Source organism: Microcoleus sp. MOSTC5 (assembly GCF_036701825.1).
GTDB lineage: Bacteria > Cyanobacteriota > Cyanobacteriia > Cyanobacteriales > Microcoleaceae > Microcoleus > Microcoleus asticus.
Genome location: NZ_JAUBRK010000019.1, coordinates 1 through 91,905, shown reverse-complemented (window position 1 = coordinate 91,905; position 91,905 = coordinate 1). Strand labels below are relative to the sequence as shown.

The window sequence follows — 91,905 nt, the reverse complement described above, 5'->3', positions numbered from 1 at the left end:
CCCCCCCCCCCCCCCCCCCCCCCCCCCCCCCCCACTACAAACCTAAAAAAGAACTTTGGTATTAACCAAAACGGCCTTGAATATAATCTCTCGTACTCGAATTGCCCGCAGAAGTAAAAATCTTACTTGTTGGGCCAAATTCAACCAGGCGACCGATGCGACTTTCATCAGTATTAAAAAATGCCGTGTAATCAGAAACGCGAGCAGCCTGCTGCATATTGTGCGTCACAATCACAACAGTTAACTGCTGGCGCAGAGTCTGAAATAACTCCTCAATCTTCATCGTTGAAATCGGATCTAGAGCAGAACAAGGTTCATCCATCAGCAAAATTTTTGGCTGCACAGCCAAAGCGCGAGCAATACAAAGTCGCTGCTGCTGTCCCCCCGAAATCCCCTGAGCCGATTTCTTCAAATCGTCTTTGACTTCATTCCAAAGCGCCGCACTTTTAAGTGCAGATTCCACAATTTCATCTAATTCTGCTTTGCTTTTGCGACCAAAAATCCTCACGCCGTAAGCAATATTATCGTAGATGCTCAGCGGAAAAGGATTCGGTCTTTGAAACACCATCCCAATTTGGCGACGCAAACTATTAATGTTTACTTTCGGGCTGTAAATATCCTGTCCAAAAAACTCTACTCTTCCTTTAATTTTAACTTTTCCCTCCAATTCACCAATCCGGTTGAGAGCTTTGAGAAAGGTAGATTTGCCGCAACCTGAAGGGCCAATAATCGCCGTAATTTGCGGGTGAGGGATATTCATCGATAAATTTTCTAAGACTTTGTGAGTTCCGTAATAAAAACTCAAGTCCTGAACCCGCAGTGCCGGCATTGCATTGGGGTCAATTTCCGGGGTGGCATTTTCTAGGATTTTCTCTGTAGAGTTTTCGGATTTAAAGTTTGCTTTAGGTTTCATTATTCGCCTGGTTATATTGTTAATATTTGACTGAGAGATGGACTTGATTTATTGATTTATCGGTTTTGCAAGCGTTTCCGAGTTACTGTACGGGATGCGACGCTAGCAATCAAAACCATGCCCAAAAGCACAGAGGCAGCAGTCCACGCCAATTCGTTCTGCTCTTTGTAGGGAGAGCTGGCGTAGCTATATATTAATACTGACATAGAAGGAGTCGGAGTCAGCAGTGTCTCGGGAATTTCTTTGAGTTTTGAGATAGTTTCTGCACCTATGGGGGACTGCATTATCTCGCCCAATTTATCAACTAAAGGAGGCCAAAATTGACTCGACAACGCCGTTACAATCAGCGGTGCTGTTTCGCCGGCGGCCCGGGAAGCAGCGAGTAAAATACCTGTGGTAATAGTTGGAAGTGCTGAGGGTACGATGGTGCGAAACATCGTTTGAAAGCGTCCGCCTCCCAAAGCAGCAGAAGCGAGGCGGTAAGAAGTAGGCACTAATTTTAATGCTTGTTCTGTTGTCAGAGCAACAACTGGAAGCATGATGATGCCGAGGGCAAAACCGCCTGCTAATGCTGAAAATGCTTTGGTGGTAACGACAATTAGGGCGTAGGAAAAGACGCCAACTACGATCGAGGGAACGCTGCTGAGAATGACGGTGATAAAGCGGATGCTATTGGCCAGCGCTTTGTTGTCTCTACCAAACTCAGACAGAAATATTCCCGTCATTACGCCGATAGGAACACTAAATAACGTAGCAATTCCTACCATTAAAGCTGTCCCAATAATCGCATTTGCAAAGCCGTTGGGCTGGTCTTCAACTCCAACGGGTGCTGGTAGAGACACTACCACTTCCCAGCTCAAATGTGTGAGTCCTTCTCCCAGGATTTTGTATAAGATAGCAAACAAAGGGAGCAGGGCCAGAGCTGTCAGAGCGAAAGCGATAACTGTCATCCCCCGGCTGAAAAATTTTCGGCTTAACGACAGGGGATTGTTGATTTCTGCATCCAGAATACTGTTTGATTTTTTTACTTGAGTCATGGGATTTTAGATTTTAGATTAATCCAGCGGATAAATCCGGGGGCTTGTAACCAAAATGCTTTCGATCGTGTTAATTTTTAGCTTTCTTGACGCCGATTAGCTGAACTAACAATACTGCGATCGCATTTACCAACAAAGTGATCGCAAATAAAATTAGGGCTAAATACATCAAAGCGCCGATGTGCAGCGGTTCGAGAGCTTCCCGAAATTGACTCGCCAAAACAGCAGGAATTGAGTAGCTGGGAGCGAGCAGGGATTTGTTAATTTGAATCGAGTTTCCAATCACCATTGTGACGGCCATTGTTTCGCCTAAAGCGCGTCCCAAGGCCAAGATTGTAGCGCCAATAATCCCCGAACTAGCTGCTGGCAATAACAGCTTGAATATCGTTTCCCAGCGGGTGGCGCCGAGGGACATCGAAGCACTTCGCAAATCTACTGGAACTGACATCAATACATCGCGGCTGATGGCGGCTACTGTTGGCAAAATCATAATTGATAACAGTATTCCAGCGGGCAGCATTCCGGGGCCTAAAGGTTCGCTGCTGAACAGGGGAAACCAACTGAAATTATCAAACAATGACTGCTGCAATGGCAACAAGAAGGGAATCAAAACAAAGATTCCCCACAGGCCAACTATCACGCTGGGAATAGCCGAGATTAATTCAACCATGAATCCCAAGGGCGATCGCACCCAAACGGGTAAGAAGTTCTCGCTAGTAACTATAGCTACTGACAGCCCTAAAGGAAGTGCGATGATTATGCCGATCGCAGAACTAATTACAGTACCGTAAATAAACGGCAAAGCCCCAAACTGCAACTCGCCGATATCCCACTTGGGATTCCACAAGAATGAGAGTCCAAAATTGCTAATAGCTGGCCAAGCATCTTTAAAAATTACCGCACTCATCCAAAACAGCGTACCCGCTGTCGCTAAGGCAAAACCCCATACAAATAGTGTAAATCCTGACTCCATCCATAAACCTTCACCAGTAGTATCTGTCAAATCTACTTCTGTGTTTATTTCTGCCGGTTGCCGAGTCTGTTTTTTCGTTTTTTTTGAAAGATTGGTCATACCGGAATTATTGCGTAAAAAGTGAAATATTTGCTTGCAAGACGAGTAATTTCATGGGCTGGGTGCGCGCTGCGCACCTGGTTTGTAGGGTGCGCACAGCGCACCTTACACAGTAAATTTAGCGCACATTAACCCGATCATTTATGAGTTTTGAGTCCTACATTTAACTCGTCAACTCATAACCCTGTGCGATCGCCCAAATTAACCTCTGGCAACCACAGTCTGATTAACTGTTTGAACCACCTTTTGAGCTGTAGCTGAAGGAATTTGAGTATACTCTAGCTGTTTGTTGATACCTTGACCTGTAGTCATCACCCAATTAACCATCTTTTTAATAGCCTCTGCTTTCGCAGCAGGATACTGTTTGTAGATTAACAGCCAAGTCAAACCAACAATCGGATAACCGTCGTTAGGATTGCCTTCTACTAAGCGGAAATCTGCCGGGAATGTTTCCCCTGCTAAAGCTTTCTCTGCTTCAGCCAAGCTAGGATCTACAAACCGGCCAGCTTTATTTTGAATAAATGCTGTTTGGAGATTGTTTTGCCGAGCATAAGTATCTTGAACGTAGCCGATCGCACCCGCTGTATTCTTCACCAAAGCAGCTACGCCGGGGTTTCCTTGACCGCTGACAGGGCTTCCTGGCCAACTCGGCTGAGCGGCAGCTTTGATGCTGCTACCAGTTGCCTGCAAGTGGTTAGCAAAAATAAAGGTTGTACCGCTGCTGTCTGCGCGTACAGCTACTCGAATCGCAGTATTTGGCAAGTTTTTAGCTTGTCCAGAAATTCCCGCTATTTTAGCATCGTTCCAGCGAGTAATCTTCCCTTCAAAGATGCCTTTCATCGCATCGTTATTTAGCCTCAGATTGTTCACTCCGGGCAAGTTATAAACAACTGCAACAGCACCGCCAGCAGTCGGAATCGCCATGACGCCGCGCTTTACTTCGGCTATTTGCGCCGCCGTCATCAGCGCGTCGCTGCCTGCGAAATCAACAGTGCCTGAAATTAATGCTTTGATGCCAGCACCGCTGCCGGTTCCTTCGTAGTTTACAGTAATTTGATTTGCACTTCTCATCTGAGAGAAATAGCGATCGTAAAGGGGTTTAGGGAAAGTTGCTCCCGAACCGTTTAGTGTGACAGCAGCTACAGCGGAAGTAATCAACGAGAGCGAAAATGCTGCTACCGCTAGCGTAACTATAAAGGCACGTCGCCAGCCTTTAGTGAAGAAAACCATAACTCCTTGTCCTCAATATTAATAGCAGGCTTTGCAAATCTCCTCCATAGGATAGACTGAAACCCGCCAAGAAAGGGATAGCTTAGAATAAGCTTGTTTTAAATTTTGGTTAATAGTAGATTAAATAATAATAGAATAAGGTTTGTTTAAATTATGGTTAAGAGTCTTGCTAATAAAAATTAGCTAAATTCAATTTTTTATGAATCAAAAAAATACCAAGTCATAGAGTAACGATAACAATAGAAATTTATTTAGCGATCGCCCGATCGCCCCCACCCCGCACTCCATCCCCCGATCGCCGCATAATAGTAGGGACACTTAACATTTCTTTAACAACAATGGCAAGAGACTTGCGGGGATTCCTAAAACTGCTCGAAGAACGGGGACAACTGCGCCGGATTAGCGCCTTAGTCGATTCCGACCTCGAAATTGCCGAAATTTCCAACCAAATGCTGCAAAAAGGCGGCCCTGGATTGCTGTTTGAAAACGTCAAAGGGGCAGATTTCCCCGTAGCGATTAACCTCTTGGGCACGGAACAGCGCGTTTGCTGGGCGATGAACATGGAAAAGCCGATCGAACTAGAAGAGCTCGGCAAAAAACTGGGAATGCTGCAACAGCCAAAACCGCCGAAAAAGATTTCCCAAGCAATAGAATTTGGCAAAGTGCTGTTCGACGTAGTGAAAGCCAAACCCGGCCGCGACTTTTTCCCAGCTTGCCAGCAAGTGGTAATTGAGGGAGAAGGGCTGGATTTGAACAAAATTCCGATGATTCGCCCTTATTCGGGAGATGCGGGCAAAATTATCACCCTGGGTTTGGTAATTACCAAAGATTGCGAAACGGGTACGCCGAATGTGGGGGTTTATCGGTTGCAGTTGCAGTCAAAAAACACGATGACTGTACACTGGTTATCGGTGCGGGGGGGGGCGCGGCACTTGCGGAAAGCGGCGCAGGCTGGTAAAAAGTTGGAAATTGCGATCGCCCTTGGAGTCGATCCCCTGATTATTCTCGCCGCAGCAACCCCAATTCCTGTAGATTTATCGGAATGGTTATTTGCCGGACTTTACGGCGGTTCCGGCGTGCAATTGGCCAAGTGCAAAACCGTAGATTTGGAAGTACCGGCCGACTCGGAAATTGTGTTAGAAGGAACAATTACGCCGGGGGAAGTTCTGCCCGACGGGCCCTTCGGGGATCACATGGGTTATTACGGCGGCGTGGAAGATTCGCCGTTGGTGCGGTTCCACTGCATGACGCACCGGAAAGACCCGATTTATCTGACGACATTTAGCGGGCGGCCGCCGAAAGAAGAAGCAATGATGGCGATCGCGCTTAACCGTATTTATACCCCTATTTTGCGGCAGCAAGTATCGGAAATTGTCGATTTCTTCTTACCGATGGAAGCGCTGAGTTATAAAGCGGCAATTATCTCGATTGATAAAGCATATCCCGGTCAAGCGCGCCGGGCTGCTTTAGCATTTTGGAGTGCTTTACCGCAGTTTACTTACACTAAGTTTGTGATTGTTGTCGATAAAAGTATCAACATTCGCGACCCGCGTCAAGTAGTGTGGGCAATTAGTTCTAAAGTCGATCCGGTTCGGGATGTATTTATTCTGCCGAATACGCCTTTTGATACGTTGGATTTTGCCAGTGAAAAGATTGGTTTGGGAGGCAGAATGGGGATTGATGCTACTACGAAGATGCCGCCGGAAACCGATCACGAATGGGGGGAAGTTTTGGAGTCCGATCCGGATGTGGCGGCGATGGTAGAAAGGCGTTGGGCTGAGTATGGTTTGGCCGATTTGAATTTGGGAGAAGTCGATCCGAATTTGTTTGGATATGAGATGAAGTAGGGGAATCAACCGTAAAATCTGAAATCTCGCACATCCTCGATCGACCTCTAGCGGCGGGTTTTTCCAACCATTTATGACACAGATAGACAATCTCAAAAACCCGCCCCCACCAAACGACAAATCGCAAGTTACCTCTTTTTAATGCGAGTGCAACTCATGCACTGCGGCAGAGAAACCGGGTTTTTTTCTGAGGCTTTGCGCTGCGACGAATCTGCTCGAAAAAACCCGGTTTCTGAACCTCCGACGTTATTGGGATTGCATCTTAACCCGCGAAGGCGGGTTTTGTTTGTGTAGACGCGGTTTCAACCGCCGTGTTTTCAAAGATAATATTACCTCCCATTTCCCCAAAAAAATTTAAGTACGCTGACGCGCGCAAAAGGGTAAAGAGGAAAGAGGGAAAAGGGCAAAAGAGCAAAAGAGTAGAGAAAAGTCCTCGCGGGAGACTACAGCAGAGAACGAAAAACCGGAGACTACGCGGAAACCAGAGCTACGCGAAAACCGATGTCTCCGGCGCGATAGCCCGCCGAATTCCTGTAACGAAGGGCACTACGGCAATCGACCGCATGGTTGACCCAGGAAAGGCCACGCAGCACCCGGTTATTATCCGTTCCAGTTTCCCAGGAACTTCCGTCAGTCGGTGCGCCACTATAATTGTCATGCCACTTATCACTACACCATTCCCAAACATTCCCGTGCATATCATATAAACCAAACGGATTTGGTGGAAAACTCCCCACATCCGTTGTTTGTTCGCGATAAAGTCCCTTGAGCGCAGCACCGTAGGGATTATTGCCGTCATAATTAACTAAATCCGGCGTAATCGTGTCACCAAAATAGAAAGGTGTTGTAGTTCCCGCGCGACAAGCATATTCCCATTCAGCTTCCGAAGGTAAGTGATAAGTCTTGCCTGTTTTTTGAGAAAGTTTCCGGCAAAATTCCACAGCCTCATTCCAGCTAACGTTCTCTACAGGACGTTTCGCACCTTTGAAATAAGAAGGATTATTCCCCATCACCGCTTGGTATTGTTCTTGAGTAACTTCATATTTACCCATAAAAAAAGGAGCAATCTTCACAGTTCGCTGCGGCCCTTCACGGTCATATCGTCCTGCTTCAGTATTGGGAGAACCCATCAGGAAACTGCCTCCAGGAATTGCAACCATATCTAAATTAATACCATTACCAATATTTTCTATGAAAACCCGTGCTTGTCCTTTACGGCGGTTGGCAATTTGCCCAGTTGAGTTGACTGTTACTGTTTCAAAATTAAAAGTTTTTAAAGCATTTGCCGATGGTTGTGGCGATGGACGTGAAGATGAAGAAGATTTGTTGCTCAACAAATTTTTACCCACCAAGGCTAATGCAAACCCTCCCCCAGCCAAACCCACTAATTGTAAAAAACCTCGCCTTGTCGTATTAGTTGAAATGATTGGTGGGGGTGGCGGTGGCGGCGGTGGTGGCGGTGGGGAAGGCGGCGACAAAGATAAAAGTGCTTGCAAAGCTTCCCCAGCATTCTGATAGCGCTGACTGAAATGGTCGCGCACCATTTTTTCTAAAAGATTAGCAAATTTCGGATTTATTCTTGGCACAAAATGCCGCCAAATTACTTCCCCGGTACTCGGATCTTCCTGCAATTGATGCGGCGGAATTCCTGTTAAAGCTTGAATTCCCAGCATCCCCAGAGCATAGACATCGCTGCACAATTTTGGTTTACCTTTAGCTTGTTCGCTGGGCGCATAGCCGGGAGTGCCTATAGCAATTGTTGTAGTGATATCTCCATTAACATTTACAATTAATTGATTGATTTCCCTGACTGCCCCAAAGTCAATCAACATTATTTTACCATCTTGGCGGCGGCGCATTAAGTTAGCTGGTTTAATATCTCGGTGAATCACAGCATTTGGCTGGTGTTCGTGGGCGATTGCTAAAACTTCTAAGATATTTTTTAATAAGGTAACAACGGAGGATTCGCTTAACTTTTTGCCAGCAACAATCTCCGTATTTAAATCGTGTCCGTCTATGAATTCCTGAACCAGATAAAATTCGCCATTTTCTTCAAAGTGAGCAAACAGACTCGGAATTTGCGGAGATTGATTGCCTAATTTGTACAAAACTTGTGCTTCGGTATCGAACAAACGTCGGGCTAACTTCAAAGCAGCGGGACGATTGTCTTTCGGTTTCAGGTGTTTGACGACACAGTGGGGTTTTCCGGGTAAGTCTAAATCCTTAGCTAGGTAGGTGTCGCCAAAGCCGCCGCCTCCCAAGTCTTTGATTATTTGATATCGGTTGCGGAGGATTTTACCAGGGGGAATCATAGCTTGTCAGTAGGGGGGTGCACATTAAGATTATTTTGACACAATCTCTATTGGGGTTTGCACTTTCGCTGAGCGCCCACGCTTTTCATCGAACTTGCGTAACAATAACAAGGTTTTTGGCTGTTGGGTTTCCTTCCTCAACCCAACCTACGGCTACAGCTAGATCGATCGAAGCGAGATTGTTACTTTTATTTCTAGATTCTAGACGGCGATGCACCTTACTAATCGGGTTTGTTGTTGCGATAAAGCGCTGAGGGCTTTATTTTTTTTTGTTTATATGGACGCACAGATTCCCATAATTTAATAATATGTCAAGTTCGCACAAAAGTCAAGTAAAATTTGCGTTCGATCGCACCTAATTTTGCGTCAATTTTCTGTCGATCGAGAGCGACAAATCATATAATTCCAGAGTGCTCAATACAAACATTCTCTATCGCGGTAATTGACCGGACATGATATTAGTCAGTCCTAGACGCACTCCGACAAAGAAACCGGGTTTTTACCGAATTTGCGGACTGTAACGAAGTTTTATCGTAAAAATCCGGTTTCTGACCACCCGTTTGGAGTTTGATAAACTTAAAGTAGTGAATCAAGATACACCATGACATCCCAACTTCAACAAGCCATCAATCTGGCTCAGTCACTTTCATTCGCAGAGCAGCTTGAACTCCTAAAAACACTATCCACGATCGTTCAACAAACCCATTCTCTAGAAAACCAAGTCATGCCGGAAGCAGATACAGACTTTTCAGGAGAAAGCTTTCGCACATCCTGGCGCCAAGCTGTAACCGGACAAACTCTACCCCTTTCTGAACTTTGGGAGGGCATCGACGTTGACTGATATCTTGCATTTGTTGCCAGATTCCGGCAGGGATTTAAATCCCTGCCTCAAAGCGAAAGTCCACTGAAGTGGACTGAAGAAATGATTGATTAAAACAATAAAAAAGCTTCAAGAAAGAATTGATTAAAAATTTAAAAAAAAGGATTGAAGCGGAGATTGATCGCCTTTTCAGTCGTCTTTAGACGACTTTAGCTTTGAGGCGGGGGTTTAAACCCCCGACGGACTGTTGCAACAAGCGCAAAAAGCCCGCGCGATCGACAGATCAGTTTACTGTTCCAAAATCTCAACTAAATCTTCGATCGCAATATCGAACGCACGGGCCATCTTGTCCAAAGCTGTGTAGTCAACAGTTGCCATGCCTGGAGAATTGGCATAGGTAATGATCGTGGTATAGGGAATACCTGTTCTTTTGGATACTTCTGTCAGATTCCAACCCTTCTCTTGAGCAAATTCCCGAACTCGCAGCCTAATTCGTCCCATATTCCCAACGATAAATCAGCCTACTCTTCCAAAATCTCAACTAAATCTTCGATCGCAATATCAAACACGCGAGCTATTTTGTTTAAAGCTGTGTAATCTACCGTTGCCAGCTTGGGAGAATGGGCATAGCTTCTAACCGTACTGTAAGGAATGCCCGATCGCTCAGAAACTTCTTTCAACGTCCAACCCTTCTCTTCCGCTAGTTCTCGAACTCGCAACCGAATTAACCCCATTTTCCCGCTGAAAAATCAGTTTACCGTTCCAAAACCTCAACCAAATCTTCCACCATCACATCGAAGACTTCAGCAAGTTTCTGCAAAGCCGTGTAGTCCACCGTTGCCAGCTTAGGAGCTTGCGCGTAATTTTTGACCGTGCTGTACGGAATACCCGTTCTCTCCGAAACTTCTTTCAGCGTCCAACTCTTCTCCTCAGCCAGTTCTCGAACTCGCAACCGTATTAACCCCATTTATGCTTGACAGAAGCTACGTCTTTAGCTTTTAATAAAAGTGTTAGATATAGCGATCGCCCTCGGACCTGAGAAATCTAGAGCGATCGCCTTTCATTTACCACCCACAAAAGTGGGAAGGATTTTCCTATGATACCAAAACAACCGACATATCGCGATCGACTTCAACCTTGGCATCTAATTCGCCACCTCCCCAACTGTCAGCGGTTAACAGTCGCCCGTTTCGCCCGCCGCCCCGATGCCGAATCTTACCTAAATGCACTGCGCCGCTTAATGCCGGCAGTCCCGCATACAATTGTGTTCGTAAATGCGCTGTCTGTCTTAGAGGAAAACAGCGTTCCAATTCCGATGCAATTGTCGATCGAAAGTTAATGCGATCGAACTGATATCTTGCATTTGTTGTCATATTCTGGCAGGGGTTTAAACGCCCGACGGAATATGGCAATAAGTGCAAGATGTGCGATCGAACCTATTATTGCAAAAGGTCGATCGACCCTTCAGGCCTCATCAGTCACAAACGAAGCTATGCCCTAAAAGCTATTCCCAAGCCATTCGGGTCATAAAAGTATTGCTAAACTATAAATAGACTTGAGTCAAGGAGTCAAATCAATGCCATCTCCCTTTCCCGGTATGGACCCGTATTTAGAGCATCCCGAACTCTGGCCTGGGATGCATAACTTGCTAATTAGTGAAATTTTCAGGTTTTTATCTCCCCAACTGCGTCCTAAGTATTTAGTGTCGCTGGAAGTGAGAATCTACGAAACTGCTGACGATGATTTATCAGTCATTGGCATTCCCGACGTAACTGTAATGCAACCACAAACTGCAACAGAAACTACAGCATCAAACGTAGCAGTTGCAGCACCGCCTACACAACCATTAACAGTAATTATTCCCATGCCCTACACGGTTCGGGAAAGCTATTTAGAAATTAGAGAAAGAGAAACCAAAGAATTGATAACAGTTATTGAAATTCTCTCGCCTACGAATAAGCGAACTGGCAAAGGGCGACAAATGTACGAAGAAAAGCGAGAAGAAATTTTAGGTAGTCGCACTCATTTAATTGAAGTAGATTTATTGCGGCGCGGTCGAAAAATGCCAGTTATCGGCAATGATGTTGAAAGCCACTATCGCGTTTTGGTATGTCGGGGAAATCGCCGTCCCAGAGCTGATTTGTATGCTTTTAACCTGCAAAACCCGATGCCTGCCTTTCCTTTGCCGCTGCGATCGGGCGATACTGAACCTGTCATAAACTTGCAGGAATTATTCACTCAATTTTACGACATAGCAAGTTACGACCTCAAGATAAATTATCGCAACTGGGAAGTCATACCAGCGCTGTCAGAGGCCGATAGAATTTGGACAGATGCTTGGTTGCGCGATCGAGGATTGCGAGATTAAATTGCCGTGCCGCCAAAATCTGGTTAAATACCCTATTTATTTCTTAGTCTGCGGAGGCAGACTTCGCTTCACTCTATGCAGCGATTTCAATCGCCGAGTGACTTAATTCTTAAATTGCTTCAGGGCTAAACATCTTGACTTTGCATCAACCGCTGCTTCAAACGCGCCGGATCTCCCCGATCGACCACTTGGCCCTTTTCCAACAAAAAAGCCCCATCACAATAATTCAACTCATCCAAACGGTGAGTCACCCACAAAGCCGTAATCCCGCGATTTTTCACCAACCGCTGCACCGCCGCCACTAAATCCAACTGAGAATCAGGATCTAACAAAGCTGTCGGTTCGTCCAACAGGAGAATTTCGCAGTGACGGGCGATCGCCCCAGCAAGAGCAATTCGCTGCTTCTGGCCCCCACTCAAAGCATAAATCGGCCGCCGCTGCAAATCCAGCAAATTCACAGCCTCCAAAGCCTCCGCCACCCTCTCCCGCACCTGAACGTTAGAAAGCTTTTCCTCCACCAAACCAAAAGCCACATCCGCACCTACAGTCGGCATCACCAGTTGGTGATCCGGGTTTTGGAACACAAAACCCACTCGCCCACCCAAGTCAATTTCCCCCGACTGGGGGTGCAGCAGCCCAGCCATCAGCCTCAACAGCGTAGACTTGCCGCTGCCGTTAGTTCCCAAAAGCATCCAAAACTCGCCCTTGGGTACATCCAGAGAGCAACCTTGCAACACTCGATCGCCCGACGGCCAGCAAAAACCCAAATCCCGCACAGCAACGGCTGACTGGCTCATCTCGGCACCAACACCCCCAGCCCTCATTCTGCAGCCGACATCGAGACAAAACCCGGAGATCTGCCTGTAGATGACGCCCCCGATTTCTGAGAAACCACCACCCCAGAAATCTCGCTGCTGACGACAGCCACCTTTTTCTCAGGATTTTTCTCGCAAGTTAGTTCCAAAACTTGCGGTTGGGAGTTGCGAATCGCCGCCAGTACCTGCTGGTAAACAGTCTCAGCGTCCTCCTCCAACTTCCGCTGCACCGACAGCGAGACGGGCGTATTTTTCACAATGATGTCAATGCTGAACATATAGTCTTAAAAACCTAAGTTTGGAGCTCTATCCTCAGTATATATATAGGACTTACCCACGGAAACCCAGTTTCTTAGAAAAATCAGAGGTTGAGGGCGATACATCTACCAAGCCACGGGGCTTCTGACGCAAAGCGCAGAGACTCCTATATAGTAGAAGTTCCCAAATGCAGGGCAAGGACTTCGGGGACTTCGGGGACTTCGAGGGCTTCGGGGACTTCGCACAAGTCAAAAGTCAAGAGCCGAAAGTTTTTTAAGAAAAACTTGCTCTTGTAAAGAATTACCTCTATAATCGTCAATACGGTAAAGAAAAGTAAACTCTGTTCATAATCCAACTTGTTTTCTGCTAAGCAGAGGCAACGGTTGGAGACTAATGACTAGAGAAAGATCCGCTGTAATTATATCCATTTGGAGATTTGCGTAATGACAATCGCAGTCGGACGCGCCCAGACCGAAAGAGGCATCTTTGATGTACTCGACGACTGGCTCAAACGCGATCGCTTCGTCTTCGTAGGCTGGTCTGGCATCCTGCTATTCCCCTGCGCCTACCTAGCCATCGGTGGCTGGTTAACAGGCACCACCTTCGTCACATCCTGGTACACCCACGGTTTGGCAAGCTCCTACCTCGAAGGAGCCAACTTCCTCACCGTAGCAGTTTCCACCCCAGCCAACAGCCTCGGACACTCGCTGCTGTTCCTGTGGGGCCCCGAAGCACAGTGGGACTTCACCCGCTGGTTCCAACTCGGCGGGCTGTGGACCTTCATTGCCCTCCACGGCGCTTTCGCACTGATCGGCTTTTGCCTGCGTCAGATCGAAATCTCCCGTTTGGTAGGCATCCGTCCCTACAACGCCCTAGCATTCACCGGCCCGATCGCCGTGTTTGTTTCGGTGTTCCTGCTTTACCCCTTGGGTCAATCAGGCTGGTTCTTCGCCCCCAGTTTCGGCGTCGCAGCAATTTTCCGCTTCCTACTATTCCTGCAAGGCTTCCACAACTGGACGCTCAACCCCTTCCACATGATGGGCGTTGCAGGCATCTTGGGCGGCGCGCTGCTGTGCGCCATCCACGGTGCCACCGTAGAAAACACCTTGTTTGAAGACGGCGAAGGCTCAAACACCTTCCGCGCCTTCAACCCAACTCAGTCAGAAGAAACCTACTCAATGGTTACAGCTAACCGCTTTTGGTCGCAAATCTTCGGAATTGCCTTCTCCAACAAGCGCTGGTTGCACTTCTTCATGCTGTTCGTACCTGTCACAGGCTTGTGGATGAGCTCCATTGGCATCGTCGGTTTAGCATTAAACCTGCGCGCTTATGACTTCGTATCCCAAGAATTGCGCGCTGCTGAAGATCCTGAGTTTGAAACGTTCTACACTAAGAACATTCTGCTTAACGAAGGCATTCGTGCTTGGATGGCTCCTACGGACCAACCCCACGAAAACTTCATCTTCCCTGAAGAAGTTCTGCCTCGCGGTAACGCTCTGTAATTAGTGCGAAATATCAAAAATTCCAACATTTTGAAAGGGTAAGATAAAGCCTTTTAGGCTTTACCCTTAATGTTTAAAAAGCTCCTACCGATTGGCAGGAGCTTTTTATTTTATGAAAAGTCTTGTTACGCCATTCTATAAAAAATAAAAGCGAGATAGAGATAAAAACAATTGGTACACCAAGAACAGCAGCAGCATTAAAAATTGCGCTCGAATTGCAGAAAAGCGTGAAGCTGCTAAAAGGGATCAAAAACTCGCGACTCCCTCAAAACCTTATACGCCAAAAGAATCATCGGCTGAAGTGTTAGTTCCGAAGATTGGCAACGATGTTAAAACTTATTTTAAATTCCCCATCCGAAACAGTGTTTACACTCGTATTACTGCATCAATTGACGCATTAGACATTAAAGGGAGAAATGCTAAGACTGGTACAGGAACTTCAATTGTAGATTTTCAAGGCAACCACAAGAAGGTTTGGCGAGTCTGTGTATACGAAGGTCTAGCGGCTCCTATAGCAAAGCTCACCCCTTGGGGAACTAGAACCATGAAAATGATTGACAAAAGCTTTCAATTTCCAATCGGTGGAAAAACTAGGGACGCAGCTATAACCGCATTTAAGACCCTGTTCGGCGATGGTGGTGCGCTCCGGCCAATGATGGGTACGACAAACGGTCGCGATCAATTACTGCTAGGTAAGCAAGTTATTACTAGCATCCAAAACTAAAAGTGATAACGCTTAACGCTGCTAACACTAACAACTGGGTGCAGCTATGGAAGCTTAGTAAACCTGCCTAACTAACCACTCTTAACAGACAAATCTGTCGAATCCTATAACATTGCCTTAATTACCCTAACCGTTGACGTTCTCTGTGGCATTCGGATTGTGCCGGCTTGCTAACTTAACAACAGTCAAATTCTGTTTTTCATAATTTTGGCGGACTTTCGCTGCACCCGACGGCATCGCCAAATTTGGCAAACTCCTATCTGGCAAGAAATTAAGCAGCAGCCGATCGCGCATTTAAACCGATTTTACACCCGATCGCCCCACAGCGACATCTAAATCAAATATTTGCAGTTAACGCTCAAAATCTCGCTCGTCCAATTGCTGTATGGATCGAAGACCTTGCAGCAGCAGTAATTTCCCCCGATATTGCAAAATTGTCAATTTGCCTCCCCCACTTCTAATTCCTTGTGTTATTCTAATAATTGTGACTACTGGAATGATACTCAGAACGCAAGTTCTTTCGGTAACGCTGGCAATGGCTAGCGCACAAATCATCACCTTAAATCTTGTATTTAGGTGATGTGCGTTCAAATATAAAGCCATTTAGCTAAACCTGGAGGTGATGCCCATGATAGAAAGTAGTAAACGCATGGGTCATCAGATTGGAAACTACCGGCTGTGCGCCGGGGCCGCTCACTAGCAGTCAGCCGTCGTCTCCAACTGGAAACGACTTCCACGGGGAACCAGGCTGAGCTAGGGATTCTCCCGGCAGTCAGGTTCTAATCTGAAGACCCGCTAGACCGCTCTCACCTCAAATAGTGTTAAATCTTGAGTTATTAAAACTTGAGCTTCCACACTATTGGTGAGAGCGGATAGTTTTTGGTCAGGTTTTCTACAGGTAGGCAGTTAATATACCATTGCTAATCCCAAAGAAAAAAAATTATGGCTGACCTACTTAACAATACTGAAATTCAAGAGCGCGCCAGTCAATTGTCAGGCTGGACGGTTGAAGGCAAGCAACTGCGCTGTACTCGTTTATTTAAAGATTTTATCGAAGCGATCGCCTTTGTGAATAAGTTGGTCGCCCCGTCAGAAGCCGCAGGACATCACCCCGACATAGAAATCTCCTATAACAAAGTTACAGTTAACTTGACAACCCACGATGCCGGAGGCTTAACTGAGAAAGACTTTGCGCTAGCCCAAGAGATTTCTACGCTAGATTAAAAGAGTTCCCGTTTGCCCAACCAGAGCTCTACATCTAGCCACAGTCCCCGATCGCGGAAAGCTCGCAAATAAAAAATCGACTTGGGGTTAAAATCGGGTGTGAAAAAGTCGAGAGCCCAAACGTTCAATGTATAAAAGGCTATTCCCCATCATCCGACCATGATCGTATTTGAAAAGCCAGAGTTCAAGAACGAGTCTGCTGCAGAAAAAACCGATCTGATAGAAAAGCTTTTAGATATTGGCGCCGCTCTGTCGAGCGCCCAAGATTTGGGCGACTTGTTATACTTAATTTTATCCAAAAGTAGGGAAATTACCTGCAGCGATGCTGGCAGCGTTTACTTAGTAGATCACAGCGACGAAACATCTAAGCTGCTGTTCAAGGTAGCCCAAAACGCTTCTCAACCCAGACTGTCGTTTAAGGAGTTTGCCCTACCGCTGACAGACAAAAGCTTGGCGGGATACGTGGCAATTACAGGTCAAAGTTTGAACCTGTCTGATGCCTACGACTTACCCCTCGGCGTACCCTACCAGCTAGATACCAGTTTTGACAGAGATATTAATTACCGCACTTGCTCGGTAATGGTACTGCCAATGCAAAACCGACAGGGCGAGACAATAGGCGTACTGCAACTGATCAACCGCAAAACAAACGCAGATACGGTACTGACAGCAGACAATGCCTGGGCATCGACGCAGCAGTATTCGGAGTGGGAAGAAAGGATAGTTCGATCGCTCGCTTCTCAAGCCGCAATCTCGATCGAGCGCAACCAACTCCAAGACAGCATAGAAAATTTGTTCGAGGGCTTCGTCAAAGCCTCGGTGCAAGTCATAGAAGCCAGAGACCCCTGTACCTACGGCCATTCAGAACGAGTAGCAGCCCTCACAGTACGCCTTTCAGAAGAAGTAAACACCGTCAGCAGCGGAGCACTGCGTTCTATTTACTTTAACAACCGCCAAATTCAAGAACTTCGCTACGCCGCCCTGCTGCACGATTTTGGCAAAATTGGAGTGCCCGAAGCAGTTTTGACCAAGCAGAAAAAGCTCTACCCCGCACAGCTAGAAATAATTCGCCACCGCTTTGGCTTAGCTCAGCGGACTATGGAAATGGAATGCGTCCAGTCTAAATATAAATACTTGCTGGAGCATTCAGCCTACCGAAAACACCCGAGCCAGGAGTCAGAGTGCGCTCAATGCCAGGAAATCGAACAGCTAGACACTAAGCTAGCAGAGGCGAAAACCAGATTAGCAGAATACTGGGAAGTGCTGCTAGAGGCAAACGAGCCTCACATTTTGGCAGCAGAACCCCTAGATCGACTGCGAGAGATTTCTCTACAAACTTACAGAGATATAGATGGCGCAAGGAAACCCCTGCTGAGCCCAGACGAGATTCTGCAATTGATGGTGTCGAGAGGCAACCTGACGCCGGCAGAACGATCGGACATAGAATCTCATGTAACTCACACTTACGAGTTTCTCAAGCAAATTCCTTGGACAAAGGATTTAAAAAATGTTCCCGACATTGCCTACGGACATCACGAAAAACTCGACGGCACAGGCTATCCGCGAGGTTTAAACAAGTCAGAAATTCCAATTCAAGCGCAATTGATGACGATCGCCGATATTTACGATGCCCTGACAGCAGGCGATCGACCCTACAAGCGAGCTCTGCGCACAGATGCAGCGATGAAAATTTTGCGCCAAGAAGCTGCTCACAACAAAATCAACGCTGATTTGTTAGAATTGTTCGATCATCGCCAAGTCTTTAGCGTCCTCGGACACAACTTGGATGTTAAAGTCGAATCAGCCTAGACGAGTCGGTCGTGCTGTGCTAAAAAGTAAATAAGGCGATCGGGCGCTATTAAGAGTCAGCAGTCAAATCAATCGACAGCCCAAGTCTGGTCTGGTTTTGACGCGGTTGAGTACAGGTTAAAAAACAGGCTCTCCGCAGCCCTCAGTCACATCTATAAACTCGGTCAACCCGAAAGAATCAAAAGAAAAAGTGAAATTTTGGTCTTTTTTTAGAGTATGCTAGTTGAGCAACAACTGACCACATAGAAGACTAGAAAAGTTTCTCTGTAATCGGTGTGAGGATGAGAGTGAATATGTCGAAATTTTTGTGGAGTTACCTATTAATCAGCCCAGCAGTCTTAGGAGCTACCCTAGTAGTTTCTTCGAGCGCGATGGCAGCAGACGCTCAGCAGGCTGCTGATGCGCTCAACCCCGCTGCAGCAAAAGCTGAAACCGCTGAAACCTCCGAAGCGAAACTCAATGCTTTAGCTGCTGTTTCCGAAACAACCGCAGCCTCCGAGCCAGTCGAAGAAATTTCCGAAGCCGCCGCGGGCAGCGAAACCCAGGCAGCTATTGCAGATTCGGGTACGGCTGCAACTGAAAGTGCGATCGCCGGAGCCAACACAGCCCCTGCAGTGGCAAATCCCCAAGCAGCGGCATCACAAGCTACAAGTGAATCTTTAGCCGCAGTTGAGCCAAAAGTCGCTCAACCAGTAGAAAATTCTGCCCCGGCAGTCCAACTAGAAACCCCAGCCCCGGCAGCTACCGCTCTCCCAGAGCAAATCGGTGCAGCTCAATTAGAAACCCCAGCCCCGGCAGCTACCGCTCTCCCAGAGCAAATCGGTGCAGCTCAATTAGAAACTCCAGCCCCGGCAGTGGCAGAGTCGGCAGAACAAAATTTGCCCAAACCGGCTGAATCTGTAGCCCAAACTTCCGCACCACAAGATCAAAACCCAGCCGCCACATTAGAACAGCTCAACCAGTACAGCAGCGAAGGTGCTGCCGGCGGCGAAACTCAAGGTCAAGTTACCTCAGTATCCCAACTTTCCGACGTGCGGCCCACAGACTGGGCTTTCCAAGCACTGCAATCTCTAGTCGAGCGCTACGGCTGTATTGCCGGGTATCCCGACGGCACCTTCCGTGGCAACCGGGCGATGACCCGCTACGAATTTGCAGCCGGTTTAAATGCTTGCTTAGACAAGGTTAGCGAGTTAATTCAAGCAGGCAGTGGCAACTTTGCTACGAGAGATGACTTGGCAGCCCTTCAACGGCTCCAAGAAGAATTTGCAGCGGAACTGGCAACCCTGCGCGGTCGCGTCGATGCTCTGGAATCTCGGACAGCCGAACTCGAAGCCAACCAATTCTCCACCACTACCAAGCTGACTGGGGAAGCAATTTTCGCCCTCAGCGACGACTTTGGTGGCGACATTAGCGTTTTTGGCAGAGACAACAGAAACCTCGGTAGCGACAACAACGAAGCTGTCTTCCAACAACGGGTTCGTCTGAATTTAAATACGAGCTTCACCGGCAGAGACTTGCTCCTGACCAGGCTTCAAGTCGGTAACGGTCGCAACTTCAACCTTGGGGCTACCAGCGAAGGCACTCAAACTTGGAATGTTGTCGGCAGAACCGACAACGTTGTTGCCCTCGACACCTTGCTGTACAAGTTCCCCGTCGGTCCGCGACTGAACGTTACCCTTGCAGCCAACGCTGTCGTCTGGGACGACATTATGCCGACTGTCAACCCTTACTTTGAAGACTTTGACGGCGGCAACGGGGCATTGAGCACCTTTGGACAGCGGAACCCGATTTATCGCTTAGGTGGCGGTGCAGGTATCGGCTTTGACTACGCCTTCGGTGGCAGGGGCCTGTTGGGTGGCGTGTTTGGCCCGACTTCTCTGTCCTTCGGTTACTTGGCATCAAATGCAGCCAATCCTAGCCAGGGCGCGGGCTTGTTTAACGGCGACTACACAGCGATGGGGCAGTTGACTTTTACCCCCGGACGCAACTTGCAAGTTGCTTTCAACTATAACCACGGTTACTTTAGCAGAGGTAACTTTGGGTTTGACAATGGTTTAGGGAATGGGCCAGACAGTCTAGGCGGTTTCACTGGTACCGGCGTGGCTAATTCTCTCAACGGTTTGAGCGAAGGCTTTGAGGGCTTCCGCGCTCGCAAAGTGGTCAGCAACTCCTACGGTGCTCAGGCTTCGTTGCGGTTGAGCCCGAGGTTTATCCTTGGCGGCTGGGCTGGTTTAACCAATGCCCGCATTCTCGGCATCGGCGATGCGAAAATCTGGAACTACGCTGTCACCTTGGCTTTGCCGGATTTAGGGAAAGAAGGCAACTTGCTAGGGTTCGTGGTAGGTCGTGAGCCTTACTTGGATAAACTTGAAGCTGCGAGCGATTTGCGGAGATTCCGCAACGATGATTCGTATCACGTTGAAGGGTTCTACAAGTTTCAGCTCTCGGACAACATTTCTGTTACTCCGGGCGTGATTTGGGTGACAAATCCTAATCAAGATGACCGTAATGATGACATCATCATTGGTACTCTGAGAACTACTTTCACGTTCTAATAGCCGGTTAGAGGAGGCAGGGCGGGTCATACCCTCTCTGCTGGCAACTCTAGATGCTAAGTTTAGCCCTGCCTGCTGCAGGGCTTTTTTGTCGATAGGCCGAATTGGACGCCGAGAATCTATTAAAAATTAAACAAGATTGCGGTCATAGACGCAGAAACCTGGTTTCTTGATTGAGGTAATACAGTCGTGGAAGCAGAGGAAGTCTAAACGAGCCACTGGGTTTCACAGAAGCGAGAGTGCGGAGCGTCCCAACGATCGAGACATGAAAGTCGATTAAGTTCAGTGGAAAACCGGGGTATAATAAAAGGTAAAGTTAGGAGTTAGAATTGGGAACTCAACATTGAGGAGACTTTTAACATCTGACTTCAAAGTTGATAATTCTGATATTTAAAGCAATTATGGTAGAACTCTCCTGTAAAAGCGAATACGCAATCTTAGCTTTGCTGGAGCTTGCCGATTGCTACGATGAAGGCGAGCCTCTGCAAATTCGCCAGATAGCGGCTCAGCAAAATATTCCCGATCGATATCTAGAGCAGTTGCTGGCTACCATGAGACGCTGCGGGCTGATTCGCAGCCAGCGAGGAGCTAAGGGAGGTTATATTTTGGCTAGGGAACCCTGGAAAATTACACTCCTAGAAATTATCAACTGTCTCGAAGGCTCAGATTTCGATCGAGCTGAAAAAGACTCGCCTGCTCAAACTGTAGAAAGTGCTGTGATTTGGGAAGTTTGGCAAGAAGCCCGATCGATTGCCAACTCAGTTTTGCAAAAATATACGCTACAGGATCTTTGCGAAAAGCGCAATGGCAGACGGCAGCTCGATATCATGTATTACATCTAGTTAATATTGCCAACTAGGAATTAACATTTACTTTCAACCACAAACTGACAAAGATTATGCGTATTGCTGGCGACATTACAGAATTGGTAGGGCGGACGCCCTTGGTGCAACTCAACCGCATTCCCCAAGCTGAAGGCTGCTTGGCTCGGATTGTCGTAAAACTCGAAGGCATGAATCCGGCATCATCGGTGAAAGACCGCATCGGTGTCAGTATGGTCAATCAAGCCGAGGCCGAAGGGCTGATTACTCCAGGCAAAACGGTTTTAGTGGAACCGACTTCTGGCAATACCGGAATTGCTCTGGCAATGGTGGCGGCGGCTAAGGGCTACCAGTTGATTTTGACCATGCCGGATACGATGAGCACGGAACGCCGATCGATGCTGCGAGCTTACGGGGCCCAACTAGAACTGACTCCGGGAATTGAGGGCATGAGCGGCTGCATCCGCCGCGCTCAAGAGATTGTGGACAAAACTCCCAATGCGTATATGTTGCAGCAGTTTCGGAATCCAGCGAACCCGCAGGTTCACCGTTCGACAACGGCTGAGGAAATTTGGGAAGATACAGACGGCGAGGTGGATTTCCTGATTTCGGGAGTCGGTACCGGCGGTACGATTACGGGTGTTGCAGAGGTGATTAAGTCACGGAAACCCGAGTTTAAGGCGATCGCCGTTGAGCCGGCCAACAGTCAGATACTGTCGGGCGGAAAGCCAGGGCCTCACAAAATTCAAGGTATCGGTGCTGGTTTTGTGCCGCCGGTGCTGAATGTGGATTCGATCGACGAAATTATAGTTGTTACGGATGACGAGGCGATCGCTTACGGCCGCCGCTTGGCCAGAGAAGAAGGACTTTTGTCAGGTATTTCCAGCGGTGCGGCACTGTGTGCGGCGGTGAAAGTCGGCAAGCGTCCCGAAAATGCAGGGAAATTGATTGTGATGATTCAGCCTAGCTTCGGTGAACGCTATCTCAGCACTCCCTTGTTCCAAGATCCAGAACTCAATCTGGCGATGGCCCTCAACTAGCTCAGCCTCCGACCCAAGTGGCAGAAACACAGAGCAGGGCGTACACTGTACGCCCTGCTTGGCTTTGGTTTTTACCTTGAAAAATTGCGATAGATTGTAGCTGCCTCGATCGCGAATGATGCCGAATTTCTGAAGGCGCTTTTTTTGAACTGCTTTCGGCGCGTTAGCGAAGCGGGCGCTGAGCGCTCTTGTGGCGAAGGAAGAGAAAAGAAAAGAAGGAGCTAACTGTTGGCGGGAGCACCGCTATATGAGTCCCCAATGTCGATCGGCTTGCCACTTCAAAAGCATCAATGTTTTTCTAAAATAGATTTATGATAATTTGAAAACAGACGTTTTTTACTTACACTTTTTGACATTTATATCATATAAATACCTAATAAATTAGCAAATAATGATATTTTTGTCAAGCACTTTTTCGCAGATTATCCAGATTTCAAGGAAATAACAGCGTGTCTTCCGTTACCAATCACTACAAAACCCTAAAAATTAGCCCAACCGCAACACAAGCCGAGATTAAACAAGCATACCGCCGTTTAGTCAAAATATTTCATCCAGACAGCCACAGCTCCAAAGCCGATCACGAAGAGATTGTCCGCCTCAATGCAGCCTATGAAATATTAGGAGATGCCCAACACAGACAATCTTACGATCGCCAAATTTCCGACCCCAGCGAACAGCAATCACCAACCGCACCAAACGTCAGCCGCCAGCAAAAACAAACAGCACGGGACGCCGACGAACAAATGCAACAGTGGCTGATTAAAGTATACAAACCAGTCAATAGAATGCTCAACAGCATCTTGAAGCCACTTAAAAAAGAAATAGACGAATTGTCCGCAGATCCGTTTGATGACGAACTGATAGAAAAGTTTCAACTTTATATCGAAACCAGCCGCGAGTTTCTCAAAAAAGCTCATAACTTTCTTACATCCATGCCCAATCCCTCTAATGTAGCCGGAGTTGCGGCCCATCTCTACTACTGTATTAATCAAGTCGGAGACGGCATAGAAGAATTGCATTTATTTACCCTCAATTATGACGATCGCCACTTGCACACCGGCCAAGAACTGTTTAGAATTGCCGCTAGACTGCGGCGGGAAGCACAGGATGAATTAAAAATTAAAAGTTAAAAAAGCAGATTGTTCCCTCTTCCCTCTTCTTTCTTCCCTCTACCCTCTTCCCTCTACCCTCTACCCTCTTCCTTCTTCCTTCTTCCTTCTTCCCTCTTCCTTCTTTCAAATTCCAAAAAGAACTTGAATTCGCTTGCGAATTTTAAGAAAAGGAGTTTGTCCCAGAGAGTCGCCATCTAACAATCCCAAATCTCTCAAAGCTTGCTGGCGTTCGGACAATTTTTGAGCAATTTGATCTGCTAAATTCGGTTGTTCTCTTAAAAGTTTTTGCAAGTCGTGGCGTTCCACCACAAACAAAATTGCATCTTCGCTAGTTTTAACAGTCGCCGTTCTCGGAGTTCCCAACAGCAAAGATATTTCCCCAAAAAACTCGCCCTCGTGAAGCGTAGCAATATACTGACCGGCTTTTTGAGAAAGAACTTCTACAGTACCCGAAAGAATAATATAAAAAGAATCGCCAGGGTCAGTTTCTTTACATACAACCTGTCCCGCTGGAAATAGTTGTCGGTAGCCGTATTCAATTAACTGTCGCAATTCTAAATCCGTACACTGTTCAAAATAAGTTACTCGCCGCAACAAATCTCGCAGCGTCCAATTATTAGGGGATTTAGGCCCTGGATTTTTATGTTCAGGAACGGGGGGATTAGATTTTATCTCGGCTGAATGTTTGGCATTATGCGGAAAAACTTTGCCATTGGAATTATCATCTTTGTTATTGTAAAAAAGTTTAGTTAACTCTTGGGGGTTTCGCAGCCACAAATCCCGCTGCGGAAAAGGAATTTCGATATTTCGGTGGCGCAATTCGTAATCTATTAAAAAATTAACTGCACTTTTAATGGCATCGCTTTCTTGTGGCTGGTCAATCCAAACTAAAAGTTCAAAATTTAAAGCGTTATCTCCAAAACCGTGAAACCATACTTTAGGAGAAGGATGGGACAAAACATTCGATTCCATCCGCGCTGCAATTAACAGCGCTTCCGTAACTATTACTGGGTCAGATCCGTAAGCAACGCCGACGGGGATGTGGAGGCGGCATCTGGGGTCTCTGTAACTCCAGTTAATAATGTTAGTTTCGACAAACTTAATATTTGGTATGATCACAAACAGTCCATCAATTGTTTTAATAATTGTGGAGCGGATGGAAATAGTTTCTACTGTTCCTAATAAATGGTCAATCTCAATAAAGTCTCCGACTCTAATTTGGTGTTCAAATAGCAGGGTGAGACCGCTGATAAAGTTGCTGGCGAGATTTTGCAAGCCGAAGCCGAAACCAATGCCGACAACCCCAGCCAAGACGGTGAGAGAAGTGAGGTTTATGCCGGCGCTTTGCAGGACGAATATACAGCCAAGAGTTGCTAAAATATAACTAATGATGGTGGAAATTGCTTCTCGACTGCCGCGATCCAATCCCATCCGAACTAGCACGCTGCGCTTGATTCCTTCGCTGATAATCTTAGCTACAATCAAGGCAAATATAGCTAAAACTATCAGTTTGACGATCGCACTGATGGACAGATGAGTGTTCCCGATATAGAATAGCGGGGTTGTCATCGCACCCGAGAAATGTTCAAAAAAGCGATCGGCTCGTGCAGTAATCCAATTCATTAATATTTGGTAATAGGTAATTGGTGATCGATCGTGGGTAATTAGTTTTGAGCGCAACTGAACCGCCAACTGCTAACTATTGCAGAGCTTAGGCGAAAAACTCGAACGGTGGAGTGCCCTGTGTTGCAAAAAAGGTGGATTCCCTACCCTTCGGGAACGCTTCGCGAACGGAATAGATCCGCTTCAGGCACTTTCTCAAAGGCTGGTAACTGATGGGTTAGTAACTGATGGCGAAAAACTATTTTGTAGCGGTATTTTCTGCCGGATATCTGTATTGTGCCGTAAACCCGGCCCTGCGGCTCGATCGAGCAACGACGTGTTGCCAATATCTGGAAAATTGGTAGAAATTCATTTACAGCACCCTCAAATTATTGAAAAATTCCAGCAAAAATTAGTTTATCCTTAAGAAGTAAGTCCTTTACAGAACTTAACAAGCTTACCCTACTTGACTTTTATGCAGTGCATCATCAATCGTCGGGCACAGTTTTCGGCGAGTCACCGGTACTGGCTACCGGAGTTGAGCGAAGCCGAGAACTTTGAGCGGTTTGGCCCAACTGCCCGCGCACCGGGACACGGACACAATTACGTCCTTTACGTTTCCATGATAGGCGAACTCGACGAGTACGGCATGGTGCTCAACCTGTCTGATGTCAAGCACGTCATCAAGCAGGAAGTTACCAAAGATCTCGATTTTTCCTACCTTAACGAAGCGTGGCCGGAATTTGAGCAGACTCTGCCAACTACCGAAAACATAGCACGGCAAATTTGGCTGCGGCTAGCCCCTCATTTACATTTGAGCAAAATTCAATTGTTTGAACATCCCGAACTTTGGGCTGAATATTTAGGAAACGGAATGGAAGCTTATTTAACTCTGTCCACTCATTTTAGTGCGGCCCATCGGTTGGCTCGTCCCGATTTGAGTTTTGAAGAAAACTCGGAAATTTACGGCAAATGTGCTCGTCCCAACGGTCACGGTCACAACTATCATTTAGAGGTGACGGTTAAAGGAGAAATTGATGCGCGGACTGGCATGATTGCTGATTTGGGAGCTTTGCAAAAAGCAGTTGACAATTATGTTGTTGAACCTTTCGATCACACTTTTTTAAATAAGGATATTGCTTATTTTGAGAACGTTGTGCCGACTGCGGAGAATATTGCTGTTCGGATCGGGCAATTGTTGCGATCGCCCGTTCGGGAATTGGGCGCAGAGTTGCACAAGATTAAACTGATTGAAAGTCCGAATAATAGCTGTGAAATTTACGGCGCTGATTTAGAGGAAGTGGCGGCGGAACGTCAGCAGCCGTCAGCGATTTTAGCTAAGGTTTAGAGTTAAAAATCGGTTCAGTTGGGGCGGGTTCAGCCGGATCTTTGGCTAATTGTGCAGATTGCTGAACCCCGCCCTACCAGCCTAATAATGATTCCGAGAGTTATTCAACCGGATTAGGCGCGAGAATATATTTTTTCAAAAAAGTTCCACACTCAGAATTATTGGCACTTTTCCTGACAAGTCAGGCTGCGCGCGTATTTTGGAGATAGTAAGTCAGCATTCCTCATGTCAGCTATTCTAACTGCTGAGAGCATGAGGTCGATCGCCCGATCGCTGACAACCAAGCACTAATTTCTCCTAAATGAGTTGACGTTTATGCGCGTCTCTAATCTAGCTCTCTTAAGTCTGGCTGCCCTCGCATCCCACAATTTAACTGCTAATACTAGCGCCAATCCTGCTGCACCTCCTATTTCTCCTCAGACACCGCAAGCTAGCAACTTTGTTGATGCCGTAAATAATACTGAATCGCGTCCGGCTGAGTCAATTAGCGAGCCTGAGACGATCGCCCACGAACAATTTTCCCCAAATACTACCGCATCCCGTCGGGCTGAGTCAATCAGCGCGCCTGAGACGATCGCCCACGAACAATTTTCCCCGCGAATTGCTGTAAAATCCCAGACTGGTTTGCTGGTAGCCTCGGCTCAACCCGATTTATCTGCTGCTGCAAAAACCAAGGCGAATACTCCTGCTGCATCCGGCGATGAACTAACAAAATCTTTACAAGAAACTTGGCTGGCTAAATTAATCGAAATCGGTGTTGAAAGCAATCCTCAAGTTCGCGAGGTTTTCGCTTTTATCTCCCCGTCTACTGGCAGTGCTGAATCTGGATACGGTTTTAATAATACTATAACTCTGCTCAATATTTTATTAATTCTCGGTACTGTCTTTCCACCAATGACAATGGCCTTTTTTTGGCTGATGCGACGGCTGATAATCAAACAGTTAGTTGCTGATGCCAATAAACGATTGCAGGGCATTGGTGTATTGGAATCAGAACTCATAAATTCTAGCCAACTAACTCAAAAATTGAAAAATGAATTAGAAGCGCAAATGAGTGCTGCTAAACAATCAATTGATTTTTTAACTAGAGAAACTGAACTTTCTAAATCTTCCGTCGAGCAAATTGAGACTCTCAAATCTCAATTTATCATGCACTTGCAAGTTTTGTTGACAGAAGTTGACGAGAAAAAATCTCAAATTGTTCAAGAAATTTCCCAAGTTCCCGCAGTTGTTGCCAAAGAAGCTCTCAAACTCGCACCTCAACCGCCCTTAAACAATTCCCAAAATTCGCAAACTGCACCTGCTAGCGACGAAAATTTGATTGCTGACGATTATATCAAGCAAGCCGAAGGGCTTTATTTTCAAGGCAATTATGATGAGGCATTAGTCTGCTTGGAAAAAGCTGTTTTAGCGAATAAATTTTTGAATGAGGCTTGGTATTGGCGCGGAAATGTGTTAATAAAATTGCAGCGCCAGGAAGAAGCTCTCGCCTGTTACGACCAAGCAATATTAATTAAAGCCGATCACTACGAAGCATGGTATAATAAAGCGACTTTGCTGGCAAAATTGCAGAAGTACGAAGAGGCGATCGTCTGTTACGAGCGAGCAAGTTCGAGCGAATCCCGAAAATACGCTTGTTGGCACAGTATAGCGGCTTTGTTGGCTAAATTGCAGCATTACGAAGAAGCGATCGCCAGTTACGATCGCGCCCTCGCTATCAAAGCAACCGACAGCGAAATTTGGCACAACCGAGGCGCGATGCTGGGCAAAATAGAGCAGCACGCAGCAGCAGTTGATTCTTACGATCGCGCTCTTGAACTCAATCCGAAGAGATACGAAACTTGGTACAATCGAGGCAATATGCTGTGGAGACTGCTCCGCTACAGCGATGCTATTGATTCTTACGATCGAGCTCTGGGAATCCGGCCAGACAAATACGAAGTTTGGTACAATAGAGCCGCTGTGCTCGGAAAAATGCAGCGATATCAAGAATCGATCGAATGCTACGACAAAGCAATAGCAATTAAAGCGCAGGATTTTGAAGTGTGGCACAACCGAGGCGCAGCTTTCGACAAACTGTCGCAGCACGAAGCAGCAATTGCCTCTTACGAATCAGCAATTACTCTTAATTCGGAGTGTTACGAAGCTTGGTTTTGTAAAGGCGAATCTTTGGCAAAATTGCAGCGCAATGAAGAAGCGATCGCAGCTTATGAGAAAGCGATTGCTATTAAGCCAGACTCCTACGATGCTTGGCACCACTTCGGCACAGCTTTGTCAGCATTAAAGCGCTATAAGGCAGCAATGGCAGCTTACGATCGGGCTATTGCCATCAAGCCTGAGAATGCCGAAGCTTGGCGCGATCGAGGCGCAATTGTATCAGAATTAAAGCAGGATACACACGGAAATGAATCCGGGGAAAAAGAGACTGAAGTTAAGCCGAATTCCGTTGTTCAAAATTCATAGGTGTCAGGTAATCGGCAAGCGCACCTTACTTTTAAGTTAGTAAGGGATGAGAATATGTGGGCTGTATAATATCGAGAGGAACTTTTGCAATAACAATCAAATTTAACTGTATTAATAGTTGCGATGAACCACCCCTACAGTTATTGACGAGTCTTTTAACCGACTTGATAGCGGGCATTGAAATGCTTTTTGTCTAAAGTTTGTCATTGAAAATGCTCCTCTTTTTGCCGCGCCGTTTGGGGCGGTTTTTTTTATGGTAAATTTAGGGAAGCTGCAAACAAGGAGAATAGTTATATGTCTGTTCAGCTTCAAAAACGGTTATTTACAGTAAAAGAATATCATTTGATGACTGAGGCGGGTATTCTCTCGGAGGGCGATCGGGTAGAACTCATAGAAGGAGAGATTGTTAAAATGGCTGCAATTGGTACTCGTCACGCAAGTTCTGTTAAGCGTCTGATCGCTGTGTTCTCGGATTTGGAGAGAAGACGTGCGATTATAGGTGCTCAAGACCCTATCCAGTTGACGGAGCGCACTGAACCTCAACCGGATGTTGTATTGCTGGAACCTCGTGCTGATTACTACGCTACAGCCCATCCAGTACCATCTGAAGTTTTGCTGCTAGTTGAAGTTTCAGATAGTACGGTTGATTATGACAGAGATGTGAAAGTATCCATTTACGCTCGATCGCTCATTCAAGAAGTTTGGCTAGTAGATTTAGTTGAAAATTGTTTGGAAGTCTACCGTCAGCCATGCCCGAACGGTTATAGTTTAATGCTCAAGTTTTGGCGCGGTCAACAAGTTGCGCCGCTGGCTTTTCCCGAGTTTGTAGTGAGTGTTGATTTTATATTGGGTTAAGCTGATTTTTGTAGATTATTAAACTTTATCGGGTGACGAGAAGTGGCGATATCTCATAGAAAGATACAATTTATCTAGTGCAGTTTCTCTTGTTTCACAGTTAATTATAAGCATAGTATTTATCAACATTCAAATACAAATGCTGTATCTTGGCTGATTTTCCTGATCGGGAAGCCAGTGTGAGATTCCACCATGAACCTCTCAACTCCAAAATTTGGTCTAACTCATAAAGCTGCAATCTGCTGTAAGTGCGATCTACCAGCATAATATTAAGTATGTATTTTAGCGAGCCAAACTTGATGATGTGGACGAGCTTTATTCAAGCGCCTTAAACCGTTTAAGAAGGATAATCGTCTATGCCCCTCTAGTAAATGATAAGGTTGCTTTAATTGCACTTGCGTCGATAGGTTATATCGATCCTGATTCTCAAGTAACACAATGGGAGTATTCCATGTACCCTCTTTTAGCATATAGCGAGCAAGCCAGTCGTTATTATCTTCCGCCCGTTCCTCAATATTCTCGAAGTTGTCGCAAAAACTCTCATCCTTAAAGGCTTCTGACCCCGGAACCCGCTCAAGAGGCCAAGTCTCTAAAGTAAATTTTAGTCTTTCTAGATTAAGAAAAGCATAGTCTTCCATGCAGTCAGGATGACGATATAGCCACTCCTTTAATAGATTTTCAGGCCAATTTGAGAGAACTCCATCCAGCATTCGATGAACATAGTGTGACTCCTCTTCCACTACTCGCCAATCCTGGTCACGAAAAGGCTGATACTTCAAAGTTATTGGATAAATTTCTTCGAGATTCATAAGTTATGATGGGAGATGTTTTAAAAAGCCTGCATACAACCAAGTTAACAGATAAGTTATGACTATTGCCAAATCATTTGAATTGGAAGTCACCCATCTCCCAGACCACACTGAACTGCCAGAGTCCGATGGTACTTTTGTGAAAAACTTTCAAGAACTTCCTCAAAGCATTATTCTCACTGATTCACTCCGACCAATATTGCAACGACTTCATCCAGACGGACGCTATCGCATCGGTCAAGATTGCGGGATTTATTGGCGTTTAACTGACCCACTCGAACGCGGTGCCGAAGCGCCCGATTGGTTTTATGTGCCGAATGTTCCCCCACTCTTAAATGGTGAGGTGCGACGTTCTTATGTATTGTGGAAAGAATACGTTGCACCGCTCATTGTTTTGGAATTTGTGTCGGGGAACGGTGCAGAAGAGCGAGACAGAACGCCGCCGCCCGAACCCGGTCAAGCCGAAGAACAAAAGGTGGGCAAATTTTGGGTTTACGAACAGGCGATTCGCGTGCCTTACTACGGCATTTATGAAGTGAAAAAAGCCGCTGTAGAAATGTATCATTTAGAAGACAATCGCTATCAGCGCATGAGTGTAAATGAGCGCGGTCGCTATCCGATTCCTCAGCTTGGAGTTGAGTTGGGCATTTGGCAAGGTGAATATGATGAGATGAATTTACCTTGGTTGCGTTGGTGGGATAGTGAAGGGAATTTGCTGTTAATTGGAGAGGAACGTGCCCGAGAAGAACGCCAGCGGGCGGAACGAGAACACCTTCGCGCTGACGAAGAACACCTTCGCGCGGAGGAAGAAAAACAACGCGCCGATCGCCTAGCAGCAAAATTGCGCGAAAGGGGGATTAATCCTGATGAGCTGTGAGTGTTTTTAGGTTGTTAAATGGGGTACCATCACACTTTTTTCACAGCATAAATATCAGAAGTCGGGAAAGACAGATCGCACTTTCGATCTCTTCACCCCATTGTTTATATTAAGATTTCCTTAATTGCTTTCATCTGGTACAGACATCAGTGCTACTATTAACAGCTTAGCTAGGGGTGCCCGAATATCCGGGCTGAGAAAACACCCTTAGAACCTGAGTCTGGGTAATACCAGCGGAGGGAAGCTGTTTATCAAGGAAATTAAATATGCGTACCGAATGGATCGCTAAGCGTAGCGGGCAGAGCAATGTATCTCAAATGCACTACGCCCGCCAAGGTGTAATTACTGAGGAAATGCACTTTGTTGCTAAGCGAGAGAATCTCCCGCCAGAACTGATCCGCGCCGAAGTAGCGCGGGGACGGATGATTATTCCCGCTAACATCAATCACCCGAATTTGGAACCGATGGCGATCGGCATTGCGTCTAAATGCAAAGTCAATGCTAATATCGGTGCATCTCCCAACTCTTCCAATATGGAAGAAGAAGTTGACAAGCTTAAACTAGCAGTGAAATACGGCGCTGATACCGTGATGGACTTGTCCACCGGCGGCGGGAATTTGGATGAAATTCGCACTACAATTATCAAAGCTTCACCGGTGCCGATCGGTACTGTACCAATTTACCAAGCTTTAGAAAGCGTTCACGGTAATATGGAAAGTCTGACCCCCAATGACTTTCTTCACATCATTGACAAACACGCTCAACAAGGTGTTGATTACCAAACTATTCACGCCGGAATTTTGATCGAGCATTTGCCTTTGGTGAAAAATCGGCTGACTGGGATTGTCTCTCGCGGCGGTGGCATTTTGGCGCGCTGGATGCTCCATCACCACAAACAAAATCCCCTCTACACTCACTTTAACGACATCATTGAAATCTTCAAAAAATACGATGTTTCGTTTAGTTTGGGAGATTCTTTGCGCCCCGGTTGCACTCACGATGCGTCGGATGATGCTCAATTAGCTGAACTCAAAACTTTGGGACAATTAACTCGCAAAGCTTGGGAACACGACGTGCAGGTAATGGTGGAAGGGCCCGGTCACGTTCCGATGGATCAAATTGAGTTTAATGTCAAGAAACAAATGGAGGAATGTTCCGAAGCACCTTTCTATGTTTTGGGGCCGTTGGTGACAGATATTGCGCCTGGATACGACCACATTACCTCAGCAATTGGGGCGGCGATGGCTGGTTGGTACGGTACTGCAATGCTGTGTTACGTGACGCCGAAGGAACACTTAGGATTGCCGAATGCTGAGGATGTCCGAAACGGGCTGATTGCTTACAAAATCGCGGCTCACGCTGCAGATATTGCACGGGGCCGTCCGGGTGCGCGCGATCGCGATGATGAACTCTCGAAAGCGCGTTACAATTTCGATTGGAACCGTCAATTTGAGCTGTCATTAGATCCAGAACGGGCAAAGGAATATCACGACGAAACTTTGCCGGCGGATATCTACAAAACTGCTGAATTCTGTTCGATGTGCGGCCCTAAATTCTGTCCGATGCAGACTAAGGTTGATGCCGATGCTTTGACGGAATTAGAGAAGTTTTTGGCTAAGGAACCTGTAGCCCAAAGCTAATTGGATTAATTCGTAGGGTGGGCATTGCCCACCTTACTTAATCGTAAAGCTGTTTCGTTTCTTGTGGGGCGGGCATCCTGCCCGCTCAAAAGTAGGGTGCTGATGGCGCACATTACTTAAGGTTATATTAAAAGGAGTTTCCCAAAAGGAGAATTGCGATGTTCCCTTGCAGGTACTTTTTTGTTACCAAGGAATCCAGAATTTTATCCAGATTGGGATGAGCAAAAAAAGTAGCTATTTGCTCTTTAGTTAATAGCTTGCCATCGGAGTCATGCCCAAATTCTTTATTTCGCCTTTTCCATATAAAACTCTTCATCAACTCAATTCTGTCTAAACTGCACTCGCCTCGCAAACCCAGTTCCCAAGAATGAATCGAATTGCCACCGCAATAGTCAATTAGTCGCCTACCCTGTACTGGTAAACTAACTGAGCGTCGGGATTGATTTCGCTGCTTAAGAGACATTCTGTTTCCAGATTCAAGGAACAGCGGCGGATTCAAACGCTAATCTCATGCCGCCTATTCCTGAGAATAAGTCAATAAAACGGATTTTTTTCAGGGCCATTAAGCCGGCGGTCAAAACTCATCTTTTGTACTATTTTTTAATCGAGGCATAGCCTCTAGATATTTACAGCATATTCCACATTTATGAAGGACATCCTAGATCGATCTATCCCCACCGTAGGGAGACGGCATTGCCGTGTCCCTATTTCATAAACCTGGAATACGCTGTATTACCAGGCAGATCCTGGTAACTAGAAATTTTCAATTCGTAGGGTGCGTTAACGCAGTGTAACGCACCGCCCGCCTCATGCAGCATTTGAGCTAAGTAAAAGATTTACCTGGATATGTTAGCTTGCGCTGTTTCTTGGCACGTTGAAAGAATGCGCCGATCGTTTGAGCTAATTGTGCGAATAGAATGCAGATTGGTTAGCTGAGTATTGATTTCAACTGTTTGAATCTTTCCGGCTGAGATTGCCTTCCCGTACAGTGTATTTCCCTGGATTTTACCAGTGAAGCACGCAAAGTCCGATCGCGGCGCGTAGATTGCACCGACGACCCGATCGTTCTGGCGTTGAAACACAATATAGTTTTGAAGAACTTGGTTGGGCTGTGGCGAATCTCCGTACAGGTAAATACCATCTGGCAATGCAGCAACATTACTCTTAGATGGATTTTGTTGTGCTTGAAGCGGTTGTTGCTGAATGCCAACACCAATTAGTGTCAGAGGAAAAATCAAGGCTGTTGCCAGTAGTTTCCATTTCCCTTGAATAGATGCAGGTAAAATCATTACTGCTTCTCCTTGCGTCGGGTCATGTAACATATTAAAACAGTCTTCTCTAGTTAATATCTCACTCAGGTTATAATTTCGCTCTGCTAAAATCTGCCGATTGGTAGAGACTCTGACCTGAAAGCTTGCGCTTGTTTAGCACCGAAAACTTTATTTTCCATTGCGATCCAAGTACCTGAGCTGATTTTGATAAAATTAGAGCTGCCATAGTTTCTAATCCCACCCAATCAAACACCGATTTCCTCTAGCAATACCAAGCTTTATGGCTCTGTATTATTCACTTTTTCCCAGTATTCTATTCTTAATTTTTGTACCCGCACGGCGTCGCAGCTTGACGGCCCAGGAGCGTATTTTTTTTGTTATTCCCTGCCTTTTTAACTCTCGACACATGGCACTAGGACTTACCCATTGCCCGTAAATATTCCCCCAGCTCTTGGTAGCAGGGACTTTAATCACTACTATTTAGCAGTAGCGACTAAAGTTGCGCTTTTGTTATATTTTTGGAGGCAGAAGCTAGGGCTATTCTTCTGATTCAGCGATGCGCGATCGCCATTCCTTAAGATCCTTAATCGTAAAAACTGCCTCAAAGTCCAATCCAACAGAGCGATAAAACTCAGCACCACCTTGCTCTCTGTCAATCAGCGACAACACGCGATCGACTTTATAACCAGCCGCCCGCAACCGTTCCACCGCCTGCATCGCCGACTTACCCGTCGTCACCACATCCTCCAAAACCGCCACATTCGTGCCCTCTGGCAACAGTGGGCCCTCAATATACGCCATTGTCCCGTGTCCCTTCGTCTCCTTTCTGACAATTAAAGCTGGTATAGGTCGATCGCCCAAAGCCGAAACCACGCTCACCGCAGTTACAATCGGGTCAGCACCCAAAGTCAAACCGCCCACAGCTTGCACATCCGACGACAGCATCGACAACAGCAAACGTCCAGTTGCCAAAGCACCTTCAGCGTGCAGCGTCACCGGTTTGCAGTTAATGTAATAAGAACTTTTCTGCCCTGAAGACAGCACAAAATCGCCTTCACGATAAGCAAACTCGCACAGCAAATCTAGAAGTCGATCGCGCAACACCTTTAAATCCGCAGCATCCATAACTCACACCGTGTAAAAAACACAAATAATCCGCCGATAATCAGTTTATAGTGGAATCGGAATTAATTAAGGAGGCTGAAATATTATGAGTCAAAAGTTAAAAAGCCTGAGCGGCGCGTTGATTCTCGCTGTCGCCTCTGCCGCACTGGCATCCGTCAAACCAGCTCAAGCACAAACAGCTCGATTTCACCCGATTGCCGACGACTTCAACCGACAATTCTTTGAAGCTTCAGGAGACTTTTACCACAACGTCAGCTTGCAAGGTTACTTGGGCGACTATTTAGGCATCGGTTCTCCCAGCGGCGTCGTTGCCTTTCCCGAAAAAGAAATCGAGAGGGATGCCAGTCGCGTCAACGGCTTCTACCGACGAGTAATGCAGCGCCAAGTTTCCAGCGATCCGATTCTCCGCGTCCCAGATGCCGTAAATCCCTTCGATGCCTCAGTCATGGCACTGCCTGCAGCTTGCCAGCTAGCACCTCAACCGAGCGGCTGTTTCCCCACTCCCGCCGGGCTCCAAGATCAGTTTACACTTCCAACGCAGCAGCAGGATTCACAGACCGATCCAGGCCCCGTCAGAGGACTTTATCAAGTATCGCCGGCCGGCAAAAATTAGTCGATCGACAGTTGCGAGTTTTGAGCCGAGGCGGGTTTACTAAATCTCGGATTTCTATGAGAGAGAAAGTCTGAACCCGCCCCAAAATTTCATGTTTTGGCGATGCTGTCGGTAAACGCGCAACTGGCTTTTTTTTAACTATCGCGGTTATTTTACAAAACTAAATATTATCCAATATTTATGAAATAATGCTGCCGTCAGGCATGATTGTTCCTTTCAAAATAGCTTCGCCCAGATTAGCTCCCGCCAAGTTCGCTCCTCTGAGATTTGCCCGGGTCAAATTCGCCCCTCTCAAATCAGCTTTGCCGAGGTTTGCCCACCGGAAATCGGCAGCGCTCAACTCCGCAAAACAGAGATTTGCCTTGAAAAGATAGGCGGCAGTGAAGTGAGCTTCCCCGAGGTTAGCCTTAGAGAAATTGGCTGCATAGCAATGTGTTTCAATGAATTCGGCTTGAGTGAGATTGGCTTGACTGAGATTAGCAAAGTTGAGGTTCGCGCCCATCGCATTTACTCGAAACATCACCGCACCGATTAAATTCGCATCCGCGAAATCGGTTTGTTGGAGATTGGCCGCCGTGATGTCAGACCCAATTAAATTAGCACCGCTCAAATCAGCTCGCCTCATGTCGGCCGATCGCAGGTTGGTTCCAGTTAAATTAGCTTTAATTAAATTAGTTTCGAGCAGTTGCGCTCCGGCAAGATTTGCTAAACTAAGATTAGATTCGGCGAGGTTAGCCGCAATTAATTTAGCCTTAAACAAGTCTGTTTTAAAAAGATTCGAGCGCCAAAGATGCGCGCCTCTTAGATTTGCTTCAGCGAGGTTAGCTTCGCTGAGATCCGGTTCTATATTTGGGTTGAGACTTCTCCATTCAATCCAAGTAACAGCACCTTTTTTTAACAGCGCTAAATGCTGTGTGTTTGCCATAATTGCATCTCCTTTAACGGCTATTCCTTGCGACCAAAAATTGCTTGATTTTCTCGACCCGTTACGTTTTCCACCGCCGCAATTGCTGCCTGGGAACCTGCTATAATATCTCGTTCTGCGCCGCCGAGGTAAAGTCGTCCGAAACTGCCTACAGCCTGAACCTCTAAGATGTTAATAGATGCGCCTTTTTCTGCTTCATTGGCCGCCAGCGCTGCATAAGCAGCCGGTTCTACTTCTAAGACGTAAAGCGTTTGCCCCGCCAGCAGCAACTGTCCGCGGCGGGTGCGGTTGATTAATTGTGTTTGGTGGGGGTCAATGTTGCGAATAATTTGACTGGAAATCACTCGCGGTTTGATACCTTCTTCTCTGCGGACTCCCATGAATTCTAGAATTGCTTTGCCTGCAGCCCGCGTTTCCCCCTGCTGACTTGAGTGTACTTCCAGAAGGCCGTACAAGCGTTCGACTATCTGCACTCCGGGGCGCACGGAGGCTGATTTTAAGGCGACATCGGTAATTCGGTTAATTTCGATACCGGGCGAGATTTCTATCCACAGCGACGCATCCCCCGGCAGCGGCAAGAATCCGGCGGCGACTGTACCGATGTATGCTGCGTGCTGCGGCTGCAAATTGTCTAGAAATACGTAGCTGCGTAGCTCTATTCCCAAAAGTTTTTATCTCCGTCGATCGAGTTCCAACATTTGTCTGTGCAATATCTGAGTTTACCTTTTTTTGTCAACAACACCTTGTCTGTTGTCGGGAGTGCGGGAGTGCCTCATAACCGAGTCTGGTTCCAGACCCGCGATTTCTAGTGCCGGAGTGCCTCCGCGAGCAATCTTTAATTTCGTGCGCCTGCTAAAAATTTGATATCAATCTGTAGTTATACGTGGAACATAACAATGTTTACTGCTAGAGGTGGATTTAACTTTAATAGCCGATCGATATAGTGATGATAGTTAAAGATTTTTGCCAACAGAGAGCATTTGAATTATGAAACGTTCTGATTTATCCAAAGCAATCGGTGCAGGCATTCTAGCTGCTGGTTTAGCCATGGTACCAGGTAATCTGCCAGCTTCGGCTCAGACAGATACAACTGGCGGTACAACTGGCGGTACTAACAGCACCACCACCACCACAACTCCTCGCTCCGATGTCTACAATGCTGAGACAGATCGCGATTTTGACTGGGGATGGTTGGGATTGCTTGGCTTGTCCGGTTTGTTAGGTTTGATTCCCCGCAAACGCGAAGAAAATGTCCGCTATACCACTACAACGGGCGATCGCGATCCAGCCGTGCGCACTGACTACCGCTAATAATCGAGTATTAGGGCTGTGGGCATCATGCAGGGACAGGATGTTTTAACCTGTCCGACGATCGCCAATAATCATCAAAAAACCTCCATCTGTGAGGTTTTTTTGTTTGAGATGAGGCGCGATCGAACGACTGTAAAATTGGTTGCATCTGAGATATTGCACCATTGTCAAGGACAGGCTTTCCGGCTTGTTTCACAATAGATGGATTTTCTTATGTGCCGTTGCTCCGACGCTGCCTATAAAAGCTTTATTGAGAATGGTGCAACATCTCAAATGTAACCGGATTTGATATTATTTATTTCTTCCTTTCTTCTTCCTTTCTTCTTCGCGTTATTTGCGTCTTGGCGGTTCGTTAAATAAAGACTTTTCAGACCTAAAAATACCTTAAATAATGTTGTTTCCGCCCGATCGACCGAGTACCTCCCAAATCGCCTGCACCAACTTGTCCACGTCAAAAGGCTTAGAAAGATGCCGCTGGAAGCCGGCAGCCTGGGCCTGCTGATAGTTAATTTCTCCAGCATAAGCGGTGAGGGCGATCGCCGGAACCAGTCCCCCTTGCTCTGGCGCCAGAGCCCGAACCTGCCGCAGCAACAGATAACCGTTCGTGTCAGGCATTCCAATATCGCTCAACAGCACATCCGGCACAGACTGACCTAAAACCGCCAAGGCATCGTCGGCGTTAGAAACTGCTGTAACGCTTGCCCCACAATTTTCAAGCACAAAAACCACCAAATCTCGCGCATCGGCATTATCATCCACCGCTAACACGTTGATACCGCTCAAATTGAAGAATTGCTCCGGCGCAGCCGCAGCAGGACTTGTCTGAGGTTGCGCGGGCATCAGGGGTATCGTGACGGTAAATGTGGCGCCTTGTGCTTCGCCTGCACTTTCCGATTTCACCGTGCCGCCGTGGAGTTCGAGGAGATGGCGGACGATCGCCAATCCTAAACCCAATCCGCCAAACTTGCGCGTCATCGTGCTGTCAGCTTGCCGGAAGTAGTCGAATACATAGGGCAGAAAATCAGCTTCGATACCTTTTCCAGTATCAGTTACAGTAATTTGGGCGTCGGTGTCAACCCGATCGAGAACGACTTCAATTTTGCCTCTCGGCGGGGTGAACTTGACGGCATTGGACAGCAAATTCCAGAGTACCTGCTGAAGTCTCCCCGCATCGCCCAACACCGGGCCGAGATTCGGTGCAAATTGAGTGCTGATTTGAATCGACTTGACTTCCGCCGCCAGACGCACCGTTTCAATAGCAGCGCCGATGACCCCGGCTAAATCCACAGGTGCAATATTCAAGCTGACCTTGCCTTGCAGAATCCCCGACACGTCGAGCAAATCTTCGATAAGCTGGGTTTGCAGTTTGGCGTTGCGCTCGATCGTCTCTAAGGCGTAACGCTGCTTTTCCGGTGTCAGAGAGTTCGATCGCAGCAGCTTCGTCCACCCCACAATCGGGTTTAAGGGAGTCCGCAATTCGTGGGACAAAACAGCCAAAAATTCGTCTTTGACGCGGTTAGCCTGTTCTGCTTCTTCCCGCGCTGCCTTTTCCCGCGCTAGAAGGCGTTCCCGTTCCGCTTCTGCAACTTTGCGATGCGTAATGTCGGTGTTGGTGCCGCACCAGCGCAGCACCTTGCCCCGATCGTCGCGAATCGGCACGGCGCGGGAGAGAAACCAGCCGTAAGATCCGTCTTTGCCGCGCAAGGGGAAAGTATCTTCCCAGAGTTCGCCTGTTTCAATGCAGCGCCTAAATTTTGCGACAACCCGATCGACGTGTTCCGGGTGCTGCACCTGCTGCCAGCCCCAGCCTTGCATTTCCTCTAGGGTGGTGCCCGTGTAGTCAAACCAGCGCTGGTTGTACCAGAAAATCCAGCCTGTGGCATCTGTCATCCAGGCCAACTGAGCGATGTTGTCAGCTAGAGCGCGGAACCGAGCCTCGCTTTCGTGCAAGTCTTGGACGGCTCGCGCGTGGAGGATCGCAGGCCAGAGGCGAGCCACCACTTCTTGCATCAGCGAAACTTCATCCGGCCGCCAGTGCCGAACCACCTTTGAGGTCACCACCAAAAGACCCACCCAGCGCCCTTCCTGAAGGCAGGGAACATCGACCAAAGCGCCCATGCCAAGGGCATCGTAGTTATCGACCGAATGCGCTGTATGCGGGTCATTAGCGATATCTGAGATGACAAGTGTTTGACCTGCCATAGAGAGAACTTTCAGTTCTGCCGTCTTAAAGTCTGAGATTTGATAGGTGCCGGTGATGCTGGCAAGGTCGGACTGGTGCCAGTCTTGCTGGGCAATTGCCAGGCCGGCTTCTACATCAATTTCGTTCCATATGCAGCGATCGACCTTTAAATATTCTCCCAGACTGTTCATCGCTTCCCACAACATTTCTGTCGGGTTAGAGCGCTGCCGCAAGCGGACTTCGATCTCGGAGAGAAACTGCTCGTTCAGTTGGGCTTGTTTGCGATCGTGAATATCGGTATACGTGCCGATCCACTCGACAATTTCGCCCCCCGCGCCGCGAAATGGCACGGCGCGGGACAAATGCCAGCGTTCCATTTGGTCTGCTGCCCGCCGCAGGCGCAGCTCAACTTGATAAACTTCTCCGGTGATTTGACATTCTTGCCAGCGGGCAAAAGCTTCTGCCGCATCGGACGGCGGCACCAGGGACTCCCAATTGTTGTGAACGGCTTCCTCGTAAGACATTCCCAGATATTCCAACCATTTTTGTTGATTCGTAAAACGAATTTCCCCGCCGGAGTCTACGTTCCAAATCAGGTGGGGCAGCGACTCAGCCAGAAAGCGGAAGCGGCGGTCGCTTTCTGCTAAGCTTTCTTCGGCTCGTTTGCGATCGTCAATATCAATGCCGAGCCCGGCCCATTGCACCACCTGCCCCTTCGCGTCTTTGAGGGGTACAAGTCGCGCTAAATGCCAGCGGTAGGTGCTGTCAAACCTGCGCACCCGACACTCAAATTCGTAGGATTCTCCTGCTTCAATCGCTTTGGTGCGCGTGGCGACAACTGTTGGCAGATCCTCAGGATGAAATAAGTGCAGCACCGGCGCAGCCAGCGGCAATTCTGGCCTTATGCCCGTGTAGATTTTCCAGTGTTGGTTGCAAAACTCTAACCTGCCGTCGGCGGTGTTGATCCACATTAATTGCGGGACGCCATCGGCGATGGTGCGGTAGCGATTTTCGCTTTGGCGCAGTGCTTCTTCTATTTGCCGGCGCTCGGTTTTGTCCTGCATGATTTTCAGGAAACCTTGCACCTCGCCGGCTGCGTCGTGCAGGGGCATCACCAGCCCGCTGCCCCAAAAGGGGCTGCCGTCTTTGCGGACGTGCCAGCGCTCGTTTATTGCCTTTCCCTGAGTCAGGGCGAGGTGCATTTCTAGTTCCGGCTTTCCGGCTGCTGAGTCTTCTGGGGTGAAGATGATTCGTCCGTGGTGTCCGACGATTTCAGCTTCGGCATAGCCCAGCAATCGCTCGGCGCCTGCGTTCCAACTGGTAAGGTGTCCGCTGGTGTCGAGGGTGAAGATGGCGTAGTCTTTGGCGCTGTCGAGAATTAACTGGAGGTGGGTTTCGCGATCGCGCAGTGCTGCTTCTGTTTGTTTGCGCTTGGTAATGTCGCTGGTGAAGCCGACTATTTTGGTCAGTTCACCTTGCTGGTTGCGCATCGAACAGCCGCGCTCCCAAACATCGATCCAGCGCCCGTCTTGGTGCCGGACTCGGTACTCGATTTCATAGCGCTCGGCACTGAAGATTGAGTCCGCTCCGGCTTGGATGCGCGGCAAATCGAGGGGATGAATGCGTTCTCTCCACCACTCTGGTGTTGCGGGTGCGTCCTCTGGGCGGACACCGACGAGGGAGTACAGTCCCTCGGAACGGTAAACTGAGTTCCTTGCCAAATCCCACTCAAACACGATGCCGTCGATCGCCCTTGTAGCTAACTCAAAGCGGTTGTTGCTTTCTTGCAAGGCGAGTTCGGCGATTTTGCGATCGGTAATTTCCTGTACCGCGACATTCATCCCGACAATCTCCCCGCCCGTGTCTTTGAGCACCCACCAATTCACGAGCCAAGTGCGTACAACACCGGGTTGAGCTTTGGTTTCACCGCTGATTTCACAATTTTGCATCGGTTCTCCGGTTTCGACAAGGCTGCGGAACACAGCTTCGGCTGTGTCTGCCAAGCCGGGGAATATTTCGCGCACCGTCCGGCCGATGTGCGTTTCCACGGGCAAGCCGTTGATTTGGGCTAACCGCTGGTTGAGCCGCACGTACCGCAAATCTGTGTCTAAAACGGCCAAACCCACGGGAGTTGTTTGGTAGAGCGACTCTATCTCTAGAAGTTGACGGCGCACGGTTTGCTCGCTCTGGTGCAGGGCGAGTTCGGCCATTTTGCGATCGGTAGCATCAAATAATACTCCGATAAACCGCACTGCTTCGCCTGCGGCGTCGTAGAGATAGCGCCCGAACGAGCTCAACCAGCGGATTTCTCCGCTGTCGGCCCGGATGATGCGGTATTCGGGGGAGTAGAGCGATCGGGTTTGCCGAGCTGTTTCTATTGCCTCCAGGACTTGCTTTAAGTCGTCTGGATGCACGCAGTTTTGCCACGCAGCGAAGGTTGTTTCGCTGCCCGGTGTCTGTTGGCAGCCCAAAATGCTGAAATGGGTCGCCGACCAAATTACTCGATTTGTTCGCACGTCTAAATCCCAGGTTGCCATGCCTGAGCCTTCGATGGCGATGCTCAAACGTTCTTCGCTTTGTTTTAAGGCAATTTCAGTTTGTTTGCGATCGCTGATATCTGTGAGGGAGCCCACGGCCCGCAAGGGATTGCCTGACTCGTCCCAAATTGCTCGCCCTCTGGCTAAAATCCATTTGTAGCGCCCGTCGGGACAGCAAATGCGGTACTCGCAGCAGTAATGTGAGGTTTCTCGATGCAAGTGCTGCTGCCAATTGCTTTGCACGATCTCCAAATCATCGGGATGAATGTAGCTTAAAAATTGGCTGAAGTGCTTGACTTCTTCGGGCCGACGTTCCAAAATCTCTAAACCGCGATCGCTCAGGATATGGCAATTGGTTTGCAGGTTCTGATCCCAAATGCCGTCGTTGTTTCCCTGCAAGGCTAGCTGCCAGCGTTCTTCGCTTTCTCGCAAAGCTTCTTTGGTTCGATTGGCGCGATCGATTTGTACGGCGGCAACGGCAAAGTCTGCTAGGGCGATCGCGATCTGCAAGTCTTCGGCATCGAACTGGCGATCGGAATCGTGAGATACAATCCATATCGCCCCCAGCGGTTGATTTTCTGCTTGCAGCGGCACGACTAACGCTTCGGCGATCGGCAATTTTAGCTGCTGCAAGTCGGTGAAGTATTGTTCTGGAGCGAAGTAAAGCTGGGGATTTTGGCGATCGAAACCAGCTCCCGACAAACGCAATTTGCGGGGTGTGTTTGTGTGTTCTGCGGCTTCCCACGCGCCCGCCAAGGCTTCCCAGCCAAATATTTGTTCGGAATTGGCATTTTCTTCTAGCAAGCAGACTCCCACGCTTCCTGCGCCGCACAAATCTTGAGCGATCGCAACCAGTGTTTTGAGCAGCGTGTGGGGTGAGCTTGCCAGTTGTCGAGCCAGCATTTGTAGCGCTCGGTTTTCTGCTTTTCGATCGTGCGATCGAGGGGTGCGGCGCGACAGTTCCTCGGCGATCGGAATGTCGGTTAAATTAGTTTGTGGGGTTTGCCAAGCTTCCATCAATTAGTCGTCTCTACGTCTTTCGGTATGAGCTGGCGAGCGTATATCAGCGCCCTGTTAAAGCATTTGCTACAAATTATAGCATCTACCGAGAGACAGCATTAGTTATCTACTAGCTATCTGGGGAATTTGTTTTTAGTTTTCAGGCTAGTTGATTGCCTTGCTTACGTTTACTATTGTCGCCACCTCAGGCACAATTTTATTCCAGAATCACGCTTTTTTCCATATCTGACTTGGACAGAAATTCTGTCTGTGCCGGATTAGGAAAATACAGTTATAATTCAGCCGCTGGGTGCGCTCGAACAGCACGGCGTCCATTTGCATTTAATTGTAGGTGTGGCAATTAGCGCGGCGGTTACTGGCAAAGCGCTGGCTTCGTTAGATGCAAATATTCCCGCTTATGCTTTGCCAACTCTTTTCTATGGCAATTCGACTGAACACTGGCATTTTTCCGGTACAATTATGCTCAGTGCTTCCAAACTTTTAGCAGTAATTGTCGAAATTGCTGACACTATTTACCGAGGATTATTTCGGAAATTAGTATTAATGAACGCTCGCGGCGGACAGACGCAAGTGATGGAAATTGCGGCGTGGGGCATTCATCAAAATATTAAGTTTTTTCGGTTTTTCCACTGTTTGTTTGGCGCGTTCCGAATGTTGCTGCTGAATTATTGACGGCGAAGGAGTTGGAGTTTGGGATTCACACGGGTGATGCAGAAACGAGTTTGATGTTGTGAATTTTGCCGTCGCAGGTGAAAATGGAACTGGCTGTTACAGAATATCCGAAAAATTTGCCGATCGACAGTTTGCTGAGTATGGAAGGGAATTTGCCTTTTGCTTGGCTGACGCGAGAGTTGACTGAAAGTGGTGTGTTGGGCGATGTGACGGCAGCGGCGAAAGAAAAGGGATCTCGTATTCTCGAATCTCTCTCTGACGGCTGGGCACAAGTTATCAAAGATGTGCACAAATTTCGACAGCGGGGAAGTAATTAAAAATTAAGAATTAAAAATCAGAAATTGTTCTAATCCGTGTCAAAATAAGTCTAAGAAATTTTTTGAGTTGGAAAACTAACGATGAGTGTAAATTCTAATTTGCAGCGCGCATTTGAGCAAGGCCGCGCCCTGAAAATTATCAGCGGTTTAAATAATTTTGATGCCGCGAACGTTGCGGGTGTCGTCAAAGCAGCGGATCTCGGCGGTGCTTCCTTTGTCGATATTGCTGCCGATCGAGATTTGGTATTGATGGCAAAACAATTGACAAATTTGCCGATTTGTGTATCGGCTGTGGAACCGGAAAAGTTTGTGCCTGCGGTAGAAGCTGGCGCTGATTTGATTGAAATTGGCAACTTTGATGCTTTCTACGCAGTAGGCCGCCGCTTTGAAGCTGAGGAAGTTTTGCAGTTGACTCGCGAAACTCGATCGCTATTTCCGAACATCACTCTTTCTGTGACAGTTCCCCACATTTTGGCACTCGACAAACAAGTGCAATTAGCAACAGAATTAGTCAAAGCTGGAGCTAACATCATCCAAACTGAAGGCGGCACCAGCGCCCAGCCAATTCACGCCGGCACTTTGGGATTAATTGAAAAAGCAGCGCCTACTTTAGCCGCAGCCTTTGAAATTTCCCGCGCCGTATCCGTCCCCGTACTCTGCGCTTCCGGCATCTCCAGCGTCACCGCACCCCTCGCTATTGGAGCCGGTGCTGCGGGTATTGGTGTCGGTTCTGCTGTCAGCCAACTTAATAGCGAAGTGGCGATGATTGCGGCTGTTCGCAGTTTGGTTGAAGCTTTGGCTTTGGTTTCGCGATCGCACTTTGCCGCTTCAATTTAATTAAGAAGTTCGGCAACGAATTTAACGGATAGATGTTGAGGGAATAAGTCAAGCGTGAAGATTTTTTTCCCTCTCCTCTTCTCCCTCTCTCTCCCTCTTCCAAGACTTCCTTAATAATTGGCAACCCACACGGCATAATCATCTAATAACTGATTGTTCGGGGAAATCATATCAACTGATTCTAACTCGGATAAAGGCAACATAAACTTTTGGCACTCGCCGACGCGCTGCACTTCCACAAATATGCCTTCTTCCTCAACCCTAAAATCCTCAAACCGATTAATTTTGAATCTATCAGTAGAAGAAGGTTGAGTTTTTTTGAGCCTTGCATATTCTTTTTTACTGCCAGAACCTATCGTATATTCTTCTTCCCATTCAAACTCTTCTATACCGGTAACGTGGCACGGGAGTTGAATATTTTGCTTGATGTATTCTAGATATTTGGCGGAATTTTCAAGGCTGACATCAATATTTTTCGATCCTAAAATTTTCCTAATTTTACTTTCAAATTGCTTGAGACTAAAGGGGATACTTTCATGGAGATGGGCGAACATTTCTGGATCGAACCCCGAGCTAAATTCTGGTACTTCCGCCAGCAGGCGCTGGAAGTCGTTTAGCGGTTTCGGTCTTCTGCCTGCTACAATGGTTTCATCAAGCTGAACTACAGGAAGTTCGGATTGTGAAGGAAGGGATTTGCTTGGATCTGGGCGATCGTCCAATTTAGATTTGTTAACTTTAGACTGGTTAAGTTTAGGCTGGTTAAGTTTAGGCTTGTTAAATTTAGGCATCGCTCGGTCTCGCTATATCGGTTTATCAATAAAGTATATCTTGGCAGAAGTACATTCGTGTCTAATAGGAGGAAGCTGTAATGCAACTACTGAAATCGCCTGATGAATCGGAAGTCTATCAAGGACAATTCGGCGAGTTTACGATTACTCAAAGCGATCGCGCGGGAGTGTTGATTTACCGCGCTGGATTGGGGGTGGCGGCGCTGTGTTTTGCGATCGGCGCTACTCTGGTGCTACAACAGGGCGACAACCCGATTGCAATCCAAGCTGTAACGCCTGTTTTTGCTTGTTTCTGGATAGCTTTAGGCGTCAGCTTGGCAACTATTCACATTTACATGATTGCGCTGCACCGAGCACTACAGGCGTTTTGGGCGATCGGTGGCGCGGCAGCATTGTTTGTGGCGTTACAAAGCAGCCAACCTCTAGCTTTAGCAGTGTACGAACATCCAGCGACGTTGTGGGGAATTGGCTTTACTTTTGCTGCCTTAAATGGCGTTTATTTTAAGGAAGCATTCTGCTTTAACCGCCTAGAAACTAAGTTTTTGACTCCGGGAGTTCCTCTCTTAATTTTAGGACATATTTTTGGCTTTTTGTCAGCCGAAAATGAACAGTTTTTGCTAGCAGTTTGGGCGGCTTTGTTTATCATCTTTGCTGTGCGCAAGTTTTTTCAACCGATGCCACAGGATATCGGGGATAAAAGCGTTTTTGAGTATCTGAAACACCAATAGTATAGAAGAAGGAAGAAGAGCTGACTTCCTTCTTCCTTCAACATCTGTTATATGAATTTTGCAATCCTGCGAAAACTCAAAATCAAAATGAGTCTAATCCGCCGAGAAATGTGGGCAATTACCAGGAAACTTTGGGTAGTTGCTCTGATGGTATTAATAATTGCAATGCTCTTAATTCTCACAAATATCCATCCGTTTTTGGCGGTAAATGCGCCGATTAAAGCAGATATATTGGTTGTCGAAGGCTGGTTGCCCGATTATGCGATCGAAAGTGCGATCGCCGAATTCAAAAAAGGCAAATACCGCCAATTAATTACCACAGGAGTTCCTTTAAGTAAAGGCTACTATCTGGCTGAATATAAAAATTATGCGGAACTGACTGCCGCGACTTGTATTGCGCTAGGATTTGATAAAAACAAAGTAGTAGCTGTACCAGCAGCGAGTGTTGTGAAACACCGCACTGCTGCTTCTGCGATCGCACTTCGCGATTGGCTGGCTGCTTCTACCATAAAAGTTGACTCAATTAATCTTTATTCTTTTGGCCCTCACGCCCGCCGAAGTTGGATTGTTTTCAAAGAAGTGCTGAATCCTGCCATTAAAGTCGGGATTATAGCGGCTGAACCGCAAGATTACAATTCTCAAGAATGGTGGAAATCGAGCGAAGGTTTTCGGACTGTGATCGGAGAAATTATTGCTTATATTTACGCCCGTTTCGTAGATTGGAAAACCTAGCCAGTAATTGTAAACCTCCCTCTTAATTCCCTTCGCGTTCTTAGCGCCTTCGCGGTTCGTAAAAAAATATTTATATAACAGTTTTAAATCTGTGGAAATACAGGACACGGCAGTGCCGTTTTCCTACCCGGGCATCTGTGAAAATACAGGATACGGCAGTGCCATTTCCCTACCCAAGGGATACAGGACACGGCAGTGCCGTTTCCCTACTATATTCAACCGAAGATGATAAAATTATTATCAGATAAGTTGAGGGCAACTCGTTGCTAGAAGAACGCGCTTACTGGTTAGCATGGTCGCAAATTAACGGTATCGGACCGATTTTGTTGCAAAGATTGCATCAAAATTTTAATAGTTTGGCAGAAGCTTGGACGGCAAAACCAGTAGATTTAATGCGAGTCGAAGGGTTTGGCAAGCAGATAATTGAAACAATTTTGCAAGAACGAGCTAAGCTCAATCCAGAAGAATTTATCGAAAAACATATTATAAAAAATCCCTGTTTTTGGACGCCCGCCGATCCAGATTACCCCCGCTTATTATTGGAAATTCCTAATCCGCCGCCGGTGCTGTACTATCGCGGTTTAGTCGATGTAAAAGAGAATCAAGGAATTACGCCGACGGTGGCAATTGTTGGCACTCGCAGCCCTTCGGAATACGGCAGAAGGTGGGCTCGCAAAATTAGTACGGCTTTGGCTAAAAGCGGTTTTACTGTTGTTTCGGGATTGGCGGCTGGCATTGATACAGAGGCTCATACAAGCTGTTTGGAGGCGGGAGGCAGGACTTTGGCTATATTTGGAACTGGGGTCGATATCGTTTATCCTAAGCCAAATGAGAGGTTGTGCGATCGCGTTTTGCAGCAGGGATTGGCAATTAGCGAATATCCAGCGGGTACTCAACCGAATAGAACTAATTTTCCGCGCCGAAATCGCATAATTGCTGGGTTAAGCCGCGCTACAATCGTGATAGAAGCTCCGCACAAATCGGGCGCGTTAATTACTGCTTATCAAGCCAATGATTTTTGCCGGGATGTGTATGTTTTGACGGCAAGATTGGATGACGAGCGTTCTTTTGGGTGTTTGGAATTGCTGAGTAAAGGTGCTCATCCGATTCTGCCAAGTAGCGATCGAATGTTAAGCGAAGACAGGTTATTGGAAATGCTCGGAGCTATGCCAAAATTGGATACAGCCGAGCAGTTGTCGCTCTTTCCTCCAAATCCGACGGTTGAGAAGCAAGGGCCGCCGTTGAAGCCGGAATTGGCTAAGGTGTTAAGTGCGATCGAATCAGGGCCGATTTCTTTTGATACAATTGTGCAAGCAGCGGGATTAGAAGCGGGAACAGTTTCTAGTATACTTTTGCAGTTGGAATTGTTGGGATTAGTTTCGCAGTTACCGGGAATGCGATATCAGCGGTGCTGATGTGAAAGGTAGGATATAACCATCAATAACACGGCAAATCTTGAAACGGCAATGCCATTTCCTTGCCCCCAAATAATTATGATCCCTCCTCGGATGTAAGCATCACCCGATTAATTGTAGGGAAACGGCACTGCCGTGTCCTAATTTCGGGTAACGGGTAAAATAAACCGAATTGGATGATGAAATTGCCCGATTCACCCCCCTCGGATATAACCATAGACAACACGGCCACGAAGGACACGTCAATGCAGTTTCCCTACCCCAAAACGTCCTAGCAAGGGCGAGGGTTCAACGCCCTCGCCCAATCGAATATAACTATCGACAACACTGCCATTTAGGACACGGCTATTCAACAATTGAGGACACGGCATTGCCGTGTCCCTACTCAAATCAATCCGAAATTAACGGCACTGATACTGCTAGCAGAAACTCCGGTCAGAGAAGCTAAAATCTCCCCTGTTTGTGCCAACCGGATTAATGTTGCATCGCTATCTTGGACAATTGCCAATTGCGAGAAACTCAAGCCGTTACCCAATACTAACAAATCTTTACCGACTTCAAAGTCAGTAATCGTATCAGTACCGGAATTGGTAGAGAGTAGGAACTTATCTACTCCCATTCCTCCTATCAAAGTATCAATTCCCAAACCGCCATTGAGTAAATCATCTCCCTTACCTCCGTAAAGAATATCATTACCATCATCGCCATTCAAAATGTCAGCACCGCGACCGGCAAGCAAGGCATCATCACCGCTACTTCCCAGGATTGTATCGCTACCTTTGCCGCCGAAAATAGTGTCATTTCCCAGAACTCCATCGAGGGAATCATTGCCCCTCATCCCCATCAACACATTATTCCCGCTGTCGCCACTCAGGATATCGTCGCCATTTGTACCGAGAATTGCATCCGGGGAATTGCTGCCCAAATCAGCATCGCCGCTGACAACAGGAGTTGCAATCCCAACAGGCAATACTACAGCTTCAATTCTGCTATCCAAAGCAGTACCAGTGTTGTCAGCAACTAGCTGGGAAATAGGTTTATTTCCCGTACCAACTTCTTTGAAGTCTTGAGTTGTTGGGCCCAAGGCTACTTGTTGGAGGCGGGCAAGTGATTCAGGAATTGATGTTCCTGTTGGGTTGGAGACAGCCGCATCAATGCGTTGATTGGCTGTTGCCATTACTGTCGCTGCTTGCGATGTAATTTGGGCGACCTGTTGAGAGTTGAAACTGGGGTCTATTTGCTGGATTTTAGCGGCAGCTTGCTGAATGATTGGTTCTAAGGCTGCGGCATTGCTGAGGTTTAAGACTGTACCGGATTGAATTTGAGCCGTAATTGAACTGACAACAGCTTTGACAATATCGGTATTGACTGCACTGGAAGCACCGTCCATCAAAGCGCTGGTTTGGGTGATGAAGTTTTGGACTTTCACCATTGCGGATAAGACTTGAACTCCGCCCGGTTGATTGTTGTTGGTAGCTAAGATAGGGTCTAAGCTAGTTAGGTCAACTTCAGCGGGGAGAGAAAGGGCGGCTTTGACTAAAGATTGGGCTTCTTCTGGTTCAATTCCTTTGTCGATTAAGTCGGTGACTAAGCTGGTTAGGAGGGTGACTACACTCGCATCAGGTGGTGCGGTGACTGGTGTTTCTAGGGGTAAGCCGGTGGCGGTGTCAATTCCTCCTATGGCTACTAGATTGCCTTCTTCTGGGTCAATTTCTCCGTTTTTGTTGGTGTCGAAAATCTGGAAGGGGATGTTGAGATTGAATTTACCGCCTGTGTCGGTTGTGGTGGATGGTTCGTTGGTATCGAGGACGCCGTTTTTGTTGGCGTCTAGGAAGACAGTTGCACCGGAGATATAACCATCAATCACCCAGGTATCTCCGTTGTTGTTCACTACGTGGATTCTCTGGCTGGCACTTGCACCATAAGGGTCTGTTGCTGTTAACTTGGCGTAGAAGCCGTCCCAGTTGCTTGGGGGAGTTCCGGTGAACTTGATGGTGTTTGTGGCAGAGTTAAACGACAATCCCAGCCAACGGCTGTTCGGATTGCTCTCTAATGAGCTGCCGTCTTTATCATCCAGGATTAGTGTGTAGGTGAGTAGGTCGCCATCCGGGTCTGTGTAGACGTTACGAACGTCTACATTGAGAGCCGTGTACTGACCGCCTAGGTTAATCTGCATTTCTGGAGGACGATTCCCTGGCGGGTAGTTGGGCTCGTTGTCCGCGATCGTCACAGTAGCACTAGAGGACTCGCCTATCTTGCTGTTGTAGTTGCTGATAGGATCTAAGCTGATAAACACGTTTTCGTCGCCTTCTACTAGGCTGTCGTTGTAGACATCCACATCTATGTTGACGCTGCGCTTACCTGCTGGAATGGTGATCATGTTGCTGCCGTACACGTTGAAAGGCAACGCCTGACGGGGTTGGGATGGCTGACGGGACTCGGAGTCGGAAAACAATTCGTAATCTCCATACATACCGATACCGGGTATGGCAGTACCGGGTATAGCAGTGTTGCTTGGAATATCTAATAGATTATCGAACTTGTAGTAGACATTCAGATCATTAGCTAGGTTGCCACCAGTACGGGTAATGGTGAATTTTCCGGGATTCGCGGTCGCGGGTTCATCCCAACGTGTTTCGGCCGCATTGGGATCTGTAGCAGTGATAGTGAGGGTTGGTTTGATATCGGGGGCAACAAAACTTTTTACTTCGGAAAAAGGTGAACCCGCCCAAGCACTGTCGATCGCCTGTACACTCCAGTAATAAGTTTGTCCAGGGATTAAGTTATCTGGTTTTAACAGCCAACCAGGCGAGTAGTAATTGCTGCTGCTGTTGGGGTTGGCTTGATGGACATTTCCCAACTGCACGACTTGCCGAGTCCCATTATCCAGGGACATCGGGCCAACAATGTACTCTTTAATAGGGTCGCCACCGGGAGTGGGATTGGGACGAGTAGTCCAAACTCGCAGATTGTAGCTTAAACCCTGATTTGGAGTTTGAGCGTCGATCCGATTTCCCGATCCTCCGGGCAAACTTAAGATAACTCCTTCCTGAGTAATCTGAGGGGAATTTAAACCTTGAGGTGCAGAGGGTGACGTGTTCGCATTAGGGGTCTGGTTGCGATAGAGTTTGACAACGTTGCGATAGTAGGGGTAATTAGGTGAATCCTCTCTTGTCGTGAGTGCAATATCTAGTCTTCCATCCTTGTCTTCATCTCCCCAAGAAGTTGGGCTGGCAACATTATTAGGTAGCGTTGGATCGTCGATGGGTGTAAAATAGCCAGACTCATCTTGTCGGTAAACTTTGGCGAGACTCTTACCCGAATAATCCCGTTCTGTCAGCAGAATATCCAGCTTGCCATCATTGTCTTCATCTCCCCAAGTACCAAGACCACCATTAGACCCCCATATAGTCTGACGTTCCTGAAAGCTAGTAGTATCCCCATAGCTGTTGTTCTGGAGCACCCTGGTAGGGGCGTACGGCCCACCATTATCATTTAAACGCTGATTTCGGCCTGTAAGCAAGATATCTAGTTTGCCATCGTTGTTTGAGTCTCCCCATGCACCGTAATTAATAGGTTCGTTGGGGTTTTGATATTGCAGCAGTGGATTGCTCTCTTCGGTAAAGCCATTGCCAGTGTTGCGATACAATTTTGCGACGTATGCTGAACCGGTATCGCCTGTCAGCAAGATATCTTGTTGGGCATCATTGTTGTAATCTCCCCAAGCGGCATTGCCAATAACACCGGGCAAGCTAGCCCCAGTCTCCTCCTCAAAGGTAAGGGCGTAGTTAAAGGTACTGCCGTTGTTAAAGCCAGTAAGCTCGTTGCGGAACACTTTGGCGATGTAGCCTGAACTCGTGTCACCTGTGAGTACGAGATCCTTTCTGCCATCGTTGTTGTAGTCTCCCCAAGCTGCGGAACCGTTGAAAATACCAGGCAGCTTTACCCTCGTGTCTAGAGCAAATTTAGTGGGGTCGATCGAGTTTGGGTAATAGGGAAGAGTGCTATCAACCCTTTGGTTCCGGTACAGTCTGGTGATGGGGGTGTAGGGCGAACCGGGGGTGGAGTTGTCTTGTGGAGGAGTATCAACTACCCCTGTGAGCAAGATATCGAGATCACCATCATTGTCGCTGTCTCCCCAGGTAGCAGAAGGTTTGGCATCATGATTCTTCCCATTTTCCTGAATCTCACCTTCGTAAACGGTAGGCAGCCCTATATCAATTGGTTTAAAGCCTTGCTCACGTTCGTTGCTGTACACTTTCGGGGTGTATTGCGATCGGGGAAAAGATTGATAATAGTTGTTTTGTAAACTACCTCCTTCCATCACCAAAAGATCCAAATCGCCGTCATTGTCGTAGTCTCCCCACGCATTAGGGCCGACAAAACCAGGTATCGTCAGAGCGTCGCCCCCATACCGAGCATTTGATCTCGGTATTACGAAGGGAATTTCCTGATATCTCGGTATTGCGCTCGGGAATGGGTTTGTGCCACCTGTTCCTGTAGTGACTGGTGTCGGTGCAACTGGTGTCGGCGGTATTGGATCGACTGCGACTGGTGTCGGTGCAACTGGTGTCGGCGGTACTGGATCGACTGCGACTGGTGTCGGCGGTACTGGTGTCGGCGGTACTGGATCGACTGCGACTGGTGTCGGCGGTACTGGATCGACTGCGACTGGTGTCGGCGGTACTGGTGTCGGCGGTACTGGTGTCGGTGCAACTGGTGTCGGCGGTATTGGATCGACTGCGACTGGTGTCGGCGGTACTGGTGTCGGCGGTACTGGTGTCGGTGCAACTGGTGTCGGCGTCGGCGCTACATCGTTATCCGCGATCGCCACTGTCACGCCCGGAATCGAGATCGCACTATACTTACTATCAGCACTCGCAGCCGTATGAGAAATACTGCCTGTATGATTTCCTTCAACAACCGCATCGTCTGTAGCCGTTACAGTCACTGGTTTCGCGACATTCCAGTTAGTAGAGTCGAAGGTAACATCAGCGATCGCATTAATTTGACTGCCATTGGCGAAACTAACCGTCACAGGTGCCGTGGGCACAGAAGTTAGTTGAACGCTGTAAATGCCTGTTGCACCGCCTTCGGTAGCAGTTGTACTCGTTGTTGAAATACTCACCCCTGCGGTATCGTTGTCAGCAATCGTGGCAGTCACAGGAGAAATTGTCAGCGCATTATACTTGGTATCGGTGCTGGCAGAAGTGTGAGCGATCGTGCCGCCGTGGGTTCCTTGGGCTATGCTGTCATCGATCGCACTAACAGTGACAGTCTGATCCACATTCCAGTTAGTGCTGTCAAAAGTAATTGGGGCGATCGCATTTATTTGATCCCCTGTAGCGAAACTAACCGTCACAGGCGCGATCGGCTGGGATTTTAACTTAACCCTGTACGTGCCATTCGCCAATAATCCTTCGGTAGCAGTTGTACTCGTAGGTGAAATACTCACGCCTGCGGTATCGTTGTCAGCAATTGTGGCAGTCACAGGAGAAATCGTCAGCCCATTATACAAATTATCGGTACTGACAGAAGTGTGACTAATTGTGCCGCTGTGGGTTCCTTGGGCTATGCTGTCCTCGATCGCACTAACAGTCACATTTTGAGCAACATTCCAATTATTTGGGGTGAAAGTCAGAGGTGCGATCGCACTAATTTGACTGCCCGCGTCAAAATTAATCGTAACGTTGGCAGCAGGTGCGGTAGTCAAAACCACGCCGTAGGTAGCCGTTGCACCGCCTTCAGCAATATTTGTACTGCCTGCCGATTGCACGATGGAAACACCGGGACTATCGTTATCAGTAATCGATGCCGTCACATCGGGCATCGCTTTGGCGTTATAACTGGCATCGGTACTGGTAACTGTGTGAGCGATCGTGCCGCTGTGGGTTCCTTGTGCTACATTGTCGTCGATCGCACTAACAGTGACAGTTTGATCGACATTCCAGTTTGTGCTGTCAAAAGTAATCGGTGTGGCGATCGGGCTAATTGCATTGCCAGTATTAAAGCTAATATTAACCGGTGCCGTCGGTTCCGAAGTTAGCTTGACTTTGTAACTGCCAGTTGCGCCGCCTTCTGTAGCAGTGATGTTCGTAGGTGCAATGCTGAAACCGGCAGAGTCATCATTTGTGATGGTAGTTGTAGCAGTTGCAGCAGTAAAGGTAGGTGTCGGCCCCGGTGCAACAGGATTCGACAGCGTAATTTCAACTGTTTCGTCGGGTTCTACTAATCCGTCGCCTACCACATTTAATGTAATAGTTTTAGATGTTTCCGCTACCGCAAAATTTATTGTGCCACTAATACCCGTTGCCCCAGAAGTGCCGCCGATACTGTTGTAATCGCTGACGTTTGTAGCAGTTCCTCCAATTGTATAATTTACGCTACTTGCTACACCAGTGCCGCCGCTGCGAGTCACGGTAAAAGTCAGAGGAGTTGTGCCGTTATTACCTTCGGGAATGCTTGCAATATCGGCTGCGACAGCGTAAGAAACACTACCGTTAGCTGCAATAGTTAGTGTTGTTTGTTTGGTTGTACCTGCAACGCCACCAGTGATTGTGCCAAAGTTGAGGATTGCGGTTTCGGCGTTTTCAGGGAGATTGTCAGGCTTGATAGTAACTGCAACAGTTTTGGTGAGTGCGGTACCTGTTGCACCTGCGGGGAATGTAATCGAGGTAGGCGAAAAGGCGTAGTCGGAATTTTCGGTGGCACTGCTGCTGGGGTCGATGACAATTGGTACAATTACATCGGTGAAGGGAGTGCCACTGATAGTAACGGGAATATTGACTACCGTATCCGCAGTTCCTTCAGTGCCGCTGTAAGTGGCCACACCGAAATTTACCGCCGGCGTTGTATTCAGCAGAATCGAAACGTCGTTAGTCCAATAGTTCGACGTGGCTAGGTCAGGCTTCCCATCCCCATTCAAGTCGGCGGCAGTGACAGTCCAGGGATTTGACCCCAAGCTATAGTTGGCGGCAGGGCTAAAAGTACCCGTGCCTGTCCCCAAAAGAACCGAGAGGTTATTAGCAATAGGGGTCGAGTTGCCAACACCGTTCGCCGTAGCTAAGTCAATTTTGCCGTCTGCGTTAAAGTCACCTACAGTAACGGAACGAGGCCCTGTCCCCACAGCAAAGTTAGTGGTAGCCCCAAAGCCACCTGTGCCATTTCCTAAGAGTACCGATACATTATTAGAGCCTTCGTTGGCTGTGGCTATGTCAGGGTTGGCATCCCCATTAAAATCTTGCACAGCAACAGAATAGGGGTTTGTTCCCACACTAAAACCAGTGGCAGTGCCAAAGCTGCCCGTGCCTGTCCCCAATAGAATCGAGACATTGTTTGAGTTAAAGTTCGCCGTAGCTAGGTCAAGTTTGCCGTCTTTGTTAAAGTCGCCTACAGATACAGACTGGGGTGTTGTCCCGACGATAAAGTTCGTGGCAGGGCCAAAGCTCCCTGTACCTGTCCCTAATAGAATAGAGACATTGTTTGAGTCAATGTTGGCTGTGGCTAGGTCAATCTTGCCATCTCCATTGAAGTCGCCGGACGTAACTGACCAAGGACTCGACCCGACGTTAAAGTTGGTAGCAGTACCAAAACTGCCTGTCCCTGTTCCTAACAAAATTGAGACGTTACTACTCCCCCAGTTGGCAACGGCTAGGTCAAGCTTGGTGTCTCCATTAAAGTCTGCCACCGTGACAGCAAAGCCATATAGTCCCACAGGAAAATTAGTGGGAGCACTAAAGCTGCCTGTACCTGTCCCTAGTAGGATAGAAACGTTGTTATTGCCACGATTCGGCACGGCTAAGTCAGGCTTGGTGTCGCCGTTGAAGTCTCCTACGCCGACGAATTGCGGTAGATTCCCCGCGCCAAAATTAGTTGCCGCACCAAAAGTATTCAAAACATACTCGTAACCCGCTAATACTTCGGGTTCAAATACCAGCGGTGTTTCTATTTTCCCGGTTCTCACTTCCAGTTCCCAGTCGCCGCCCTTTGCTACACTTCCCGTGAGGTTTTGGGAAGCCGCAACACTAGCCCCGGTTAACTCACTCAACCGTTTGACAAATGCTTTTCCTGTCTCGCCTGCTGCTACACAGCACCCGTACAGCAGGATATTAGGTCGATTTTTGCCCCGTGAGTCGGTTTGTGGCGAAAACCACTGCTGTAGAGAATCCCGATCGCACTCTATATCATCTAAACTCAAGCTACCGTCGCCCAATTGCAAGCTACCCGGAGTACCGTGAGAAACAATGTGAATGCTGTCAATATTGCTGCGATCGCCTAAAATATCAGTAATTTGGTCGATCGCATCCCGGTTCCCATCCAAAACCACTACTTCCGTACCCGGTTTTACCCCGGCAATCAAACTTTGATAATTTTCAACTTGAGGATCGATAAAGGCGATCGCACTTCCTGAAACTTGATAGTTTAAATTTGGCATAATACACCTATTGATAGCTAAAAAAAGACAATAATTTCCCTGTTTCGCGACTTGCGTCCGAAACATTCCTGAAGGTTGTAGTAACCATAACTGTTTTTTATGAAAATCTATATAAACTTTTCTTTATAAACACTTTTTTAATTAAAGTTTTGATAAAGATGGGGAATTTTATTAAGTAATATTACGGATGAGCCAGCGCGAGGTGGATGACATAACACAAAAACACTTCAATAGCAAGTGTGATGATACTGAAATATTAAGAGCGGGATTTTTGATAGATATCTGCGATCGGGTTCCGCCGGGGTTGAAACCCCTGGGGGACTTTCGGGCAAGGGTGGGGGCGGGTTTACGAGATAATTGGTATTAGGCAATTATTTAGGGTAAAACCCGCCCCTAAAACTTATTCGTTACAATCTTTAGGGGCGATTCCCTACGGGATAGCTTCGCTTCACGCACTTACTTCAAACTCGCATCTATCCCTGCTAAAATCTCCTCAGCTTCCCTGCAAATAGCAGCGTGACAGCAACCGTTACTCGCCAACAATCCCCCCCATTGACTGACATCTCCGCGGTTATATTGCAAAGCAGAACCGTCAAAACGAGTAAATCGGCCGCCCGCTTCAGTCAAAATTAATTCCGGTGCCGCTAAATCCCAATCTTTGGGCGCAGACTTTCCCGAAAGCGCAATATAAACATCAGCCTTTTGTTCAACAATTGTCGCAATTTTACAGCCGATACTACCGACAGCTATTTGATTTTGACAAGGCAGTTTTTGCAATAATTGATTAAAGCGATCGCCCCGGTGACTGCGGCTGGTTACTATAGATAAATCTGCCACTATATTTCGCGCCGAAACCTGCAATTTGACCGCAGAACCGTCCCGATTTTCCATAAAAGCACCCGCATCGCGGATTGCGTAATAAATCTTTTGCTGTTGGGGCCAAGCCACAACTGCTAATACCGGTCTTCCCTCAAACGCTAAAGCAATGTGAACGGCAAATTCCCCTGTCCTGTCAATAAAATCTCGCGTTCCATCCAAAGGGTCAATAATCCAAACCCAACTTTGAGGTAAGGGAATTTGACCGTTTTTTTCTAAATAAGATTTGTAAGTTTCTTCGCTGAGATAGCCAAATTCTGCATTCCCTAAAGCCGATTGCAATTCGTCGAGAATGTAAGAGTTGACAGCGACATCGGCGGCGGTGACGGGGCCATCTTTTTTCTCTTGGATGTCGAGGTTAGGAGTGTTGCAATCCTGCCGATAATAGGATTGTAGGATATCTGATGCACTCCAGGCGATCGATCGGGCAATTTCGCTGATTTCTTCGAGAGTTTTCATGAATTTCTTTTTTTTGAACCGCAGATAAACGCCGATTAACGCAGATTTCTGTAGGGGCGGTGCCCCCGTGCCCGCCCCTGGGAACCATACATTAGCAATTACCAATTAATATGAGGATATTTCCATTCATAATAATTGGGAAACACAAAATTAGTAAACGAAACCGAAATACTAACTTCCAAGGATTTTACATGGTGCCACCAACCGACAGGAATAAAGATAGCCTCTCCCGGTTCCAAAATCACTTCAATAATTTTTGCATCTCTGTAAAGCGGGTATTTGTCATAATCGGGATTTTCGCCGTCAACTTTGCTGAAAACGCCGACGTGATTGTAAAGCAGAGGTGTTTGCTGCGGAGAAATCAATTTAATTAGTTTGCGACCCGACACTTGCGCTAAAATTAAATTAACTGGGTCGTGGTGGAGTGGCGTAATCGTACCTTTCGGCCCGAACCAAAAGAAAACTCTGCCTTTTGTATCCGTTGGATTTAGGTATTCTGGGAAAATTTCAATGTCGTTGAATAGCGGTTTAAATTCCTCTCTTTCCAGAGTTTGGTTGTTAGCAACCATGTAGTAGTCGTTGCTAGGCCCGCCCTTGACCACCATCTCTACATATTTGCGGAACAAAACAATTTTTTTGTGATTTTCTATCTTTATTTCGTAATTAGGGTCGGAGTTGCGGTTGGCTTGAATTTGGACCTCTGCATCGCCGTATTTTTGCTGTAAATACTCCGGCGTCCACAACTGCAACGCTTTCCAGTTGTGCATGATATTGGTAATAATTACTGGAGTATTTTTGGCGTAGTAATTTTCGAGAAAATACTCTCTCGAAAGGCTGCTTTTGCGTTCGATTGTGCCAAACTTGGAAGACAATGCAGCTAATTGATTGTTAATCCTGAGATGCGATTCTAATTTCTGCAATAACTGCACGTAATGGCTGCCTGCTTGGAAGTAGGGATGAGATGATATTTCCCTAACTTCTGCGGTGGCTGTTTCCGCATCTATGCCGGTATTTATTAGCGCTTGAATGATTTCTGCGTCGGGTTGATTTAATAATTTGTTCGCCGCCACCCACTGTTTCATATTGTCGGGGACTTCTTGTTTGCTTGGCGTGAGTAGATTGGGCAAGTTTTGTGTCAGCCATTCTAGGTTAACTTGCTGTTGTTCTGTTAGGGTAATCCGCAAAGGGGGAAGGGTAATACTTAGAGGTTGAGTGTCAGACATGATTCGGGTATGTTGTTTTGGGAGTGTTTTGTGTGACTTTAACTTGTCTTACTAATATAGCAATTTTGTTAACGAACCGCGACGGCGCTAAGGGCGCGAAGGAAGAGAAGAGAGAAGTTCACAAATTTTGTCGAGGTTGCTGTCAGAATTTTAACTCAACAAGTGTTGCCAGTTCAAGTTTTCTAGCTTTGAGCGGTTTTAACCGGATAGTTTGGTTAATTTTAATTTAAAATTAACCCTTATTCATCCAGGCGCGGGTTCCGAAGTTTTTGCAGGAATCGGAAGCGATTTTAGCTGCGGCGTTGAGAGTATCTGTAAAGTTATTTTGCAGAATGTAGTGACAGAAAGCCCCGTGAAAAATATCGCCAGCGCCTAAAGTGTCTGTGGCTTGAATTTGAGGTGTTTCTATATGACCGTAAGTCCCATTGCTGAGGTATAAAATTGATTTTTCGCCGCGAGTGATGGCAATATGGGAAATTCCGGCTGCTGATAGGTAAGCAAAAACTTGTTCTGAATTTTCGCACTCTGGTGGATGAAAGTTATCCGAACATACCGCCCATTCTATAAAAGGCAATATTTCCTCTAATCCGGGTTTCCAACTGCCGCCGTCGAGGACAATGGGAATGTTTTTTGACTTGGCAAGTTGAGCAATTTCTTGGCAGGCTGCGATTTGATGTCCGTCGAGCAGTACAATACTAACTGATGTTAAAATATCCTGGTTAATTGTTTGACTGTCAACTTGCGATTTCGTAGCATTGATGGAAATTACCGATCGATCGCCCGTTGCTTCAGTTACAATAATCGAGGAAACTGGCGGCGAGTGCGATCGCCCTGGCTCCAAATCAATTATCCTGACATTATACTCCGCTAAGTCTGCACGAATTAATTGGGCGATCGCGTGAGTGCCCAAAACCCCAGCCCATACCGCCGCATTCCCCAAATAGCTAAAAGTCACCGCAGCATTCGCCGCCGGCCCGCCCGCAGCAATGGTACAATCAGAAGCAACAACTTTCTGATTTTCACCCGGAGGCTTCTGGGCCAAATAAACTAAATCTAAAGTCGCCAATCCCAAAAACAATCCCGTTTTCATATCTTCTTAAATATGTGGCATGGGCGGGACGCCCGTGCTTTATCTGCGGTTAAAAAATCCAAATCTTAAAATGCAAGCAAATCCCAATACAGGAACACTTTACATCGTAGGAACCCCGATCGGCAACCTCGAAGACATGACATTTCGCGCCATCCGAATTTTGCAAACAGTAGACTTCATCGCGGCCGAGGATACCCGCCATACAGGCAAACTTTTGCACCATTTTCAAATCAAAACTCCCCAAATCAGCTATCACGAACACAACCAACACCAGCGACTCCCCGAACTCCTCGACAAACTGCATTTAGGCAAAGATATCGCCCTCGTCACAGATGCCGGAATGCCCGGGATTTCTGACCCCGGTTCCGAGTTGGTCAAAGCTTGCGCCGATGCTAATATTAACATTATTCCGATTCCCGGCCCGACCGCCTGCATTGTTGGGATAACTGCATCAGGATTACCCACAGAGAAATTTGTATTTGAAGGTTTCTTACCCGTGAAAGGTCAAGAACGCCAACAGAGTTTAGAAGCTTTGCAAATAGAATCCCGCACTATAATATTATACGAATCTCCCCACCGATTGCGACAAACTTTACAAGATTTAGTAAATAGTTTGGGAAGCGACAGACAGATTGTGCTGGCGAGAGAGTTAACTAAAATGCACGAAGAGTTTTGGCGTGGTAGTATGGAAAGTGCGATCGAACTTTACACCAATCGCGAACCCCAGGGAGAATTTACCCTCGTAATTGCCGGTATCCAAACAGCCGCACCAATATTTTCTGAAGACGCCATTAAAGCAGAATTGCAAACATTAATTGCAGAAGGCATAACTCGTTCCCAAGCCAGCCGCCAACTCGCACAACAAACATCCCTCCCCCGCCGCCAAATATACCAACTAGCCCTCACAATTGGCGACAATGAATCGCTAGAAGAACCCGTGGATGAGTTGTGAATATCTCTCTTCTCCTCTGCGGCCTCTGCGGTTCATTCAAAAAAATCTAGTTCACACAATAAATAACATTGCTATACAATAATACCAAAAAACTTCTATGGTACGCGGAAACTACGATCGACAAAAGCCATATTTGCGCAACCCCCACATCAACAAACCTATCGCCGAAATCTATGCAGACTTAGACGCCTTTAGCTGGGAGATATTTGAAGACCAACCCCACCGCTTCGATACCGTCAGTTTCTACGTCTTGCTTCCTCCACTGTTTTACGAAGGGCGTTTCATTAAAGGAATTTATTTCAGCGAAGCAGTCGAACTCATCAACAAACTATTTCCCCAACTTTCCTCAGTATTTTTATCCTTCACCTATTCCCCCGGCACATCCTATTCCTGGGCACCGGTAGCCGACGCTTACTCCAGTTTATACAAAAACCCGCAGCGAGATAAGTGGTTTCGCGAAACTTATCCCGATCGCGCCCACAAACCAATCATACCCCTACAAGACACCGACTTCATCAACGAATACTTAATTTCCCCCCGAAACGTCCCCGCAAAAGACATCGACCTCCTCGCCGTCGCCCGAATTTCCGAAGAAAAAAATTTGCCAATTATTGCCAAAGCCTTAAAAGTTTACCGCCAAAAATATCCGCAAAAACCCATAAAATTAACAGTAGTCAGCGGCCACGAATTTGATGCTAGCAACCTGAATACTCTCGACGAGTACGCATTAAAAGAATGGCGACAAGTGGAGGCAATTTTAGGCAATCCCTCCGACTACATTAACTTAGTGCCGAGAGTTGATTACTACAGCGAAATCCCCACATATTATTCGCGAGCACAAGCATTCGTCCTCGGTTCCCTCCTCGAAGGAAAAAACCGGGGAATTACCGAAGCCATGAGTTGCAACGTACCAGTAATTTGTTTTGAAGAATTCAACCAATACGCCAGAGGAAACTCGCCTGTTTTCCCCGAAGGTGCCGGTCTTTACGCCAAATTTGACCCGGAATCTCTCGCAGATACTATATATACAGTATTGGAACATCAAACAGAATTCAAACCGCGATATCAGTATTTAAAGCATTGCGGGCGGAAAAACTTTTTCAATACTTGTATAGACAGTTTTCCTTACTATCAGCACAACATTCCCGACTACAAGCCCGGAGATGCGATTAACAATTTGTGGCTAGATTTAGCAGTTCAACAAAATTATCAAGTTAGTTTGAACAGCTTTTTGTACGGAGGTTCTCCCTTGTCTCATATTCGCGGAACAAATGCGATTCAGCACAATCTCGGCGAGTTAACAAAATTTATAGCTGAGTAAGATACCCACAGTAGGGACACGGCATTGCCGTGTCCCTACGGGGATATGCCGCACCAAAGCCGATCGCAATTGTCTAAAACCGCATAAATTAGTAATTTACGATACAGTAAAAACCGCAATTTTGGTATTATAAAAGATAGTGAGTTTCACAACTAGGGCAGACCGGAAACAATAGTTATTTAACTGTTATCAATTCTGGAAATAAGATGTCATTCAGCAGGAGAAACACATAATGCACGACTTGAAAGTTGTCATCATCGGTGCGGGAATTGGCGGCTTAACTGCGGGCATAGCCCTCGAACAAGCGGGCTATCAAGTTGAAATTTACGATCGCGTTAAAGAACTGCGCCCCGCAGGAGCCGGAATATCTTTGTGGTCGAACGGGGTCAAAGTTCTCAACCGACTCGGTTTAGGCGAAAAGATGGCAAAAATTGGCGGGCAAATGGAGCGCATGGAATACCGCACCAAAACCGGCGAACTCCTGAATGACATCGATTTAATGCCGCTAATTCAACAAGTCGGTCAGCGCCCCTATCCCGTTGCCCGCCGAGATTTGCAAAATATGTTGCTAGCAGGATTTAAGGGAGAAGTCAAGCTCGATCGCCAGTGTATTTCTGTAGAAGAAGACGAAAGCGGAGTAACAGCAATCTTTGAAAATGGAGACAAAGCGCGGGGCGATTTGTTAGTGGCGGCTGACGGCGTGCGATCGATTTTGCGTACATATATATTGGGCCGCGAAGTAGAGCCGAAATACGGCGGCTATATCAACTGGAACGGGTTAGTTCCGGCAGATGAAGAACTCGCGCCGAAAAACACTTGGGCGATATATGTCGGCGATCACAAACGGGCGTCAATGATGCCGGTAGCGGGCGATCGATTGTACTTTTTCTTAGATGTTCCCTTGCCCAAAGGCACTCCCGCCAATCCCGACAATTACAAAGCGGAACTTAAAGAACACTTTCAAGGCTGGGCCGAACCCGTGCAATTGCTGATAGACAGGTTCGATCCCGCAGCAGTGGCGCGGCCGGAAATTCACGACGTAGGGCCGATCGACCGCTTCGTTCGCGGTAAAGTTGCTTTGCTGGGAGATTCCGCCCACGCCACCTGCCCGGATCTCGGACAAGGCGGCTGTCAGGCGATGGAAGATGCGCTGGTACTTAGCAACTACCTTTTGAGTACGAATTTGGGCGTAGAATACGCGCTAAAACGTTACGAAACCGAGCGCAAACAGCGGGCCAATGCAGTTGTAGAAAAAGCCCGACAGCGCGCAGAACAAATACACGGCAAAGATCCGCAGGTAACAAAACAGTGGTACGAACAATTGGCTGATGAACGGCCAACTGATGTCACCGATGCGATCGCCAAAGTCATCGCGGCCGGCCCGTTACACTAATAGAAACAGATAATTGCCAGGACACAGCAGCGCTGTGTCCCTACGGATACCGGGTTCATTTAAATGCAGCGCGCAAAATAGATCGAACACTAACATTTAACCTTGCAAAAATGTCAGGCAAACTTACTACTCACGTTCTCGATACAGCCCGCGGCTGTGCGGCAGCAAATATGTCGATCGCCCTGCAATCTATTGACCCAAACTCCGGCGAAAAAACCCTGCTGAAAACAGTAACAACTAATGCTGACGGTCGCACCGCAGTTCCGTTACTATCAGAAAGCGAACTCAAACCGGGAGTTTACGAATTAGTCTTTTCCGTTGGCGAATACTTCGCACAGTGCGCCGAAACTTTGCCAGAACCGCCGTTTTTAAACAGCGTTCCGATTCAGTTCGGCATCGCCGATTCCACCGCACACTATCACGTACCTTTGCTAGTTTCCCCTTGGTCCTACAGCACTTATAGAGGTAGCTGAATAAAATTTAGTTGTCAGTTGCGGTGCCTGATCGCGCAGTCGAAGGGTGATTCGATTTTAGATTTTAGATTTTGGATTTTGGATTGACCCCACGGATAAATTGGGGGGCTTGAGGATTTTAGATTTGAGATTTTGGATTGATTCCACGGATAAATCACGTGGCGGGTACCATCAAGAAATTCTTGATCAGTTTATAGTCAATACGATGACTCCGATTAACGATTCGACTTCTCAAATGGTGCAATTTTGCCTCCGCAACGATACGGAAGCCGATGCCAAAACGATCGATATTATTGCCTTAGATCGCGCCGTTACATTAGTAGAAGATTATTTACTTATTCCCCCTTCTTCCTCTTCCTTCGTACCCTTTGCGTCTTCGCGGTTCAATAAAAATAATTCCTCCGATACCAAAAGAATAAAACAAACCTAATTAAAATTAATCAACCCAATTCAAAATGCCATACTCTTTAGTTCAACTCAACCAAATCAGCCAGGAAGAATTTACACAAGCCCTGGGCGAGATTTTTGAACACACACCCGCCATCGCCCGCCGCACTTGGGACGATCGCCCTTTTGCCTCCACAGCCGATTTGCACGCCAAAATGGTAACAGTTGTCAGCGCCATGACTGATGCCGAAAAATTAGCTTTGATTCAAGCGCATCCCGACTTAGGAAGCAAAGCAAAAATGGCGGAAGCATCAGTTAGCGAACAGACAGGTGTAGGTTTAGATCGGCTATCTGTTGAGGAGTTCGATCGCTTTCAATTCCTGAATCGATCGTACCGCGAAAAGTTTGATTTCCCATTCATTGTGGCGGTGAAAAAACACACTAAAACCAGCATTATCGAAGCATTTAAACAGCGCCTCGATAATTCCTTTGAAACTGAAATGCAGCAGGCTTTAGCTGAAATTTGCGAGATTGCCCGCTTTCGGATCGAGTCGGCAATCCGAAATTAATCGGGCGGGCAGGATGCCCACCCCACAAGAAAATTCAATTTTTGTGGAACAAGCATCTTGCCTGTTGCGGGCGGGCAGGATGCCCACCCCACAAGAAAATTCAATTTTTGTGGAACAAGCATCTTGCCTGTTGCGGGCGGGCAGGATGCCCACCCCACAAGAAAATTCAATTTTTGCCCCCATGCCTAAGTCAATATCACCCGATCGGGTGATACTTCCCGCCCAAAAAGTTCTATAATAGTATCATAAGGCACAGAAAAAGATTCGGACATACCAAATCAAGCTGGTATGGTGACAGGTTTCCATGTGTCTCCCAGAAACCACTCTCTTGGAGGCAAATATATGACATTCTTCAATCGCCAACTCACAAAAAAATCCCCCGCGCCAGTACCTGTAGAAGAAATTAAACAGGCTCAGCACGAAGAACCTGTAGGCCACCTGCACGGCATTTTCCGGCACTGGATGTGGCTTAGCCCATCCAATCACCGCGCCCAGTAAATCAGGTATTTCTCCGCCGCAAACAAGCCGTAAAGTACGGTTCCCATCACAGCCAAAACCATCAATCCTGCAAAACCTAAAGGCACGTCAAAGTTAGAACTCGCGGTGACAATTAAGTAACCGAGGCCTTTGTTGGATGCTACTGTTTCCGAAATTACAGCGCCGACAAAGGCGAGGGAAATTGCTACTTTTAGGGATGCAAAAACGTAGGGTAAGGTGTGGGGGAACCCGACTTTTTGGAAAATTTCGATTTGGGATGCACCAAGCGATCGCATCACATCTTTCATCTCGGGTTCAACTGTATCTAATCCTAAAGCTACGTTAACGGCGATCGGGAAAAATGCCAGCAAAAAAGCAGTCAGAATTGCCGGCACCGTACCGATGCCAAACCACAGCGCAAACAGCGGTACTAACGCTACCTTCGGTACAGTATTGAACCCAACTAATAGCGGGTAAAGAACTATATATGCAATTCGGGAATATCCGATCAGAAACCCCAGCACTACGCCTGCCACAATGGCGAGGATGAAACCCGCTAGAGTTGTAAACAGGGTTTGTCCCGTGTTTTCGATCAGTGCCTTGCTTTGAGTGAAGGTTGCTGCGATGATGGCGGAGGGTGCGGGCAAGTTGTACGGGGGGATTTTGAACAGCAATACTAGAAGTTCCCACAGCACGAACAGCAAGATTGTCGCAGCAATTGGCAGGACAATGCTTGCTGTTTTTGAGCGCGCAAATTTTTCTAAATTATCCATTGCTTTTTGGTTTTTTAATTGCGGTGAATGTGGCGGCGCAGTTCTGCAACGATGTGGTTGAAGTCATCCGAGACCATCATATCTAGATTGGTGGGACGCGGCAGGTTGACTTTTACTTTATAGACGATCGAACTCGGACGCGGGCCCATTACATAAACTGTATCCGATAAGAAAACTGCCTCCCGCAAATCGTGAGTGATCGGGATGCAAACGCACTTCACCCGCATCCACAAATCTTGCAGCATCACCCACATTTCCTCGCGGGTGAAAGCATCTAGCGCCCCAAAAGGTTCGTCCAGCAGCAGTATTTCCGGTTGGTGAATTAACCCCCGACAAAGGGAAGCCCTCTGCCGCATTCCTCCCGACAATTGCCAGGGAAACTGTTTCTGAAAGTCTTGCAATCCGACTGTAGCTAACAATTCTTGGGCTTGGCGCACAAACTTTTCGCGCCGCTTCGGATCTTTAGATTCCCGCTTGTAAGGCTGCACTACTTCCAGCGGCAGCAGTACGTTGTCGAGGGTATTTCGCCAAGGCAACAGCACGGGATTTTGAAACGCAATTCCGACATTTTTGAGCGGTTTGGTAATCTTTTTGTCCCGAATCCGAATTTCGCCAATCGGGGCTGGAGATAGCCCGGAGACCATCCTCAAAATAGAAGTTTTACCGCAGCCTCTCGGCCCCACAAACGACACAAATTCCCCCTGGGCGATCGATAGAGAAATCTCATCAATAATTCGCCTCGGTTGCCCGTCAACTCGATACTCTAAGCCCACCCGATCGAATTCCAAAAGAGTCGGTTCTTGCGTTTCGACCGCATCTGTTATAATTTTAGGCTGTACCGTGATTAGTCTACCTCCTTTCTTTAATAGAAACTCAGATGTGGATGCGGTAAACAGTATTATCTCAACATTATCTCGTCACCTCTATCGGGTATACAAAAACAATTTCAAATTTATCTATTTATTGTTGATAATTCGGAAGTGTTCTGTATCATAACATACCAAGTTTCGCACAAGCAAGTAAGCGATCGCAGTATCAGCCAGTGCGGCCGAAAATAACAACTTATTTATTTGATTGTTGTTTGACGAAAACCCAATAAATGTGTTTCTGTATACAGTACGTCAAGTAATTAGAGTATACGGTATACGGCAAGCCAGAGCGCTGCTTAACTTGGACGCAATATCCGCAGAGATTAGCGATAGTGTTTGGCGCGCTAAATAGGTTTTTTCTTTGATTGGTTGTCCAAATAGCAAGCTTTTCTCCATGAAAAATACGTGGTTAGTACGATCGCTATCCCTAGTGCTGATTGCAAGTCCAGTCATCCTGAGTAGCTGCCAATCTCAGCAGCCGAATGCAGCAACTACCCCTGCACCGGGGGGAGCAACTACAACAGCGGCGGCTGACACCGCACAGAAACGCACGATCAAAGTCAATCCATCTTGGCTGCTGCAAGGCGACAATGCACCGCTAACAATTGCCATTGAAAAAGGCTATTTCCCAGCCGAAGGATTGGATGTCAAAATCGAGCGGGGCTACGGTTCATCTGACACAATTACCAAAGTTGCAGCAGGTCAATTCGAGAGCGGATTTGGCGATATTTACTCGATGATGGAGTTCAAAGCCAAGAATCCAAACGATCCAGGAGTAGCAGTTGCAATACCTTACAACCGATCGGCTTTTGCAATTATTGTTGCCCTCAAGTCGAGCAACATTGCAGATCCTAAAGGATTAGCCGGCAAAAAGCTAGGAGCTCCTGCAGGAGATGCACCCCGCAAATTGTGGCCGGTATTTGCCCAAAAAACGGGCGTGCAGGCAGACTCGGTAGAGTGGATTACAATGGAGCCAAAGCTGCGCGAAACATTATTAATTAAAGGCGATGTGGATGCGGTGAGCGGCTTTGCAACAACGATAATCCCTGCATTAGAAAAAGCAGGCAAAAAGCCGGAAGATATGAATGTCTTTTACTACACCGAGAACGGTTTAAATTTGTACGGAAATGCGATCGTTGTTAAAAAAGCCTTTTTAGAAAAAAATCCAGAAGTAGTAAAAGGCTTTTTGAGAGCGTATTTTAAAGGACTTCAAGATACATTAAAAGATCCGGCAGCCGGATTGGAATCGGTGGTGAAAGCTGGAGATAGCTTGATGGACAAAAATGCGGAAAAGCGCCGCCTGCAAATTGCTTTAGAAAGGCTGTACGTCACTCCCGAAGTTGAAAAAGTTGGCTTGGGAGGAGTCGATCCAACGCGTCTCGAAGCCACAGCCAAACAAGTAGCAGAAGTCTTACAAATAGCAGCTCCGCCAGTTAATCAGATATTTGATGAGAGCTACTTGCCTCCGAAAGAAGAGCGGGCTTTACCTGCTGCTGCCGATCGCAAACCGTTGACTTAAAAGTCGATCGAATATATTGCCGTTGTCCGAGATCGCTCGGCGGTTGAAACCGCTACTACACAAACAAAGTCCGCCTGCGCGGACTAAGAAATCGAGGGGTATTCTACTCGTTACCAGGCAGAGCCTGGTAACGCAGATCCGGAGGCTCTGCCTCTAATTTCGCTATTTACGGTGTGAGGATCATGTCTAAATTTTTGTTTTTCCAAATCCTGCTGACAGCAACGCCAGCCTTTTTTTGTATTAATTTTCTGCATTGTCCTGCCAGCTTTGCTGCGGAAATTGCCGCTGCTGAAACCGAGGAAGCAAAAGCCCTGACAGCAGAGTTACCGCTAGCAGAATTGGTTGCATCGCCAGTGGCGATCGCACCAAGTCAAACACAGATAAACCCTGCGGTAACGCCAGAAATAGCAGCCAAGATCGAACTAAACGATCGACAACAAAAGGAGAATAATTCACTCACTCCAGACAGCGATCAAGTCACATCAGTTTCTCAGCTAAACGATGTTACACCTGCCAACACAGTAACTGAAGAATCCGGCGAAGCACAAATTGCGACCGCACCAATTCCCACCCAGACAAATCCAGCGGTAACACCAGAAAAATCCGCCGATATCGCACCCAAAAATCAACCAGAAACAGAGCCGGAAAAAGTTCCAGCATTTTCTCAAGAAAACGAGGTAAAACTTACAGAAACAGCAGCCAAAGAATCCGGCGGAGCGAACGTATTGGCAGAGTCAATGCAAACGCAGGAAAATCTGGCGCCGGCAAGTATTGACGATATCCAACAGATAGATAGCCTGGAAATAAACGACGCTTCCGAAATAGAGCAAGTCACCTCAGTTTCCCAACTCAGCGATGTCAAACCCACAGATTGGGCATTTCAAGCACTGCAATCATTAGTTGAACGCTACGGCTGCATCGCAGGATATCCCGACGGTACTTATCGCGGAAATCGAGCCATTACTCGCTACGAATTCGCAGCCGGCTTGAACGCTTGCCTCGATAAAATTTCCGAGTTGATAACAGGCGGAACCTCGAATTTTGTCAAAAAAGAAGATTTAGAAAAACTTCAGAAACTGCAAGAAGAATTTGCGGCAGAACTAGCAACGCTGCGCGGTAGAGTCGATGTATTAGAAGCTCGCACGGCGGAGCTAGAATCTAATCAATTCTCGACCACAACGAAACTCAATGCTACGGTTTGGTTCAACCTCACATCAGCATTTCCCACAGGCGACATCACTGCCGAACGCAGCCGCACTGCCCCGAACAGCGCCTTTGCTCCCCCAACTCGGGATGCAAACAATCGACCGACTCGCGTCGATCGCGATCGACCTGAAACTACTTTTAGCTACTACGCTTTCTTGACGCTAAATACCTCGTTTACGGGCAAAGATTCCCTGGTGACTCAGTTAGTTTTTGGCAACGGCAACTCGCCTGCGAACGAACTGGTATCGGCGGGTTTTTACAACTCTTGGGGAACGCCGTTTTTAGATCAGACTGGCGTGCCGACGGCTAATAATGTGGGAATTCGCGAGATGTCCTACACGTTTCCGGTAGGAGATAAAGTTCAAGTTTCGATCGGGCCGCGGTTGAATTATTATCGATACTTTGACGGCAACCGCTTCACGTTTTTTCTCAGAGGAGCAACGAGTTTTAACTCGAACGGAAGTACACTGTTGAATGCAGTAGATCGCGGATCGGGTGCTGCTGTCATTTGGCAAATTGCCAAACCAGTCAGGTTTACGGCTGCTTATATGGCTGAAAATACCGAATTTTTGAATCCTGCGGTATTCAATACCGCTAGCAATCCCAGCGATGGTTTGTTCAACAGTTCAAACACGATTACAGCGCAATTAGAATACTCTCCCAGCAACTCTTTCAATCTCAGGCTGATTTACGCGCGATCGAGCCTCAAACCTTATAATGGATTCATCGGCGGTGCAGTGGGCGAGCCGCTGCCTTACGGCTATGCAGATGACGGTTTTGGGGGAAGAGTTAGAGACTCCGGTGCAGATGCTTTTGTTGTCAATTTTGATTGGTTGCTGACCCGAAATTTTGGTTTATTCGGGCGGTATTCCTACGGGCAACTTGAGGTAAATCCGGTAAATCGCGATCGCTCTGGCGGAGATATTAAAGTACAGTCTTTTCAAGTCGGGATGGGATTTCCTGATTTCGGAAAAAAGGGCGCGCTGGGTGTACTTTCATTTGTGATTCCCCACAATTATATATCGGGCCGCAGATTTTTGCTGTCGGGCGGGGGTAATGGAGGTACTCAGTACGAGGTAGAGGGTTCGTACTATTACCCGATTACTAATAATATTGCGATCGTCCCGGCATTTTACGCTATTTTCAATGCCAACAATTTTGATGGCAACCCTACTGTATTTGTCGGAAATCTTCGCACTCAGTTTAGCTTTTAAGTAGGCACGCGGCTTTTAAGTAGGCACGCGGCAATGCCGTATGCCTACAGTTGCAGGTGCGGGTAGGCACACGGCACTGCCGTCTGCCTACAGGTGTCGCGTACAATCTATAGTCCCTACAAATGTCACCTGCAATCTATACCTATCTGCTACAGAAGCGTCAATGTGCTGTATCATTGATAATGAGTCAGCCAAAACAAACTCTCATTTAACATAAAAGTTTTAGATAGGAGGCTGAATCAACCCTTTTTAACAATAGTAAACTAACTTTATTTTAAACTGAAGGATAACTGATTTTGGGCCTTTCATTTCGCGCGATTCGCCGCACTCAATCCCTCCACGAACAAACTTACCAAGCTCTCCGAACTGCTATCCTGTCGGGGGAATTAGCAGGTGGAGAACGCCTGATCGAAACACAACTGGCCCAAATGCTAAACGTCAGCAGAACTCCGGTGAGAGAAGCTTTGTGCCAACTGCAACGAGAGAATTTAGTGACGGCCGATCCGAATAATGGATTGCGCGTCGCTACGCTTTCGATCGCCGATGCTGCGGATCTTTACGATTGCCGCATCGCTTTGGAACAGTTATCGGCGGCTCAAGCGAGTCAAAATGCTACACCCGCTCAATTGAAACAACTCGAATCGATCGTCCAACAAGCAGAAAATAACACACAGGCGCGATCGGGCGAACTGACAAACTATCAATTATTGTACGCAGACTGCCAATTTCACCGTTTGCTAGCCCAAAGTTCGGGCAATTCTTGGTTAGTAACTCTGTTGGATCAGGTGTTTGACAAAATGATATTAGTGCGGCTCCGCACAATGGAATACAATCCGGGAGTATTGGAAATCCGCAGCGAACACCGCCGCATTTATCAAGCTGTGAGCGAACAGAATGCTGCCGCCGCAGGGCAAGCAATTAAAGAACATTTAATCGCCAGCAAAGCGCGGGTAATTAAAGAAATTCAGGAGATAGAACAGCAGCACGGGAAAATAGATAAGTTAAAATAAAGGCGATCTTACCATTAAAAAAAATCTCTCCCGATCGCCAGAGCGACAATCTCAATTAACGATCGCGAGCGGGACGCTCGCACTGTAATATGTCAGCAAATTATCCGCGAGAATTAATCGGTTACGGGCAAAATCCGCCCCACCCCAAATGGCCCGATCGAGCGCGCATAGCCGTGCAATTTGTCATCAATTACGAAGAAGGCGGAGAAACCTGCATCCTGCACGGAGATGCGTCTTCGGAAACGTTTCTGTCAGAAATTGTCGGGGCCGTCCCCCTATCGGGACTGCGCCACATGAATATGGAATCCTGTTACGAATACGGCAGTCGGGCCGGTTTGTGGCGGCTGCACCGGATGTTTGTTTCGAGGGGAATTCCGGTAACAGTATACGGGGTAGCGATGGCATTAGAAAGGCATCCCGAAGCAGTAGCAGCGATGTTAGAGGCCGATTGGGAAATTGCCAGCCACGGCTACCGCTGGATCGATTATAAGTATTTTGGAGAAGAAGCGGAACGGGAGCACTTGCACAGGGCGATCGCCCTCCATACGCAAGTTACAGGCAGCCGTCCCCTCGGCTGGTATACCGGGCGCACTAGCCCCCATACTCGCAAGCTAGTAGCCGAGGAAGGCGGTTTTCTCTACGATGCCGACAGCTACGCGGATGACCTGCCTTACTGGGTGTACGAGTGCGCCAGACCCCACCTAGTAATTCCCTACACCCTCGACAACAACGATATGCGGTTTGCCACGAGTCAGGGGTTTAATTCCGGCGATCAGTTTTTTGCTTACCTGCGGGATGCTTTCGACTTACTCTACGCCGAGGGCGAGACAGCACCCAAGATGATGAGTGTGGGACTGCACTGCCGTTTGGCGGGCAGGCCGGGGCGCGCTGCTGCCCTGGCGCGTTTTTTGGATTACGTGCAGCAGCACGAAAAGGTGTGGGTATGCCGCCGCATCGATATTGCCCGACACTGGCACGAATATCACAAGCCGATAGTCTCCAAGGAGGACTGAAGTCCTCACTACAAACCTGAAATCCGTAGGGACACGGCACTGCCGTGTCTGAAATCCGTAGGGACACGGCACTGCCGTGTCCCTACTACGAACCCGCTTTATAAGCGGCCCACCCACCTCGATCGGAAATATCCAGCCACTGGTACTTCTCCACTAACTCCCGCGGGTACAAGAAAGCCGTTAACACTTCCCCGTCCTCCAAAACCACATCCGACGGATACATATACGGCGGTTCTCCGGCTGCAAGCTGTTCAAATTGCTCTGGAGTCAGTTCGTACACTTCGCCCGGAATTGATACGCCGGAGGCGGCCACTTCGTAAATTGCAGGATGCCAGCCATTTTCTGCGGAGTGCAAGCGGTAAATCGGACGAGTTTTCGCTTCTCGGATAAACTTGGCTTCTCCAAGGTTGCTGTTGTCCGGCTGACCCCGAAGGGCAGAACCGCAAATAAACACTCGTTTGGCTGCAATTGCTGTTTGAGTCATATCCACCCGATAAAAAATTGTGCTTTTTTGTACAGTTAAATGGCCGCGATCGCCTTTATTCTGCTTACTGTGTTTTGCATACAGCAGTTTAAGTGCCAAAGCCATCGATTTTTGTAAACAAGGCTACATTGTTTCGCCTATTTAAATGCTATTGCATACAGTATACAACAATTAGTTAAATCAATCAATAGCAGAACTTTAGATGACAGTTACATTTACACTTTCAGTCAACGGGTCGCGCCTCAACCGCAGCATCGCCCAACTCGCTCAAATTGGCAAACTACCGGGAGGAGGCGTCAGTCGGGTAGCATTTACCAAAGCAGATTTGCTTGCCCGCCAACTCGTTGAATCTTGGATGGTAGAAGCAGGGATGACAGTTCGCATTGACGCGGCGGGGAATATTATCGGTCGATATCCCGGAAAGCGCGAAGGTGCAGCGCTAGCCACAGGTTCTCACATCGACACCGTGACTGTGGGCGGCCATTACGACGGAGTTTTGGGAGTTTTGGCAGGCATTGAAGTGGTGCGGGTACTGCACGAAAATAACGTGCGCTTGGAACATCCCATTGAGACGATCGTATTTACTGACGAAGAATGCACCGTTATCGGCTGCAAAGCGATGGCCGGAAATACAATCAGCGACGCGGCATATTACCGACGCAGCGACGGTACTTCCATTGAAACTTGCTTGGGAAAAATTGGCGGAGATTGGTCAAAAATTGGGGATGCCAAACGCCATCCCCAAGAAATAGCAGCTTTTGTAGAACTGCACGTCGAACAAGGAGGCGTTTTGGAAAGTACCGCCGACGAAATAGGAGTAGTCAAAGGCATTGTCGGACAGTACCGCTATGCAGTAACGGTAACGGGCCGCCCGAATCATGCCGGATCGACGCCCATGCACGCCCGAAAAGATGCGCTGGTAGCCGCCGCACAAATGGTACTGGCAGTCAACAAGCTGGGAGTAGAAACACCCGGAGAACAGGTAGCAACGGTGGGTTACTTAAATGTGTCGCCGAATGCTACAAATATTGTTCCGGGAAAGGTGGATTTTAAAATCGACTTGCGCGATATATCTCAAACTCATTTGGAAGAGTTGTTAGTTAAAATGAAACAGGAGTTTGGGGCGATCGCACTTGCCACCCAAACCGAAGTTGAAATGACCGAAATGCTGCACGTATTGCCGACGCTAGCAGCACCAAAAATTCAAAATGCAATTGCAGAAGTTTGCCGGGAATTAAGCTTGAGTTACACCCATTTAATCAGCCGCGCCGGACACGACGCTCAAGAAATCGGACGGTTTACCGATATGGGGATGATTTTCGTTGCTTCTCGCGGCGGCATCAGCCATGCAGAAGATGAATATACTTCCCCCGAACAGTGCACTCAGGGAGCAAATGCGCTGTTGCAAACGTTCTTGAAGCTCGATCGGCTTTACGACTAGGGCAGCAGAATAAGCGATGCTTTCAGCAATTCAAAACGTCCTAAAAACATAGGTTAGTTGACAAAATTCAGATGACAGATAATAAAGATGATGCCCGATTCCCGATGCCAGATTCCCGATTCCCTATGACAATATCTTCAAAAATCTTACTCGCCAAATTTCTAGCCAAATTCACAGGAACAGCATTACCCACCATTTTATATCCATCAGCAATCTGCTTGTACTTAAAAATAAACTTATCCGGGAAAGTCTGAATTCTAGCACATTCCCTGACAGACAATCTGCGGTAAGGGTGAGGCGAATTAGGATCGAAAATGCGTTTATCCTTAGCAACTAAAATCATTTTATTAGCTTGAGGATGGAGAGGTGCGTGTCGACCGCTCGCCTGAATTGTAAAAGAAGGTTCCGACCAACTTCTCACTCGATTTCGCGACATATAAATGCTCGAAAACCCCAAATCCGCACATTCGTGATTTGGGACAGAATCGTGATAATTATCTAATTTACCCTTAACTGACATAGGGGCGATCGCCTGCAAATCCAAAATCGCATCTTTCAGCGTCAAAACCTCGGTTCCAGGTGCGGGAAACTCAAAACCCAAACCCAGAATTTCCCGATAGCCAACAACAATCACCCTTTGCCTATCTTGCGGAACACCAAAATTTTTAGCATTCAACAACTTGTACGAAACCCGATACCCGATCTCCTCAAACTGCGATAATATATAAGTAAAAGCTTCCTTGTTTCTGGGAGCTAAGATACCGCTAACATTCTCAGCTAAAAAAAACAAAGGCTGCTTGTCCCGCACAATTCTGATATACTCCCAGAAAAGTTGACCCCGACTGTCATCAATCCCTCGTTTCGCCCCTGCTTCACTCCAACTTTGACAAGGAGGGCCGCCGATTATCCCAATACAGTTGGGAATTTCATCAGATTTGATTTTTCTGATATCTCTGCGATCTAAAATAGTTTCAGGATGATTGAAATTATACGTATCCCAAATAGACTTATCATATTCATTCGCCCAAACCGGATTAAAGCCAGCTAAGCGAAAACCCAAATCTAATCCGCCACAACCCGAAAACAGAGAAATAATATTCATACCAATCGACATCTATCTCCTCTCTTCCTTCGCGCCTTCGCGACTCGTTAAAAAATCCAATAATCCTCAATGAATTCAGAATCCATCCTTCAATCTTACCAACATTTCGGCGTCCATCTCGGCTTAGAAAGAATTCACCAACTTCTCCAAAAACTAGACAACCCCCACCAACAAGTACCCATTATCCACATTGCCGGCACCAATGGCAAAGGTTCCGTTTGCGCTTATGTCTCTTCCGTACTAACAGAAGCGGGCTATCGAGTCGGGCGCTACACATCCCCGCACCTAATCGATTGGACAGAAAGAATTTGCATCAACCAAAAACCGATTGCCCCAACAGCATTGCAACAGTGTCTAGAACGAGTTGTCGCCGCCACCGAAAATAACACCGAAACTCCCACTCAATTTGAAATAATCACCGCAGCAGCTTGGCTGTATTTCGCCGAACAAAAAACAGACATCGCAGTCATAGAAACTGGATTGGGCGGTAGATTAGACGCGACTAACGTTTGCGAAACACCTCTCGCTAGCGTCATTACTTCTATCAGTCTTGAACACTGGCAAATACTCGGCCCCACTGTCGCCGATATTGCTGGGGAAAAAGCGGGAATTCTTAAAGCAAAATGTCCGGCAGTGATCGGAGAATTGCCAGAATCAGCTAGAATAGTGGTAGAAAAACGCATTCAAGAATTAGACTGTCCGGCAAGTTGGGTAAAACCAGCAATAGATTTAGGACAAGGATTCGCAGAATATCAGTTAAATCAAAATGCGGTTAAAATAAAATATCAATTGCCGCTGCTGGGAAAAATTCAACTAATGAATTCAGCAATTGCGATCGCAACTTTGCAAACTCTCCAAAACCAAGGATGGCAAATTTCCCCAACCGCCATCGAAAACGGTATCGCCAAAACCCAATGGCCCGGAAGACTCCAGCAGACAACTTGGAAAAACCGCAATATATTAATTGACGGCGCGCACAATCCAGCCGCAGCTATCGCCCTGCGTGAATATGTCGATCGCCTGAACAATCACCCGTCACCGATTAACTGGGTAATTGGCATTCTTGCGACTAAAGACTGCGATGATATTTTGAAAGCATTACTCAAAAAGGGCGATCGACTTTACCTAGTACCCGTACCCGATCCAAACTCATCATCCCCCGCAGAATTAGCAGCCCTCGCTCAAATTATGTGTCCCGAATTAACTCTCTGTCAAGCCTTCCCCGACTTAACAACAGCTTTAGATGCTGCTGTTACAGGTGACAACCTAACAATCCTTTGCGGTTCGCTTTATCTCGTCGGCTATTTTCTGCAACAACAACAATCCCAAGCTTAAACGCATCAGAATTGTGTTTCTTCCTCCGTAAAGATAGGAGGCCACAATTCTGAAACGGGCAATTCCCAACCGGGAAAAAGTTCTGCTACTGTTAAGATATCGCCATTTCCTAAAACAGTCGGTTCACCTGTAGAGCGATAAATAGTCACTGTTTCTTCATCAGGATCGATCAGAATTCCGACGATCGCACCCAACTCTATAAACTTCAAAACCTTGTTTTCTATAGGCTTAATACGATCGCTCTGAGATTTAATCTCAACCACCAAATCGGGGACAAGTTCTCCAAAATAACGCGGACTTTGGCGCAAGCGGGCGGCCCGCACAAAAGAAACATCCGGTGCTTTGACATTCGTATCCGGCATGATGAAACCGCCTGCGGAGTCAAAGACTCTCCCCAAGCGACGGGGATAAACCCAGTTACCCAGCAAGCGAATCAAAATACTGCTGATTTCACTTGATACGATGTCTGATGGCCCCACAATTGAAAGTCTCCCGTCTTCTAGTTCAATTTTGTAATCTAAACCCGCTTCGGAAAAAAGGGTTTGAACTTGGTTCAAATCTTTGAGTGTCATCGCTGGCATAAGAATTTTCTCCTATTCCGATCTGAGCTTTAATTTTAACACCAGTCAAATTTCTGAATATTTGAGGAATTCAGGCTGTATTCCTACAAATCATCAATCAAGCTGAATTGATAAAGGCCATCGCACGGGATAAATAAACTCGGTTTCTGGGATGAGCGAGCGTTCTGATCCAGAAACATTTACCTCTCAAGTAGTCGAGCTTGACCTATCGAGTTTTCTCCTCTGACTCCGCCTTTTGAAGAGGCGGTAATTTAATCATTTAATAACTTAAAAGCTTATATCTGCTTATATATGGTCGCACATATTTCCATTATTTAATAATACGTCAAGTGGCTAAAAAAAGCAAGGGGCGAGAGAAAATAAAATCCCGCCCCAGCTTCAATTAAAAACTACCTTTGATCCCAAGCCTTAGCCCCATCAGCCACAGCTTGGTCTACCGACTTCTCCTCCAACATTGCCGCCTGCAAATTGTCATAAATCGCCTTTTGCAACTTCTTAACATCCTTGAGAGGCGGAATCAATAGCTCGGCGGAACTCAACCCAGAAGCACTAACAACGCGAGCTCGATCGGCTGCAGGAGCATCAGTCGGAACGGTCTTAAAATAATCGTCCTGCAAAGCCTCAACCGTAGAAGGCAAAACATTAGCAGCCTTAGCAAAAGCCAACTGATTTTGAGAATTAGTCACGTACAGAGCAAACTTGACAGCATCATCAGGGCGCTTGCTGTCGCGGGGCACAACCAAATTCATCACCGCCACAGTCTTCTTACCTGTTTCCCCCGTAATTTGAGGCGCAGCAGCCGAAACAGCACCAATACTCGGCGCATTCTCACCAATCGCCTTCAAAAACTGAGGCCCAGAAGCTAACAAAGTAGTTTCCCCAGCTTGATAAAGCTCGATCGCCCTACGATGTCCCTGCACCAAAACATCCTGCGGCAAAAGTCCGTTCTTGTACAAATCTACCCAATACTGAAAAACAGCTTTGCCCTTAGCAGTATTAAAAGCCGCCTTGCCTTTCGCATCAACCAAAGGCACACCCATCTGCACGAAAGATTGCAAAACTTCCGCCGAATCTTCCGGCACAAAAGTCACAAAAAAAGCAAACTTACCAGTCTTCTCCTTCACCTGCTTCGCAACCTGTGCCAACTCGGCATAGGTAGCAGGAGGCTTAGCAATTCCAGCCTTCTTTAACAACTCCGTATTGTAAATTGTCACCCCAGTCGTGAGATACCAAGGAATGCCAAAACTCTTGCCGTCGAGTACACTAGCTTTCCAGATATTTGGGAGATAGAGCGATCGAACTTGCTGCGGAATCCGAGAATCCAAATCCAGCCAAGCATTGCGTCCAGCCAACAGCGAAGCAAAATCGGGATTCAGGTTCACCACATCCGGCGCAGTTTTCGCCGAAACCGCCCCCAAAATTTTGCTTTCCATCGCCGACCAAGGAACGTCCACCCAACGCACCTTCACCCCCGGATTTTCCGCTTCAAAACCGGCGATTGTCTTGTTGAAATACTCAGTAAACTGAGGTTGAAGTTGCATAGTCCAGAACTCGATTTCCTGCGTATTATTTGCCTGGGAATTAACAGCCGGCTTGCTGCAACTCACCACCGCAGCCAGCAGCAGCCCCACCAGCCCAAAAACAGCAAACAGTTGCCAAGATTTACGTTTCATAGAATAAAATTTGAGAGTTATGGGAACCGTTAGAGAAAAAAGCGATCGCCCGAATCAAGCGCGATCGAGTCAGTAACAGAGTTTTGTACCTGGGCCCAGGAGCGAGATAGTCTGTTTTTGTGCAGAATCGGCAGGTTTTCGGTCGATCGAGCTGGAATTTATTGACATTCGCAGCAGAATAGCTATTGTCAAGTAAATTGGATAGCATAAAATCGGAACTAGCGATCGCGCAACACAGACGGATCTGCGCAGCTACGGCGGGATACCGAGATTGCAGCACTCTTGCGGCAGTTGGAAACCAACCCTCCAACACCGCGCGCGCTGAATCAGGCTGGCCAACTACAAAAGAAAAAAATAGCAATTACCGGCGACCCAATCACATGGTTAACTTTTTCAAAGGTCTACTTTCCCAACGCCAGCCAGGAATCGGGATCGAAATAGCCCCAGACCGCATCAACATCATTCAGCTCGAAAAGAAAGCTCAGGCATTAAAATTAGGCATCCTAGCCTCAATAGAAGTTCCAGAAGACTATGTACAAGAAGGACAAATAGTCGATCCGCCAGGAATGGCAGAACTAATAAAAGCCGTCCTCGCCGAAAACAAAATCAAAGCCAAGCGAGTAGCCACAGCCATTCCCGGCCGCGAAGCCGTCATCCGCTTAATCCCTGTTCCCGCAGAGCTCAACGAGGAAGAACTGCGGGATTACATGAACGCAGAAGCAGGACTGTACTTGCCGTTTCCCAGAGAAGACGCCGACGTAGACTATCAAAAAATAGGCCTTTTTGTAGATGACGACGGAGTAGAAAAAGTGCAGGTCGTGTTAGTCGCAACCCGCAGAGAAGTTACCGACACATACATCGAAACCTTCAAAGAAGCCGGACTGATTATAGACGTACTAGAAGTAACCAGCTTTGCCCTAATCCGCACCCTCAAAGAACAACTGCAACAATTTTCCTCCCAAGAAGCAGCCGTTCTCACCGCCATAGAATTTGACAGCACCGAGTTAGCTATAGTAGTGGACGGCATACCTCAGTTCAACCGTACCATCCCGATCGGCACCTACCAAATCCAGACCGCCCTCAACCAAGCTATGAACCTGCCGCCAACCAGAGACACCAGCGAACTGCAAGGCATGACTCTGCCAGTCACAGATACAATGGGCGCGTCTGGAGACGCCAATCCCGGCACAAATGCGATGATTAAAGTATTGGGAGAACTAGCAGACGAACTGCGCCGCTCAGTAGACTTTTACCTCAACCAGAGCGAAGAACTCGAAGTAGCGCAATTGCTGCTAGCGGGTCCTGGAGCTGCGATCGGCAAACTAGACGAATTTTTCATGCAAAGATTAAGCTTGCCGGCATCTCAAGTCGATCCCATCGAAACCCTAGGACTCGAAATCAGCGAAGAAATTACCCCAGAACAGCGAGCAGGTTTAGGAGTCGCCCTAGGTTTAGGACTGAGGGAGGTGATGTGACCTAACAGTTTTAGATGGGAGAAAAACCGATTTGAGAATTTTAGGTAAAAACCCCTGCCCAAAGAAGAAGGCAGAAAGCAGAAGGTAGAATATTGGAGGTAGAAGGTAGAAGGTAAAAGGTAGAATATCTCTGAGGTAGAAGCAGCCCATTCCTTCAGTAGAAGGCAGAAAGTTGTTTCTTTCTTCCCTAAATAAATCCTTCACTTGTACCAGCAATCTTGGGTTCTGTCAAAAATCTAAAATTTCAAATTTAAATCTATAGCAACAGCCAAGACAGTTAGGACCTTCTTAATTGCTGAAACATAAGCGGTCGATTCCTTCTTACTTCTACCTTCTTCCTTGTGTCTTCTACCTTCTACCTTCTACCTTCTACCTTGTGCCTTCTACCTTCTACCTTGTGCCTTCTACCTTCTTCCTTCTGCTATAAAATCGAGTGAAGCCATGTACAGCCTAGATATTAATTTTCTCAACGACCGGCCGGACTACAAACCTGTCGCAGCAGCCAAAAGCTCAGCTAAAAAAAGTTCGGGTGGAGCCAAAGACCAACTGCCCCTAATTGGGGCGCTGCTGTTTGCCTTCGGCCTCAACGCCGCAGTCATGGGCGCTTGGTGGTGGGCGACTAACGACAATACCAACTTGGCCGCACAACAAGCAACCATCGACGAAGAACTGGCAAAGTTAAACACTCAAGCCAACACCATCAAAGCCATCAACGCCGAAACCGACCAAGTTACCGCCGAATACAAAGCATTAGCCGGAGTATTCGACCAAATTAAACCTTGGTCGGCGATGCTGCAAGACCTGAGTGCCCGCACTCCGGCGGGAGTGCAAATTGCCAAAATCGAGCAAATCGACCCCAGTCCGTCCCCCGTTGCAGCAGCACCCCCTCCCCCCGCAGCAACTCCCGCTGCCTCCCCGGAGGCGAGTCCGTCTCCAGCCAGCCCCACCCCGGCTGCTGCTCCCGCCCCCGTCGTTTTGCCGCAGCAGGCAGCAAAAGTACAAATTTCAGGGATAGCAAGTACCTTTGCTCAAGTTAACGACTTTATGTTGCTAGTCCAGCGCTCTCCTTTCTTCCTCAACACCGATACCAAACTGGTAGCGGCCACATTAAAAAACAACCCCGCACAATTACAAGTGCGCAACCAAAACGCAGCAGCACCAGCAGAACTTCCCAAACTGCGGCCGGTGGTGGAATATAAAATTGAAACAACGCTCAGCCCGACGGGAGCCTCCGAGTTGCTCCCCGAGCTGCGGAGCAAGCAAGCAGACGGGCTAGCAATACGGATAGAAACACTTCAAGAAAAAGGAGTGCTAGAACCACAAAAACCAGAGGTTAAAAAACAATGACATTAGCAAATGAGTATGGTCCTAGCGGACAAGCAGAAGATACAGGGGCTAAGGAAATATTCGGGATTAAGCTGACGCCCCAAGTCCAAGCAATCGGCGTCGCGGTTCTAGGTCTCGGAATTGCCGGCTACCTCGGCTACCAGTTCGTACTGCCCGAATTCCAAAAAAGCGGCGAATTCAAGCAAAAAATTAGCGAAAGCAAGCAAACGCAACTGCAATTGCAAACTCAAATTCAAAAAAAGGCAGAAGCAGAAGCAAAGCAAGAAGAAGCAAAACAGCGCCGCGCCAACGTGACGGCAATGTTTGCCAGCGACGCCAGCGCCAACACGCTTTTGCTGGACATGACCCAACTGGTTAATAGAATCAACGCCGGCGTGCAAGGAGATGACCTCAAGGCTAAAATTACCAAATTTGAGCCGGATATCCCGCCAGCAGCAGCAACGGCCGCGCCGGGAGCTCCAGACCCAGATATTCTGGCCGATACCTCCTTCGGGCCGTCCCTGGCTGGCAAGCTCAGACGCAAAAAATTTAAGGTAGAGTTTGAAGGCACTTTCGCTCAAACCCGCAATTTTATGCGTAACTTGGAGTTGATGCAGTCGCTGTTGGTAGTGAGGAATTTGAAATCTGAATTGCTAGCATCAAATCAGGCAATTGAAGTTGACTTTTTGAAAGGGAAAATAGTTCCTGTGGAGCAGCCGCCAACTAAAATTAAAACTGCTTTTGACTTGCACGCGCTGCTGCCATTAAAGCAAGAAGAAAAAGCGCCAATTGCGGCTCCGAGTCCTGTTGCTAAGTAGCGGTTGTTTGGCGGATATTAGCTATTATTCCCAAGTCGCTATTTCACAAAAATGGAGAATGCAGAAGGTAGAACTTTGAAGATTGAAGGTAGAAGTCAAAAAATTAGGAATGCCATCAAATAATTTATTATATGGCACTCAAAAATTCGGTCTAAGACCGAATTTATTCTAATATCAGTTCCAAAAAATAATGAAACTGTAGGATAGCTTCTAACCCTTATATCATTCAGTTATTCCTAATCGAAAATCTAAAATCGAAAAGGGCATAACTTCTCCTTTCAAAAAGGATCGAATCGAGAATCTTTCAGTCAGTTTAGCAGCTAGCGACAAAAGACTGCTAACAACAAATAACAAAGTGTAGTTGAGGAGAGAACGTGAAACAGCATCTACGGTTAAGTGGAGGACTCTTATGCAGCGCTGCAGGAGTTATCATCGCCCAAGCCCCCGTCTTGGCAGTGCCGACTCAAGTCACAGGAGTGCAAGTAAGTCAAGGCAATAATGGGGTAAATATTGTCCTAGCTACGGAAAAGGGCGATCGCCCGCAAGTTTTCGCCATCAATAACGGCAATACTTACCAAGCCACAATTATTAACACCCAGCTCCGCTTGCCACAAGGCAACAGCTTCCGTCAAGATAACCCCGCTCCGGGAATTTCTTCAGTAGAAATCAGCCAGGTAGAGGCTAACAGCATCCGCGTTGTGGTGGCGGGCACCAACGGAGTTCCCAACGGACAAATTGTTCCCGGACAAGGCCAAAGCATCGTCCTCAGCGTTGCCGGACAGGGCGGGACTGAACAGTCTGCCCAAACTGCACCTCCGCCACCTCCGGGACTGCCGCTGAGCCAAACAGCTCCCCGGCCGGCTCCCCAAATTCGCACGTCGCAAAACCCAGGCGTGCTGCTGCCAAATCCCGAAGTTACTGTTACCAGGAACGATCGCCCGCCCCTCCCCAGCGAGATTCAATCTCAGACAAATCAGGCGCCGCCTTTCCAACCGCGGGCCGTGGCTCCCCCCTTGGGAGATATCGCGGTGTCTAACATCGCCCCCGGCGTGGGAAATATTGAACTGAGTTCGGGAGAACGCATCCCCCGCTTGGTGTTGCGGGATGCCCCAGTCCGGGACGTTTTGGCTCTGCTGGCCCGCGCTGCGGGATTGAACATCGCTTTTACAGGCGGCGGGGCCCCCGGTCAACCCGGCCAACCTGCGGCCGCACCGGGAGCGACAGGCTCCGATGAAGGGCCGAAGATTTCCTTGGACATCGAAAATGAGTCGGTGCAAGATGTTTTCAACTACGTGCTGCGGATTAGCGGGCTGCAAGCTAACCGCCAGGGGCGGACGATTTTTGTAGGGACTAGCTTGCCGATCGACTCGCGCAATATTATCATTCGGACTCTGCGGCTCAATCAAGTTCGGTCTACGGATGCAGCTAACTTTTTGAGCGCTCAAGGCGCGGAAACTCAACTGCCGATTACTCGGGTGACTATTCAAAGCGTGGGCCAGGGAAATGCGGCGCGGGATGTGGAAATTAGGGAACCGGACATTAAGGCGATCGGCGCTAGGGAAGGCACCGGGCCGCTCTTGCTGAGGGGACTGTCGGTGCTGGCGGATTCTCGGCTCAATTCCATCACTTTAGTGGGCGACCCGCGCAAAGTTGACATGGCTGTGGCTTTCTTGACACAGCTAGATTTGCGCCGCCGTCAAGTGGCTGTCAACGTCAAGGTGATCGATATCAACTTGGTGGGAAGCAACAGAACCAACAGCAGTTTCTCTTTCGGAATTAATAACAATTTCTTCGTCAATGACAATGGAGCAGCAAGTCTCAATTTTGGCGGCATCAATCCGCCCAGCGGGGATCCCCTTAACGGGATCATCGCTCGACCGATCGTCGGCAACCCAGTATTCGGGGAGCCTTTGTACGATCCGAACGGCAGGCTACTTAACGTGCCGCTGACAGCACCCGGCGGCGGGTTGTTCGTGCAGCCGACAGCGCCGATTACTACTGACCCTACGCGAGTTGGGATTACCGATTACACGCCGTTTGGGAGAGACTTAACCACTGGAGCGTTAACCTCTGTGGGAGAAGCAACTTTCGGCTTGTTCCCGCTGTTCCAATATCCCAGGAGGTTCCTGTCGGCGTTGCGGGCAACTATTGAAAGCCGGAATGCCAAAATCCTGACCGATCCGACTCTAGTCGTTCAAGAAGGAGAAACGGCGAATGTGAATATTACTGATGAGGTGATTACTAACATCACGTCGCAAACGCAGACTACTGGAAATACAAGTACCCAAACGGTGACGGCTGTCAAAGACAGGGCTGGTTTGCAGTTGGGGGTGGCGATCGATCGGGTTGACGACAACGGCTTTGTCTCTCTGCGGGTGAACCCGATTATCAGGACACCCGGCAACACTCAAAACCTTTCGACTGGCGCGAACACCAATCAGATCACTCTGCTGGGCGAGCGCTCGTTGCAATCGGGGTTAATTCGCCTGCGGGACGGTCAGACTTTGATTGTTTCGGGGATTATCCGCGACGAAGAACGGGTTACAGCGAACAAGATTCCGATTTTGGGAGATTTGCCGATTATCGGTTCGCTGTTCAGGAGCACCGATAAGGCAAACCAGCGGGCGGAGTTGATTGTATTGCTGACTCCGCAGATTTTGGATGATAGCGATCGATCGAACTTTGGCTACCAAAACAACATCAGTCCCGACGCGCGCCAACTATTGCAGCGCAGTCAGCCCGTCCAGCCGAGACAGTAGAGCGAAGGAAGAGATAAGAGGGCATTGGTGTCAACTTAACGCTCTTTCCCCTCAGTCAGACAGGGGTTTCAACCCCTGCCTCAAAGCTAAAGTCCTCTTGCAGAGGACTAAAGAACTGATTAGTTCTCTGCAAGAGGACTAGAAATGATTTTCTCAGTCGTCTGAAGACGACTTCAGCTATGAGACAGGGACTGAAGTCCGTGGCGGGTTTCGGGAGAATGAAACAGCCCTGCCCCACGGGGGGAAGAAAAGAGCAGGAAATGAAGAAGGAAGAAGGAAAACTTTTTTCCTTTAGCCCTTGACAAATGACATTTTATTCTTTCTGTTTTTCATTTTTTTCGGCTTTGACATCCACCGAGGCGAGAAATCTTCTCTCCAAAGTGGTATTTTTTTACCTAATTTTGGGTATTAATTCTAAAAAGTTGCCAAGTTCCATATAAATTAAAGGTTCCACCGATCCATAACGGTCGGCAAGACTTTAGAATAATGCAGTGAAAATTAGATGCTGTGGGGTTTTCAGCAATTAGAAACAAAAATTCCTTTTCTGACCAATTACCCTAGGGTAATTAGTATTCAGCAGGAGTTTTGAATTGGGGAAGCGGACAGGAGCCAAAGGGAACAACCCAAACCTCCCAAGCCACACCCCCATGCAGTTGATAACTCACAGCTAATAGTTGAACTCTGTTTGACGTATTTTGCAAACCCTGAAGGAGTGCGCAATGAACAAAGGTGAATTGGTTGATGTAGTGGCAGAAAAGGCTAGTGTCACTAAAAAACAGGCAGATGCTGTTTTGAGTGCAGCCTTGGAAGCAATCATGGAAGCTGTCTCCGACGGCGATAAGGTGACGCTGGTCGGTTTTGGCTCGTTTGAGTCGCGGGAACGCAAAGCCCGCGAGGGTCGCAATCCCAAAACTGGCGACAAGATGGAAATCCCAGCAACCCGAGTTCCTGCATTTTCCGCAGGGAAGTTGTTTAAGGACAGAGTTGCACCGCCGAAAAACGCGGAATAACTGGCGAACTGAGTCTTGATTAGACCTGTACACGGTGGGAATTTAGCTTGGGCAGCCGCACTGGCAGGCTGCCCTCCCTCTGCTATTCTCGATTTTTCTGCGAGTATCAGTCCTTTGGGCCCTCCTGAGTCGGCCCTGGATGCGATTCAAGCACACTTGAGCAGTCTGACGGCTTACCCAGACCCGGATTATGGAGAGCTCAGGACTGCTTTGGGTGAGGCTTTGAATGTTGACCCGGATTGGATTTTGCCGGGGAATGGTTCGGCGGAATTGTTGACTTGGGCGGCTTGGGATTTGTCGAAGCTGGAGGCGACTTATTTGGTGACTCCGGCTTTTGGCGATTACTGGCGGGCTCTTTCGGCTTTCGGGGCGAAGGTGCTCAAATGTCCTTTGGCTCTCCAATTGTTGGACGCGGACCCTGTTCGCCGGTTAGTAACGGATGATTTGTCGGTTTCTAACCGTTCTCTTGTCTCCCCTTCTTTCCATCTCCCGGTTCCTCTTGCTCTCGATGCCGATCGAGGTTTACTCCTGAACAACCCGCACAATCCTACGGGTTTGCTGTTTGATAGGGAGGCGATTTTGCCTTATGTGAAGCAGTTAGGTATGGTGGTGGTAGATGAGGCCTTTATGGACTTTCTACCGCCTTCTAAGCAGGAAACTTTGATCGATGCTGTTGAGGAGTTTCCGAATTTGGTGATTTTACGATCGCTCACTAAATTCTATTCTCTGCCGGGACTGCGGTTGGGCTGTGCGATCGCCCATCCCGATATTCTGGGCCGCTGGCAGTTGCAGCGCGATCCTTGGCCTGTGAATGCTTTGGCTGCTGCTGCTGCTGCTGCTGTAGTGCGAGATACTGTGTTTGAGCGGCAAACTTGGGATTGGCTGCCTGTGGCTCGCCGAGAGCTATTTGAGGGTTTGGCTAATTTACCGGGTTTGCAGCCAATTGCCGGAGCGGCTAATTTCTTGTTGGTTGAGTCGTCGATGTCGGTTTCTTTGATTCAAAAAAGTCTGTTGGAACGACACCGGATTTTGATTCGGGATTGTTTGAGTTTTCCTGAGTTGGGCGATCGGTTTTTTCGAGTAGCTGTGCGCTCAAGGGCGGACAATCTGCGGCTGATTGCTGCACTTGCCGAAGTTATTCGTTAGCTGACTGTTGACGGTTGTCAGTTGACTGTTGACGGTTGTCAGTTGTCAGTTGACTGTTGACTGTTAACAACCAATAAAAGTTGACAAACCGATTTTATTGGTCGTTTGAGCGGACATCCCCAAGAAACCCGGTTTCTATGATAAATCTTGGGTTTTGCAGCGAAATATCTAGGAAGAAACCGGGTTTCTGACCCCGCGCACGGATCGTCCTAAACTACTAACTAATGACTAATGACTACTGACTTCTTTATTTATGCTTGACTATGATTTAGTGATTATTGGTGGGACTCCGGCCGGACGTTATGCTGCTTTGACTGCAACTAATTTCCCGGCCCGCGTTGCTTTGGTGGAACCGCTAAGTAATTCGCAAGATTTGCCGACTGGGGGAAAAGAGTCGATCGACCTTGGTTTGAGATACAGCCAAACTTTTAGGGAGGCTGCTCGTTTTGCCCAGCAGATAAGCCGCCAGCAGTTGGGCGTTCGCTGGGAACTCGCTAATTCCTCCATGCCGAGCGAATTGCGGTTTGACGGGGTTCTCAAGTGGGCCGAGGGTGTTGTTTCTAATTTGTCAGAAATTGATTCTCTCGGCGTTTTGGCTGCTCGCGGAGTCGATGTTATTTTTGGCAGCGGCGAGTTTGTTGCGAAACCGGATTTGGCTTTTGTTGTCGGCGGGCGTTCATTGCGATCGCTCTGTTATTTGCTAGCTTGTCCAACTCTGCCGGCGATTCCCAATATTGAAGGACTTTCGTCTGCTGGCTTTTTTACTTCGGAAACTGTCGGGGAATTAGCAAAACTTTCACAGTTGCCTAAAAGTTTGGCTGTAATCGGCGCAGATCCCAGCGGTGTCGAAGTGGCTCAGACTTTTGCTCGGCTCGGGGTTGCTGTCACTTTGGTGGTGAAAAGTTCGCACATTTTGGCTAAAGAAGACCGGGAGGCTGCTGGTTTGGTGCAAGCTGGAATGGAAGCTGAAGGAGTGCGGATTCTCACTGCTACTGAGGTGACTCAAGCTAGGGTGATTGAGGGTAAAAAGTGGATTCAAGCTGGGCCAAGGGCGATCGAAGCTGAGGAGATTTTTCTAGCCGCCGGTAGAGGGCACAATTTTTCATCGTTAAATCTCGAAGCGGCTAAGGTTCAATTCAGCGCTCGGGGGGTGATTTTAAATGAAAAGCTGCAAACAACTAATCGCCGCATTTATGCGATCGGCGATGTTGCTGGGGGTTATCCGTTCCCTCACATCGCTAATTACGAAGCTGCGGTTGCTGTGAAAAATGCTTTGTTTTTGCCCCTGTTTCAAATAGATTATCGCGGGATTCCTTGGGCGATTTTTTCCGATCCGCAGTTGGCGAGGGTTGGCTTGACTGAAGCGCAAGCAAGGCGCCGTTTTGGAGACGATCTCATTGTTTGTCGGGAATATTTCAAGAATGTTGAAAGAGCTCAAATGTCCGGGGATACAACGGGTTTTTGTAAGATTGTCGGGCGTCGCAACGGGGAGATTTTGGGAGCGAGTATTGTGGGGCCGCAAGCTGCTGAGTTGATTCACGCGAGCGCTTTGGCTGTGCGTCACGGGATGAAGGTTGAGGCGATCGCCCAACTTCCTTATATTTGGTCGAGTTTTTCGGCAATTAACGGTCAAACTGCTGCTCTTTGGGAGTCGCAGCGCTTGGGTAGCAATACTTTTTCGCGCAATTTATGGGAGAATCTGTTTCACTGGCGCAGGTATTGGAATAAGTAAAGAAATCCGGTAGTGCTAAACAAGTAATGATGCATTATAATGATGGATGAAATACCAGATTGCACCGATATGGTTGTCTAATGACTTTGAAAACGACAAGGTTTTGCGTACTAAGCGAGAAACTCGCTGGCGTAAGGTGTTGTTGAATCGTTCAATATAACTCAATACGGTTTACTTAAGGCTTGGGAGGCTTTAAGATTTTAAAAATAGGAGGATTAGTTTTTATTCCAGTACCTCTG

General features: G+C 47.5%; 80 protein-coding genes, 2 pseudogenes and 1 riboswitch. Of the genes and pseudogenes, 45 read left to right on the top strand and 37 right to left on the bottom strand.

The genetic code is table 11. The features are described from left to right. Nucleotides 1–61: 61 nt before the first annotated feature. The 4 genes from pstB to pstS all read right to left on the bottom strand — a co-directional run bounded on the left by pstB (nucleotide 62) and on the right by pstS (nucleotide 4,252). A complete protein-coding gene (gene pstB / locus QUA54_RS12880) occupies nucleotides 62–913 on the bottom strand; it encodes a phosphate ABC transporter ATP-binding protein PstB (protein ID WP_333414937.1) in 852 nt (283 codons plus the stop codon). A 56-nt stretch (nucleotides 914–969) separates the two neighbouring features. Next, the gene (gene pstA / locus QUA54_RS12875) at nucleotides 970–1,950 is read right to left on the bottom strand and encodes a phosphate ABC transporter permease PstA (protein WP_333414936.1); all 981 of its coding nucleotides are present in this window, start codon (nucleotides 1,948–1,950) and stop codon (nucleotides 970–972) included. A gap of 70 nt (nucleotides 1,951–2,020) precedes the next feature. After that, entirely contained in the window at nucleotides 2,021–3,022 is a 1,002-nt protein-coding gene (gene pstC / locus QUA54_RS12870; protein WP_333414935.1) for a phosphate ABC transporter permease subunit PstC, read from the bottom strand. A gap of 201 nt (nucleotides 3,023–3,223) precedes the next feature. Then, a complete protein-coding gene (gene pstS / locus QUA54_RS12865) occupies nucleotides 3,224–4,252 on the bottom strand; it encodes a phosphate ABC transporter substrate-binding protein PstS (protein WP_333414934.1) in 1,029 nt (342 codons plus the stop codon). 338 nt (nucleotides 4,253–4,590) lie between these two features. Here pstS and QUA54_RS12860 point away from each other — a divergent pair, with 338 nt between their 5' ends. After that, nucleotides 4,591–6,099: a UbiD family decarboxylase gene (locus tag QUA54_RS12860; protein WP_333202010.1), complete on the top strand. Its 1,509-nt coding sequence runs from the start codon at nucleotides 4,591–4,593 to the stop codon at nucleotides 6,097–6,099. Nucleotides 6,100–6,569: 470 nt separating this feature from the next. Here QUA54_RS12860 and QUA54_RS12855 read toward each other — a convergent pair whose 3' ends face one another. Further along, nucleotides 6,570–8,411, bottom strand: coding sequence for a bifunctional serine/threonine-protein kinase/formylglycine-generating enzyme family protein (locus QUA54_RS12855; RefSeq protein ID WP_333414933.1), 1,842 nt, complete (start codon nucleotides 8,409–8,411; stop codon nucleotides 6,570–6,572). 601 nt (nucleotides 8,412–9,012) lie between these two features. Between QUA54_RS12855 and QUA54_RS12850 the strand changes: the two genes are divergently transcribed. Next, nucleotides 9,013–9,252 (top strand): hypothetical protein, encoded by a 240-nt coding sequence (locus tag QUA54_RS12850; protein ID WP_333414932.1) that lies wholly within the window; start codon nucleotides 9,013–9,015, stop codon nucleotides 9,250–9,252. Nucleotides 9,253–9,519: 267 nt separating this feature from the next. On the opposite strand, the gene QUA54_RS12845 is transcribed toward QUA54_RS12850, so the two are convergent. The 4 genes from QUA54_RS12845 to QUA54_RS12830 all read right to left on the bottom strand — a co-directional run bounded on the left by QUA54_RS12845 (nucleotide 9,520) and on the right by QUA54_RS12830 (nucleotide 10,604). Then, nucleotides 9,520–9,732, bottom strand: a complete 213-nt coding sequence (locus tag QUA54_RS12845; RefSeq protein WP_096831645.1) for a helix-turn-helix domain-containing protein — start codon at nucleotides 9,730–9,732, stop codon at nucleotides 9,520–9,522. Between the two features lie 20 nt (nucleotides 9,733–9,752). Then, the gene (locus tag QUA54_RS12840) at nucleotides 9,753–9,965 is read right to left on the bottom strand and encodes a helix-turn-helix transcriptional regulator (protein WP_333414931.1); all 213 of its coding nucleotides are present in this window, start codon (nucleotides 9,963–9,965) and stop codon (nucleotides 9,753–9,755) included. 20 nt (nucleotides 9,966–9,985) lie between these two features. After that, complete coding sequence (locus QUA54_RS12835; protein ID WP_333322222.1) at nucleotides 9,986–10,198, bottom strand: helix-turn-helix transcriptional regulator; 213 nt, start codon at nucleotides 10,196–10,198, stop codon at nucleotides 9,986–9,988. Nucleotides 10,199–10,325: 127 nt separating this feature from the next. Beyond that, nucleotides 10,326–10,604, bottom strand: a complete 279-nt coding sequence (locus QUA54_RS12830; RefSeq protein ID WP_333414930.1) for a hypothetical protein — start codon at nucleotides 10,602–10,604, stop codon at nucleotides 10,326–10,328. A 203-nt stretch (nucleotides 10,605–10,807) separates the two neighbouring features. On the opposite strand from QUA54_RS12830, the gene QUA54_RS12825 reads away from it, so the two are divergent. Beyond that, complete coding sequence (locus tag QUA54_RS12825) at nucleotides 10,808–11,599, top strand: DUF4058 family protein (protein WP_333414929.1); 792 nt, start codon at nucleotides 10,808–10,810, stop codon at nucleotides 11,597–11,599. Nucleotides 11,600–11,724: 125 nt separating this feature from the next. Here QUA54_RS12825 and QUA54_RS12820 read toward each other — a convergent pair whose 3' ends face one another. The 3 genes from QUA54_RS12820 to QUA54_RS12810 form a co-directional block, all read right to left on the bottom strand. Then, a complete protein-coding gene (locus QUA54_RS12820; RefSeq protein ID WP_281363590.1) occupies nucleotides 11,725–12,396 on the bottom strand; it encodes an energy-coupling factor ABC transporter ATP-binding protein in 672 nt (223 codons plus the stop codon). 23 nt (nucleotides 12,397–12,419) lie between these two features. Then, nucleotides 12,420–12,692 carry a hypothetical protein gene (locus QUA54_RS12815; protein WP_333149754.1) on the bottom strand — a complete coding sequence of 91 codons (273 nt, stop codon included), beginning with the start codon at nucleotides 12,690–12,692 and terminating at the stop codon, nucleotides 12,420–12,422. A 146-nt stretch (nucleotides 12,693–12,838) separates the two neighbouring features. Then, nucleotides 12,839–13,027, bottom strand: coding sequence for a hypothetical protein (locus QUA54_RS12810; RefSeq protein WP_333186979.1), 189 nt, complete (start codon nucleotides 13,025–13,027; stop codon nucleotides 12,839–12,841). 88 nt (nucleotides 13,028–13,115) lie between these two features. On the opposite strand from QUA54_RS12810, the gene psbD reads away from it, so the two are divergent. Then, nucleotides 13,116–14,174: a photosystem II D2 protein (photosystem q(a) protein) gene (gene psbD / locus QUA54_RS12805; protein ID WP_333200031.1), complete on the top strand. Its 1,059-nt coding sequence runs from the start codon at nucleotides 13,116–13,118 to the stop codon at nucleotides 14,172–14,174. Between the two features lie 301 nt (nucleotides 14,175–14,475). Next, nucleotides 14,476–14,898: a hypothetical protein gene (locus tag QUA54_RS12800; protein WP_333414928.1), complete on the top strand. Its 423-nt coding sequence runs from the start codon at nucleotides 14,476–14,478 to the stop codon at nucleotides 14,896–14,898. Nucleotides 14,899–15,024: 126 nt separating this feature from the next. Here QUA54_RS12800 and QUA54_RS12795 read toward each other — a convergent pair whose 3' ends face one another. Both QUA54_RS12795 and QUA54_RS12790 read right to left on the bottom strand, forming a co-directional pair. Further along, nucleotides 15,025–15,192: a hypothetical protein gene (locus tag QUA54_RS12795; protein ID WP_333414927.1), complete on the bottom strand. Its 168-nt coding sequence runs from the start codon at nucleotides 15,190–15,192 to the stop codon at nucleotides 15,025–15,027. 57 nt (nucleotides 15,193–15,249) lie between these two features. After that, a complete protein-coding gene (locus QUA54_RS12790) occupies nucleotides 15,250–15,501 on the bottom strand; it encodes a hypothetical protein (protein WP_333414926.1) in 252 nt (83 codons plus the stop codon). 339 nt (nucleotides 15,502–15,840) lie between these two features. Here QUA54_RS12790 and QUA54_RS12785 point away from each other — a divergent pair, with 339 nt between their 5' ends. From QUA54_RS12785 to QUA54_RS12760, 6 genes are all read left to right on the top strand, one after another. Then, nucleotides 15,841–16,122: a 4a-hydroxytetrahydrobiopterin dehydratase gene (locus QUA54_RS12785; RefSeq protein WP_333414925.1), complete on the top strand. Its 282-nt coding sequence runs from the start codon at nucleotides 15,841–15,843 to the stop codon at nucleotides 16,120–16,122. Between the two features lie 159 nt (nucleotides 16,123–16,281). Next, a complete protein-coding gene (locus QUA54_RS12780) occupies nucleotides 16,282–17,931 on the top strand; it encodes an HD domain-containing phosphohydrolase (RefSeq protein WP_333414924.1) in 1,650 nt (549 codons plus the stop codon). A gap of 293 nt (nucleotides 17,932–18,224) precedes the next feature. Continuing rightward, entirely contained in the window at nucleotides 18,225–20,486 is a 2,262-nt protein-coding gene (locus QUA54_RS12775; protein WP_333414923.1) for an iron uptake porin, read from the top strand. A gap of 401 nt (nucleotides 20,487–20,887) precedes the next feature. Further along, a complete protein-coding gene (locus QUA54_RS12770; protein ID WP_333193844.1) occupies nucleotides 20,888–21,328 on the top strand; it encodes an Rrf2 family transcriptional regulator in 441 nt (146 codons plus the stop codon). A gap of 56 nt (nucleotides 21,329–21,384) precedes the next feature. Beyond that, nucleotides 21,385–22,347 carry a cysteine synthase A gene (gene cysK, locus QUA54_RS12765; protein ID WP_333193846.1) on the top strand — a complete coding sequence of 321 codons (963 nt, stop codon included), beginning with the start codon at nucleotides 21,385–21,387 and terminating at the stop codon, nucleotides 22,345–22,347. A gap of 449 nt (nucleotides 22,348–22,796) precedes the next feature. Further along, the gene (locus tag QUA54_RS12760; protein ID WP_333414922.1) at nucleotides 22,797–23,477 is read left to right on the top strand and encodes a J domain-containing protein; all 681 of its coding nucleotides are present in this window, start codon (nucleotides 22,797–22,799) and stop codon (nucleotides 23,475–23,477) included. A 105-nt stretch (nucleotides 23,478–23,582) separates the two neighbouring features. On the opposite strand, the gene QUA54_RS12755 is transcribed toward QUA54_RS12760, so the two are convergent. Then, nucleotides 23,583–25,082, bottom strand: coding sequence for a cyclic nucleotide-binding domain-containing protein (locus QUA54_RS12755; RefSeq protein ID WP_333201977.1), 1,500 nt, complete (start codon nucleotides 25,080–25,082; stop codon nucleotides 23,583–23,585). A 79-nt stretch (nucleotides 25,083–25,161) separates the two neighbouring features. Here QUA54_RS12755 and QUA54_RS12750 point away from each other — a divergent pair, with 79 nt between their 5' ends. Further along, on the top strand, nucleotides 25,162–25,488 hold the full coding sequence (locus QUA54_RS12750) for a hypothetical protein (RefSeq protein ID WP_333414921.1): 327 nt from the start codon (nucleotides 25,162–25,164) through the stop codon (nucleotides 25,486–25,488). Nucleotides 25,489–25,536: 48 nt separating this feature from the next. Next, a complete protein-coding gene (locus QUA54_RS12745; RefSeq protein ID WP_333414920.1) occupies nucleotides 25,537–26,409 on the top strand; it encodes a 6-carboxytetrahydropterin synthase in 873 nt (290 codons plus the stop codon). 158 nt (nucleotides 26,410–26,567) lie between these two features. Here QUA54_RS12745 and QUA54_RS12740 read toward each other — a convergent pair whose 3' ends face one another. Further along, nucleotides 26,568–26,693 (bottom strand): hypothetical protein, encoded by a 126-nt coding sequence (locus QUA54_RS12740; protein WP_333414919.1) that lies wholly within the window; start codon nucleotides 26,691–26,693, stop codon nucleotides 26,568–26,570. 31 nt (nucleotides 26,694–26,724) lie between these two features. Here QUA54_RS12740 and QUA54_RS12735 point away from each other — a divergent pair, with 31 nt between their 5' ends. Both QUA54_RS12735 and QUA54_RS12730 read left to right on the top strand, forming a co-directional pair. Further along, the gene (locus QUA54_RS12735) at nucleotides 26,725–28,872 is read left to right on the top strand and encodes a tetratricopeptide repeat protein (RefSeq protein ID WP_333414918.1); all 2,148 of its coding nucleotides are present in this window, start codon (nucleotides 26,725–26,727) and stop codon (nucleotides 28,870–28,872) included. Between the two features lie 294 nt (nucleotides 28,873–29,166). Further along, the gene (locus tag QUA54_RS12730) at nucleotides 29,167–29,727 is read left to right on the top strand and encodes a Uma2 family endonuclease (protein WP_333414917.1); all 561 of its coding nucleotides are present in this window, start codon (nucleotides 29,167–29,169) and stop codon (nucleotides 29,725–29,727) included. Between the two features lie 269 nt (nucleotides 29,728–29,996). Here the strand turns inward: QUA54_RS12730 and QUA54_RS12725 are convergent, their stop codons facing one another. Next, complete coding sequence (locus tag QUA54_RS12725) at nucleotides 29,997–30,536, bottom strand: hypothetical protein (RefSeq protein ID WP_333414916.1); 540 nt, start codon at nucleotides 30,534–30,536, stop codon at nucleotides 29,997–29,999. A gap of 58 nt (nucleotides 30,537–30,594) precedes the next feature. Between QUA54_RS12725 and QUA54_RS12720 the strand changes: the two genes are divergently transcribed. Both QUA54_RS12720 and thiC read left to right on the top strand, forming a co-directional pair. Then, nucleotides 30,595–31,413, top strand: a complete 819-nt coding sequence (locus QUA54_RS12720; protein ID WP_333414915.1) for a Uma2 family endonuclease — start codon at nucleotides 30,595–30,597, stop codon at nucleotides 31,411–31,413. 162 nt (nucleotides 31,414–31,575) lie between these two features. Then, a riboswitch (TPP riboswitch) is annotated at nucleotides 31,576–31,672 on the top strand. 7 nt (nucleotides 31,673–31,679) lie between these two features. Beyond that, entirely contained in the window at nucleotides 31,680–33,053 is a 1,374-nt protein-coding gene (gene thiC / locus QUA54_RS12715) for a phosphomethylpyrimidine synthase ThiC (protein ID WP_172190916.1), read from the top strand. 127 nt (nucleotides 33,054–33,180) lie between these two features. Here the strand turns inward: thiC and QUA54_RS12710 are convergent, their stop codons facing one another. From QUA54_RS12710 to pyrE, 4 genes are all read right to left on the bottom strand, one after another. After that, nucleotides 33,181–33,516: a hypothetical protein gene (locus QUA54_RS12710; protein WP_333414914.1), complete on the bottom strand. Its 336-nt coding sequence runs from the start codon at nucleotides 33,514–33,516 to the stop codon at nucleotides 33,181–33,183. 13 nt (nucleotides 33,517–33,529) lie between these two features. Next, nucleotides 33,530–33,616, bottom strand: a complete 87-nt coding sequence (locus QUA54_RS34465) for a DNA cytosine methyltransferase (RefSeq protein WP_445242740.1) — start codon at nucleotides 33,614–33,616, stop codon at nucleotides 33,530–33,532. Between the two features lie 273 nt (nucleotides 33,617–33,889). Next, on the bottom strand, nucleotides 33,890–34,375 hold the full coding sequence (locus QUA54_RS12705; RefSeq protein ID WP_333414913.1) for a hypothetical protein: 486 nt from the start codon (nucleotides 34,373–34,375) through the stop codon (nucleotides 33,890–33,892). Between the two features lie 486 nt (nucleotides 34,376–34,861). Then, the gene (gene pyrE / locus QUA54_RS12700; protein ID WP_333414912.1) at nucleotides 34,862–35,449 is read right to left on the bottom strand and encodes an orotate phosphoribosyltransferase; all 588 of its coding nucleotides are present in this window, start codon (nucleotides 35,447–35,449) and stop codon (nucleotides 34,862–34,864) included. Between the two features lie 85 nt (nucleotides 35,450–35,534). Here pyrE and QUA54_RS12695 point away from each other — a divergent pair, with 85 nt between their 5' ends. Then, entirely contained in the window at nucleotides 35,535–36,062 is a 528-nt protein-coding gene (locus tag QUA54_RS12695; protein WP_333201110.1) for a hypothetical protein, read from the top strand. 178 nt (nucleotides 36,063–36,240) lie between these two features. Here QUA54_RS12695 and QUA54_RS12690 read toward each other — a convergent pair whose 3' ends face one another. Both QUA54_RS12690 and QUA54_RS12685 read right to left on the bottom strand, forming a co-directional pair. Then, entirely contained in the window at nucleotides 36,241–36,987 is a 747-nt protein-coding gene (locus QUA54_RS12690; RefSeq protein ID WP_333414911.1) for a pentapeptide repeat-containing protein, read from the bottom strand. Between the two features lie 20 nt (nucleotides 36,988–37,007). Beyond that, complete coding sequence (locus QUA54_RS12685; protein ID WP_172192637.1) at nucleotides 37,008–37,652, bottom strand: hypothetical protein; 645 nt, start codon at nucleotides 37,650–37,652, stop codon at nucleotides 37,008–37,010. Nucleotides 37,653–37,974: 322 nt separating this feature from the next. Between QUA54_RS12685 and QUA54_RS12680 the strand changes: the two genes are divergently transcribed. Then, nucleotides 37,975–38,298, top strand: a complete 324-nt coding sequence (locus QUA54_RS12680; RefSeq protein ID WP_172192635.1) for a WGxxGxxG family protein — start codon at nucleotides 37,975–37,977, stop codon at nucleotides 38,296–38,298. A gap of 384 nt (nucleotides 38,299–38,682) precedes the next feature. On the opposite strand, the gene QUA54_RS12675 is transcribed toward QUA54_RS12680, so the two are convergent. Beyond that, entirely contained in the window at nucleotides 38,683–44,034 is a 5,352-nt protein-coding gene (locus tag QUA54_RS12675; RefSeq protein WP_333414910.1) for a PAS domain-containing protein, read from the bottom strand. Nucleotides 44,035–44,235: 201 nt separating this feature from the next. Here QUA54_RS12675 and QUA54_RS12670 point away from each other — a divergent pair. Continuing rightward, nucleotides 44,236–45,026, top strand: a pseudogene (locus QUA54_RS12670) (creatininase family protein). A gap of 81 nt (nucleotides 45,027–45,107) precedes the next feature. Beyond that, the gene (locus tag QUA54_RS12665) at nucleotides 45,108–45,863 is read left to right on the top strand and encodes a DUF561 domain-containing protein (RefSeq protein WP_333414909.1); all 756 of its coding nucleotides are present in this window, start codon (nucleotides 45,108–45,110) and stop codon (nucleotides 45,861–45,863) included. Nucleotides 45,864–45,973: 110 nt separating this feature from the next. On the opposite strand, the gene QUA54_RS12660 is transcribed toward QUA54_RS12665, so the two are convergent. Further along, on the bottom strand, nucleotides 45,974–46,651 hold the full coding sequence (locus tag QUA54_RS12660) for a hypothetical protein (RefSeq protein WP_333414908.1): 678 nt from the start codon (nucleotides 46,649–46,651) through the stop codon (nucleotides 45,974–45,976). 80 nt (nucleotides 46,652–46,731) lie between these two features. Here QUA54_RS12660 and QUA54_RS12655 point away from each other — a divergent pair, with 80 nt between their 5' ends. The 3 genes from QUA54_RS12655 to dprA all read left to right on the top strand — a co-directional run bounded on the left by QUA54_RS12655 (nucleotide 46,732) and on the right by dprA (nucleotide 49,526). After that, entirely contained in the window at nucleotides 46,732–47,379 is a 648-nt protein-coding gene (locus QUA54_RS12655; protein WP_172192465.1) for a DUF2301 domain-containing membrane protein, read from the top strand. Nucleotides 47,380–47,430: 51 nt separating this feature from the next. Further along, nucleotides 47,431–48,111 (top strand): YdcF family protein, encoded by a 681-nt coding sequence (locus tag QUA54_RS12650; protein WP_333414907.1) that lies wholly within the window; start codon nucleotides 47,431–47,433, stop codon nucleotides 48,109–48,111. 263 nt (nucleotides 48,112–48,374) lie between these two features. Then, on the top strand, nucleotides 48,375–49,526 hold the full coding sequence (dprA, locus tag QUA54_RS12645) for a DNA-processing protein DprA (protein ID WP_333414906.1): 1,152 nt from the start codon (nucleotides 48,375–48,377) through the stop codon (nucleotides 49,524–49,526). A 385-nt stretch (nucleotides 49,527–49,911) separates the two neighbouring features. Here the strand turns inward: dprA and QUA54_RS12640 are convergent, their stop codons facing one another. The 4 genes from QUA54_RS12640 to QUA54_RS12625 all read right to left on the bottom strand — a co-directional run bounded on the left by QUA54_RS12640 (nucleotide 49,912) and on the right by QUA54_RS12625 (nucleotide 61,608). Beyond that, nucleotides 49,912–57,960: an FG-GAP-like repeat-containing protein gene (locus QUA54_RS12640; RefSeq protein ID WP_333414905.1), complete on the bottom strand. Its 8,049-nt coding sequence runs from the start codon at nucleotides 57,958–57,960 to the stop codon at nucleotides 49,912–49,914. Between the two features lie 456 nt (nucleotides 57,961–58,416). Further along, complete coding sequence (locus QUA54_RS12635; RefSeq protein ID WP_333414904.1) at nucleotides 58,417–59,295, bottom strand: inositol monophosphatase family protein; 879 nt, start codon at nucleotides 59,293–59,295, stop codon at nucleotides 58,417–58,419. A 98-nt stretch (nucleotides 59,296–59,393) separates the two neighbouring features. Continuing rightward, entirely contained in the window at nucleotides 59,394–60,518 is a 1,125-nt protein-coding gene (locus tag QUA54_RS12630; RefSeq protein ID WP_333201129.1) for a cupin-like domain-containing protein, read from the bottom strand. 232 nt (nucleotides 60,519–60,750) lie between these two features. Then, entirely contained in the window at nucleotides 60,751–61,608 is an 858-nt protein-coding gene (locus QUA54_RS12625) for a PfkB family carbohydrate kinase (protein ID WP_333414903.1), read from the bottom strand. Nucleotides 61,609–61,678: 70 nt separating this feature from the next. On the opposite strand from QUA54_RS12625, the gene rsmI reads away from it, so the two are divergent. The 8 genes from rsmI (at nucleotide 61,679) to QUA54_RS12585 (ending at nucleotide 67,201) form a co-directional block, all read left to right on the top strand. After that, the gene (gene rsmI / locus QUA54_RS12620; RefSeq protein ID WP_333414902.1) at nucleotides 61,679–62,560 is read left to right on the top strand and encodes a 16S rRNA (cytidine(1402)-2'-O)-methyltransferase; all 882 of its coding nucleotides are present in this window, start codon (nucleotides 61,679–61,681) and stop codon (nucleotides 62,558–62,560) included. A 97-nt stretch (nucleotides 62,561–62,657) separates the two neighbouring features. Continuing rightward, entirely contained in the window at nucleotides 62,658–63,881 is a 1,224-nt protein-coding gene (locus QUA54_RS12615; protein ID WP_333414901.1) for a glycosyltransferase, read from the top strand. Between the two features lie 232 nt (nucleotides 63,882–64,113). Then, on the top strand, nucleotides 64,114–65,274 hold the full coding sequence (gene hpxO / locus QUA54_RS12610) for an FAD-dependent urate hydroxylase HpxO (RefSeq protein ID WP_333414900.1): 1,161 nt from the start codon (nucleotides 64,114–64,116) through the stop codon (nucleotides 65,272–65,274). Nucleotides 65,275–65,384: 110 nt separating this feature from the next. Beyond that, on the top strand, nucleotides 65,385–65,747 hold the full coding sequence (uraH, locus tag QUA54_RS12605) for a hydroxyisourate hydrolase (RefSeq protein ID WP_172186179.1): 363 nt from the start codon (nucleotides 65,385–65,387) through the stop codon (nucleotides 65,745–65,747). 205 nt (nucleotides 65,748–65,952) lie between these two features. Continuing rightward, nucleotides 65,953–66,177 (top strand): hypothetical protein, encoded by a 225-nt coding sequence (locus QUA54_RS12600; protein ID WP_246276640.1) that lies wholly within the window; start codon nucleotides 65,953–65,955, stop codon nucleotides 66,175–66,177. A gap of 25 nt (nucleotides 66,178–66,202) precedes the next feature. After that, nucleotides 66,203–66,703 carry a 2-oxo-4-hydroxy-4-carboxy-5-ureidoimidazoline decarboxylase gene (uraD, locus tag QUA54_RS12595; RefSeq protein ID WP_333414899.1) on the top strand — a complete coding sequence of 167 codons (501 nt, stop codon included), beginning with the start codon at nucleotides 66,203–66,205 and terminating at the stop codon, nucleotides 66,701–66,703. A gap of 13 nt (nucleotides 66,704–66,716) precedes the next feature. Then, nucleotides 66,717–66,941, top strand: coding sequence for a hypothetical protein (locus tag QUA54_RS12590; RefSeq protein ID WP_333414898.1), 225 nt, complete (start codon nucleotides 66,717–66,719; stop codon nucleotides 66,939–66,941). A 104-nt stretch (nucleotides 66,942–67,045) separates the two neighbouring features. Continuing rightward, a complete protein-coding gene (locus tag QUA54_RS12585; RefSeq protein ID WP_172186176.1) occupies nucleotides 67,046–67,201 on the top strand; it encodes a hypothetical protein in 156 nt (51 codons plus the stop codon). On the opposite strand, the gene QUA54_RS12580 is transcribed toward QUA54_RS12585, so the two are convergent. Together QUA54_RS12580 and QUA54_RS12575 are read right to left on the bottom strand one after the other, a co-directional pair. Further along, nucleotides 67,186–67,953, bottom strand: a complete 768-nt coding sequence (locus QUA54_RS12580; RefSeq protein ID WP_333414897.1) for an ABC transporter permease — start codon at nucleotides 67,951–67,953, stop codon at nucleotides 67,186–67,188. The genes QUA54_RS12585 and QUA54_RS12580 overlap by 16 nt on opposite strands. 14 nt (nucleotides 67,954–67,967) lie before the next feature. Continuing rightward, nucleotides 67,968–68,726 (bottom strand): ABC transporter ATP-binding protein, encoded by a 759-nt coding sequence (locus tag QUA54_RS12575; RefSeq protein ID WP_333414896.1) that lies wholly within the window; start codon nucleotides 68,724–68,726, stop codon nucleotides 67,968–67,970. A 490-nt stretch (nucleotides 68,727–69,216) separates the two neighbouring features. Between QUA54_RS12575 and QUA54_RS12570 the strand changes: the two genes are divergently transcribed. From QUA54_RS12570 to puuE, 4 genes are all read left to right on the top strand, one after another. Then, nucleotides 69,217–70,341, top strand: coding sequence for an ABC transporter substrate-binding protein (locus tag QUA54_RS12570; RefSeq protein WP_333414895.1), 1,125 nt, complete (start codon nucleotides 69,217–69,219; stop codon nucleotides 70,339–70,341). A 182-nt stretch (nucleotides 70,342–70,523) separates the two neighbouring features. Then, the gene (locus QUA54_RS12565) at nucleotides 70,524–72,761 is read left to right on the top strand and encodes an iron uptake porin (RefSeq protein WP_333414894.1); all 2,238 of its coding nucleotides are present in this window, start codon (nucleotides 70,524–70,526) and stop codon (nucleotides 72,759–72,761) included. 296 nt (nucleotides 72,762–73,057) lie between these two features. Further along, entirely contained in the window at nucleotides 73,058–73,771 is a 714-nt protein-coding gene (locus QUA54_RS12560; RefSeq protein WP_333414893.1) for a GntR family transcriptional regulator, read from the top strand. 89 nt (nucleotides 73,772–73,860) lie between these two features. Then, a complete protein-coding gene (gene puuE / locus QUA54_RS12555; RefSeq protein ID WP_333201159.1) occupies nucleotides 73,861–74,784 on the top strand; it encodes an allantoinase PuuE in 924 nt (307 codons plus the stop codon). Nucleotides 74,785–74,869: 85 nt separating this feature from the next. On the opposite strand, the gene QUA54_RS12550 is transcribed toward puuE, so the two are convergent. Next, nucleotides 74,870–75,373, bottom strand: coding sequence for an allophanate hydrolase-related protein (locus QUA54_RS12550; RefSeq protein WP_333414892.1), 504 nt, complete (start codon nucleotides 75,371–75,373; stop codon nucleotides 74,870–74,872). A gap of 97 nt (nucleotides 75,374–75,470) precedes the next feature. On the opposite strand from QUA54_RS12550, the gene QUA54_RS12545 reads away from it, so the two are divergent. Continuing rightward, nucleotides 75,471–76,709: a Zn-dependent hydrolase gene (locus QUA54_RS12545; RefSeq protein WP_333414891.1), complete on the top strand. Its 1,239-nt coding sequence runs from the start codon at nucleotides 75,471–75,473 to the stop codon at nucleotides 76,707–76,709. 67 nt (nucleotides 76,710–76,776) lie between these two features. Here QUA54_RS12545 and QUA54_RS12540 read toward each other — a convergent pair whose 3' ends face one another. After that, nucleotides 76,777–77,811, bottom strand: coding sequence for a DNA cytosine methyltransferase (locus tag QUA54_RS12540; protein WP_333414890.1), 1,035 nt, complete (start codon nucleotides 77,809–77,811; stop codon nucleotides 76,777–76,779). 69 nt (nucleotides 77,812–77,880) lie between these two features. On the opposite strand from QUA54_RS12540, the gene QUA54_RS12535 reads away from it, so the two are divergent. Then, nucleotides 77,881–79,146, top strand: coding sequence for a folylpolyglutamate synthase/dihydrofolate synthase family protein (locus tag QUA54_RS12535; protein ID WP_333414889.1), 1,266 nt, complete (start codon nucleotides 77,881–77,883; stop codon nucleotides 79,144–79,146). Between the two features lie 5 nt (nucleotides 79,147–79,151). On the opposite strand, the gene QUA54_RS12530 is transcribed toward QUA54_RS12535, so the two are convergent. From QUA54_RS12530 to QUA54_RS12520, 3 genes are all read right to left on the bottom strand, one after another. Further along, on the bottom strand, nucleotides 79,152–79,727 hold the full coding sequence (locus tag QUA54_RS12530) for a Uma2 family endonuclease (RefSeq protein ID WP_333414888.1): 576 nt from the start codon (nucleotides 79,725–79,727) through the stop codon (nucleotides 79,152–79,154). Between the two features lie 389 nt (nucleotides 79,728–80,116). Continuing rightward, a complete protein-coding gene (locus QUA54_RS12525) occupies nucleotides 80,117–81,400 on the bottom strand; it encodes a sugar ABC transporter substrate-binding protein (RefSeq protein ID WP_333414887.1) in 1,284 nt (427 codons plus the stop codon). Next, nucleotides 81,390–81,608, bottom strand: coding sequence for a hypothetical protein (locus QUA54_RS12520; RefSeq protein WP_333414886.1), 219 nt, complete (start codon nucleotides 81,606–81,608; stop codon nucleotides 81,390–81,392). Before QUA54_RS12520 ends, QUA54_RS12525 begins: the two co-directional genes overlap by 11 nt. Nucleotides 81,609–81,780: 172 nt before the next feature. On the opposite strand from QUA54_RS12520, the gene pilM reads away from it, so the two are divergent. The 7 genes from pilM to QUA54_RS12485 all read left to right on the top strand — a co-directional run bounded on the left by pilM (nucleotide 81,781) and on the right by QUA54_RS12485 (nucleotide 91,666). Then, entirely contained in the window at nucleotides 81,781–82,875 is a 1,095-nt protein-coding gene (pilM, locus tag QUA54_RS12515) for a type IV pilus assembly protein PilM (protein ID WP_333191571.1), read from the top strand. A 441-nt stretch (nucleotides 82,876–83,316) separates the two neighbouring features. Then, complete coding sequence (locus QUA54_RS12510; RefSeq protein WP_333414885.1) at nucleotides 83,317–84,222, top strand: PilN domain-containing protein; 906 nt, start codon at nucleotides 83,317–83,319, stop codon at nucleotides 84,220–84,222. After that, nucleotides 84,219–85,019 carry a pilus assembly protein PilO gene (locus QUA54_RS12505; RefSeq protein ID WP_333414884.1) on the top strand — a complete coding sequence of 267 codons (801 nt, stop codon included), beginning with the start codon at nucleotides 84,219–84,221 and terminating at the stop codon, nucleotides 85,017–85,019. Before QUA54_RS12510 ends, QUA54_RS12505 begins: the two co-directional genes overlap by 4 nt. A 374-nt stretch (nucleotides 85,020–85,393) precedes the next feature. Further along, the gene (locus QUA54_RS12500; RefSeq protein WP_333414883.1) at nucleotides 85,394–87,778 is read left to right on the top strand and encodes an AMIN domain-containing protein; all 2,385 of its coding nucleotides are present in this window, start codon (nucleotides 85,394–85,396) and stop codon (nucleotides 87,776–87,778) included. Between the two features lie 719 nt (nucleotides 87,779–88,497). Then, nucleotides 88,498–88,788 carry an HU family DNA-binding protein gene (locus tag QUA54_RS12495; protein WP_172186158.1) on the top strand — a complete coding sequence of 97 codons (291 nt, stop codon included), beginning with the start codon at nucleotides 88,498–88,500 and terminating at the stop codon, nucleotides 88,786–88,788. A gap of 15 nt (nucleotides 88,789–88,803) precedes the next feature. Next, the gene (gene cobD, locus QUA54_RS12490) at nucleotides 88,804–89,934 is read left to right on the top strand and encodes a threonine-phosphate decarboxylase CobD (RefSeq protein ID WP_333414882.1); all 1,131 of its coding nucleotides are present in this window, start codon (nucleotides 88,804–88,806) and stop codon (nucleotides 89,932–89,934) included. A 253-nt stretch (nucleotides 89,935–90,187) separates the two neighbouring features. Next, nucleotides 90,188–91,666 (top strand): NAD(P)/FAD-dependent oxidoreductase, encoded by a 1,479-nt coding sequence (locus QUA54_RS12485; protein ID WP_333414881.1) that lies wholly within the window; start codon nucleotides 90,188–90,190, stop codon nucleotides 91,664–91,666. A gap of 15 nt (nucleotides 91,667–91,681) precedes the next feature. Here the strand turns inward: QUA54_RS12485 and QUA54_RS12480 are convergent. After that, a pseudogene (locus QUA54_RS12480) lies at nucleotides 91,682–91,828 on the bottom strand (IS1 family transposase); the annotation flags it as partial. Between the last annotated feature and the right edge of the window lie 77 nt (nucleotides 91,829–91,905).

What these genes read in the sequence shown, in the direction of transcription:
- QUA54_RS12815 (WP_333149754.1), bottom strand. Translation starts at nt 12,692, where the DNA reads ATGTTCAGCATTGACATCATTGTGAAAAATACGCCCGTCTCGCTGTCG.
- QUA54_RS12510 (WP_333414885.1), top strand. Translation starts at nt 83,317, where the DNA reads ATGTACAGCCTAGATATTAATTTTCTCAACGACCGGCCGGACTACAAA.
- QUA54_RS12655 (WP_172192465.1), top strand. Translation starts at nt 46,732, where the DNA reads ATGCAACTACTGAAATCGCCTGATGAATCGGAAGTCTATCAAGGACAA.
- QUA54_RS12665 (WP_333414909.1), top strand. Translation starts at nt 45,108, where the DNA reads ATGAGTGTAAATTCTAATTTGCAGCGCGCATTTGAGCAAGGCCGCGCC.
- QUA54_RS34465 (WP_445242740.1), bottom strand. Translation starts at nt 33,616, where the DNA reads ATGGCCCTGAAAAAAATCCGTTTTATTGACTTATTCTCAGGAATAGGC.
- QUA54_RS12635 (WP_333414904.1), bottom strand. Translation starts at nt 59,295, where the DNA reads ATGAAAACTCTCGAAGAAATCAGCGAAATTGCCCGATCGATCGCCTGG.
- QUA54_RS12565 (WP_333414894.1), top strand. Translation starts at nt 70,524, where the DNA reads ATGTCTAAATTTTTGTTTTTCCAAATCCTGCTGACAGCAACGCCAGCC.
- QUA54_RS12630 (WP_333201129.1), bottom strand. Translation starts at nt 60,518, where the DNA reads ATGTCTGACACTCAACCTCTAAGTATTACCCTTCCCCCTTTGCGGATT.
- QUA54_RS12795 (WP_333414927.1), bottom strand. Translation starts at nt 15,192, where the DNA reads ATGCGCGATCGGCTGCTGCTTAATTTCTTGCCAGATAGGAGTTTGCCA.
- QUA54_RS12485 (WP_333414881.1), top strand. Translation starts at nt 90,188, where the DNA reads ATGCTTGACTATGATTTAGTGATTATTGGTGGGACTCCGGCCGGACGT.
- cysK (WP_333193846.1), top strand. Translation starts at nt 21,385, where the DNA reads ATGCGTATTGCTGGCGACATTACAGAATTGGTAGGGCGGACGCCCTTG.
- QUA54_RS12690 (WP_333414911.1), bottom strand. Translation starts at nt 36,987, where the DNA reads ATGGCAAACACACAGCATTTAGCGCTGTTAAAAAAAGGTGCTGTTACT.
- QUA54_RS12705 (WP_333414913.1), bottom strand. Translation starts at nt 34,375, where the DNA reads ATGTTACATGACCCGACGCAAGGAGAAGCAGTAATGATTTTACCTGCA.
- QUA54_RS12570 (WP_333414895.1), top strand. Translation starts at nt 69,217, where the DNA reads ATGAAAAATACGTGGTTAGTACGATCGCTATCCCTAGTGCTGATTGCA.
- pstB (WP_333414937.1), bottom strand. Translation starts at nt 913, where the DNA reads ATGAAACCTAAAGCAAACTTTAAATCCGAAAACTCTACAGAGAAAATC.
- QUA54_RS12590 (WP_333414898.1), top strand. Translation starts at nt 66,717, where the DNA reads ATGCCCACCCCACAAGAAAATTCAATTTTTGTGGAACAAGCATCTTGC.
- QUA54_RS12725 (WP_333414916.1), bottom strand. Translation starts at nt 30,536, where the DNA reads ATGAATCTCGAAGAAATTTATCCAATAACTTTGAAGTATCAGCCTTTT.
- QUA54_RS12640 (WP_333414905.1), bottom strand. Translation starts at nt 57,960, where the DNA reads ATGCCAAATTTAAACTATCAAGTTTCAGGAAGTGCGATCGCCTTTATC.
- QUA54_RS12735 (WP_333414918.1), top strand. Translation starts at nt 26,725, where the DNA reads ATGCGCGTCTCTAATCTAGCTCTCTTAAGTCTGGCTGCCCTCGCATCC.
- pstA (WP_333414936.1), bottom strand. Translation starts at nt 1,950, where the DNA reads ATGACTCAAGTAAAAAAATCAAACAGTATTCTGGATGCAGAAATCAAC.
- uraD (WP_333414899.1), top strand. Translation starts at nt 66,203, where the DNA reads ATGCCATACTCTTTAGTTCAACTCAACCAAATCAGCCAGGAAGAATTT.
- QUA54_RS12540 (WP_333414890.1), bottom strand. Translation starts at nt 77,811, where the DNA reads ATGAATATTATTTCTCTGTTTTCGGGTTGTGGCGGATTAGATTTGGGT.
- pyrE (WP_333414912.1), bottom strand. Translation starts at nt 35,449, where the DNA reads ATGGATGCTGCGGATTTAAAGGTGTTGCGCGATCGACTTCTAGATTTG.
- QUA54_RS12505 (WP_333414884.1), top strand. Translation starts at nt 84,219, where the DNA reads ATGACATTAGCAAATGAGTATGGTCCTAGCGGACAAGCAGAAGATACA.
- QUA54_RS12745 (WP_333414920.1), top strand. Translation starts at nt 25,537, where the DNA reads ATGCAGTGCATCATCAATCGTCGGGCACAGTTTTCGGCGAGTCACCGG.
- QUA54_RS12855 (WP_333414933.1), bottom strand. Translation starts at nt 8,411, where the DNA reads ATGATTCCCCCTGGTAAAATCCTCCGCAACCGATATCAAATAATCAAA.
- QUA54_RS12850 (WP_333414932.1), top strand. Translation starts at nt 9,013, where the DNA reads ATGACATCCCAACTTCAACAAGCCATCAATCTGGCTCAGTCACTTTCA.
- pstS (WP_333414934.1), bottom strand. Translation starts at nt 4,252, where the DNA reads ATGGTTTTCTTCACTAAAGGCTGGCGACGTGCCTTTATAGTTACGCTA.
- QUA54_RS12755 (WP_333201977.1), bottom strand. Translation starts at nt 25,082, where the DNA reads ATGAATTGGATTACTGCACGAGCCGATCGCTTTTTTGAACATTTCTCG.
- QUA54_RS12820 (WP_281363590.1), bottom strand. Translation starts at nt 12,396, where the DNA reads ATGAGCCAGTCAGCCGTTGCTGTGCGGGATTTGGGTTTTTGCTGGCCG.
- QUA54_RS12680 (WP_172192635.1), top strand. Translation starts at nt 37,975, where the DNA reads ATGAAACGTTCTGATTTATCCAAAGCAATCGGTGCAGGCATTCTAGCT.
- QUA54_RS12695 (WP_333201110.1), top strand. Translation starts at nt 35,535, where the DNA reads ATGAGTCAAAAGTTAAAAAGCCTGAGCGGCGCGTTGATTCTCGCTGTC.
- QUA54_RS12770 (WP_333193844.1), top strand. Translation starts at nt 20,888, where the DNA reads ATGGTAGAACTCTCCTGTAAAAGCGAATACGCAATCTTAGCTTTGCTG.
- pstC (WP_333414935.1), bottom strand. Translation starts at nt 3,022, where the DNA reads ATGACCAATCTTTCAAAAAAAACGAAAAAACAGACTCGGCAACCGGCA.
- QUA54_RS12785 (WP_333414925.1), top strand. Translation starts at nt 15,841, where the DNA reads ATGGCTGACCTACTTAACAATACTGAAATTCAAGAGCGCGCCAGTCAA.
- QUA54_RS12520 (WP_333414886.1), bottom strand. Translation starts at nt 81,608, where the DNA reads ATGCTATCCAATTTACTTGACAATAGCTATTCTGCTGCGAATGTCAAT.
- QUA54_RS12535 (WP_333414889.1), top strand. Translation starts at nt 77,881, where the DNA reads ATGAATTCAGAATCCATCCTTCAATCTTACCAACATTTCGGCGTCCAT.
- QUA54_RS12775 (WP_333414923.1), top strand. Translation starts at nt 18,225, where the DNA reads ATGTCGAAATTTTTGTGGAGTTACCTATTAATCAGCCCAGCAGTCTTA.
- QUA54_RS12660 (WP_333414908.1), bottom strand. Translation starts at nt 46,651, where the DNA reads ATGCCTAAATTTAACAAGCCTAAACTTAACCAGCCTAAACTTAACCAG.
- QUA54_RS12650 (WP_333414907.1), top strand. Translation starts at nt 47,431, where the DNA reads ATGAATTTTGCAATCCTGCGAAAACTCAAAATCAAAATGAGTCTAATC.
- QUA54_RS12720 (WP_333414915.1), top strand. Translation starts at nt 30,595, where the DNA reads ATGACTATTGCCAAATCATTTGAATTGGAAGTCACCCATCTCCCAGAC.
- pilM (WP_333191571.1), top strand. Translation starts at nt 81,781, where the DNA reads ATGGTTAACTTTTTCAAAGGTCTACTTTCCCAACGCCAGCCAGGAATC.
- hpxO (WP_333414900.1), top strand. Translation starts at nt 64,114, where the DNA reads ATGCACGACTTGAAAGTTGTCATCATCGGTGCGGGAATTGGCGGCTTA.
- thiC (WP_172190916.1), top strand. Translation starts at nt 31,680, where the DNA reads ATGCGTACCGAATGGATCGCTAAGCGTAGCGGGCAGAGCAATGTATCT.
- QUA54_RS12585 (WP_172186176.1), top strand. Translation starts at nt 67,046, where the DNA reads ATGACATTCTTCAATCGCCAACTCACAAAAAAATCCCCCGCGCCAGTA.
- QUA54_RS12530 (WP_333414888.1), bottom strand. Translation starts at nt 79,727, where the DNA reads ATGCCAGCGATGACACTCAAAGATTTGAACCAAGTTCAAACCCTTTTT.
- QUA54_RS12675 (WP_333414910.1), bottom strand. Translation starts at nt 44,034, where the DNA reads ATGGAAGCTTGGCAAACCCCACAAACTAATTTAACCGACATTCCGATC.
- QUA54_RS12730 (WP_333414917.1), top strand. Translation starts at nt 29,167, where the DNA reads ATGTCTGTTCAGCTTCAAAAACGGTTATTTACAGTAAAAGAATATCAT.
- QUA54_RS12580 (WP_333414897.1), bottom strand. Translation starts at nt 67,953, where the DNA reads ATGGATAATTTAGAAAAATTTGCGCGCTCAAAAACAGCAAGCATTGTC.
- rsmI (WP_333414902.1), top strand. Translation starts at nt 61,679, where the DNA reads ATGCAAGCAAATCCCAATACAGGAACACTTTACATCGTAGGAACCCCG.
- QUA54_RS12790 (WP_333414926.1), bottom strand. Translation starts at nt 15,501, where the DNA reads ATGGCTTTATATTTGAACGCACATCACCTAAATACAAGATTTAAGGTG.
- QUA54_RS12625 (WP_333414903.1), bottom strand. Translation starts at nt 61,608, where the DNA reads ATGAAAACGGGATTGTTTTTGGGATTGGCGACTTTAGATTTAGTTTAT.
- puuE (WP_333201159.1), top strand. Translation starts at nt 73,861, where the DNA reads ATGTCAGCAAATTATCCGCGAGAATTAATCGGTTACGGGCAAAATCCG.
- QUA54_RS12615 (WP_333414901.1), top strand. Translation starts at nt 62,658, where the DNA reads ATGGTACGCGGAAACTACGATCGACAAAAGCCATATTTGCGCAACCCC.
- QUA54_RS12835 (WP_333322222.1), bottom strand. Translation starts at nt 10,198, where the DNA reads ATGGGGTTAATACGGTTGCGAGTTCGAGAACTGGCTGAGGAGAAGAGT.
- QUA54_RS12825 (WP_333414929.1), top strand. Translation starts at nt 10,808, where the DNA reads ATGCCATCTCCCTTTCCCGGTATGGACCCGTATTTAGAGCATCCCGAA.
- QUA54_RS12710 (WP_333414914.1), bottom strand. Translation starts at nt 33,516, where the DNA reads ATGTCTCTTAAGCAGCGAAATCAATCCCGACGCTCAGTTAGTTTACCA.
- QUA54_RS12600 (WP_246276640.1), top strand. Translation starts at nt 65,953, where the DNA reads ATGACTCCGATTAACGATTCGACTTCTCAAATGGTGCAATTTTGCCTC.
- QUA54_RS12545 (WP_333414891.1), top strand. Translation starts at nt 75,471, where the DNA reads ATGACAGTTACATTTACACTTTCAGTCAACGGGTCGCGCCTCAACCGC.
- QUA54_RS12840 (WP_333414931.1), bottom strand. Translation starts at nt 9,965, where the DNA reads ATGGGGTTAATTCGGTTGCGAGTTCGAGAACTAGCGGAAGAGAAGGGT.
- uraH (WP_172186179.1), top strand. Translation starts at nt 65,385, where the DNA reads ATGTCAGGCAAACTTACTACTCACGTTCTCGATACAGCCCGCGGCTGT.
- psbD (WP_333200031.1), top strand. Translation starts at nt 13,116, where the DNA reads ATGACAATCGCAGTCGGACGCGCCCAGACCGAAAGAGGCATCTTTGAT.
- QUA54_RS12860 (WP_333202010.1), top strand. Translation starts at nt 4,591, where the DNA reads ATGGCAAGAGACTTGCGGGGATTCCTAAAACTGCTCGAAGAACGGGGA.
- QUA54_RS12780 (WP_333414924.1), top strand. Translation starts at nt 16,282, where the DNA reads ATGATCGTATTTGAAAAGCCAGAGTTCAAGAACGAGTCTGCTGCAGAA.
- QUA54_RS12845 (WP_096831645.1), bottom strand. Translation starts at nt 9,732, where the DNA reads ATGGGACGAATTAGGCTGCGAGTTCGGGAATTTGCTCAAGAGAAGGGT.
- QUA54_RS12550 (WP_333414892.1), bottom strand. Translation starts at nt 75,373, where the DNA reads ATGGCTTTGGCACTTAAACTGCTGTATGCAAAACACAGTAAGCAGAAT.
- QUA54_RS12830 (WP_333414930.1), bottom strand. Translation starts at nt 10,604, where the DNA reads ATGACAACAAATGCAAGATATCAGTTCGATCGCATTAACTTTCGATCG.
- QUA54_RS12495 (WP_172186158.1), top strand. Translation starts at nt 88,498, where the DNA reads ATGAACAAAGGTGAATTGGTTGATGTAGTGGCAGAAAAGGCTAGTGTC.
- QUA54_RS12525 (WP_333414887.1), bottom strand. Translation starts at nt 81,400, where the DNA reads ATGAAACGTAAATCTTGGCAACTGTTTGCTGTTTTTGGGCTGGTGGGG.